This window comes from Halorubrum aethiopicum (assembly GCF_001542905.1).
Classification (GTDB): domain Archaea; phylum Halobacteriota; class Halobacteria; order Halobacteriales; family Haloferacaceae; genus Halorubrum; species Halorubrum aethiopicum.
This window is the reverse complement of the sequence record NZ_LOAJ01000001.1, coordinates 2,582,040-2,692,459: the sequence shown is the minus strand read 5'-3', so window position 1 is coordinate 2,692,459 and position 110,420 is coordinate 2,582,040. Positions and strand designations below refer to the sequence as shown.

At 69.0% G+C, this 110,420-nt stretch carries 110 protein-coding genes, 6 tRNA genes and 3 pseudogenes (2 of these 119 cut by a window edge); 56 read left to right on the top strand and 63 right to left on the bottom strand.

Features of this window, described 5'->3' with window-relative positions; translation table 11 throughout:
• The 3 genes from glmU to AXA68_RS12840 all read right to left on the bottom strand — a co-directional run.
• Positions 1-1,028, bottom strand: partial view of a bifunctional sugar-1-phosphate nucleotidylyltransferase/acetyltransferase gene (gene glmU, locus AXA68_RS12850; protein ID WP_066417488.1) — the 5' portion only. 157 nt of this gene lie to the left of the window's left edge; 1,028 of the gene's 1,185 nt are visible here — the first part of the coding sequence; the start codon lies at positions 1,026-1,028; the stop codon falls past the left edge of the window.
• A 60-nt stretch (positions 1,029-1,088) separates the two neighbouring features.
• A complete protein-coding gene (glmM, locus tag AXA68_RS12845; RefSeq protein ID WP_066417485.1) occupies positions 1,089-2,471 on the bottom strand; it encodes a phosphoglucosamine mutase in 1,383 nt (460 codons plus the stop codon).
• Positions 2,472-2,580: 109 nt separating this feature from the next.
• On the bottom strand, positions 2,581-2,910 hold the full coding sequence (locus tag AXA68_RS12840) for a 4Fe-4S dicluster domain-containing protein (protein WP_066417482.1): 330 nt from the start codon (positions 2,908-2,910) through the stop codon (positions 2,581-2,583).
• A gap of 154 nt (positions 2,911-3,064) precedes the next feature.
• Here AXA68_RS12840 and AXA68_RS12835 point away from each other — a divergent pair, with 154 nt between their 5' ends.
• Entirely contained in the window at positions 3,065-3,820 is a 756-nt protein-coding gene (locus AXA68_RS12835) for a CPBP family intramembrane glutamic endopeptidase (protein ID WP_066417479.1), read from the top strand.
• Between the two features lie 61 nt (positions 3,821-3,881).
• On the opposite strand, the gene AXA68_RS12830 is transcribed toward AXA68_RS12835, so the two are convergent.
• A complete protein-coding gene (locus AXA68_RS12830; RefSeq protein ID WP_066417475.1) occupies positions 3,882-5,654 on the bottom strand; it encodes a glutamate--tRNA ligase in 1,773 nt (590 codons plus the stop codon).
• A 406-nt stretch (positions 5,655-6,060) separates the two neighbouring features.
• On the opposite strand from AXA68_RS12830, the gene AXA68_RS12825 reads away from it, so the two are divergent.
• On the top strand, positions 6,061-6,291 hold the full coding sequence (locus tag AXA68_RS12825) for a hypothetical protein (RefSeq protein WP_066417473.1): 231 nt from the start codon (positions 6,061-6,063) through the stop codon (positions 6,289-6,291).
• A gap of 89 nt (positions 6,292-6,380) precedes the next feature.
• On the opposite strand, the gene surE is transcribed toward AXA68_RS12825, so the two are convergent.
• Positions 6,381-7,313: a 5'/3'-nucleotidase SurE gene (surE, locus tag AXA68_RS12820; RefSeq protein ID WP_066417471.1), complete on the bottom strand. Its 933-nt coding sequence runs from the start codon at positions 7,311-7,313 to the stop codon at positions 6,381-6,383.
• Positions 7,314-7,582: 269 nt separating this feature from the next.
• On the bottom strand, positions 7,583-8,644 hold the full coding sequence (gene carA / locus AXA68_RS12815) for a glutamine-hydrolyzing carbamoyl-phosphate synthase small subunit (RefSeq protein WP_066417469.1): 1,062 nt from the start codon (positions 8,642-8,644) through the stop codon (positions 7,583-7,585).
• A 653-nt stretch (positions 8,645-9,297) separates the two neighbouring features.
• Here carA and AXA68_RS12810 point away from each other — a divergent pair.
• Positions 9,298-9,711: an Lrp/AsnC family transcriptional regulator gene (locus tag AXA68_RS12810; protein WP_066417468.1), complete on the top strand. Its 414-nt coding sequence runs from the start codon at positions 9,298-9,300 to the stop codon at positions 9,709-9,711.
• Between the two features lie 63 nt (positions 9,712-9,774).
• Here the strand turns inward: AXA68_RS12810 and udk are convergent, their stop codons facing one another.
• On the bottom strand, positions 9,775-10,473 hold the full coding sequence (gene udk / locus AXA68_RS12805) for a uridine kinase (protein WP_066417466.1): 699 nt from the start codon (positions 10,471-10,473) through the stop codon (positions 9,775-9,777).
• Positions 10,474-10,714: 241 nt separating this feature from the next.
• On the opposite strand from udk, the pseudogene AXA68_RS17605 reads away from it, so the two are divergent.
• The 3 genes and pseudogenes from AXA68_RS17605 to AXA68_RS12790 all read left to right on the top strand — a co-directional run bounded on the left by AXA68_RS17605 (position 10,715) and on the right by AXA68_RS12790 (position 12,087).
• Positions 10,715-11,331: pseudogene (locus AXA68_RS17605) on the top strand (CBS domain-containing protein).
• A gap of 51 nt (positions 11,332-11,382) precedes the next feature.
• The gene (locus AXA68_RS12795; protein ID WP_066417465.1) at positions 11,383-11,937 is read left to right on the top strand and encodes a GNAT family N-acetyltransferase; all 555 of its coding nucleotides are present in this window, start codon (positions 11,383-11,385) and stop codon (positions 11,935-11,937) included.
• Between the two features lie 76 nt (positions 11,938-12,013).
• Positions 12,014-12,087: transfer RNA gene (locus AXA68_RS12790), tRNA-Thr, on the top strand.
• A 22-nt stretch (positions 12,088-12,109) separates the two neighbouring features.
• Here AXA68_RS12790 and AXA68_RS12785 read toward each other — a convergent pair.
• Together AXA68_RS12785 and AXA68_RS12780 are read right to left on the bottom strand one after the other, a co-directional pair.
• Positions 12,110-12,451, bottom strand: a complete 342-nt coding sequence (locus AXA68_RS12785; RefSeq protein ID WP_066417458.1) for a hypothetical protein — start codon at positions 12,449-12,451, stop codon at positions 12,110-12,112.
• Complete coding sequence (locus AXA68_RS12780; RefSeq protein ID WP_066417454.1) at positions 12,448-13,491, bottom strand: Mrp/NBP35 family ATP-binding protein; 1,044 nt, start codon at positions 13,489-13,491, stop codon at positions 12,448-12,450. The genes AXA68_RS12785 and AXA68_RS12780 overlap by 4 nt, the downstream gene beginning before the upstream one ends.
• Before the next feature lie 94 nt (positions 13,492-13,585).
• Here AXA68_RS12780 and AXA68_RS12775 point away from each other — a divergent pair, with 94 nt between their 5' ends.
• Entirely contained in the window at positions 13,586-14,353 is a 768-nt protein-coding gene (locus AXA68_RS12775; RefSeq protein ID WP_066417452.1) for a response regulator, read from the top strand.
• A 24-nt stretch (positions 14,354-14,377) separates the two neighbouring features.
• Here AXA68_RS12775 and AXA68_RS12770 read toward each other — a convergent pair whose 3' ends face one another.
• From AXA68_RS12770 to AXA68_RS12735, 8 genes are all read right to left on the bottom strand, one after another.
• Entirely contained in the window at positions 14,378-15,166 is a 789-nt protein-coding gene (locus AXA68_RS12770) for an isopentenyl phosphate kinase (RefSeq protein WP_066417450.1), read from the bottom strand.
• Complete coding sequence (gene mvk / locus AXA68_RS12765; RefSeq protein WP_066417448.1) at positions 15,163-16,179, bottom strand: mevalonate kinase; 1,017 nt, start codon at positions 16,177-16,179, stop codon at positions 15,163-15,165. Before mvk ends, AXA68_RS12770 begins: the two co-directional genes overlap by 4 nt.
• Positions 16,180-16,277: 98 nt before the next feature.
• Positions 16,278-17,330 carry an AbrB/MazE/SpoVT family DNA-binding domain-containing protein gene (locus tag AXA68_RS12760; RefSeq protein WP_066417446.1) on the bottom strand — a complete coding sequence of 351 codons (1,053 nt, stop codon included), beginning with the start codon at positions 17,328-17,330 and terminating at the stop codon, positions 16,278-16,280.
• A 3-nt stretch (positions 17,331-17,333) separates the two neighbouring features.
• Positions 17,334-18,005 carry a phosphate signaling complex protein PhoU gene (gene phoU / locus AXA68_RS12755; RefSeq protein ID WP_066417443.1) on the bottom strand — a complete coding sequence of 224 codons (672 nt, stop codon included), beginning with the start codon at positions 18,003-18,005 and terminating at the stop codon, positions 17,334-17,336.
• A gap of 2 nt (positions 18,006-18,007) precedes the next feature.
• Complete coding sequence (gene pstB / locus AXA68_RS12750; RefSeq protein ID WP_066417440.1) at positions 18,008-18,943, bottom strand: phosphate ABC transporter ATP-binding protein PstB; 936 nt, start codon at positions 18,941-18,943, stop codon at positions 18,008-18,010.
• A gap of 6 nt (positions 18,944-18,949) precedes the next feature.
• On the bottom strand, positions 18,950-20,578 hold the full coding sequence (gene pstA, locus AXA68_RS12745; protein ID WP_066417436.1) for a phosphate ABC transporter permease PstA: 1,629 nt from the start codon (positions 20,576-20,578) through the stop codon (positions 18,950-18,952).
• On the bottom strand, positions 20,578-21,708 hold the full coding sequence (gene pstC / locus AXA68_RS12740; RefSeq protein WP_066417432.1) for a phosphate ABC transporter permease subunit PstC: 1,131 nt from the start codon (positions 21,706-21,708) through the stop codon (positions 20,578-20,580). Before pstC ends, pstA begins: the two co-directional genes overlap by 1 nt.
• Positions 21,709-21,870: 162 nt before the next feature.
• The gene (locus AXA68_RS12735; RefSeq protein ID WP_066417424.1) at positions 21,871-23,145 is read right to left on the bottom strand and encodes a PstS family phosphate ABC transporter substrate-binding protein; all 1,275 of its coding nucleotides are present in this window, start codon (positions 23,143-23,145) and stop codon (positions 21,871-21,873) included.
• Between the two features lie 207 nt (positions 23,146-23,352).
• Between AXA68_RS12735 and AXA68_RS12730 the strand changes: the two genes are divergently transcribed.
• Together AXA68_RS12730 and AXA68_RS12725 are read left to right on the top strand one after the other, a co-directional pair.
• Positions 23,353-24,318, top strand: a complete 966-nt coding sequence (locus tag AXA68_RS12730) for a halo transducer protein (protein ID WP_066417421.1) — start codon at positions 23,353-23,355, stop codon at positions 24,316-24,318.
• 196 nt (positions 24,319-24,514) lie between these two features.
• A complete protein-coding gene (locus tag AXA68_RS12725) occupies positions 24,515-25,078 on the top strand; it encodes a mechanosensitive ion channel domain-containing protein (RefSeq protein WP_066417417.1) in 564 nt (187 codons plus the stop codon).
• A gap of 70 nt (positions 25,079-25,148) precedes the next feature.
• Here AXA68_RS12725 and rpsB read toward each other — a convergent pair whose 3' ends face one another.
• From rpsB to AXA68_RS12660, 13 genes are all read right to left on the bottom strand, one after another.
• A complete protein-coding gene (gene rpsB / locus AXA68_RS12720; protein WP_066417414.1) occupies positions 25,149-25,988 on the bottom strand; it encodes a 30S ribosomal protein S2 in 840 nt (279 codons plus the stop codon).
• Between the two features lie 15 nt (positions 25,989-26,003).
• Positions 26,004-27,206, bottom strand: a complete 1,203-nt coding sequence (gene eno, locus AXA68_RS12715) for a phosphopyruvate hydratase (protein ID WP_066417413.1) — start codon at positions 27,204-27,206, stop codon at positions 26,004-26,006.
• Positions 27,203-27,385, bottom strand: coding sequence for a DNA-directed RNA polymerase subunit K (locus AXA68_RS12710; RefSeq protein ID WP_066417411.1), 183 nt, complete (start codon positions 27,383-27,385; stop codon positions 27,203-27,205). Before AXA68_RS12710 ends, eno begins: the two co-directional genes overlap by 4 nt.
• A gap of 2 nt (positions 27,386-27,387) precedes the next feature.
• Positions 27,388-27,582, bottom strand: a complete 195-nt coding sequence (locus AXA68_RS12705) for a DNA-directed RNA polymerase subunit N (protein ID WP_066417409.1) — start codon at positions 27,580-27,582, stop codon at positions 27,388-27,390.
• Positions 27,583-27,594: 12 nt separating this feature from the next.
• Positions 27,595-27,993 carry a 30S ribosomal protein S9 gene (locus AXA68_RS12700; RefSeq protein WP_066417406.1) on the bottom strand — a complete coding sequence of 133 codons (399 nt, stop codon included), beginning with the start codon at positions 27,991-27,993 and terminating at the stop codon, positions 27,595-27,597.
• Positions 27,987-28,436: a 50S ribosomal protein L13 gene (locus AXA68_RS12695; protein WP_066417404.1), complete on the bottom strand. Its 450-nt coding sequence runs from the start codon at positions 28,434-28,436 to the stop codon at positions 27,987-27,989. The genes AXA68_RS12700 and AXA68_RS12695 overlap by 7 nt, the downstream gene beginning before the upstream one ends.
• A complete protein-coding gene (locus AXA68_RS12690) occupies positions 28,433-28,786 on the bottom strand; it encodes a 50S ribosomal protein L18e (RefSeq protein ID WP_066417401.1) in 354 nt (117 codons plus the stop codon). Before AXA68_RS12690 ends, AXA68_RS12695 begins: the two co-directional genes overlap by 4 nt.
• A gap of 37 nt (positions 28,787-28,823) precedes the next feature.
• Positions 28,824-28,908 (bottom strand) — tRNA-Leu (locus tag AXA68_RS12685).
• Between the two features lie 136 nt (positions 28,909-29,044).
• The gene (locus tag AXA68_RS12680; protein ID WP_066417399.1) at positions 29,045-29,797 is read right to left on the bottom strand and encodes a DNA-directed RNA polymerase subunit D; all 753 of its coding nucleotides are present in this window, start codon (positions 29,795-29,797) and stop codon (positions 29,045-29,047) included.
• A gap of 1 nt (position 29,798) precedes the next feature.
• Positions 29,799-30,188, bottom strand: coding sequence for a 30S ribosomal protein S11 (locus AXA68_RS12675; RefSeq protein ID WP_066417396.1), 390 nt, complete (start codon positions 30,186-30,188; stop codon positions 29,799-29,801).
• A 6-nt stretch (positions 30,189-30,194) separates the two neighbouring features.
• Complete coding sequence (locus tag AXA68_RS12670) at positions 30,195-30,722, bottom strand: 30S ribosomal protein S4 (protein ID WP_066417395.1); 528 nt, start codon at positions 30,720-30,722, stop codon at positions 30,195-30,197.
• Positions 30,719-31,240 carry a 30S ribosomal protein S13 gene (locus AXA68_RS12665; protein ID WP_066417392.1) on the bottom strand — a complete coding sequence of 174 codons (522 nt, stop codon included), beginning with the start codon at positions 31,238-31,240 and terminating at the stop codon, positions 30,719-30,721. The genes AXA68_RS12670 and AXA68_RS12665 overlap by 4 nt, the downstream gene beginning before the upstream one ends.
• 56 nt (positions 31,241-31,296) lie before the next feature.
• Positions 31,297-31,382: transfer RNA gene (locus AXA68_RS12660), tRNA-Ser, on the bottom strand.
• A gap of 236 nt (positions 31,383-31,618) precedes the next feature.
• Between AXA68_RS12660 and AXA68_RS12655 the strand changes: the two genes are divergently transcribed.
• From AXA68_RS12655 to AXA68_RS12625, 7 genes and pseudogenes are all read left to right on the top strand, one after another.
• Positions 31,619-32,659, top strand: coding sequence for a zinc-binding dehydrogenase (locus AXA68_RS12655; protein WP_066417389.1), 1,041 nt, complete (start codon positions 31,619-31,621; stop codon positions 32,657-32,659).
• Positions 32,649-33,031 (top strand): annotated as a pseudogene (locus AXA68_RS12650) (hypothetical protein). The gene AXA68_RS12655 and the pseudogene AXA68_RS12650 overlap by 11 nt, the downstream one beginning before the upstream one ends.
• Positions 33,032-33,123: 92 nt before the next feature.
• The gene (cmk, locus tag AXA68_RS12645; protein WP_066417387.1) at positions 33,124-33,702 is read left to right on the top strand and encodes a (d)CMP kinase; all 579 of its coding nucleotides are present in this window, start codon (positions 33,124-33,126) and stop codon (positions 33,700-33,702) included.
• Positions 33,703-33,743: 41 nt separating this feature from the next.
• Positions 33,744-34,745, top strand: a complete 1,002-nt coding sequence (locus AXA68_RS12640; RefSeq protein WP_066417384.1) for an RNA-guided pseudouridylation complex pseudouridine synthase subunit Cbf5 — start codon at positions 33,744-33,746, stop codon at positions 34,743-34,745.
• A 22-nt stretch (positions 34,746-34,767) separates the two neighbouring features.
• Positions 34,768-35,943 carry a succinylglutamate desuccinylase/aspartoacylase family protein gene (locus AXA68_RS12635; protein WP_066417381.1) on the top strand — a complete coding sequence of 392 codons (1,176 nt, stop codon included), beginning with the start codon at positions 34,768-34,770 and terminating at the stop codon, positions 35,941-35,943.
• Positions 35,944-35,989: 46 nt separating this feature from the next.
• Positions 35,990-36,060: transfer RNA gene (locus tag AXA68_RS12630), tRNA-Pro, on the top strand.
• A gap of 357 nt (positions 36,061-36,417) precedes the next feature.
• A complete protein-coding gene (locus AXA68_RS12625; RefSeq protein ID WP_080505256.1) occupies positions 36,418-37,464 on the top strand; it encodes an AI-2E family transporter in 1,047 nt (348 codons plus the stop codon).
• Between the two features lie 18 nt (positions 37,465-37,482).
• Here the strand turns inward: AXA68_RS12625 and AXA68_RS12620 are convergent, their stop codons facing one another.
• Entirely contained in the window at positions 37,483-38,871 is a 1,389-nt protein-coding gene (locus AXA68_RS12620; protein WP_066417378.1) for an NAD(P)/FAD-dependent oxidoreductase, read from the bottom strand.
• 218 nt (positions 38,872-39,089) lie between these two features.
• Here AXA68_RS12620 and AXA68_RS12615 point away from each other — a divergent pair, with 218 nt between their 5' ends.
• Complete coding sequence (locus tag AXA68_RS12615) at positions 39,090-40,445, top strand: sodium-dependent transporter (protein WP_066417375.1); 1,356 nt, start codon at positions 39,090-39,092, stop codon at positions 40,443-40,445.
• Positions 40,446-40,530: 85 nt separating this feature from the next.
• Positions 40,531-41,241 (top strand): DNA repair and recombination protein RadB, encoded by a 711-nt coding sequence (gene radB, locus AXA68_RS12610; RefSeq protein ID WP_066417372.1) that lies wholly within the window; start codon positions 40,531-40,533, stop codon positions 41,239-41,241.
• Positions 41,242-41,355: 114 nt separating this feature from the next.
• Here the strand turns inward: radB and AXA68_RS12605 are convergent, their stop codons facing one another.
• Positions 41,356-42,495: a CBS domain-containing protein gene (locus tag AXA68_RS12605; RefSeq protein WP_066417369.1), complete on the bottom strand. Its 1,140-nt coding sequence runs from the start codon at positions 42,493-42,495 to the stop codon at positions 41,356-41,358.
• Positions 42,496-42,656: 161 nt separating this feature from the next.
• On the opposite strand from AXA68_RS12605, the gene AXA68_RS12600 reads away from it, so the two are divergent.
• Positions 42,657-43,331, top strand: coding sequence for an HAD family hydrolase (locus AXA68_RS12600; RefSeq protein ID WP_066417366.1), 675 nt, complete (start codon positions 42,657-42,659; stop codon positions 43,329-43,331).
• Positions 43,332-43,440: 109 nt separating this feature from the next.
• A complete protein-coding gene (locus AXA68_RS12595; RefSeq protein WP_066417361.1) occupies positions 43,441-44,334 on the top strand; it encodes a bifunctional methylenetetrahydrofolate dehydrogenase/methenyltetrahydrofolate cyclohydrolase in 894 nt (297 codons plus the stop codon).
• 245 nt (positions 44,335-44,579) lie between these two features.
• Here AXA68_RS12595 and AXA68_RS12590 read toward each other — a convergent pair whose 3' ends face one another.
• Positions 44,580-45,986, bottom strand: coding sequence for a bifunctional metallophosphatase/5'-nucleotidase (locus AXA68_RS12590; RefSeq protein WP_066417360.1), 1,407 nt, complete (start codon positions 45,984-45,986; stop codon positions 44,580-44,582).
• Positions 45,987-46,294: 308 nt separating this feature from the next.
• Here AXA68_RS12590 and rpl7ae point away from each other — a divergent pair, with 308 nt between their 5' ends.
• The 4 genes from rpl7ae to ndk are packed head-to-tail and all read left to right on the top strand — an operon-like array spanning position 46,295 to position 47,560.
• On the top strand, positions 46,295-46,657 hold the full coding sequence (rpl7ae, locus tag AXA68_RS12585; RefSeq protein ID WP_066417359.1) for a 50S ribosomal protein L7Ae: 363 nt from the start codon (positions 46,295-46,297) through the stop codon (positions 46,655-46,657).
• Between the two features lie 6 nt (positions 46,658-46,663).
• Positions 46,664-46,888, top strand: a complete 225-nt coding sequence (locus AXA68_RS12580) for a 30S ribosomal protein S28e (protein ID WP_066417357.1) — start codon at positions 46,664-46,666, stop codon at positions 46,886-46,888.
• A gap of 3 nt (positions 46,889-46,891) precedes the next feature.
• Positions 46,892-47,080, top strand: coding sequence for a 50S ribosomal protein L24e (locus tag AXA68_RS12575; RefSeq protein ID WP_066417355.1), 189 nt, complete (start codon positions 46,892-46,894; stop codon positions 47,078-47,080).
• Positions 47,081-47,560: a nucleoside-diphosphate kinase gene (gene ndk / locus AXA68_RS12570; protein ID WP_066417350.1), complete on the top strand. Its 480-nt coding sequence runs from the start codon at positions 47,081-47,083 to the stop codon at positions 47,558-47,560.
• A 198-nt stretch (positions 47,561-47,758) separates the two neighbouring features.
• On the opposite strand, the gene AXA68_RS12565 is transcribed toward ndk, so the two are convergent.
• The 5 genes from AXA68_RS12565 to AXA68_RS17485 form a co-directional block, all read right to left on the bottom strand.
• Positions 47,759-49,045, bottom strand: coding sequence for an outer membrane protein assembly factor BamB family protein (locus AXA68_RS12565; RefSeq protein WP_066417347.1), 1,287 nt, complete (start codon positions 49,043-49,045; stop codon positions 47,759-47,761).
• 133 nt (positions 49,046-49,178) lie between these two features.
• Positions 49,179-51,644 carry a DUF2309 domain-containing protein gene (locus tag AXA68_RS12560; RefSeq protein ID WP_066417343.1) on the bottom strand — a complete coding sequence of 822 codons (2,466 nt, stop codon included), beginning with the start codon at positions 51,642-51,644 and terminating at the stop codon, positions 49,179-49,181.
• Positions 51,634-53,118 (bottom strand): proton-conducting transporter transmembrane domain-containing protein, encoded by a 1,485-nt coding sequence (locus tag AXA68_RS12555; protein ID WP_066417340.1) that lies wholly within the window; start codon positions 53,116-53,118, stop codon positions 51,634-51,636. The genes AXA68_RS12560 and AXA68_RS12555 overlap by 11 nt, the downstream gene beginning before the upstream one ends.
• 244 nt (positions 53,119-53,362) lie before the next feature.
• Positions 53,363-53,848, bottom strand: coding sequence for an Lrp/AsnC family transcriptional regulator (locus tag AXA68_RS12550; protein ID WP_066417338.1), 486 nt, complete (start codon positions 53,846-53,848; stop codon positions 53,363-53,365).
• 51 nt (positions 53,849-53,899) lie between these two features.
• The gene (locus tag AXA68_RS17485; protein WP_269799195.1) at positions 53,900-54,025 is read right to left on the bottom strand and encodes a hypothetical protein; all 126 of its coding nucleotides are present in this window, start codon (positions 54,023-54,025) and stop codon (positions 53,900-53,902) included.
• 35 nt (positions 54,026-54,060) lie between these two features.
• Here AXA68_RS17485 and AXA68_RS12545 point away from each other — a divergent pair.
• The 3 genes and pseudogenes from AXA68_RS12545 to AXA68_RS12535 all read left to right on the top strand — a co-directional run.
• Positions 54,061-54,675 (top strand): annotated as a pseudogene (locus AXA68_RS12545) (AAA family ATPase); the annotation flags it as partial.
• 131 nt (positions 54,676-54,806) lie between these two features.
• The gene (gene eif1A / locus AXA68_RS12540) at positions 54,807-55,091 is read left to right on the top strand and encodes a translation initiation factor eIF-1A (RefSeq protein WP_066417331.1); all 285 of its coding nucleotides are present in this window, start codon (positions 54,807-54,809) and stop codon (positions 55,089-55,091) included.
• A gap of 122 nt (positions 55,092-55,213) precedes the next feature.
• Complete coding sequence (locus AXA68_RS12535) at positions 55,214-57,058, top strand: SLC13 family permease (protein ID WP_066417330.1); 1,845 nt, start codon at positions 55,214-55,216, stop codon at positions 57,056-57,058.
• A 51-nt stretch (positions 57,059-57,109) separates the two neighbouring features.
• Here the strand turns inward: AXA68_RS12535 and AXA68_RS12530 are convergent, their stop codons facing one another.
• Positions 57,110-57,718 (bottom strand): hypothetical protein, encoded by a 609-nt coding sequence (locus AXA68_RS12530; RefSeq protein ID WP_066417329.1) that lies wholly within the window; start codon positions 57,716-57,718, stop codon positions 57,110-57,112.
• A 171-nt stretch (positions 57,719-57,889) separates the two neighbouring features.
• Complete coding sequence (locus AXA68_RS12525) at positions 57,890-58,372, bottom strand: GNAT family N-acetyltransferase (RefSeq protein WP_066417327.1); 483 nt, start codon at positions 58,370-58,372, stop codon at positions 57,890-57,892.
• Between the two features lie 130 nt (positions 58,373-58,502).
• Here AXA68_RS12525 and AXA68_RS12520 point away from each other — a divergent pair, with 130 nt between their 5' ends.
• Both AXA68_RS12520 and AXA68_RS12515 read left to right on the top strand, forming a co-directional pair.
• Positions 58,503-58,958, top strand: a complete 456-nt coding sequence (locus tag AXA68_RS12520; RefSeq protein WP_066417326.1) for a DUF5814 domain-containing protein — start codon at positions 58,503-58,505, stop codon at positions 58,956-58,958.
• A 145-nt stretch (positions 58,959-59,103) separates the two neighbouring features.
• Positions 59,104-60,000 carry a COX15/CtaA family protein gene (locus AXA68_RS12515; protein ID WP_343123794.1) on the top strand — a complete coding sequence of 299 codons (897 nt, stop codon included), beginning with the start codon at positions 59,104-59,106 and terminating at the stop codon, positions 59,998-60,000.
• Between the two features lie 453 nt (positions 60,001-60,453).
• On the opposite strand, the gene AXA68_RS12510 is transcribed toward AXA68_RS12515, so the two are convergent.
• A complete protein-coding gene (locus tag AXA68_RS12510; protein WP_066417320.1) occupies positions 60,454-61,542 on the bottom strand; it encodes an alcohol dehydrogenase catalytic domain-containing protein in 1,089 nt (362 codons plus the stop codon).
• Between the two features lie 380 nt (positions 61,543-61,922).
• Between AXA68_RS12510 and AXA68_RS12505 the strand changes: the two genes are divergently transcribed.
• Entirely contained in the window at positions 61,923-63,161 is a 1,239-nt protein-coding gene (locus AXA68_RS12505; protein WP_080505254.1) for a sensor histidine kinase, read from the top strand.
• A 31-nt stretch (positions 63,162-63,192) separates the two neighbouring features.
• Here the strand turns inward: AXA68_RS12505 and AXA68_RS12500 are convergent, their stop codons facing one another.
• The 3 genes from AXA68_RS12500 to prs form a co-directional block, all read right to left on the bottom strand.
• Positions 63,193-64,731, bottom strand: a complete 1,539-nt coding sequence (locus AXA68_RS12500; protein WP_066417318.1) for a replication factor C large subunit — start codon at positions 64,729-64,731, stop codon at positions 63,193-63,195.
• Between the two features lie 98 nt (positions 64,732-64,829).
• Positions 64,830-65,012, bottom strand: a complete 183-nt coding sequence (locus AXA68_RS12495) for a hypothetical protein (RefSeq protein ID WP_066417317.1) — start codon at positions 65,010-65,012, stop codon at positions 64,830-64,832.
• 3 nt (positions 65,013-65,015) lie between these two features.
• Positions 65,016-65,891, bottom strand: coding sequence for a ribose-phosphate diphosphokinase (gene prs, locus AXA68_RS12490; protein ID WP_066417314.1), 876 nt, complete (start codon positions 65,889-65,891; stop codon positions 65,016-65,018).
• 616 nt (positions 65,892-66,507) lie between these two features.
• Here prs and AXA68_RS12485 point away from each other — a divergent pair.
• Complete coding sequence (locus AXA68_RS12485; RefSeq protein ID WP_066417311.1) at positions 66,508-67,158, top strand: HVO_0476 family zinc finger protein; 651 nt, start codon at positions 66,508-66,510, stop codon at positions 67,156-67,158.
• Between the two features lie 75 nt (positions 67,159-67,233).
• Here the strand turns inward: AXA68_RS12485 and AXA68_RS12480 are convergent, their stop codons facing one another.
• Positions 67,234-68,550 carry an ArgE/DapE family deacylase gene (locus tag AXA68_RS12480; protein WP_066417308.1) on the bottom strand — a complete coding sequence of 439 codons (1,317 nt, stop codon included), beginning with the start codon at positions 68,548-68,550 and terminating at the stop codon, positions 67,234-67,236.
• 141 nt (positions 68,551-68,691) lie between these two features.
• Here AXA68_RS12480 and AXA68_RS12475 point away from each other — a divergent pair, with 141 nt between their 5' ends.
• Both AXA68_RS12475 and AXA68_RS12470 read left to right on the top strand, forming a co-directional pair.
• Complete coding sequence (locus AXA68_RS12475) at positions 68,692-69,516, top strand: polysaccharide deacetylase family protein (protein WP_066417307.1); 825 nt, start codon at positions 68,692-68,694, stop codon at positions 69,514-69,516.
• A 102-nt stretch (positions 69,517-69,618) separates the two neighbouring features.
• Positions 69,619-70,296 carry a TIGR00266 family protein gene (locus AXA68_RS12470; RefSeq protein ID WP_066417305.1) on the top strand — a complete coding sequence of 226 codons (678 nt, stop codon included), beginning with the start codon at positions 69,619-69,621 and terminating at the stop codon, positions 70,294-70,296.
• A gap of 565 nt (positions 70,297-70,861) precedes the next feature.
• Here AXA68_RS12470 and AXA68_RS12465 read toward each other — a convergent pair.
• Positions 70,862-71,905: a hypothetical protein gene (locus tag AXA68_RS12465; RefSeq protein ID WP_449272152.1), complete on the bottom strand. Its 1,044-nt coding sequence runs from the start codon at positions 71,903-71,905 to the stop codon at positions 70,862-70,864.
• A gap of 143 nt (positions 71,906-72,048) precedes the next feature.
• Here AXA68_RS12465 and AXA68_RS12460 point away from each other — a divergent pair, with 143 nt between their 5' ends.
• Complete coding sequence (locus AXA68_RS12460; RefSeq protein ID WP_066418612.1) at positions 72,049-72,882, top strand: geranylgeranylglycerol-phosphate geranylgeranyltransferase; 834 nt, start codon at positions 72,049-72,051, stop codon at positions 72,880-72,882.
• 95 nt (positions 72,883-72,977) lie between these two features.
• Here the strand turns inward: AXA68_RS12460 and yciH are convergent, their stop codons facing one another.
• From yciH to AXA68_RS12435, 5 genes are all read right to left on the bottom strand, one after another.
• Positions 72,978-73,271, bottom strand: coding sequence for a stress response translation initiation inhibitor YciH (yciH, locus tag AXA68_RS12455; protein WP_004046732.1), 294 nt, complete (start codon positions 73,269-73,271; stop codon positions 72,978-72,980).
• Between the two features lie 106 nt (positions 73,272-73,377).
• On the bottom strand, positions 73,378-75,651 hold the full coding sequence (locus tag AXA68_RS12450) for a transglutaminase TgpA family protein (RefSeq protein ID WP_080505253.1): 2,274 nt from the start codon (positions 75,649-75,651) through the stop codon (positions 73,378-73,380).
• On the bottom strand, positions 75,648-76,784 hold the full coding sequence (locus AXA68_RS12445) for a DUF58 domain-containing protein (RefSeq protein WP_066417300.1): 1,137 nt from the start codon (positions 76,782-76,784) through the stop codon (positions 75,648-75,650). Before AXA68_RS12445 ends, AXA68_RS12450 begins: the two co-directional genes overlap by 4 nt.
• A 4-nt stretch (positions 76,785-76,788) precedes the next feature.
• Complete coding sequence (locus AXA68_RS12440) at positions 76,789-77,853, bottom strand: AAA family ATPase (RefSeq protein WP_066417299.1); 1,065 nt, start codon at positions 77,851-77,853, stop codon at positions 76,789-76,791.
• A 147-nt stretch (positions 77,854-78,000) separates the two neighbouring features.
• Complete coding sequence (locus AXA68_RS12435; protein ID WP_066417298.1) at positions 78,001-79,329, bottom strand: dihydroorotase; 1,329 nt, start codon at positions 79,327-79,329, stop codon at positions 78,001-78,003.
• 90 nt (positions 79,330-79,419) lie between these two features.
• On the opposite strand from AXA68_RS12435, the gene AXA68_RS12430 reads away from it, so the two are divergent.
• From AXA68_RS12430 to serS, 3 genes are all read left to right on the top strand, one after another.
• The gene (locus AXA68_RS12430) at positions 79,420-79,905 is read left to right on the top strand and encodes a hypothetical protein (protein WP_066418608.1); all 486 of its coding nucleotides are present in this window, start codon (positions 79,420-79,422) and stop codon (positions 79,903-79,905) included.
• Between the two features lie 105 nt (positions 79,906-80,010).
• Positions 80,011-80,250 carry a hypothetical protein gene (locus AXA68_RS12425; RefSeq protein ID WP_066417296.1) on the top strand — a complete coding sequence of 80 codons (240 nt, stop codon included), beginning with the start codon at positions 80,011-80,013 and terminating at the stop codon, positions 80,248-80,250.
• A gap of 75 nt (positions 80,251-80,325) precedes the next feature.
• A complete protein-coding gene (gene serS, locus AXA68_RS12420; protein WP_066417295.1) occupies positions 80,326-81,696 on the top strand; it encodes a serine--tRNA ligase in 1,371 nt (456 codons plus the stop codon).
• Positions 81,697-81,702: 6 nt separating this feature from the next.
• Here the strand turns inward: serS and AXA68_RS12415 are convergent, their stop codons facing one another.
• A complete protein-coding gene (locus AXA68_RS12415; RefSeq protein ID WP_066417293.1) occupies positions 81,703-82,278 on the bottom strand; it encodes an HIT family protein in 576 nt (191 codons plus the stop codon).
• 80 nt (positions 82,279-82,358) lie between these two features.
• Entirely contained in the window at positions 82,359-83,228 is an 870-nt protein-coding gene (locus AXA68_RS12410; RefSeq protein WP_066417292.1) for a CheF family chemotaxis protein, read from the bottom strand.
• A 195-nt stretch (positions 83,229-83,423) separates the two neighbouring features.
• Between AXA68_RS12410 and fer the strand changes: the two genes are divergently transcribed.
• A complete protein-coding gene (gene fer, locus AXA68_RS12405) occupies positions 83,424-83,813 on the top strand; it encodes a ferredoxin Fer (RefSeq protein ID WP_066417291.1) in 390 nt (129 codons plus the stop codon).
• A gap of 150 nt (positions 83,814-83,963) precedes the next feature.
• Here the strand turns inward: fer and AXA68_RS12400 are convergent, their stop codons facing one another.
• Positions 83,964-85,148, bottom strand: coding sequence for a M20 family metallopeptidase (locus AXA68_RS12400; protein ID WP_066417290.1), 1,185 nt, complete (start codon positions 85,146-85,148; stop codon positions 83,964-83,966).
• A gap of 253 nt (positions 85,149-85,401) precedes the next feature.
• Entirely contained in the window at positions 85,402-87,672 is a 2,271-nt protein-coding gene (locus tag AXA68_RS16830) for a hypothetical protein (protein ID WP_066417289.1), read from the bottom strand.
• Between the two features lie 168 nt (positions 87,673-87,840).
• Between AXA68_RS16830 and AXA68_RS12390 the strand changes: the two genes are divergently transcribed.
• The 7 genes from AXA68_RS12390 (at position 87,841) to AXA68_RS12360 (ending at position 94,924) form a co-directional block, all read left to right on the top strand.
• Complete coding sequence (locus tag AXA68_RS12390; protein WP_066417288.1) at positions 87,841-89,169, top strand: hemolysin family protein; 1,329 nt, start codon at positions 87,841-87,843, stop codon at positions 89,167-89,169.
• Between the two features lie 101 nt (positions 89,170-89,270).
• A tRNA-His gene (locus AXA68_RS12385) sits at positions 89,271-89,343 on the top strand.
• Between the two features lie 421 nt (positions 89,344-89,764).
• The gene (locus tag AXA68_RS12380) at positions 89,765-90,397 is read left to right on the top strand and encodes a hypothetical protein (RefSeq protein WP_066417281.1); all 633 of its coding nucleotides are present in this window, start codon (positions 89,765-89,767) and stop codon (positions 90,395-90,397) included.
• A 98-nt stretch (positions 90,398-90,495) separates the two neighbouring features.
• The gene (locus AXA68_RS12375; protein ID WP_066417279.1) at positions 90,496-91,746 is read left to right on the top strand and encodes an MFS transporter; all 1,251 of its coding nucleotides are present in this window, start codon (positions 90,496-90,498) and stop codon (positions 91,744-91,746) included.
• A gap of 88 nt (positions 91,747-91,834) precedes the next feature.
• Positions 91,835-92,806 (top strand): D-2-hydroxyacid dehydrogenase, encoded by a 972-nt coding sequence (locus AXA68_RS12370; protein ID WP_066417265.1) that lies wholly within the window; start codon positions 91,835-91,837, stop codon positions 92,804-92,806.
• 309 nt (positions 92,807-93,115) lie between these two features.
• Positions 93,116-94,354, top strand: a complete 1,239-nt coding sequence (locus AXA68_RS12365) for a PAS domain S-box protein (protein WP_066417264.1) — start codon at positions 93,116-93,118, stop codon at positions 94,352-94,354.
• Between the two features lie 366 nt (positions 94,355-94,720).
• On the top strand, positions 94,721-94,924 hold the full coding sequence (locus tag AXA68_RS12360) for a hypothetical protein (RefSeq protein WP_066417262.1): 204 nt from the start codon (positions 94,721-94,723) through the stop codon (positions 94,922-94,924).
• A 49-nt stretch (positions 94,925-94,973) separates the two neighbouring features.
• Here AXA68_RS12360 and AXA68_RS12355 read toward each other — a convergent pair whose 3' ends face one another.
• Entirely contained in the window at positions 94,974-95,933 is a 960-nt protein-coding gene (locus tag AXA68_RS12355) for a quinone oxidoreductase family protein (protein ID WP_066417260.1), read from the bottom strand.
• 244 nt (positions 95,934-96,177) lie between these two features.
• Here AXA68_RS12355 and AXA68_RS12350 point away from each other — a divergent pair, with 244 nt between their 5' ends.
• Both AXA68_RS12350 and AXA68_RS12345 read left to right on the top strand, forming a co-directional pair.
• Complete coding sequence (locus AXA68_RS12350) at positions 96,178-96,852, top strand: helix-turn-helix domain-containing protein (RefSeq protein ID WP_066417258.1); 675 nt, start codon at positions 96,178-96,180, stop codon at positions 96,850-96,852.
• Positions 96,853-97,122: 270 nt separating this feature from the next.
• Positions 97,123-98,481, top strand: a complete 1,359-nt coding sequence (locus AXA68_RS12345) for a cytochrome P450 (protein WP_080505252.1) — start codon at positions 97,123-97,125, stop codon at positions 98,479-98,481.
• A 317-nt stretch (positions 98,482-98,798) separates the two neighbouring features.
• Here the strand turns inward: AXA68_RS12345 and AXA68_RS12340 are convergent, their stop codons facing one another.
• The 3 genes from AXA68_RS12340 to AXA68_RS12330 all read right to left on the bottom strand — a co-directional run bounded on the left by AXA68_RS12340 (position 98,799) and on the right by AXA68_RS12330 (position 102,392).
• On the bottom strand, positions 98,799-99,959 hold the full coding sequence (locus AXA68_RS12340) for an acyl-CoA dehydrogenase family protein (protein ID WP_066417251.1): 1,161 nt from the start codon (positions 99,957-99,959) through the stop codon (positions 98,799-98,801).
• Between the two features lie 112 nt (positions 99,960-100,071).
• Positions 100,072-101,289 carry a mandelate racemase/muconate lactonizing enzyme family protein gene (locus AXA68_RS12335; protein WP_066417245.1) on the bottom strand — a complete coding sequence of 406 codons (1,218 nt, stop codon included), beginning with the start codon at positions 101,287-101,289 and terminating at the stop codon, positions 100,072-100,074.
• Positions 101,286-102,392, bottom strand: a complete 1,107-nt coding sequence (locus AXA68_RS12330) for a mandelate racemase/muconate lactonizing enzyme family protein (RefSeq protein ID WP_066417236.1) — start codon at positions 102,390-102,392, stop codon at positions 101,286-101,288. Before AXA68_RS12330 ends, AXA68_RS12335 begins: the two co-directional genes overlap by 4 nt.
• A gap of 341 nt (positions 102,393-102,733) precedes the next feature.
• Here AXA68_RS12330 and pyrF point away from each other — a divergent pair, with 341 nt between their 5' ends.
• The gene (gene pyrF, locus AXA68_RS12325; RefSeq protein WP_066417232.1) at positions 102,734-103,564 is read left to right on the top strand and encodes an orotidine-5'-phosphate decarboxylase; all 831 of its coding nucleotides are present in this window, start codon (positions 102,734-102,736) and stop codon (positions 103,562-103,564) included.
• 40 nt (positions 103,565-103,604) lie between these two features.
• Here pyrF and AXA68_RS12320 read toward each other — a convergent pair whose 3' ends face one another.
• The gene (locus AXA68_RS12320) at positions 103,605-103,823 is read right to left on the bottom strand and encodes a hypothetical protein (protein ID WP_066417229.1); all 219 of its coding nucleotides are present in this window, start codon (positions 103,821-103,823) and stop codon (positions 103,605-103,607) included.
• 50 nt (positions 103,824-103,873) lie between these two features.
• On the opposite strand from AXA68_RS12320, the gene trmY reads away from it, so the two are divergent.
• The 5 genes from trmY (at position 103,874) to AXA68_RS17600 (ending at position 106,218) form a co-directional block, all read left to right on the top strand.
• On the top strand, positions 103,874-104,470 hold the full coding sequence (gene trmY / locus AXA68_RS12315; protein ID WP_066417226.1) for a tRNA (pseudouridine(54)-N(1))-methyltransferase TrmY: 597 nt from the start codon (positions 103,874-103,876) through the stop codon (positions 104,468-104,470).
• 14 nt (positions 104,471-104,484) lie between these two features.
• On the top strand, positions 104,485-104,868 hold the full coding sequence (locus AXA68_RS12310) for a CHY zinc finger protein (RefSeq protein ID WP_066417223.1): 384 nt from the start codon (positions 104,485-104,487) through the stop codon (positions 104,866-104,868).
• A 69-nt stretch (positions 104,869-104,937) separates the two neighbouring features.
• A tRNA-Pro gene (locus tag AXA68_RS12305) sits at positions 104,938-105,010 on the top strand.
• Positions 105,011-105,083: 73 nt separating this feature from the next.
• Positions 105,084-105,548 carry a tyrosine-type recombinase/integrase gene (locus AXA68_RS12300; protein WP_066417221.1) on the top strand — a complete coding sequence of 155 codons (465 nt, stop codon included), beginning with the start codon at positions 105,084-105,086 and terminating at the stop codon, positions 105,546-105,548.
• Between the two features lie 331 nt (positions 105,549-105,879).
• Entirely contained in the window at positions 105,880-106,218 is a 339-nt protein-coding gene (locus AXA68_RS17600; protein ID WP_080505251.1) for a DsrE family protein, read from the top strand.
• 179 nt (positions 106,219-106,397) lie between these two features.
• On the opposite strand, the gene AXA68_RS12295 is transcribed toward AXA68_RS17600, so the two are convergent.
• The gene (locus AXA68_RS12295) at positions 106,398-107,081 is read right to left on the bottom strand and encodes a DUF4386 family protein (RefSeq protein ID WP_066417214.1); all 684 of its coding nucleotides are present in this window, start codon (positions 107,079-107,081) and stop codon (positions 106,398-106,400) included.
• Between the two features lie 224 nt (positions 107,082-107,305).
• A complete protein-coding gene (locus AXA68_RS16120; protein ID WP_157884838.1) occupies positions 107,306-107,884 on the bottom strand; it encodes a cupin domain-containing protein in 579 nt (192 codons plus the stop codon).
• Positions 107,885-108,179: 295 nt separating this feature from the next.
• Here AXA68_RS16120 and AXA68_RS12290 point away from each other — a divergent pair, with 295 nt between their 5' ends.
• The 3 genes from AXA68_RS12290 (at position 108,180) to AXA68_RS12280 (ending at position 109,915) form a co-directional block, all read left to right on the top strand.
• Complete coding sequence (locus tag AXA68_RS12290; protein WP_232745116.1) at positions 108,180-108,626, top strand: flavodoxin domain-containing protein; 447 nt, start codon at positions 108,180-108,182, stop codon at positions 108,624-108,626.
• A gap of 453 nt (positions 108,627-109,079) precedes the next feature.
• Positions 109,080-109,346, top strand: a complete 267-nt coding sequence (locus AXA68_RS12285) for a hypothetical protein (protein ID WP_198530058.1) — start codon at positions 109,080-109,082, stop codon at positions 109,344-109,346.
• Between the two features lie 188 nt (positions 109,347-109,534).
• The gene (locus AXA68_RS12280; RefSeq protein ID WP_066417213.1) at positions 109,535-109,915 is read left to right on the top strand and encodes a hypothetical protein; all 381 of its coding nucleotides are present in this window, start codon (positions 109,535-109,537) and stop codon (positions 109,913-109,915) included.
• Between the two features lie 300 nt (positions 109,916-110,215).
• On the opposite strand, the gene AXA68_RS12275 is transcribed toward AXA68_RS12280, so the two are convergent.
• On the bottom strand, positions 110,216-110,420 hold the 3' portion of the coding sequence (locus AXA68_RS12275) for a hypothetical protein (protein WP_066417211.1). It continues 8 nt past the right edge of the window; 205 of the gene's 213 nt are visible here — the last part of the coding sequence; its start codon lies off the right edge, out of view; its stop codon occupies positions 110,216-110,218.

Genomic DNA, 110,420 nt, shown 5'->3' with positions numbered 1-110,420 from the left:
GTGAGTTCGACCGGCTCGCCGTCGTGTCTGAGGTTCGCGACGGTCGTCCCCGCGCCGAGGTTGACGTCCTCGCCGAGCACGCTGTCGCCGAGGTAGGTGAGGTGTGGAACCGCCGAGTCGGCCATCACGACGCTGTTTTTCACCTCGACGCCGTGGCCGACCCGCGTGTCGGGGCCGAGGTACGTCGCGCCCCGGACGTACGCGTTGGGGCCGACGTGGCTGCCGGCGGCGACGTACGCCGGCCCCTCGATCACGACGCCGGGCTCGATCGTCGCGCCGTTCTCGACGACGACCGTGCCCCTGATCTCGGCGTCGTCGCTCACGTCGCCGCCGACCTCGCGGTCGCGCTCCGCGAGCTTCCACTCGTTGGCCGCGAGCAGCTCCCACGGCCGACCCACGTCGAGCCAGCGGTCGAAGGGGACCGCGCGCACGTCCGTCGTCTCACACGCCCGCTGGAGCACGTCGGTGAGCTCCAGCTCGCCGCGCTCGCTCTCGTCGACGTCGAGCCACGCGAGCGCCGCGGCCGGGAAGACGTACGCGCCCGTGTTGACGAGGTCCGAGGGCGGGTCCGCGGGCTTCTCGACGACGCCCTCGACCCGGCCGTCCGCGACGCGCAACACCCCGTAGGAGGAGGGGTCCTCGACGCGGTAGGAGCCGACCGCGGCGTCCCCGTCGTACAGCTCCGCGAGCGACCCGCGGTCGTAGAGGGCGTCGCCGTTCAACACGACGAACGGCTCCTCTTCGAGTTCGCTCCGGGCGGTGCGGACGGCGTCCGCCGTCCCGCGCCGTTCGGCCTGCGTGACGGTCTCGACGGAGACCGGCCAGTCGCGGTCGGCGATCGCCGTCCGGACCGCGTCCGCCTCGTAGCCGACGACGACGACGACCCGGCTCGCGCCCGACTCGATCGCGTCCTCGAGACAGCGGACGACGAGCGGCTTTCCGGCGACCGGCAGCATCGGCTTCGGCGTGTTGGCCGTGAGCGGACGCATCCGCGTCCCCTCGCCGGCCGCGAGTACGACGGTCTGCATACCGAACACGTCAGCCGACGCCGGGAAAGGTATTGCGACGTCGGACGCCGGTCGTCGACCTCAACGGTCGGCCACGTCCGCGAGCGCGCGGTCGACGATCCCGATCGCGCGCTCCAGCAGGGCGTTCGCGGCGTCGGCCTCGCGCGCCTCCGCCGTGATCCGGATCAGCGGCTCGGTCCCCGAGGCCCGCAGGAGGAACCACCCCTCGTCGGCGTCGGCGCGGACGCCGTCGAGCGTCGAGACCTCGTCGAACTCGTCGGTCACGCGCGCCGCGATCAGTTCCATCGCGGCGGCCTTGTGCTCGGTCTCGACCGAGCGCCGCCGGATCGGGTACCGCTCCATCGCCGCGACCCGCTCCGAGAGGGGGGTCTCCGCGGCGAGCGCGGCGAGCCGGACCGCCGCGAGCGGGCCGTCCGGACACAGCGTCTCCTCCGGGAAGATCCACGCGCCGGAGGGCTCGCCGCCGAAGGCGACCCCCGCCTCCGCGGCGCGTTCCGCCACGTACACGTCGCCGACGCGCGTGTAGACGAGTTCCGCGCCGACCTCCGCGAGCGCGTCCGCGGCCGCGAGGCTCGTGTCGACCGGCGCGGCGACGTGGTCGCCCTCGTCAGCCGCCGCCCGGCCGAAGACGGCGAGGAGCAGGTCGCCGGGGACGAACTCGCCCGCGTCCGTGACCGCCATCATGCGGTCGGCGTCGCCGTCGTGGGCGATCCCGAGGTCGGCGTCGACGGCCTCGACCGTCGCGGCGAGCGTCGCGCAGTTCTCGGCGGTCGGCTCGCTCGGGCGGGCGGGGAACCGGCCGTCCGGCGTCGCGTTGAGCGTCTCGACGGCGGCGCCGAGGTCGTGGAGCGCGTCTGCGGTCACGCCGCCCATGCCGTTCCCGGCGTCGACGACGACGGAGAGGTCGGCGAGGGGACCGGATGCGGGGACTCCGGTCCCGCGCGTCTCCGCCGCGCGCTTACTGGCTGCGCGCTCGCCGGCCGCGACGAGCGCGTCGCGGTGGCGGTCAGTCGCCGCGTTCCAGCGGTCGTACCCGCCCTGTCCCTCCCAGTCGGCGAGGTCGAACGCCCCCTCGCGGATCCGCTCCTCGATGACGTCCTGTCGGGCCGGCGGGTACGCCTGTCCCGAGGGGGTCCACAGCTTGAGCCCGTTGTCGGGTGCCGGGTTGTGCGAGGCGGTCACGACGATCCCGGCGTCGGCGTCTCGAGTGCCGATCGCTCGCGCGACCGTGGGGGTCGCCGCGCGGCCGACGTCGACCACGTCCGCGCCGGTCTCGCGGAGCCCCGCGACCAACGCGTCGCGGAGCGTCTCGCCCGTCTCTCGCGCGTCGCGTCCGACCACGACCCGGTCCGCCTCGGTGCCGACCGCACGGCCCACGTCGAGCGCGACGGCGGCGGTGACTTCCTCGCCGACGGGCCCGCGGATCCCGCTGGTTCCGAACATACCCGTGGCTTCCCTCGAGGAGTCTTGTAACCTCGGGAAGGGAGGGGAAGAGCGGGGTAGGGGAAGAGCGGGGTAGGGGAAGAGCGGGGAGAGTAGGGGACGACCGACCTCAGATCCGGTTCTCGCGGCCGGGGTCGACGTCGATGGCGTCGACCGGACAGACGTCGACACACAGCATACAGTCGATACACTGGTCCTCGTCGGTCGGGTTCGCCTTCCGGTCGGACTCGGGGTGGCCGGGCGTGTCGACCCAGTCGAAGACGTCGACGGGACAGTCCTCCAGACACGCCCCGTCGGCCAGACAGATGTCGAAGTCGACGGCGACGTGGGTCCCGCGGATCCCGAGTTTCTCGGGCGGCTCGACCGGCCCCCACACGTCGACGTCGTGCTCCTCGCCGGTCCGCTCCAGGTTCCGCTCGAAGTTCGGGTCGATGCCCATCTTGCTCTGGATTTCGCGCCTCGGTAGTTAAACTCCGCGACGCCGGGTGAGCGGTCGCTCTCGAGGAACCATCCGTCACACACGCTCTCCGTGGTTCAAACGTCGTTTTGAGCGTGTCAAGGAACTATCACTGACGCGGCTCACTCCGGCCACGATGACGATACGAGAACGGATCCGCCTCCGCCCGCGGTCGCGGACGGTCCTCGTCGCGCTGGCGCTGACGCTCGCCGGGTCGGCGGCCGGCCTGCTGGGAGCGATGCTCCCCGGGTCGTTCGGGTTGGTGACGGCGACGACTCCCGACGCGATCTACGTCGTGAGCAGTCGCGGCGTCCAGTTCGGTTTCGGCGCGTTCGCGGTCGGGTACGTCGCCTACACCGGCGAGTGGTCCCGGTACGCGCGGTTCCGGCGACCGGGACCGCGTGACGCGGTGGCCGTCGTCGGCGCGTTCCTCGCCGTCGTCGCGGTGGGCACGGCGACGGACGCGCTGATCGCGACGCTGGGGCTCTCCTCGGAGCCGGTCACCGGGACCGTCGACCACGACTTCGTCTGGCACGCCCGGCCGGCCCTGTGGCCGCTCGTCCTCGTCGCCTGGGTCGCGTTCGCGGCACCGGCCGAGGAGCTGTTCTACCGCGGGCTCGTTCAGACGCGCCTCCGGGCGTCGTTCTCCGCCGGCACCGTCGTCGTGCTCTCCGGCGGCTGTTTCGCGCTGTCGCACGCGCTGTTCTCCGTGTTGAGCGGCGCGGGCGGCGCGGCGGTCGCGACGACGTTCGTCGAGCTCTTCGGTGCCGGGCTCGTGTTCGGCGGGTTATACGAGCTCTCCGATAACCTCGTTCCCGTTGCGGCGTTCCACGCGCTGACGTGGCTCGAACCGATACACGCGATCCAACGGGCCCTCGTCGCCGTCCCGTAGCCGGCGGTCCGTCAGCCCGGTACGCGGCGACCGCGCCGACCTCGGGATCGAGGCCGAAGTCTCACGGGTGGGCGAAGTACGCCACGAGCTCCTCCTCGCCGGTCGGGCCGTCCGGCTCGTCGGTGCCGGCCGGGTCGAACGAGTCGAGCCGGGCGAAGCCGATCCGCTCGAACTGGACCACGTCGTCGACGGCGGCGTCGGCGACCGCCGGCTCGGCGTAGCCGCGCACGTCGCCCTCGAGGGTGCGCATGAGCGTCCCGAGCGACTCCGCCGCGGGCACCCAGTGGACCACGTCGACGTCGCCGTCGCGGACCACGTCGATGTCGGCGTCGAGGTAGACGAGCTCGTCGGCCTCGCGGCGCACGGGACCGTACCCCTTCAGCCAGACGCGCTCGCCGGCGGGCGGGAGGTCCGACTCCTCGACGAGGACCCGCCCCGCCGGGATCGTCCGGTCGCCGCGGTCGGGGTGGTCGGGGTGTCGCGCGGGGCTTCCGGCCGCCGGCGCGGGGGCGTCGCCGTCGACGACCGGCAGCTCGACCGCCGGGTCGTCCTCGCGGTCGCGCACGAGGAAGAACCGGTCCGCCTCGTCGTCGACGAGGTCGCGGTTGTTCGCGTACACCGACGACATCGCCAGGTCCACGTCGGAGGTCGACATCCCGAGGTCGGTCATCGACTCGACGAGCGCCTCGCCGCGGATCCCGCGCCGGCGGACCGATCGAATGGTCGGCGCGCGCGGGTCGTCCCAGCCGGTCAGCTCGCCGTCGGCGATCAGCTCCTTGATCGTCGACGTGGAGAGCTTCACGTCGTACTCGTCGACTTGGACGTGCCCCCAGTGAAGCACCTCGGGGTACTCCCAGCCGAAGTAGTCGTAGACGAAGCGCTGGCGCTTCGCGGAGTCCTGGAGGTCGATGCCGCGGATGATGTGGGTGACGCCCGTGAGGTGGTCGTCGACGCCGGACTGGAAGTCGAGCATGGGCCAACAGCGGTACTCCGCCGCCTCCTCGCGCGGGTGCGGCGTGTCGATCATGCGGAACGCGACCCAGTCGCGCAGCGCCGGGTTCTTGTGGTCGATGTCGGTCCGCACCCGGAGGACCATCTCGCCGGAGCCGTACTCGCCGTCGACCATGGCCTCGAACTCCTCGCGGACGGTCGCCTCGTCCTTCCCGCGGTGTGGGCAGGGCTCGCCGTCGTTCTTCAGCTCCGAGAACGCCTCGCCGGCACACGAGCAGGTGTACGCGCCGTCGCGGTCGATCAGCTCGCGGGCGTGCTCGTAGTAGGTCTCGAGCCGGTCGGAGGCCTTCAGCACGCGGTCGGCCTCGAAGCCGAGGTACTCGACGTCCTCGAGGATCGCGTCGTACGCGTCGAGGTCGGGCCGTTTCGTCTCGGGGTCGGTGTCGTCGAACCGGCAGATGAACTCGCCGTCGTAGCGCTCCTTGTACGTCCCGATCACGGCGGGCATCCGGGCGTGGCCGATGTGCCAGGGGCCGTTGGGGTTCGGCGCGGCGCGCATCACGACCTCCCCCGTCTCCGCGTTCGGCAGGTCGGGGAGGACGTGCTCGTCCGTCTCGTCGTCGGCCTCGAGTTCCGCGAGTCGCTCGGGGGCCAGCTCGCCGAGCCGGTCGCGTCGCTCCGCCTCGTCCATCGCCGCGACGCGGTTCACGATCGGCGCGAGCAGGCCGGGTATCTCGTCGCCGTGCGGGCGGAACTCGGGGTTCTCGCCCATCAGCGGACCCATGATCGCGCCCACGTCCGGGTCGCCGTCGTGTTTGAGCGCGTTGAAGAGCGCGGCCGTCTCGCCGGCCGCCTCGACCCGCTCGCGGAGTTCGTCGTCCATACCGTCGGCTCGTCGGGGCGACTCAAAAACGCCGCGAAACCGTCGGCGTCACGGCGGGAGACGCGGATCGCGTCGGCGGGCGGCCGGCGACCCGTCCGCTCCCGTCCCGCCGTCGGGGCCGCGGGTAGGGGCGTCGACTCCTCGGCGACCCGCGAACATAAACCGTCGAGACCGTTCACGCCCGTCAGCCCGCCTCGGCGGCGTGAACGGTCGCGACGTTTATATGTGCTCGACGACCTACTCGGCGGATCGGTCCGGAGTCGGCGGTCAGTTCGGCGTCGATGATCGGTCCGAGGCCGAGAATCAAGTCGAGGCAGGTCCGCGGAATTATAGCCGCTCGGGTTCTGAGGGCGGGCATGGAGACGCGAGGGTTCCGATCGGGACGCACACGTCCCGGGGGTGCGGGATGGTAGAGCCGATGTCGCGGGAGGAACGCGATGCCGGCAATCGCAAAATAAAGCTCGGGTTCCTGCTTCTGGTGGCCGTCTCACCGCCGCTCATCACGCTGCTCGGCGACCCGACGGTCGGTCAGGTGGCGATCGCGGCCGGCGGCGGACTCCTGCTCGGACTGCTTCTCGTCTGGTACCTGGGTCGGCTCGCCTCCGAGTTCACCGAGGGCTCTCGTCGGCTCCGGTAGGGTCGCTCGTCGGCTCCAGTAGGGGGCTCGTCTGGGCCGAGAGAACTGCTCGCCGGATTCGGGAGGGCTACTCGCCGGATTCGGGAGGGCTACTCGCCGGCAGCCTCGAGGGTTTCGTCGTCGACTGCGAGCGTCTCGCCCGCGACGTCGACCGTCTCGCCGACGCGGTCGCCGACGACCGACCGCGAGGAGGACAGCGGCGAGACGCTCACCTCGCCCTCGACCGTCGCGCGCCGGTCCGAGCCGGGGTCGTCGGCCACGTCCCCGCGGAGGAACTCCCGCCAGAAGCGGTCGCGCAGCTCCATCCCCATCTCGCCGCGGCGCTCGCCGAAGCCGGAGGCGTCGCCGCCGGGATCACCGTCGCCCGCGGTTCCGGTCGCGTTTTCTTCCTCCTCACCCGCCGCCTCCGTGCCGGGGTGGAACTCGATCACGTCGAAGCCGCGGGCGGGCTCCGTCAGCCGGTAGGTCGGGTCGACGGCGGCCTCGTCGTCCGCGGCGGGGACGTTGACGTTGAGCACGTCCGCGCCGAACGGGAGGCGGCCCTCGTCGTCGACGCGGGCGACGAGGTCGGCCGCGACCCGCCCGGCGAGCGCGAAGTCGTCGTGGGAGACCGTCGGCGGGATCGGGAGGTTGCCGCGGTCGTACAGCGAGACCGCGATGGCGGGCGTCCCGAGGAACGCCGCCTCCATGGCCGCGCCGACGGTCCCCGACTGGCCGAGGACGTGCGCGCCGATGTTCGGGCCGTGGTTGCAGCCGGAGACGACGACGTCGGGCTCCAACTCGAGCGCGACCGCCGCGACGGCGACGCAGTCGGCGGGCGTCCCCTCCACCGCGTAGCCGAGGTCGCGCTCCGTGTACTCGATCGTGGTCTCCCACCACGACCGGTTCCCGCCCACGCCCGACTGGTTCGTCGCCGGCGCGACGACGGTCACGTCGTACTCGGCGGAGAGCGCCTCCGAGAGCGCCCGGATCCCGGCCGCGTCGATCCCGTCGTCGTTGGTGAGGAGGACCTCGCGTGTCATGGAGGTCTCTGGGAGGCCACGGGTGAAAACGCCGCCGGAAGCGGTCGAGCGACGCGTGGCGGACGCTGGGCGACGCGTGGCGGACGCCGTCCGGACGGGGGCGTCGGTGGAGGACTGGTACTCCGGCGGTCAGGCGGGTGCGGGGACGGGACGCGTCGTCGGGAGACCGGACCCCGTCGTCGGGAGACCGGACCCCGTCGTCGGGAGACCGGACCCCGTCGTCGGGAGACCGGATCCGTCGATCGGAGAACTCCGGGGTCGGATCCCTTTCAGTCGGCGGCCACGGGCTGGCGCGACTCCGCCAGCGCCAGCACCTCGTCGAAGAAGCCGAGCGAGTCGTGCGGGCCGGGGTTCGCCTCGGGGTGGTACTGGCGGGTGATGACGTCGAGCTCCTCGCTGTCGAGCCCCTCGACGGTGTCGTCGTTGACGTTCACCTGGGTCACCTCGAGCGGGCCGGTGTCGGAGACGGTGTAGCCGTGGTTCTGGGTGGTCATCACGACCCGGTCGGTACGGAGGTCCTTGACCGGCTGGTTGACGCCGCGGTGGCCGAACGACATCTTCTCCGTCGAGCCGCCGAGCGCGCTGGTGATCACCTGCTGGCCGAGACAGATCCCGGCCATCGGAACCTCGCCGGCGAAGGCGTCGACGACCTCGTGGGCGGCGACGAAGTTCTCCGGGTCGCCGGGGCCGTTCGAGACGAACAGCACGTCGGGCTCGACCGCCGCCACGTCCTCGGGGGTCGCGTCGTACGGGAGGACGTGGACGTCCGCGCCGCGCTCCGTGAGCGAGGAGATGATCGAGCCCTTCGCGCCGCAGTCGAGCATGGCGACGGTGGCCTCGTCGCCGCCCTCGTGGACGGTCGGCTCCGTCACCGACACCTGCGCGCCGATGTCGACGTGCGCGCTCATCGGCTTACACTCCTCCATCTCCGCGACCGCGTCCTCGGGAGTCGCGTCCTCGCCGGCGGCGATGCCGCAGGCCATCGCGCCCTCCTCGCGGACGGTAGTGACGATCTCGCGGGTGTCGAGGTGGTCGATCGCCGGGACGCCCTCGCTCTCGAGCCAGTCGGCGACGTCGTCGGTCATCTCGCGGGCGATCGCCGCGCGCGGCTGGACGGAGTCGGACTCGAACCGCTCCTCTCGGACGCCGTAGTTTCCGATCAGGGGGTACGAGAAGGTCAACACTTGCTCGGCGTAGGAGGGGTCGGTCAGCGATTCCTCGTAGCCGGTGTACGCGGTCGTGAACACGAGTTCACCACGTGTCCGCCCCGGCGCACGGGCGCGCGCTTCGAGCACGCGTCCGTCGGCCAGCGCGATATAGGCGTCCGACATTACGAGATACGTACGAACGAACCGTATTAAATGCGTCGTTCGAAGGTGAGCTACGAAATTCGTAACGGAATCCGGGGGCCGGCGTCGTCGGGATACCGGGCGCGACGCGATCCCGAGGAGATCCCTTTCGACGCGGTGGTCGGTGAACCCCCCGGGCGTTAGAGATTGCTTATAGAACGGGTATTTCAGTAGAGATCGGGGTGATAAGAAAGGGATCGTTGCTGGGGCGGTGAACTCTTTCAAAGCCCCAGCCGGCTCCGATCGAGGACCTTGCTGTGCTCCTCGTCGCTCGCGTTGCTCGCTCCTGCGGTGCTTGCGTCGGCCGTCTTCCCGGAGCCGGCTGCCCCTTTGAGTCCCACCCGACCGCAACCGCCCCGCACCTCACGCCTCCCCAACCTCGCGGCTCGCTCCGCTCGCCGCGTCCCTCGCGTGCTGCTCGCGCCCTGTCGGGCGCTCGCAGGCGCGCCACCGCCCCGGCGATCGCTCACTCCTTCGGCTGTATTGACCGCATCCGAGTAGGAGGAGCTCCCCCCTCTCCGGAGACCCCCGAGCTTGACTGCGAACATCGCACTCACGGGTCGATCTCGCTGTGGAGTTCGAAGAAGCGTTACGATCTTCGTAAGCGGTAAGTCGCCGCCGACCCTCCCTGCCGTATGGACGACCTCGACCGCCGGATCCTCTCGATCCTGCGACGGGACGCGCGAACCCCCTACACCGAGATCGCCGACCGGGTCGGCACCTCCGAGGGGACGGTCCGCAACCGCGTCGACCGGCTGACCGAGGAGGGCATCATCGAGCGGTTCACGGTGACCACCCGGACCGGCAACGTGAAGGCGATGATCGAGATATCCGTGGAGATGAACGTCGACACCGCGGCCGTCGGCGAGCGCATGGTGGAGTGGGAGGAGGTGGACTTCGTCTGGCAGGTCTCCGGCGAGGACGACATCGTCCTCGTCGTCGACGCGGTCGACACTCGCGCCGTCAACGAACTCATCACGCAGGCGCGCGAACTCGACGACGTCAAATCCACGAAGACCCGGCTCATCCTCGACGAGCGCCTCGGCTGATCCGGACGTACGCCTCGACTGACCCGCGACGATCGCGGGTGCGGTACGCCCCGACCGGCCCTCTCAGTTCTCCGCGTCGAGGTCCGGCGACCGCTTCTCGGCGAGTTCGCGCTCCAGGCTCCCGCGCTCCCAGTTGCGCACAGCGTTCCCCTCGATCTCGGCGTGGAGCTTCTCCTCGATCAGGTTGACCGCCACGCTGTTCGCCCCCTCCGGGATGATCAGGTCGGCGTGACCCTTCGTCGGCTCGATGAACCGCTCGTGCATCGGCTTCACCGTCGAGAGGTACTGGTCGATGACGCCCTCGAGGTCGCGGCCGCGCTCGAGCACGTCCCGACGGATCCGCCGGAGGATCCGCACGTCGGCGTCCGTCTCGACGTACAGCCGGAGGTCCATCATCCCGTTTATCTCCTCGTCGTGGAGCGCGAGGATCCCCTCGAGCACGATGACGTCGGTCGGCTCGACGGTGACGCGCTCCTCCTTGCGGTTGTGGACCTCGAAGTCGTACTGGGGCATCTCGACCGGCCGCCCCTCCAACAGCGTCTCGAGGTGATCGCGGAGCAGGTCCCATTCGAAGGCGGACGGATGGTCGTAGTTGACCTCCTGGCGCTCCTCGAAGGAGAGCTCCGAGCGGTCCTCGTAGTAGTTGTCGAGCGGGATCCGCGTGACGGCGTCGCCGAGGTTCTGCGTGACGAGCCGGGAGACCGTCGTCTTTCCCGCGCCGGTCCCCCCCGCGATCCCGATCACGAACGAGGGAATGGTCATACCCGCGTTCCGACGCCGGGGCGTTTCAAGCCTCGCTTTCGCCCCGCGTTCCGGACCACCCGCGGTTCGGGACCGTCCGTCGTCCGGACCACCCGCAGTCCGGAACCGCCCGTCGATCCGGAACCGTCCGCCGCCCTCGCCCCCCGTCGACCCGGATCGTCGGCCGAAGCGGGTCCTACGCCCGGAGGCGTGATAACGGTACCGGGGGCAGTTTTTAGCCGTTCGCCGCCGATCCGCCAGTATGCGCATAGATACCACGGTTCGCGACGTGATGCATCGGGAGTTCCTCGGGGTCAGCGAGTCGGACCCGCTCGCCGACGCGGCCGAGCTGTTGGTCGAGGAGGGAACCGACTGCCTGGTCGTCCTCCGCGGCGGGGAGGCCGTCGGCCGGCTCGCCGCGCGGGACGCGCTCGCGGCCGTCCTCGAGGGCGACGTCGACGACGCGACCGTGGGCTCGGTGATGCGCCCGCCGCTGCCGACGGTCGCGCCCGACGACGGGCTGCGGGCCGTCGAGGAGCGGCTGGTCGCGGAGGGCGTGGATCGCGTCGTCGTCGCCGCCGACGGGGAGGCGGTCGGGGTCGTCACCGCCCGCGACTCGCTCGCCGCGGGCGCGGCGCGGGAGGAGGATCCCCCGAGGAGCCGACGGTCGCCGCCGACGTGCGGAACGGCGCGCGCCTCGAGACGACGCGGTCGGGGACCGCCGACGCGGCGCGGGGATCCGAGCGGGCTCGGACCGCGTCCTCGACGGACGCCGGAGGCGTCCCGACGCAGGGGGTCTGTGAGGTGTGCGGCGCGCTCGTACCGGACCTCGCGGACGCGAACGGACAGGCCATCTGTCCGAACTGTCGGGAGGTCTGAGCGGACGGATCGAGCGGCAGGCTCAAGCGCGGGAGGGCACTACCACGAGTCGTGTCGAACCTCGAGGAGCCGCGGATCGTCGCTGCGACCGTCGACGACGTCGACGCGGTCACGGACCAGTGGGTGGCGCTCGCCCGCGGCCAGCGCCGCCACGGGTCGACGCTGCTCGCGTCGGAGAACCGGGCCGCGGTCAGGGAGTGGGTCGCCCGGAGCGTCGTCACCGGCGAGCTGCTCGTGGCGCGGGGCGAGGGTCCGGCCGAGGAGAACGCCGGGAGGGACGACGAGGGGAACGATCGAACGGACGACGGAACGGCCGCCGAGGAGTCGATCGTCGGCTTCGTCGCGTTCTCGATCGAGCGCGACGGCTACGATCGCGACCGGACGCGCGGCGTCGTGAGCAACCTCTTCGTGATCCCGGATCGGCGCGGCGAGGGGATCGGATCGGCGCTGCTCGCGGCGGCCGAGCGCGAGCTGGCGGAGGCGGGCGCGGACGCGGTCGCGCTGGAGGCGCTCGCGGACAACGAGCGGGCGCGGGCGTTCTACGCCGACCACGGGTACGACCTCCACCGGGTCGAACTCCGCAAGGAGCTCGACGACGAGGCGTGAGTCGTCCCGGAGATCGTCCCGGGAGGTTCGCCGAAAGCGACACGCACTCATACGAGCGCCGAGAACGTCCGGCCGCGCCAGGGGAGCATGGGTGGTTCATGCACTCGACTTGTAATCGAGATTTCCGGGGTTCAACTCCCTGCCCTGGCTTCCGACCGTCTCCGGTCCCGGACTACCGCTCGATCCCGCCCTGTTCTTTGATCCGCATGATGTGGCGGACGTTGAGATAGATCTCCTCGGGCGAGGTCGACTCCGCGGGGTCGTACAGGTCCGACACGCGGTACAACACCGCGGAGAGCTGCTTGCTCTCGGAGCTGTCGCCCCGCACGTCGTCGGCGACCTCCCGGAGGAACTCCCGGACCTCGGCGTCGTCCGCGAACGCCTCGCCCGCCGCGTCGGTCGCCGACTCCGGCACGACCGGGTCGACCCCGGCGGCCTCGAGCGGGTCCGCTGACTCGTCGCCCTCGTCGCCGGGATCGTTCCCGCGTTCCTCCCGTTCCTCGCCCCCGGTCATCGTCCCTCGCTGGCCTCGCGGCGTCGGACGACGCCGGCGTTGTTCGCGACGTTCTCGACGAGCACCCGGAACGCGTCGGCGGTGTCGCCCTCCCCGAGCACGACCGGCGCGCCGTCGTCGCCGCCGGTTCGCACGGCCGGATCGAGCGGGATGCCGCCGAGGAACGGGAGGTCGTGGTCGGCCGCGAGCGCCTTCCCGCCGCCGGAGCCGAATATCTCGTGGAAGCCGCCGCAGTCGGGACACCGGAACCCGGACATGTTCTCCGCGATCCCGAGCACGTTCGTGTCGTGTTTGCCGAACATCCGGAGCCCCTTCACCGCGTCGTCGAGCGCCACGTCCTGCGGCGTGGTGACGATCACCGCCCCCGTCAGCGGCAGGGTCTGGAGGATCGTGAGCTGGGTGTCGCCCGTTCCCGGCGGCAGGTCCATCACGAGGTAGTCGAGCTCGCCCCACTCGACGTCCTCGACGAGCTGGGTGATGATCTTGTGGACCATCGGGCCGCGCCAGATCACGGGGTCGTCCTCGCCGGTGAGGAAGTCCATGCTCATGAGCTTCACCCCGTACCGCTCCGGCGGCACGATCGTCTCGCCGTCGGTCTGCGGGCGCTCCTCGGCCGAGACCATCCGCGGGACGTTCGGACCGTACACGTCCGTGTCGAAGAGGCCGACCCGCGCGCCGAGTTCGGAGAGCCCCGCCGCGAGGTTCACCGCCACCGTCGATTTCCCCACGCCGCCCTTGCCGGAGGCGACCGCGATCACGTTCTCGACGCCGGGCAACACCTGCTCGGCCGCCGACAGGTCGTCGGGGATCGACGCCGACAGCTCCACGTCGAGGCCCGTGTCCGCGAGCGCCGCCCGCACGTCGTCGGCGATCGCCGATTCGTGTGGCGAGAACGGGGCACCGAGCGCCAACGAGACGTGAACCGTTTCGTCCCCCTCGTCGAGGTCGATCCCGTTCACCAGCCCGAGCGAGACCACGTCGTCCCCGAGGTCGGGGTCGTCGACCTCCCGCAGTCGCGCTCTGACGTCCGCTTCGTTCATGTCCGGGAGGAGGGCGGTGGCGCGAATAAGGGTTCGGTACGGCGGTCGAACCGAACGCCGAAGGGCTTATGCCACGCCGAGATACGGATTGCGTATGTACGACGGCTCGGAGTCGAGCCTCCCGATCCGGCTTCTTCACGTCGAGGACGACGCCGCCTTCGCCGACCTCACGGCGACGTACCTCGATCGCCTCGCACCGGCCGTCGATCACGAACCCGTCGCGGCGATCGACGAGGCTCGCGGGCGGTATCGCGAGGAGTCCTTCGACGCCGTCGTCTGTGATTACGACCTCCCCGACGGCACCGGGATCGACTTCCTCGAGTGGGTCCGCGAGGACGACCCCGAGCTCCCGTTCGTGCTGTTCACCGGCAAGGGATCGGAGGAGGTCGCGAGCGAGGCCATCTCCGCGGGCGTCACCGACTACCTCCAGAAGCGCGGCGGCGGCGACCAGTTCGAGGTGCTCGTCAACCGGCTCCGGAACGCGGTCGACAGGAGCCGGCTCATGCGGCAGGTCGAACGCAGCATCGCGGCGCTGGAGGCCGCCAACGAGCCGATCGGGATCCTCGGTGCCGACGGGCGGTACCTGTTCGCCAACGAGGCGTACGCTTCGGTGTACGGTCGGTCCTCCGAGAACGTCGTCGATCGCCACTGGAAGACGTTCTATCCCGACGACGAGATCGAGCGGTTCACCGAGGAGATCCTCCCCGTCGTGACGGAGAAGGGCCACTGGACCGGCGAGGCCACCGCCCGCGACGAGGACGGCCGACTGATCCGCGAACGGCTGGTCTTGACGCACACGACCGACGGGGGACACGTGTGTATCGTCCGCGGGGCGGAGCCGGTCTCGGAGTCGGACGACTGAGGGGGCCCGAGGGGTCGAGACGGGTCAGTCGATCCGCGTCCCCGGCGCGTCCCCGCGCAGGAACGTCTCCAGCCCCTCGGGGCCGAAGACGGACGCGGGCGCGTCGAGTTCGAGCAGTTCCCTGACCTTCGCCGCCATTCCCCCCGAAACGTCGGTCGCGTCGCTCGCGCCGAGCGCGTCGGCGACCGCCTCGAAGGAGTCGATGCGATCGATCACCTCTCCGTCGCCGTCGAGGACGCCGGGAACCGTCGAGCAGACGCCCACGCGCTCGGCGTCGAGCCCCGCGGCGAGCTCGACGACCAGCTCGTCGCCGGAGACGACGGTCACGCCCTCGGCGGCGGTCGCGACCCCGTCGCCGTGAAGCACCGGGACGAACCCCTCCGCGAGCAGCGTCGCCGTCGAGGAGCGCGGCAGGTCGAGGTCGCCGTCGACGCCCGCCGGCCGCGCCGAAAGCGAGAGCGGGTGGACGGGGACCGCGGGCACGTCGCGATCGTGAAGCGCCGCGAGGACGGCCCGGTTGAGCCGCGCCATCGCGCCGTGAACGTCCATCACCGCGTCGGCGTCGTGGGTGCCCTCGGTCGTCGAGATCCCGTGCTCGCTGGCGTGGTGGTGTCCGAAGCTCCCGCCGCCGTGGATCACGACGAGCCGGTCGACCGCGCCGGCCGCGAGCGCGCCGGCGACCGCGTCGCAGGCGGTCGCGAGCGCCGACTCGTCGACGGTCTCGGGCCGGTCCTTCTCCGTGATCACGCTCCCGCCGAGCTTGAGCACGACGGGCGGATCCGCCGGCCGGCCGGCCGGAGTCCCGGCGGTCACGACTCCACCACCCGGACGCCCTCGGTGGCCAGTTCGGCGCGGAACGCCTCCTCACACCCCTGCGTGAACGAGAGCGCGGTCGGCGTCTCCGCGCCGGGGTCGAGCGCGACGATACAGCCGCCGCCGCCGGCGCCGGTGAGCTTCGCGCCGTGGGCGCCCGCGTCCCGCGCGGCCCACACCATCGCGTCGAGCGAGCGCGCGGAGACGCCGAGCGCGGCCAATAACCCGTGGTTGAAGTCCATCAGGTCCCCCAGTTCCTCGAGCAGCTCCCGGGAGGGGTCCGCCTCGGGGACCGCCTCGGCCAACAGCTCCTCGCCGTCGCGCACGATGTCGCCGATCGCGTGGACCGTGTCGGCGGCGAACCGGTACTCCTCGCGCAGCTCGCGGACGCCGGCGACGAGCTCGCCGGTGTCGCCCGCGCCGCCGTCGAACCCGATCACGAACGGGAGGTTCGGGGCGTCGATCGCCTCGCAGTCGTCGCCCTCGACCCGAACCGCCCCGCCCATCGTCGAACAGAACGTGTCCGCGCGGGAGGCCTGGCCCTCCTGGACCTCGAACTCGGCGCGGTAGGCGCGGTCGGCCAGCTCCTCGCGGTCGAGCGGCTCGCCGAGCGCGCGCGTGGCCGCGTCGATCCCCGCGACGACGACCGCGGCCGACGACCCCAGTCCCGCACCCAACGGGATCTCGCTTTCGACGGTGATGTCGAAGCCGGCGTCGGGCGCGTCGGCCGCAGAGCGGGCCTGTCGGACCGCGGCGTCGACGTAGCCCATCGCGGCCTCGACGAGCGGCGCGGGCGCGTCGATGTCGGGGCGGTCGCCGGTCCCGCCGGTGTACTCGACGGTGAACCCGTCGAGCGAGAGGTCCTCGGCGGTGACCCGGACGTGGTCGTCCTCGCGGGGTTCGGCGGTCACCCGCGCCCGGCGCTCGATCGCCGCCGGCACCGCGGGCTCGCCGTAGACGACGGCGTGTTCGCCGAAGAGGTACACCTTCCCCGGCGCTTCACAGACGGTCATGTCCGTCCACTCTCCCCGAGGGCTTACAGGCGTTGCGTTTGAGGAGTACGCCCGACGGAACGGCCGAACGCGGAGCGATCGGTCGATCCGACCCGTCACTATCGGCCCGGTGGCTCCGCCGATCCGCGCTCCGACTCCCGGTCGGCTATCGTCTCCCCGCGTCGGATCGCCCGACGGAGCGCGATCCCGGCGATGTCGCCGCCGCGCTCCGCGGTCCGCCGCAGCTCGCGCGAGACGAGCCGCAGCTCCGACGCGTCGGCGTCTCCCTTCGGTAGCCGCCGGTCGAACGCCTCGATCCGCCGGCGCGTCCGGTCACGGCCGTCGAGCGCGCTCCGGGCGGCGTCGACGCCGCCGTCGCCGAGGAGGGCGGCGACCCCCTCGGAGACGACCTCACGGGCCGCATCCCCGATCTCGCGACACGCCTCCATCCGGGCCTCGGTCGGCGGGGCGTCCAACCGTCCCGCGGCGGCCCCGACCTCCGTCGCGGCCTCGTGAACGCGCCGCAACTCCCGCATCGCGGTCCACGACTCGAACAGCTCCGAGCGGGTCGACCCGAGGGCGTCGATCTCCGCCAGATCCGCCGCTCCGCGGACGGCGGACCGCTCGATCATCGCCGACAGTCGGTCGGCCTGCTCACCCCTCGAGTCGAACGCCGCCGGATCCCCCGACCCCGCCGGGTCCGCCAGGGCGTCGACCGCGTCTCGGTGTATCGAGCGCACGACGAAGGAGAGCTGCCGGAGCGACTGGCCGACCGACACCTCCTCGGCGTCCAGGAGGATGCGTACCGTCATCGAGGTCTCGGACTCCACGGCGACCGACATCCCGATCCGGCCGCGAGCGACCCGGTCGATCGCGCGCCGCTGTTCCGCCGTGAGAGGGCCGTCCGGGTCGAGGACGACTTCCCGCGAGCCGGCCGCGTACGCCGCCCGCAGCGTGCGTTCGATCGTCTCCGGGCTCGACGACTCGATCCGGGCGGTGATCGGTGCGGTGTCGTCACCCCCCTCTCCCTCCTGGATCGCCAGCACGCCGTCGACGTGTTCGTGGAGGGTCACGGCGTCGCCGGCGGTGACGCCACGCGATTCGGCCCACTCCTTCGGTAGCGACACCGTGTAGGTTCCGCTCCCGACCGTCTGGATCTTGCGCGTTTCCATCGTTCAGTAGATCAGCTCGGGGTCGCTTTCGATCATGTACAGCGTCCGCGCCGCGATGTTCACGGCGTGGTCCGCCACCCGTTCCAGGTCGCGGATCGTCAACAGGACCCGAGAGACGTCGTCCAACAGTCGCTCGATTCCCCACGCGTCGCCGGCGGATCCACCGATCAGGTCGCGGGTGACCGTCTGACTGGCCCGCTCACAGAGCGCGTCGATCTCGTCGTCGTCGTCGGCCACGGCCCGACACGCGTCGGCGTTCCCCGTCTCGTACGCGGAGAGGCTTCTATCGAGAAGCGAGCGTGCCAGCCGGCCGATCTCGTCTATCTCGGCGTCCGGAGCCACGGTTCGTCTCGCCGCGCGCGCGTACTGAGCGAGATTGACGGCGAGGTCGCCGACCCGCTCGAGGTCCGTGATGACCTTGAACGAGGCGGTGACGAACCGCAGATCGCCGGCGACCGGCTGCTGGAGCGCGAACAGGTCGACACAGCGGTCCTCCAGCCGCAGGTACGTCTCGTTCACCTCGTCGTCGCCGTCGATGACCGCCCGCGCCAGCGACTCGTCGTGGCTCTCGATGGCCTCGAGGCTCTCGTCGAGCCGACCGGTCACCAGATCGCCCATGGCGAGCACGTCGGACCGGAGCTCCTCCAGTGAGTCCTGATAGCGTTCCCTAGGCATGGTTACCCGAACTTGCCGGTGATGTAGTCCTCCACGCGCTCGCTGTGCGGGTTCTCGAACACCCGGTCGGTCTCGCCGTACTCGACGAGCTCGCCCCCGGTGAGGAAGACCGCGGTCTGATCCGAGATGCGCGCGGCCTGTTGCATGTTGTGCGTGACGATGACGACCGTGTACTCCTCGGCGAGGTCGTCGATCAGGTCCTCGATCTTCGCGGTGGCGATCGGGTCGAGCGCGGACGCGGGCTCGTCCATCAGGATGATCTCCGGGTCGACCGAGAGACAGCGAGCGATACAGAGCCGCTGCTGTTGCCCGCCCGAGAGCCCGAGCGCGTTGTCGTCGAGCCGGTCGTTCACCTCGTCCCAGAGGGCGGCGTCACGGAGACACCGCTCGACGAGCTCGTCGCGTTCCTCCTCGTCGCTCCGGTTCAACAGGCGGTCGAGGAGTCCGGTGTTGAGGTCCCCGTGTTTCTTCGGGCCGTACGCGATGTTCTCGCGGATCGACTTCGGGAACGGGTTCGGGGACTGAAACACCATTCCGACCCGCTTTCGGAGCTCGACGAGGTTGACGCCGTCCTGGTAGATCTCCTCGCCGTCGAGGCGGACCGACCCGTCTATCCGCGCGGACTTGATCCGGTCGTTCATTCGGTTCAGACACCGGAGGTACGTCGACTTCCCGCAGCCGGAGGGACCGATGAGCGCGGTGACGCTCTCTTCGGGGATCTCCATCGAGACGCCCTTCAGCGCGTGGTCGTCGCCGTAGTGGACGTCGAGGTCCTCGACGGCCATCTTGGCCGCCCCCTGGAACCGGTAGTCGGTCCACTCCGAGCGCGTCTGCTCGGCGGTCTCGCCGGTGGTCGTCGTGAGCGGCTGGTCGGTGTCTGTCGTCGCGGTCTCCGTCTGGGTTTCCGTCTGGGTCTGTGGGTTGGTGTTCTCGCTCATTGGAGATCAGGTGTGCTTGAGCCGCCGCCGGAAGTAGTACCGCGTCGCGATCCCGATCGCGTAGAAGGAGAGGACGACGATCAGGAGGACGAGCGCCGTCGCCCACCGGAAGGCGTCGGGGTCGCCGACGTTGCTGCTGGCACCGACGCCGGCCGAGATGAGGGCGTACAGCTGGTAAGGGAGCGCCGAGGTGGCCTGGAGGAGCTCCGGGTTCGCGACGAACGGCGGCGTCGACGTGAACTGGAACCCGCCGATGACGTTCGCCGTCTGCGAGCCCGGGACGAACGTCCCGCCGGCCATCGTCAGCAGGATCGGGGCCGTCTCGCCCGCGATGCGGCCGACGCCGAGGATGACGCCGGTGACGACGCCGGGGAGGGCCGCGGGGAGGACGACGCTCCGGATCGTCTGCCACTTCGACACCCCGAGGGCGGCGCTCGCGTCGCGGTACTCGTCCGGGACCGAGAGCATCGCCTCGCGGGAGGTGATCACCACGAGCGGCAGCAGCATGAACCCGAGCGTGATCATGCCCGAGAGCAGGGACTTCCCGTTGCCGAACCGCGGGATCAGGAAGGCGAACCCGAACAGCCCGAAGACGATGCTCGGGGTGCTCCACAGCCCGTTGGTGGCGACCTCGACGACCTGCGTGAACCGCCCGCGCTCCGCGTACTCCGTGAGGAAGACGGCCGCGCCGACCCCGAGCGGGACGGCCAGAAGCACCGCGCCGATCACGAGCCAGAGCGTGCCGACGATGGCGGGCAACACGCCCTGGAAGTCGTTGAACAGGGCGACGCCGTTCATCACGAAGGGGACCGAGAACGGGAGCGTGACCGACGCGCCGAGGATCGTCGTCTGCGGCCCGGTTCCGAAGCCGAACTCCGCGCCGTTGAGCAGGCCGGGGATCCCCTGGACCACCACGAAGGCGACGAGGACGAAGAGGAACGCGACGATTGAGAGCGCGTTCAGGTAGACGAGCACGTACGCGCCCATGTGTCGCCCGCGGGCGCCGAAGCCGCCGTACGCCTTCGCCGACGCCCACCCGCCGTAGAGGGCGGTGAAAAGCGTCGCCACGGGGATGAGGAACTCCGCGGTGATCGCGGCCTGCTGTTCCCAGCCGAGCTCCCACACCCACGTCGGGCCGATGACGCCCGTCAGGAAGACGAGCCCGGTCACGGCGAGAAGCGTTCCGAGGGGGAGCGTCGAGCCGAGGTCCTCGCGCGGGAGAACGGTCGTCGCGAAGGCGACGGTGCCGGTAGCGAGCCCGGCGACGACGCCGACCCCCGCGCCGAGCCCGAGCGTCCGGCTCGCGACGCCGCCGCCGATCAGGACCCACGGGACCGCGGCGCCGAATCCGGCGACGAGCCCGGCGCTCGGGTCGGGGCCGGTCTCGACGTAGCCGAGCCGTGAGCCGACGCCGAAGGCGGTCACCGCGACGCCCAGCGCGGTCAGAAGCGCCCCGAGTAACGTCACGGTCGGCAGCCCGAGCAGCGACCCGGTGAGGCTCACTCGCTCGAACATCGCCGCGACCGAGAGCGCGAACAGGACCGTCGAGATCCCGACGGCGACGGCGGCGACGGCGTCGGTCTCGGTCGTCTCCTGCTCGACCAGCCGGGTGTCCGTCCGACCCGCTCTGGCCATCAGACCTCACCTCCGAGCCGCTTGTGCATCCGCCACTCGATGTACTGCGCGCCCACGGAGATGACGAGGACGGTGACGAACAGGATCACGCCGGCCACGAACAGCGCGTCCATCTGGAGGCCGTCGGCCTCGCCGTAGTTCCGGGCGATGAGCGACGTCAGCGTCTCCTGTCCGTAGAAGACGTTGACGAGCGGCTCCGTGAGCCGGGGCACGCCGCGGAGCATCACCGTGGCGGCCATGGTCTCGCCGATGGCCCTCCCGACGCCGAGCAGGACCGCGGCGGAGACGCCGGAGAACGCCGCCGGCAGGGTGATCGAGGTCATCGTCTGCCAGTCGGTCGTCCCCATCGCCAGCGACCCGCTCTTCATCGATTCCGGCACGCTGCTCAGCGCGTCCTCGGCGACGGAGACGACGGTCGGGAGCGCCATCAGCCCGACGACGATGCCGACGAACAGGTACGACCCCTGGCCGGTCGTCCGGAACTGTGTGGACGCCCAGGGCCCGAGCACGGTGAAGCCGATGAACCCGTAGACGATCGAGGGGATGCCGGCGAGGATCTCGACGCCCGGCTTAACGACTTCACGGACCGCCGCTGGGGCGATCTCCGAGAGGAAAAGCGCCGCCGAGACGCCGAGCGGCGCGGCGACCGCGGACGCGATGAGCGTCACCATGACCGTCCCGTGGATCATCGGCACCATCGAGTACCGGATCGGGGGCGAGACGGCGTCCCACTCCGGCTGGATGAACATCCGGATCCCGGGGACCGTGACCCCGAACACCGTCGCGCTCTCGTACCGGATCACCGGGATCGACTCCCGGAAGATGAACACGATGATCAGCGCGAGGACGAGGATCGTCGACACCGTCATCATCAGCGCGATGACGTACGCCGTCTCCTCCTGATAGCGGAACCACCCGACCGCCGATGCGCCGAGGAAGACGACGAAGGGGACGATGGTCAGGTTCGAGACGGCGAGGAACCCGACGAGCGTGGCGAAAAGCGACAGCGCCATCACGGAGACGACCGCCAGCGCGGGCGGCTCCGTGTCGTCGACGAACTCCCGGCCTCGTCGGAGCCAGGCGGCGAACGCGTCGTTCAGTCCATCCAGAGCGTTTGTTACCGGTGCCATGAGTCTGTTATCGAAGGCATTTGCGTGTTTTCCGTGTCCGAAAAGCGGTATTCGTATCGAGCGTGGGTTCCGAGCGTCGGGGGAGACGGGCGTCGCGGGAGGGCCGATCCACGCGAAGGGGCTCAGCTCGCGGCGACCGACCGAAGCCGGAGCTCCGGCGGTCTACGGCATGATGAGGTCTTCCGTGGCGACGGACGAGACCTGCTCTTTCATGGATTCGAGGTCGCTCGTCGGAAGCGGGATGTAGTTGTTGCCCTCGACGAAGACGGTCTGGCCGAACTCGTTGAGGAACATGTTGACGAACGCCGCCTCGCGCCGGTCGTACCCGCCGCCGTCGGGGTTGCTCTCCTCGATGAGGGTGTACATGTGGAGGTCGCGGTTGAGCGGGTACTCGCTGTCGAAGATGGTGTTCTCCGCGTCCCGGCTGGTTTCGTACACCGTGCCCTCGAAGTTGATGGCGACGGGCGTGACCTCCGGACCCGTGAACGCCAGCGCCATGTACGCGATCGAGCCCTCGTTCTGGGCGACCGCCTGTGCGACCTGCTGGTTCTGCCCGAAGCGGGTGTCGACGCCGGGCATCGCGGCGTCGGCCCCGCCGAGCATGTTCAGCCGGAACGAGGTGTCGGTGCCCGACCCCTCGGCGCGGCCGATGGCGTAGATCTCCTGGTCGTAGTCGATCCCGTCGATCTGGTTCCAGTTCGTGATCTCGTCCTGGTAGATCCCGCGGATGTCCTCGCCGGTCAGCTCGCTGACGCCGGCGTCAGCGACGTCGGAGCTGACGACGACCGGCTGCCCGTCGCGACCGACGACGTTGTCGACGACCGTGTTCTGAGCCTCCTCCTCGCTCCAGTCGAGCTCGGCCGTGATCGGGCCGGAGGAGTTGCCGATGTCGACGAGCCCCTCGGTGACGGCCTCACAGCCGGTGCCCGAGTGGCTCAGACCCACCGTCGTCGGGAACGGCGGCGAGGAGCGCTGGTCGGTCGGTTCGAAGCCGAACTTCGAGGCGAAGTAGTCGGCGATGAGCATGTCCTCCGCGCCGTCGGACGCGAGCTGGTCCCAGCCCGGGACCGAGCCCTCGTCGTTCGCGCCCCAGTACTCGCCGTCGCTCGGCGGGGCGTTGGAGTTCCAGTACGAGCTCCCCGTGTTCGAGATCGGGTACACCGTCGAGGAGCCCTCGGCGTTGAGCAGCGCCGTGTTCGGACCGGAATCGCCGTCACCGCCGTCGCCGTCCCCACCGTCTCCCCCCGAGCCACCGTCCCCGCCTGAGCCACCATCCCCGCCGTCTCCGCCGTTCCCGCCGGACCCGCCTCCGGAGCCACCGTCGCCGCCACCGCTCTGGCCGCTACAGCCCGCCAGACCGGCGGTTCCGAGCGCGCCGGAGCTGATGAGGACTTTCCGCCGTGATACCCTGCCGTCGACCCAGTTGCGGTCGGACATCACGTGGACCGGATGCCCAGATTATTAAAGCGATTTATATTTTTAATACGGGTGTCTATAGGCCCGTGACTGACGCGTAATAGCACCCCGGTTCACGACGGACGAGTACGAACGCTATATACTCCACTGTACTACTCCGTTGGGTACCGTCCACGAACGATCGGCTCTGACGGAAGGTATACACCGTTCTGTGAGGAACGCCGACGCATGAGCGAGACCGCGCCCGCGGAGACTCCCCTCGACGAACTCGTCGACGCCGTCGCGGACCGAACGGACGAGGACCCGGAGTCGGTCCGCCGGTGGCTCGATCCCTTCACCGATGACGAGCGGGTCACGCCCGCGGCGATCGAGGCGACCGTCACCGACGTTTCACAGGTACTCGCCACCGCCGAGACGCGGGTCGACCTCGCGACGCGCGCTTACGAGAGCGCGAGCGACGCCGCCGCCGACGCTCCGGACCTCGACGTCGTAGCCGTCCGGCGTCGGGGGTTCGAGGACCGGATCGCCGACCTCCGGGCGGACGTCGAGACGCTCGGCGAGGAGCTCGGCGCGGCGACGGCGGATCTCGACTCGCCGGTGGAGGTGTACCGGGCCGCGGTCGACCTCCACGAGATCACGACCGACGCGAACCGCATCGTCCGGGTCGCCCACGACCTCGAAACCGACCTCGAGGCGTTCGAGGCGTGGCTCGGCTCCGCCAACCGACGCCACGACGCGCTCCTCGACGACGTCGACGCCGCGGAGGAGTCGGCCGCGTCCGTCGCCGAGACCGTCGAAGCGATTCGGGCCGCGGACGACCCGGACCCGGAGCGCCGGTTCGACGCGACCGTCCAGACGCGCGTTCTCGACCTCGCCGTCGCCGACCTCCGTGCGGAGGCGGCCGACCTCCGTACCTGGGCGGACCGCGAGGGACTCTCGTTCCCGGACGACGTCGAGGAGCGGATCGACGCCGTCGAGGACGAGGCGGCGAGCGCCGAGACCCTCGGGGACGATCCGAACTGGGACGACCGGTTCGACCGGCGGCTCGAGACGCTCGAACGGGAGCTGTCGGCCGTCGATCCGCCGGTCGCGTGGAGCCGCGTCGACGAGGCGATCGCGGAGGCGCGCTCGGCGTTCTCGACCGACGATCCGGACGGAGACGGGGACCCGGGTGAGGAGACCGTCGACCGATAACGGCCGATCCTCCGGACGACGCGGCGAATCGGACGAGAAACGGCCGCCGGCCCGTTCGACCCGCGGGATCGCAAGCCGCCTCCGGCGAGCGGGGGACACGGTCCGCTCCGAACGCTGAACGGGTGGTCGTCGATTCCCCCACGTCGGGCATCACCGTGCCCCTACCTTTTCACGCCGGGCTTCCGTCCGTGCCGCCATGACACAGGCCTCGTCGCTCGTCGCCCGATCGCTCTCGGAGTTCCTCGACGCCGCCGCCGTCGCGGTGCCGCGCGTGCTCTCGGGGATCGTCTTCCTCGCGCTGGCGTACGTGACGGTCAGCGTCGTCCTCGCGGTCGTCCGACGGTCGATCGACCGGCTCTACGTCGACGACCGCGAACTGATAGGCGACCTCCTCGTGACCGTGGTGGCCGTCTTCCTCTGGTTCGGCGTCGCGCTCACCTTCCTGAAGGTCGTCGGAATGGGGGAGATCGCCGCCAGCCTCGGCACCGCCGTCGGCTTCATCGCGCTCGGCGTCTCCTACGCGCTCTCGGAGATGATCGAGGACACCGTGGCCGGGATCTACCTGCTGAAGGACCCCGACTTCAACGTCGGCTACCGCGTGGAGGCGAAGGGCGTGACCGGCACCGTCGCCGCCATCGAACTCCGCAAGACCCGGATCGACACGGACGGCGGCGACCGGATCGTGATGGCCAACCGGGAGATCGAACCCCGATGGACCCACGACGTGCCGGAGGTCGAGACCGGGTCCGGGAACGACTGAACGCCGGAGCGGTCGCTCGACGGGTCGAGCGGCGGCGAAAAGGCGAGTCGAACTCGAATCGGCGGCCGGCTTACAGCTCGTCCTCGAAGTCCTCGAGGGCGAAGACGGTGTCCGCGCCGCGGCGGTCGAGCGTCTCGTTGGCGAGGAGCCAGTAGACGACCGACAGCGCGCGACGACCCTTGTTGTTCGTCGGGATGACGAGGTCGACGTTCGACAGCTGGTTGTTCGAGTCGCACATCGCGATCACGGGGATGCCGACGGTGATGGCCTCCTTGACGGCCTGGGCGTCGCCGATCGGGTCGGTCACCACGACGACGTCCGGCTCGATGTAGCCGGCGTAGTCGGGGTTCGTCAGCGTGCCGGGGATGAACCGGCCGGTCCGGGCGCGCGCGCCGACCGCGTCGGCGAACTTCTCGGCCGGGAACCGACCGTACTGCCGCGAGGAGGTGACGAGGATCTGCTCGGGGTCGTAGTTCGCGAGGAAGTCGGCCGCGGTGCGGATCCGGCCGTCCGTCTCGCTCACGTCGAGCACGTAGAGCCCGTCGTCGCGGACGCGGTGGATGAACCGCTCCATGTCCTTCGTCTTCTGTTGGGTCCCGATGTGAACCCCCGCGGAGAGGTAGTCCTCGACGGGGATGAGCAGGTCGACGTCGTCGTCGGGCATGACGTCGTCGTCGAACGGGGAGGCGTCCTCCTCCTCGAGATCCGTCTCGTCGCCCTCGGCGGCCGCCTCGACGTCCACGTCGTCCGCGGCGGTCGGATCCTGCGTTTCGGCGTCGGCGGAGGCCTCCTCGGCACCCGCGTCGGCGGTCGGTTCCTCGGTCGTGTCGGCCTCCTCCTCGACGTCCGCGTCGACCGCCTCGGTCTCGGCGTCCTCGTCGAGTTCGACCGCGTCGTTGTCTTCACTCATGCGTGTGGGTGTCCGTCATACCGCGTCGTCCGCGATGCGGACCAGTTCGTTCAGCTTGGCGGTTCGCTCGCCGCCGACCGTGCCCGTCTTGATGTAGGCGGCGTCGGTCGCCACGGCGAGGTGTGCGATGGTCGTGTCCTCCGTCTCGCCCGAGCGGTGGGAGATGACGCTCTCCATCCCGTTCCGGGTCGCGAGCTCGACCGCGTCGAACGCGTCCGAGAGCGTCCCGATCTGGTTCGGCTTGATCAGGATGCTGTTTCCCGCGCCGACGTCGATCCCCTCGCGGAGCCGCTCGACGTTGGTGACGAAGAGGTCGTCGCCGCAGATCAGCGTCCGGTCGCCCACGCGCTCGGTGAGCTCCGCGAACGCCTCGTAGTCGTTCTCGTCGAGCGGGTCCTCGACGTACGCGAGGTCGTACTCCTCGACGAGACCGGCGACGTACTCGATCTGCTCGTCGGTCGACTTCGTCTCCTCGCCGTAGACGTAGGCGTCGGCCTCGTCGTCGTACAGCTCGGCCGCGGCCATGTCGAGCCCGAAGCGGATCTCGAAGCCGACCTCGGCTTCGACCGTCTCGACGGCCTCCGCGACGACCTCGAACGCCTCGGCGTCCGAGATCGGCGGGGCCCACGCGCCCTCGTCGCCCTTCGCCGCGGGCACGCCGCGCTCGTCGAGCACGTCCGCGACCGCCGCGTGGACCGCGGCGTTCGCGAAGACGGCCTCGGAGACGCTCGGCGCGCCGACCGGCGCGGCGAGGAACTCCTGGATGTGGGTCGCCTCCTTGGCGTGTTCCCCGCCGCCGACGACGTTGCCGAGCGGCACGGGGAAGTTCTCGCCGCGGAACGCCCCTCCCAAATGCTGGTACAGCGGCGCGCCGAGCACGTCCGCGCCGGCCTTCGCCGCCGCCATCGAGATCGCGACCGCGCTGTTCGCGCCGATCGCGGAGAAGTCGTCGGTGCCGTCGGCCGCGCGCAACGCGGCGTCGACCGACCGCTGGTCGCCGGCGAAGCGCCCCTCGAGCCGCGGCACCGCGCGCTCGCGGGCCTTCGCGATCGACTCCTCGGCGGGGAGCTCGATCGCCTCGAACTCGCCGGTCGACGCGCCGCTCGGTGCGGCCGCGCGACCGAAGCCGCCGGACTCCGTGAGCACGTCGGCCTCGACCGTCGGGTTGCCCCGCGAGTCGAGGATCCGACGCAGCGACACGTTGGTGATACGGGTCACGCGTCGGCCTCCCGCCGGACCGTGAACGGGAGCGCGCCCGCGTCGTACTCCTCCGCGGCGACGAGGATCGGCTCCGTCTGGTCCGTCTCGATCAGCACGGGGGCCCCGTAGGACACCTGTAGGGCTCGCGCCCCGAGGATCCGCGCCTTCTCGTACCGATTGTATCTCTGTGTTGACATTCTTACTGGTACGGCGAGACGACGTCGACGAGATCCCGGTGGCTCACCAGCATCCGCCGACAGCAGTGTCGGTTCACGCCGAGGTCGTCGAGCACCTCGCCGGGGTCCTCGTCTCCCTCGCGGGCGCGCTCCTTGAACTCCTCCCAGTGTTCACCCACGACGTTGCCGCACGTGAAACACCGGACGGGGATCATCATGACTGGATCACCTCAGCGGTAGGACTTCTGGTAGCGGGCACGCGCCCCGGGTCCGCCCCACTTCTTGGGTTCGGACTGGCGCACGTCGTTGACCAGCAGCGTGCGGTCGAAGCTCATGTACGCGTCGCGCAGCTCGGCGTCGCCGAGGTGCTGGACGAGCCCGCGAGCGATGGCGGTCCGCGTTGCGTCCGCCTGCCCGCTGAACCCGCCGCCGGCCACGTCGATGTCGATGTCGACGCCGTCGCGGATGTCGTCGCCGGCGATGCGGAACGGCTCCAGCATCTTGAGGCGCGCCTGCTCTGGTTCGACCAGCTCGACCGGCTGGGAGTTGATTCGAACGCGGCCCTCGCCGTCGCGCACCGTGGCGCGGGCGACGGCCGTCTTCTTCTTACCGGAGGTGTTCGTTACCATGTGACGTTAGCTCCCAGGGACTCGGAGACGTCCCCGAGCGTGGTGAACTTGATGTTCGAGAGTCGGTCCAGCGACGTGCCGTCGAGGACGACCGCCTCGGCGTCCTCGTCGCGCTCGTAGGGGTTGCCCACGTAGACGCGGACGTTCGAGAAGGCCTCGCGGCCGTCCTCGCTCTTGTACGGCAGCATTCCGCGGATGGCCCGCTTGAAGATGCGGTCCGGCCGCTTGGGGTAGTACGGCCCGCTGTCCGAGCCGAGGTTGGCGCGGGTGTGGTAGGTCTCCATCGTCGCCTCCTCGTTGCCCGTGATCACCGCGTGTTCGGCGTTGACCACGGCGACCGTCTCCCCGTCGAGGACGCGCTGGGCGACCTTCGAGGAGACCCGGCCCAGAATGCAGTCCCGGGCGTCGACGACGACGTCGGCGTCGACCTTCGCGAGGCTCATCGGATCACCCGGACGTTGCCGCCCTCGGGGTTGTCCTCGACGAACCGGTCGAGCGACACCGCCTCGCCGGCCTGGTCGATCTTCGCGCGGGCGGTGCCCGAGAAGTCGACGGCGGCGACGGTGACGTTCTTTTCGAGTACGCCGCTGCCCAGCACCTTGCCGGGAACGACGACCGTCTCGTCTTCGTTTGCGTACCGTTCGATGCGACCCAGATTGACCTCGGCGTGGGTACGCCGGGGTTTCTCCAGTCGGTCGGCGACGTCCTGCCACACGTTGGCACCGGAGTCACGCGAGACCGACTTCAGATCGGCGATGAGGTTCTGTAAGTTCGGATTCGTCTTGCTACTCATAGCTGTCTCTCCCTGTGGGGGTTCCTGAAAAGCGGAGTGCAGGGAGCAGGATTTGAACCTGCGGACCTCTACAGGACAGCGCCCTGAACGCTGCGCCGTTGGCCTGACTTGGCTATCCCTGCGTGCACTCCTGGGTAATCCGGCTCCCTTCAAACCACTTTCGGTCCCGCCGTTCGGGGCCGCGCCGTCGTCCGCGACGGCGTCGCCGCTCGCGACCGGGGCGAGCGCCGTGTGGGTGGTTCGGGGAGTCGACATTCCTTAGACCGCGACCTTCGTTCGAAGTTCGTCCGCGCGCTCCTCGAGGGAGTCGATCGCGCGGAGCAGCAGTTCCTCGACCGTGAACGAGCCGTCCGTCTCGATGTGGAAGACGAACGCGCCGGGGACGTCCTCGACGCGCACCTCCTTTCCGGGGTACCGCTCCGAGAGGTCGTTGCCGAACTCGTCGGTGGCGACGACCTCCCCCTCGGGCGTCTCGATGACGCCGCGGAGGACGCGCGGCTCCTCGTCGTCGAACTCGCCGCGGTCGCCCTCGACCGCGACGCGCTGGAGGTGTCTGTAGCCGACGGAGACGCCGCCCTGGTGTTTGGCGTGCTCCCTGCCGGCCTCGAGGACCGCGTCGGCCTCGAACTCCAGCCGCTGTCCCTCCTTCAGTTCGACGATGGGCACGTTCTCGTCGGCGGGCTCGACCAGCGGCTCCGCGGACTCGATGTCCCCGGAGTAGGCGGTGGCCGGCCCCTCGACGTCGAGCGCGAGCGTGACGGTGTCGCCGATCTCGAACTCGTCGAGCGGCGTCGTCAGCGGAACGAGCCCCAGTCGGAGCCCGATCATCTCGTCGAACATCACGGAGGAGTTCTCGACGAACCGCACCGTGTCTATCGAGAACGTCGGGACGTCGGCGATCATCGCGCGGCGGATGCCGTTCGCGAACGCCGGCGTGAGCCCGCGGATCAGCACCCGCGCGCTGCGATCGTCCCGTTCGACGTACTCCACGTCGAAGTCGGCTTCCGTCATGTCAGACTCGCTTGTTCTTCGGCGCCTTCGTCCCGTCGTGCGGGATGGGCGTGACGTCCTCGATCCGGCCGATCTCGACGCCGGCACGCGAGAGCGCACGGATCGTCGCCTGCGCGCCGGGGCCGGTCGACTTGTTGAGGTTGCCGCCGGGGCCGCGCACGCGGACGTGGACGCCCTCCAAGCCGGCCTCTTTGACCCGCTCTGCGACGACCTCGGCCATCTGCATGGCGGCGTACGGCGACGCCTCGTCTCGGTTCTGCTTCACCACGGTGCCGCCGGACGACTTGGCGATCGTCTCCGCGCCGGTCTCGTCGGTGACCGTGATGAGCGTGTTGTTGAACGACGCGTACACGTGGGCGATGCCCCACTTTCCGTCCTCGGATCCACTCATGATTGGTTACTCCTGTGACTCCGCGCGCTCGGGGTGGAGATCGTCCGCGAGCGGGCTCGTCTCGTCGAAGGCGATCGCGCCCTCGTCGCTCACGTCCACCTTCACCGAGGGCCGCGTCACGCGGGCCCCGTCGACGGTGACGTGTCCGTGAACGATGAACTGTCGGGCCTGCTTCGTCGAGGAGGCGAACCCCTGTCGGTACGCCACCGTCTGGAGGCGGCGCTCGAGGAGGTCCGTCACGTCCAGCGACAGGACCGCCGAGATGTCGTCGTTGTCGCCGAGCACGCCGATGCGACGGAGCCGTGCGACGAACTCCGCGCCGGCGTCCTGGGCGGCCTCGACGTCACCCTGGGCCTCGCCGAGGAGGCGTCGGGCCTCCCGGCGCATGCGGCGCAGCTCCGACTGCGCCCGCCAGAGCTCCTCTTTGTTCTTCAGGCCGTACCGCGAGAGGAGGTCGGACTCCTCGGCGATCCGCTCGCCCTGGTACGGGTGGTTCGGCGTCTCGTAGCCTTTGGTGTTCTTGCCGGTGCTCATTCCTCGTCACCCGCTTCCTCGTCGGCCATCTCCTCGCGGATCTCCTCGACGTTGACGCCGATGGTCCCCTCGGTCCGGCCCGTGGACTTCGTCCGCTGGCCGCGGACCTTCTGGCCGCGCTTGTGGCGGACGCCCTTGTACGATTCGATCTGCTTCATCCGGTTGATGTCGTGACGCCGCTTCTCGTTGACGTCCGTGCCCACGAGGTGGGTCGTCTCCCCGGTGAAGAAGTCGCTCTGTCGGTTGGTCATCCATGACGGGACGTGGTCCTCGAGGTTCTCGGCGACGTCGACCACCGCCTCGATCTCCTCCTCGTCGAGGAGCCCGAACGTGGACGTTCGGTCCACGCCGGCCTCCTCGGCGACCAGCCGCGCCATGCGCGTGCCGATGCCGTTGAGTTCAGATAGGCTTCGCTCGACCGTCTTCGTCCCGTCGAGGTCCGCTCCCCCGATCCGAACGAAGTACTGGAGGTCTTCGGCCTCCTCCGGCGAGTCGTCCTGTGATTCTTCCGTGCTCATGTGTTGATCGCAGTGAGCCCTACCGGCGCGATCCGGCGGTGCTCGGTTGTTTCGAGCGTTGCGGCGGGGATTCGAACCCCGGAGGCAGTGACGCCACAGAGTTAGCAACCCTGCGCCTTGGGCCAGGCTTGGCTACCGCAACTCGCGTCGTATCGTCGCCCTCGCGGACTCGGGGTCCGGCACCCCTGCAGTTCGTGCGTCCTGATCAACCGCGCTTCACTACTTAAACATCACGAAAGCCCCGGGACGTGACTCCCGTTGACACGGGATCTCCCGCGTATCGAGGAGCGCCCACGGGGGCCGCCGGCGGCGAGGATCGCTGCCGCCGCCGACGCCGATTGCCATATCGTTTAGTGTGCCGCCGCGGTGGGTGCCTCCATGAAGGCCGTCCAGTTCGACGCCCACGGCGACCGCGACGTGATCGAGTACGGCGAGTTCCCGGACCCCGACCCCGACCGCGGGGAGGTGCTCGTCGACGTCAAGGCCGGCGCGCTGAACCACCTCGACGTCTGGACCCGTCGCGGGCTGCCCGGCGTCGACCTCGACATGCCGCACATCCCCGGCAGCGACGCCGCGGGCGTCGTCGAGGCCGTCGGCGAGGACGTGACCCGGTTCGAGCCCGGCGACCGCGTCGCGGTGAGCGCGGGGGTCGCCTGCGGGAACTGCGAGTTCTGCCGGGACGGCGAGGAGTCGCTCTGCGTCTCCTTCCACATCCTGGGCGAGCACGTCCGGGGCGTCCACGCCGAGCGCGCCGCGGTGCCCGCCGAGAACCTCGTTCCCGTGCCCGACGGCGTCGACTGGGAAGTGGCGGGCTCCGTCTCGCTCGTCTTCCAGACCGCGTGGCGGATGCTTCACACGCGCGCGAACGTGGAGGCGGGCGAGTCGGTCCTCGTCCTCGGCGCGTCCGGCGGCGTCGGCCACGCCGCGGTCCAGATCGCGGACCACGCGGGGTGTGAGGTGTTCGCGACCGCCTCGAGCGAGGCGAAGCTCCGACACGCCGAGGCGTGCGGGGCCGACCACGCCATCGACTACGAGGCGAACGACTTCGCCGAGGAGGTCGCCGACCTGACCGGAAAACGCGGCGTCGACGTCGTCGTCGACCACGTCGGCGCGGCGACGTACCCCGACTCGCTGAAGTCGCTCGCGAAGGGCGGCCGGCTCGTCACCTGCGGGGCGACGACCGGGCCGAACCCGGACGCGGGACTGAACCGCATCTTCTGGAACCAGCTCTCCGTGATCGGCTCGACGATGGCGACGCCGGGCGAGGTCGACGACGTCCTCGAGCTCGTCTGGGACGGCACCTTCGAGCCGCGGATTCGCGAGACGCTGCCGATGAGCGAGGTCGCGCGCGCCCACGAGCTGATCGAGAACCGTGAGGGCTTTGGCAAAGTGGTGGTTAAACCCGACAGTGAGTTCTGAGACCGACGCGGACGGCGGGTACGTCCACACGCCGGGAGACGACTCGGTCGAGAGCGACGCCGCCGAGGCCCCCGAGGCCGCCGTCGACGCGGAACGCCCCGCGACCGACGCCGAGGCCGCCGTCGACGCCCCCCGCGCCACCGACGACGAACCCGCGGAGCCGGCCGCCGACGGCTTCGGCCGGAGGGGTGGGCGCTGACCGTCGTGTTGTTCACCTGCGTCCTCGTCATCCCCGGCGTCATCTACGCGTACCCCTACGCCGCCGGGGCGTTCGGGTTCACCTTCTTCGCGACGTACCTCGCGCTCCCGCTCGTCCCCGCGGTCCTGCTCGGCCTCGTCGCGGTCTGGTCGATGACGGCCGCGACGGAGTAGCACGCGACGGAGTATCGCGCGACGGATCCCACGCGGGGGCCGCTCCGGCCGCGAACGACAATCGTTTTGAACGGGCCTGCCGGAGGGTGGATATGTTGATCACCGTCTCCGGCCCGCCGGGAAGCGGGAAGAGCACGAACGCCGCGGGGCTCGCCGAGGCGCTCGGGCTCGACCACGTCTCCGGCGGCGACATCTTCCGGGAGATGGCCGCGGACCGCGGCATGACGCCCGTCGAGTTCAACGAGCACGCCGAGGACGACGGCGACATCGACCGCGACCTCGACCGCCGGCTCCGCGAGATCGCGACGACCCGCGAGGCGGTCGTCCTCGAGTCGCGGCTGGCCGGCTGGCTCGCCGGCGATCACGCCGACCTGCGGTTCTGGTTCGACGCCCCCGTCGCGGTCCGCGCCGAGCGGATCGCCGACCGGGAGGACAAGCCCGTCTCGCAGGCGCGCGAGGAGACGCTCCGCCGCGAGGCCTCGGAGCGGAAGCGGTACCTGGAGTACTACGACGTCGACATCGACGACCTGTCCATCTACGACGCCGCCTACAACACCGCCCGCTGGGGACCCGACCGGTTCCTCGACGCGCTCGTCGCCACGGTCGAGGCGTACGACCCCGACGACGACGAGGGGAAGGTCCCGATCGAGGGCGTCTCCTACGACTTCTGAAACGCCGCCGAACCCGGAATCCAGCACACACGGACACGAACATGACCGACGATACCGACGCCGGATCCACCAACGCCGACGCCGCGAGCGACGACCCGCTCCGCGCCCCACCCGGCGAGCGCTCGGTCCCGGAGCTGCTCCGGTTCGGCGTCGTCAACGTCGACAAGCCCGCGGGACCCTCCTCCCACCAGCTCTCGGCGTGGGTCCGCGACGCGATCAACGACACGCTCGCGGTCCTCGACCCCGACGGCCCGCGGATCGACGGCGTCGCCCACGCGGGCACGCTCGACCCCAAGGTCACCGGCTGTCTCCCGACGCTCACCGGCATCGCGACCCGGATGGCGCAGGTGTTCCTCGAGGGCGGAAAGGAGTACGTCTCGGTGCTGGAGCTTCACGGTCCCGCGCCCGCGGACTTCCGGGAGGTCGCCGCGGAGTTCGAGGCGGAGATCTACCAGAAGCCGCCCCGGAAGAGCGCGGTCACCCGCCGGCTGCGGACCCGGACGGTCCACGACCTCGACGTGCTCGAACTCGAGGAGCGGCGCGCCCTGCTCCGGATCGGCTGCGAGTCGGGGACGTACGTCCGGAAGCTGTGTCACGACCTCGGGCTCGCCGCCGGCGTCGGCGCGCACATGGGTCACCTCCGCCGGACCGCCACGGATCCGTTCGACGACACGGACCTCCACACGCTCCAGGATCTCGTCGACGCGCTCGCGTGGGCCGAGGAAGGGAAAGAGGAGCTACTCCGCGAGGTGGTCCGCCCCGCCGAGGACGCGCTGGTTCACCTCCCCGCCGTGACGGTCGCGCCCTCCGCCGCACGCAACGTCGCCACCGGCGCGCCCGTCTACGCGCCCGGCGTGATCGACAGCGACCTGGACGCCGCCGATGCCGCGGACACAGCGAACGCGGCGGACCGAGGCGACCGGGAACCCCCGCTCGTCGCCTGTTTCACCCCGGACGGGACGGCGGTCTGTCTCGGCCGGTTCGTCGGCGATCCGGACGCCGAGTCGGGGACGGTCGTCGCGCTCGAACGCGTTCTTTTATAGCCGCGCCGGCGGGGATCCGCCCATGGAAGACGACCGAGACCGACTCGAACTCGGAAGCGCGAGCGCCGCCCCCGGAACCGTCGACCGCGGGTGGCTCGACGTGGCGGACCTCCCGACCGGAACGCCCGAACGCCTTCCCGTCGTCGTCGCCAACGGGACCGATCCGGGCCCGACGCTGTGGCTGACCGGCGGCGTCCACGGCGACGAGGCGACCGGGATCGCGGTCGTCCTCGAGACGATGGACGCGCTCGCCGGGGAGCCGGAAACGAGCGACGCGGGGGCGCTCGCGTCGCTCGCCGGGGCGGTCGTCGCCGTCCCCGTCGTCTCGCCCGCGGGCCTCCGCCGGAACGCCAGACACACCTACTACGACGACGAGGACCCGAACCGGCACTTCCCCGACGCCGACGCGGAGTCCGCGCGCCCGCCGAAGCTCCAGGAGCGGATCGACGCGCGGCTCTACGGGGCGATCGTCGGCGAGGAGGACGCGGGGTCGAACCCGGCCGACGCCGTTGCCGCGGACGCGCTGATCGACTGTCACACCGCGGGCGTCGACAGCGAGCCGTTCGCGATCCGCGACCGGGTCCTGTACGGCGACCGCCGGAGCGAGTCGGACGCGGAGGCGCTCGCGGCCGACCTCGAGTCGGTCGTCGACGCCTTCGGCTTCCCGACCCTCACGGAGTACCCGGCCGCGGAGTACGTCGAGGAGGACCTCCAGCGGTCGCTGGCGGGGGCGGTCCTCAACGAGGCCGGCATCCCGTCGTTCACCGCCGAGCTCGGCTCGCACTCCGTCGTCGACGACCGCCTCGTCGCGGGCGGCGTCGCCGGGGCGTTCGCGGTCGCGGTCGAACTCGGGATGCTCGCCCCCGACGACGTGCCCACGGGCGTCGGCGACCCCGGAGCGTACGTCGAGAGCGCGCCCGTCGACTACCCAGTCCGGCGGTACCGCGGCCCGACGACCGACGTCTCGGGACTGGTTCGCCATCGCGTCGACGCGGGCGAGACGATCGCCGAGGGCGACGTCCTCGCGGAGATCACCTCGGCGACGGGCGAGGAGCGGGGGACCGTCGAGGCCGACCACGACGGCTACGTGATCTCGCGATGTGAGGGGATGGCCGTCTACGAGGGCGACCCGATCGCGAGCCTGGCGGTGCGCGACGACGGCGACCTCGTCGTTCCCCGCGAGGGCGGCGACGACTGAAACGAAGTCCTTAATTACGGGACGGCCGTTCCTCCGAGTGCGACCCGGGACCGTGGGGTAGTGGTATCCTCTGCGGATGGGGTCCGTAGGACCTGAGTTCGACTCTCAGCGGTCCCATCAAAAATTTTACTGGCCTCCATTATCGAGGACTTCAGTGCCTTCTAACGCCCGAAAACGGCATTCGGGGGTGCGCTATGAACCGCCGGATCGGCGGTTCCGACGACACCGGCACTTGCCGCCACTGCGACCGCCACGTATCAGATCGCTTTCAGTCAGTGTTCGGTAATCGGGACGACGCTCGCATATCTCACCGGAGGCGACGTGAACGTCCACGAGAAACGCGATGCGTACGACCCTGCGCCGGTTCAGAACACGGGAACGCGTCATCCGACACACCGCACGGATTTATACGGTCTCACGCTAGTCACGGACACACCGCATGCCCGAACGAACCCGCCGGCACCCCGCGTCGCGATGAGCGACCGCGCGGCGCGCCCGTCGTCACCGCTGAACGGGCTGTCGGTTCTCGCGCTCGTCAGCGCCGTCTTCGCCGCCGTTCTGATCGCCACGTACCTCCAGTACGTGCTGCTCGCGGTCGTCATCGCGTACGTGTTGACGCCGCTCCAGAGACGGGCCGAGGAGCACGTGCGGTCGGACGTCGCCGCGGTGTCGGTGATCGGCGGGTCGATCCTCGTGGTGTTCATCCCGCTAGCGTACGTCCTCACCGTGGCGCTCCGGCAGGGGCTCGCGCTCCTCACCGCCCTCCGCCGCGGCGAGTTGCGCCAGTTCGTGGTCGAGGAGATCGAGCTCTTCGGATACGTCATCGACATCGACGTCCTCTACGCGACCTACCAGGAGCCGATCAGCGCCGCGATACAGCGGCTCGCGAGCTGGGGGCTGGGGCTGCTCCGCGGGCTCCCGGACCTGACTGTAGGGCTGTCGGTGACGCTTTTCGTCCTCTTCGCGCTGTTGCGCGACGGCGACCGGCTGGCCGAGTGGGCACTCACCGTCGCGCCGGTCTCCGACCGCGTCCAGCGGGACCTGATGGCGGAGCTCGACGACCTGATGTGGGCCTCGGTCGTCGGCAACGTCATCGTCGCCGGGATCCAGGCGCTGCTTCTCGGCGTCGGGCTGTTCCTCCTCGGCGTGCCCGGCGTCACGTTCCTCACCGTGGCCGCCTTCGTGCTCACGCTGCTCCCGCTCGTCGGGTCGTTCGGCGTCTGGGTCCCGCTGTCGGTGTACCTCCTCGCGCGGGGTCGGACCACCGCGGCCGTCCTGCTTTTCGTCTTCGGCGTCCTCGTCAGCCTCTCGGACACGTACCTCCGGCCCGCCGTGATCAACCGTGCCGGCGCGATCAACGTCGCGATCATCGTCGTGGGGATCTTCGGCGGGATCGTCCTCTTCGGCGGGGTCGGCCTCTTCGTCGGGCCGGTCGCGCTCGGCGGGGCGAAGGTCGTCCTCGACCTCTACGCGCGCGAACGCGAGGCGGACGCGACGGCGGTCGACAGACGGACCGAGTGAGAAGAACGGGGTGGCCGCTCAGTAGACGTACTCGTCTTCGTCGATCGTCACGTAGCCGCGTTTCGTCTTCCGCTTGTTCCACTTGTAGCCGAGGACGAGCTTCAGCGACTCCCAGCCCGATCGGTACGGCTGTGCGAGGAGGCCGTCGCCGGCCTCCACGGCGAGCATCGCGTCCGCCGCGCCGATGATCCGGTCCCAGTCGGCCGGCGTGTAGTCGGCGACCATGTCCGCCATCGTGACGTTCCGGACGACCTCGTCGCCGATGGCCTCCTTCCAGCGCCGGTTGTACGGGGCCAGATCGCCGGCGGCCGCCAGCTCGCCCGCGATCGCGCCGGTGCGGACGGCGACGTGGTCGCCGCCCTCGTGGAACGCCGAGGTGGTCCCCATCGCGCCGCCGGCCACCGCGATCCCCGCCCCGGTCGGGGAGTCGATCGGCCGCGTCGAGGAGATCGGGTACGTCTCGGTCCCGCCGCGCTTGCCCGCGTCCTCGACGAGCGGGAACGCCTCCTCGACGTCGTACTCGTCGCCGTACTGCCACTCCAGCAGCCGGCGGACGTACTCCGCGCCGCTCGGGATCGAGTCGTCGTCCGCCGAGAGCAGCTCGTAGGCGTCGACGTCGAAGTCGTCGATGTCCATCCCGATCGGCATCGTGAGCCCGATCCGGCAGACGCGGTCCTGGTTCGGGAAGATCCACGGGTACGCGGTCTCGCCGGGCATCACGCCCCACCAGAAGACGATGGCGTCGTTCACCTCCTCGTACACCGCCTCGGGCACGCGGCGGTACTCCTGGTAGGCGATGTGGTTGGCCTCCGGCGGCGCGAGCCGGTCGGACCCGCCCTTCCCGGTCGGGAGGTACTCGTCGAGCACGCGGTTCGTCACCGTCCGCTGCGGGCCGTCCGCGAGCACGACGAAGTCGGCCCCGATCTCGTCGCCGTCGGCGAGCGTGAGCGTGTGCCGGGGCGTCCCACCGTCCGATCCCGCGTCGAGGTCGGTGTCGACGCCGCGGACCGAGACGCCGACTCGATACTCCGCGCCGGCCTCCTCGGCGCGCTCGCGGAGCCAGTCGTCGAAGCGGGCGCGGTGGAAGGTGTAGCCGAACCGGTCGTAGGAGGAGTCGATGCCCGTGTCGTACAGGGTCGCGGCGGCCGAGGGCCCGCGGAACTCCGCCCGGTCCAGCTCCCGTTGGACGACGCCGTCGTCGAACTCGTCCGGGTGGATCCCCATGATGTCGACCCAGTAGTCCAGGATCCCGGCGGCGTCGGTGGAGTCGGGACCGAGCCCCTCGCGGTCGGCTCGCGGCACGCCCTTCTCCAACACGAGGGCGTCGGCACCGCCGCTCGCGGCCGCGTGCGCCGCGGACGAACCGGCAGGGCCCCCGCCAACGATCGCGACGTCTACGCGTTCCATACCCTGTGAGGTCGACCTCACGGCATTAAATTCACGGTCGCCGCCGGGATCCGCGAGCCGCCGCGGGGTTCGGACGTCTCCGCATTCGCCGAGGCGCTCCACGTCGGCTCCCGGTCGGCCGAGCTCGATCGAAAACGATCGTTCATCCAGTTTTGGCGGAAATACTCGGCGTCGGAAAGACACGCTTTTACTCGCCAACCGGATTCGTCCGATCAACGATGGCACGCGAGACGTGGGCGACACGGATGGGGTTCATCCTTGCGGCGGTCGGGAGCGCGGTGGGGCTCGGGAACGTCTGGCGGTTCCCCTTCATCACCGGCCAGGAGGGCGGCGGGGCGTTCCTGCTCGTCTACCTGCTCTTCGTCGCGCTGATCGGCTTCCCGGCGATCCTCGTCGAGTTCGTGATCGGCCGGTACACCGAACTGAACCCCGTGGGCGCGATACGCGAACTCGGGAGCGGGGCGTGGAACTACCTCGGCTGGCTGTTCGTCGTCACCGGCTTCGTCATCCTCTCGTACTACAGCGTCGTCGCCGGCTGGTTCCTCCGCTACACCCTCATCGGGATCACGGACGGCTACGCGCTCGCGGGACCGGAGGAGGCTGCCGCGCTCTTCGGTACCGTCACCACCGGACTCGATTCCCTCCTGTTCCACGCCGTGTTCATGGCACTCGTCATCGGGATCATCGCGGCCGGCGTGCGGAGGGGCATCGAGCTCGGCGTGAAGGTGATGGTGCCGGCGATCATCGTGCTGCTCGTCGCCCTCGGAGCGTACGCGTTCACGCTGGACGCCGCGGGCGCGGCGTACGCTTACTACCTCACGCCGGACTTCGGCTACCTCGTCGCGAACTGGACGAGCATCCTGCCAGCCGCCGCCGGGCAGGCCTTCTTCACGCTCTCGCTCGGCATGGGCGTGATGATCACCTACGCCTCCTACCTCGGCGAGGACCGGAACCTCGCGGCGGACGCGGGCATCATCGCCGGGCTCGACACGTTCGTCGCCGTGATCGTGGGCTTCGTCGTCTTCCCGTTCCTCTTCGCGGCCGGGATCGAGCCCGGCGGTCCCGGCCCCAGCGCGATCTTCGTGAGCCTCACGTCGGCGTTCGCCGGGATCCCCGCCGGCCGAGTCCTCGGGATCGTGTTCTTCTCGATGGTCGGGATCGCGGCGCTCTCCTCCGCCATCAGCATTCTCGAAGTGCTCGTCTCGTATCTCATCGACGAGTTCGCCGTCGCTCGCGTCCCGGCCGCGACGGCCATCGGCGTCGCCGTCTTCCTGCTCGGCGTCCCGGTGACGATCGATCTGATATTCCTCAGCCTCTACGACAGCCTGGCCGACGGGATCCTGCTCGTGTTGGGCTCGCTGCTGCTCGCGCTGTTCGTCGGTTGGGTCGTCCCCGACGCCGCCAGAGCGGAACTCGAGAGGGGGATCGGCGACCTCGGCTCGCTCGGCACTGCCTGGATCTGGATCGTCCGGATCCCGATCGCCGTCGTCGTCCTCGTCTCGCTGTATCTGGGCGTCGTCGACTACGTCGACTTCCTGACCGGCGACCTCGCCGAGTGGCTGGCCGCACGGTAGGACACCTCGACAGGATCGCCGTGTCACGACCGAACCTCCCGGCCGGACCGACCGCTTAAAGACGAACGGGCCTGAACGTCCGCCAGTGAGCGAACCGATCCCGACCGGCTGTGAGCCGGTCGACGACCTGCTCGGCGGCGGGTTCGAGCGCGGGGTCGTCACGCAGGTGTACGGCCCGCCCGCCGCGGGCAAGACCAACCTCGCGCTCGCCGCGGCCATCGAGGTCGCGGCGGCCGGCGACCGGTCGCTCTTCATCGACACCGAGGGGCTCTCGATCGACCGGTTCGAGCAGATGGCGGGCGCGCGCGTCGACCGGCCGAACGTCGACGAGAGCGTCGAGGAACTGGCCTCGCGGCTGGTGATCACCGAGGCGTACGACTTCGAGGACCAGCGCGAGGCCGTCCGCGACGCCGAGGAACTCGCGGGGGAGGTCGATCTGATCGTGTTGGACTCCGCGACCGGCTTCTACCGGCTCGAGCGCGCCGACGACACTGAGGGCGGCCAGTCGCTCCGGAAGGTCGCCAAACAGGTGACACACCTCCTCTCTCTGGCGCGGCGACACGACATCGCGGTGGTGATCACGAACCAGGTGTTCACGGACCCCGAAAGCGATCGCGACCGCGCGCTCGGCGGCAACACGCTCAACCACTGGACCGGCGCGATCCTGCGCGTCGACCGCTTCCGCGGCGGGAACCGCCGGGCGACCCTGGAGAAACACCGTTCGAAGCCCGCCGGCGACTCCGCCACGTTCCGGATCGTCGAGGCGGGGTTGGCGGCGGGCGCGAGCGACGACTAGGCGGGGGACGGAACGCCGGTCGAGGAGCGGATCGATCGAGCAGGAACGCGAAAAGAATCGGGAGACCGAGTGAGCAGCCGGAACGCCGGGTCGACGCCGCGTGAGACGGACCGCTCAGAGCTCGCCGAGCTTCCGGAGCAGCTGGCCGCGGTACTCCTCGTCGGCGTTGACGCCCTTGATCTCGAGGACGTTCCGCTCCAGCTTGTCGAGCGCCACGTGGAAGGCGTGTTCCGCGCCGTACCCCTCGCCGGAGCCGCCGACCTGTCCCTGGTCCGTCCGGAGGCGGATCTGACACTGGATGAGCGGGGTGCCGCGGAGCTTCTCTTTGTGCTGGTGGAGCCGGACGTGCGCGTGCATCACCTGCATCTGGGCGTACTTGTCCGCCACGCTCTCTATCGACTCGACGACGTGTTCGCGCGAGGTGCGGTCGAGCAGGTCGACGTTCGTGATCTGGACGTCGAGCGAGTCCTCCTCGGTGAAGGTGAGCGCGCGCAACACGTCGGTCTTGGTCACCATCCCCGCGACCGCCTCGACGCCCTCGGGGGTGACGACGAGCCCGGAGACCTCGTTGTCGAACATGCGGGAGACCGCCTCCTTCGCGGTCTCGTCGGCGGTCGCGGTCACGACCGGGCTCGACATGATGTCGTAGACGGGGAGATCGAGCATGCGGTCGATGTCGCCGGCGCGGTCGCCGCTGCCCTGTCGCTCCTGGTCGCGGACGACGAACTCGACGATGTCGTTCGTGGTGACGACGCCGGCGAGCATCCCGTCGTCGTCGAGCACCGGCAGTCTGGAGATCCCGTTCTCGCGGAGCCGGTTTATCGCCCGCCCCACGCTGTCCTTCTCGTTGATGCCGATCACGTCGGTCGTGGCGATCTGATCGACCGTGATGGCGTCGAGGCTCTCTAAGACGGCCTCGAGGATCTGATCGACGGTGATGATGCCGTAGAGTTTCTCGCCCTCGTAGACGGGGGCGATCTTCACGTCGCCCTCGACGAGGAGGCGGGCCGTTTCGCGGACGTCCTCCGTCCGCTTCACCGAGGGCGCGGGCTTGACGACGGCGGAGACCTTGGTGTCGTCCTCCATCCGCGAGCGCAGCAGCTGTTTCTCGCCGACGACTCCCGCGTACTCGCCGTCCTCGGTGACGACTATCCCCTTCGGGTTCTCGCGCTCGAAGATGGATCGGACCTTGGCGAGCCGCTCGTCGGCGTCGACCTCGACGTACTCCGGCACTGCGATATCAGCGATGTTCATGGTCCAACGGGAACGTTGGACGCGCCGGGTATTGAAAGTACAGGGGTCGTCGCGGAGCGCGGGAGCCCGCCCGCGATCGCGACCGCTCGAGGCGTCGGTGTGCGGGAACCGTCCCGGCCTCCACTGAAAGCTTTTTGACCGTTACTCCCCGAGGAGGCGGCGTGTACGACGCCGTCGTTCTCGACCACGACGGGGTTATCGTCGGCCGCACGCCGTTCGATACCCTCCGCGAGGCCGCCTGGGAGGCGTTCGAGCGGCTGGGCGTGACCGACCCGGACCTCGCGCACGTCGACGACGTCGCCGTCGGCGTCGACCCGGCGACGCTCTCGGACATCTGTGACCGCTACGGGATCGACCCGGGCGAGTTCTGGCGCGTCCGCGACGAGACCGCCTCCGACGCGCAGATCGCCGCCTCGCGCGCCGGCCGCAAGACCCCCTACGAGGACGTCGGCGCGCTGGGGCACCTCGACGCCGCGCTCGGGGTCGTCTCCTCGAACCAGCAGGCCACCGTAGACGACCTCCTCGCGCACTTCGGACTCGCGGACCGCTTCGACGTCGTCTACGGCCGCGAGCCCTCGATCGCCAGCCTCTCGCGGAAGAAGCCCTCGCCGTACTACCTCGAGCGGGCGCTCGCGGACCTGGACGTCTCGACCGCGCTGTTCGTCGGCGACAACGAGTCCGACGTCCGCGCGGCCGACAACGCCGGGATCGACTCCGCGTTCATCCGCCGGCCGCACCGCCGCTCGTTCGAGCTCTCGGCGCAGCCCACCTACGAGATCGACGACCTCCACGACCTCGTGAGCCTCTGTGGTCGCTCGCCGATCGGATCGCCGTGAGGCCACCCATCAAGGACTGATCCATATTAGTGTATATGATAGAAACTCTGACGAGAGATATCGACACGATCCCGGATGGCTTTTGTTCCTCCCGACACCGCGTTCGGGTATGACCGAGGTCATCGACGGCGAGGCGGTGGCGGCCGACGTTCGATCCGACGTGGCCGGCTGCGTGGAGACGCTCGCGGACGCGGGCGTGACCCCCGGACTGGCGACCGTGCTGATGAGCGACGACCCCGCGAGCGAGACGTACGTCTCCATGAAACAGCGCGACTGCGAGGAGGTCGGCATCGAGGGGATCCACGTCGACGTCGACGCCGACGCGCCCGCCGCGGCGCTGTTCGAGACCATCGACGACCTCAACGAACGGTCGGACGTCCACGGAATCCTGGTCCAGTTGCCCGTTCCCGACCACGTCGAGAAGCGCGAGGTGCTCCGGCGGATCGACCCCGAAAAGGACGTGGACGGCTTCCACCCCGAGAACGTCGGCCGCCTCGTCGCGGGCGACGCCCGCTACAAGCCCTGTACCCCCCACGGGGTCCAGAAGCTGCTCTCCGCCTACGACGTCGAGACCGAGGGGGCGGACGCGGTCGTCGTCGGGCGCTCCGACATCGTCGGCAAGCCGATGGCGAACCTCCTGATCCAGAAGGCCCCGCAGGGGAACGCCACCGTGACCGTCTGTCACTCCCGCACCGAGGACCTGGAGGGGAAACTCGCCGGGGCCGATATCGTGATCGCCGCCGCCGGAATCCCGGAGTTCGTCGACGGCTCGATGCTGAAGGAGGGCGCGACCGTGATCGACGTGGGGATCAACCGCGTCGACGCGGAGACGGAGAAGGGGTACGAGCTCGTCGGCGACGTGGAGTACGAGTCGGCGAGGGAGGTCGCGGGCGCGATCACGCCCGTCCCCGGCGGCGTCGGGCCGATGACCCGCGCGATGCTGCTGTACAACACCGTGAAGGCGGCGGGCCGCCAGCACGACGTGGCGATCGATCTGGACTGAACCTGTCGTCGCGGCCGCTTTCCTTTTGCGTCCCGTCTCACTCGAACGCCCCGCACGGCCCCGTACAGTCCCGAACGGCCCGCACAGCTCCGCACCTCGCCCCTCCCCAGCCTCGGCGGCGGGCCGTCGCGGGCGAGCCGCTCCGGCCCGCCGCCTCCCTCGCGCGGGCTCCTCGCACCCCTTGGGCGCTCGGAGGCACGCGCCACCGCATGAGATCAGAGTCCGCTATCGCTCGCCGTCGCCGGTCACCGACTCCCGTCGGGTGCGGCCCGGTTCCGGATCTCGATCCGGCCCTCGATCTCGGGATCTATCCCGCGCTCGCGGGCGAAGTCGGCGAGCACCTCGTACTGGATGTCGGCCTCGCCGATCCGGTGACGCTCCTCCAGCGTCGGGTACTCGTGGTCGGAGTGGAGCAGGTACTCGGAGGTGGCGACGGTGTACCGGGCGTCGGGGTCGATCGGCTCGCCGCCGACGGTCGCCTCCACGACCTCCTCGTTGGCCGCGTCCCAGACGACCCGCGCGTTCGAGACGTGGCCGTGCCACCAGTCGTCCTCGCCGAAGTCGACGTCGGGCGCGGCCATCTCTCGGAGGATCGCCAGGAGTTCCTCGCCGCTCACGTCGGCCAGCACCACGGGCTCCTCGAAGGGGATGAGGCTGATGAGGTCGGCCTTCGTCACGTCGCCGGCCCAGGGGTCGCCCTGCCGGAGGCCGCCGGCGTTCGAGAGCCCCACGTCGGCGTCGTGGGCCCACCGGAACGCGTCGGCGACGAAGTTGCCGACGCGGCACTCGCCGCCGTGGACGACGTCGCCGGTTCGCTCGATCGGTTCCGCGACGCGGTCGACGACCTCGCCGAGGTCGGCCGCACCCATCCGCTCGGCGAGCGCCCGCTCGAGTTCCGCGTGGGGGGCGACCCCGTCCGGCTCGTGGAGCGTCGCGGTGGCGGGCGCGTCGGGGTCGGCCGGGTCGCCGAGGTCGACCTCCGCGACCGCCTCGCCGTTCACGCCCGGCCGGACGAGGAGCGTCCCGTCGACGCGCTCGTTCCGGCGGCTGTGGACGTGGCCGCCCAGCACCGCGTCCACGTCGAGCTCGCGGGCGAGGTCGTCGTCGCCGCCGCCGAGGTGCGAGAGGACGACGCGGTGGTCGACCGCCGGGCCCTCGCGTTCCAGGTCGGCGAGCGCCTCCCGCGCGGCCGCGAGCGGATCGTCGAAGGAGAGCGGCGCGGCCATCGGGTTGAGCGAGTCGGTCGCGGGGTCGGTGACGCCCACGAACCCCACGGTCGCGCCGTCGACGGCGCGGGTCGTCCACGGGACGACGCCCTCCGAGCGGCCGAAGGGCTCGCCGTCCTCGTCGCGGACGTTCGCGGAGACGAACTCCACCGGCGCGTCGTCGACGAGCCCCCGGAGGGCGTCGGGGCCGTAGTCGAACTCGTGGTTTCCGAAGGTGTCGAGGAGGGTGTCGGTGGCGGCGTAGAAGTCGATCGTCTGGCGGCCCTTCGCGACCAGCGAGAGGACGCCCGGCGCGGTGGTGTCGCCGGTGGCGACGACCGCGGCGTCGGGGCCGTCGAGGGCGCGGATCCGGCCGGCGAGACGGGCCGCCCGCTCGGGGACGTCGAAGACGTTCTCGATGTCGGAGTAGTGGAGGAGACGAGCCATGCGTGGACGGTCCTCGGTCGGGCGTGAACAAAAACGATCGCAAGCGGGACGCGAGCGGTCGACACGGGAGCCGTTCCACCGCGATCGAACCGCCGGCCCCCCTACCGTAGCCTGAGCCACCGACCACGGGCCGCGGTCGAACCCCCGTCACGCCCTCGCACGCCGCCCGAGCGCTTTGAAAGCGCTTTTATGCTGTCCAAGAGTATCCCGGAGTACACCCTCTGTGGGGTCGATGATGTGCCGTTCCGATAGGGACCGACCACGGGACGGACACGCGAGCCCACACGGAGGACATAGGTGAACAACACATGCCAGTTTACGTAGACTACGACACCCCGGCCGACCTCGCCGAGCGATCGCTCGAGGCGTTCGAGGTCGCCCGAGACACCGGTACGGTAAAGAAGGGAACGAACGAGACCACAAAATCCGTCGAGCGCGGCAACGCGAAGCTCGTCCTCGTCGCCGAGGACGTCTCGCCCGAGGAGATCGTGATGCACCTCCCCGAGCTCGCCGAGGAGAAGGGGATCCCGGTCGTCTTCGTCGACACCCAAGAAGAGGTCGGCCACGCCGCGGGCCTCGAGGTCGGTTCCGCCGCCGCCGCGGTCGTCGAGGCCGGCGACGCCGCCGACGACATCGAGGACATCGGCGAGAAGGTCGCGGAGCTCCGATAACCACCCATGAGCGCAGAAGAGGGAACCGGCGACTCGACCACCGCCGAGGTGATCGAGGTCGTCGGCAAGACCGGGATGCACGGCGAGGCCATGCAGGTCAAATGCCGCATCCAGGAGGGATCGAACCAGGGACGGATCATCACGCGAAACGTCCTGGGTCCCGTCCGGCTGGGCGACGTGCTCCAGTTGCGCGAGACCCAGCGCGACGCCGACGCCATCGGAGGCCGATAACCTATGGTCGAGACACGAACCTGTGATTACACCGGCGAGGAGATTGAGCCCGGGACGGGCACGATGTTCGTGAAGACGAACGGCCAGATCCTCCACTTCGTCGACTCGAAGGCGGAGAAGAACTACTTCCTCGGCCGCGAGGCGCGCGACCTCGAGTGGACCGAGGAGGGTCGCAACGAGGGAGGCGAGTAGATGAGCCACCACGACGAGCGCACCTTCGTGATGGTCAAACCCGACGGGGTCCAGCGCGGGCTCATCGGCGAGATCGTCTCCCGGTTCGAGGAGCGCGGGCTGAAGCTCGTCGGCGGCAAGTTCATGCGCATCGACGAGGAGCTCGCACACGAGCACTACGGCGAACACGCCGACAAGCCGTTCTTCGACGGCCTCGTCGAGTTCATCACCTCCGGCCCCGTCTTCGCGATGGTCTGGGAGGGCGCGGACGCGACCCGGCAGGTCCGCGCGATGGTCGGCGAGACCGACCCCGCCGAGTCCGCGCCCGGCACGATCCGCGGCGACTTCGGGCTCGACCTCGGCCACAACGTGATCCACGCGTCGGACCACGAGGACGAGGGCGCGAACGAACGCGAGATCGACCTGTTCTTCGACGACGACGAGCTCGTCGACTACGGCCTCGACACCGCGGCGTGGGTGTACGAGGACGAATCACACTAACCTCCCGCGCCGTTTCGTCGACCGATGCCGGCCGATCTTCCGTCGAAGTAACCCGACGACGACCGCCGAGCGGCCGCCTCGTTGACACACCTCGTTTCCGGTGAAAACGGTCCGTCATCCCGCTTCCGTTTGTCGATTCACCGATCCTGAGAGTATAAGAACTCCCGACGGGACGGACTTCGCCCCGCCGAGGGTCGGCTACGTCGACAGCGCCCGCACGACGCCGTTCTGGTCGACGACCAGTACCTCGTCGGTCCCGTCGTCGTCCGCGTCGGCGAACAGCGGTCCCGCGTAGACGACCGTCTCCGGGACGCTCCCCCGGAGGACGACCTCGCCGGTGGGCGTCAGTCCGAGCACCTCGCCCTCCCGATTGACCGCGGCCGACTCGAACGTGTCGTCGCCCGTCACCCGGCCGATTCCGGGCGCGTTCACGCGCGTCTGCCCGCCGTACTGCTGTTTCCAGACGACCTCGCCGTCGAGCAGGCTGACGGCCCAGATGCTCCCGACGCCGCCGACGAGGATCCGGCCGTCGTCGGCCTCTCCGACCGCGACGGGACGGTCCTGGAGGCCGACCTCGTACCGCGAGGAGCCGTCGGCGACCTCCAGCGCCTCGAGGTTCCCGTTCGACCCGCCGAGCGTCAGGACGGGACCGCGGCGCGTCACCGCGGCGTTCCAGCCCACCGCCGTCACCGTCGGCGTCCGCGTCCAGCGCGTCTCGCCCGACTCGCCGATGAAGTGGACGGTTCCGGGGTCCGTTCCCGCCGTCGACACCGCGACGCCGCCGGGGATCCCCTCGTCGCGTCCGTCGGGGTCGGGGTCGGGTCCGACGACGAGGGGCCGACGCTCGACCCGCCCGTCGACCGACGCCTCGAAGACCGGGTCGCCGTCGGCGTCGACGGCGAGCACGGAACCGTCCGCGGCGGCCGCGACGACGAGGGTCGACCCGTCGCCGGTCGGGTCGCCGAGCGCCGGCGCGACTCCGCCGGGGCCCCCGAGGTCGACGGCGAACCGCTCGTCGCCGTCGGCGGCGTTCAACACGACCAGTCGCCCCGACGCGGTCGTCAGCGCGACCACCGGATCCCCGGCGAGCGTGCCGGTCGCGAGCCGGCTCACCCCGACCGGGTCGGTCCCATTCTCGCCGCTCTCGCCGACCGCCCCGGAGGTATCGCCCGGTTCGGCGGTATCGCCCGATGCGGCTGCCTCGTCCGATATCCGGGTCGTCCACGCCCGGCCCTCGCCGGGGGTCACCGCGCGCACGGCGCGCTCGCCGTCCTCGACGGTCGGCTGGACGACCCACGTCTCGCCGTCGACGTCGACGGTCGCAGCCCCGGTGCCGTCGTCGCCCGCGGCCGGCTCGGACTCCCAGACGACCGTGGCTTCGGCGTTCGCGTCGTCGACGCCGACGAACGCGAACGTGGCGACGCCAACGCCGGTCGCGCCGCCGGCGAACAGGAACAGTATCGCGAACAGGACTCGACGGTCCATTACCCGCGGTTCGGCCGGCGGCGGCATACGGCTGTCGGATGCGATCCGACCTGCGCGGACCGGAACGGAGCGGGCCGCGCTCGGACGAGTCGCCCGCGCTCGGACGAGTCGCCCGCGCTCGGGCGAGTCGCGGTCAGTCGTCCGCGACCGCGGGAGCGGGCGAGGACGCCTCTGGGGCTTCGGACCGCTCGACCGCCGGCGTCCACTCGAGGTCCTCCTCGTAGCGGAACGCGCGGTGGTCCCTCGTCGGGTCGACGACCGTCAGCGAGAGCCAGTCGTTGTCGAGCAGTTCGGACAGCTTCCCGTGGTCGGCCAGCACGTCGGTGACGCGGTCGACCGGGGCGTGGACGACCGTCGAGAGCCGGAGGGGTTGGTGGTAGGGCTCGTCGTCCGCGATCATCAGCGACTGGAGGGGGAGACCGGTCATCAGGTCGCCGCCGTTGCCCTGGTAGACGCCGACGTTGCCGACGGGGTTCTGCGTCACCTTCGAGCCGCTCCCGTACACGGCGTTGTCGACCGTCGAGAAGTAGTACTGGGCGTTTATCCACTGGGTGACGACCATCGGCCCGGTCAGGATCGCCTCGAGCGCCTCGCCCTCGGGGTCAGTCGACCAGTCATACGAGTGGAGGAAGGCCCGGCCGTCGAGATTCAGCCCGCCGGTCAGTTCGCGCGGTCCGATCACGAAGCCCGCGTTGCCGGCCAGCCCCCACTCGGGACGGGCCTCCGCCCAGTCGGCGGCGCGGCGTTCCGTCTCCTCGACCCCGGCGGATCCGGCGGCCGCCGCGGGCCCGTCGACGCCCATCGAGGAGACGCGCTCGGCGGTCGCGCGCTCGCGGGCCGTGGCGAGGTCCGCGCGCAGGCGGTCGAGGTCGGCGGCGTGGCTCTCCGGGACGTTGCCGTCGTACAGCTCCACCTCGTCGGTGGTGGTGTTGTGTTGGGCGGCGAGGAAGACGGTGTCCTCTGGGATGTCGAATCCGCGCTCGCGGAGTCCGGCCCTGACGCGCTCATCGTTACAGACGACCGCGAGCACCCGCGCGTTCGGACCGCCGGGGTTGCCGGCGCACGCGCCGCAGTCCAGGCTCGAGTCGTAGGGGTTGTTGGTCGTCTCGCTGGCGTGGCCGGTGAAGACGACGAGCCGGCCGAACGTCTCCCATCCCATCAGCTCGAAGGCGGTCGCGGCGTACTCGAGCTTCTCCTCGTGTGTCAGACCGGCCGGGAGGTCGCCGTCGGCGTGCTCGTGGTCGAGGGCCGGCTCGCAGAACTCGTGGTCGTCGGGCACCGCGTCCCCAACCCGACCCAGCAGGTCGCGGACGCGACCGGGGACGAGCGTGCGGGCCGCGAGCGCCGCCCCGTATCCTCCGCCGGCGTTCTCGACGAAGCCGAAGGCGGTGGCGGGGTTGCCCTTCAGCGCCTCGACTATCCCGCCGGCGGCCTCCCGGAGGGTCGACCAGCGGTCGCGACTCGCTCTGGCGTCCTCGTCGGTGGGCGTCTCGGTGATGCGGTGTTGCGGGTCGAGGATCGGCGGGCAGGCGTCGACGGACGCCTCGGAACCGTACCCCCGGTACTCGATCGGCACGCCGAAGAAGCCCGCGTAGCCGTGGGTCTCGTACGCGCCGGTGGCCTCGAGGTGCCGCCGGATGACCTCCGACCGCGTGTCGATACAGAAGACGAGCTGTGCATCCGGGCGATCGGCCGCGGGAGCGTCGGCTTCGGGAGCGTCGGCCGAGGGGCCGGCAGCGGCGAGCGCCTCGCTCTCGGCCGCGACGTGCTCGACGATCTCGCCACGGTAGCTCGCCTCCCACGCGCACAGGAACGCGTCGGCGACCTCGTCGCCCGTTTCGGTCCCCGTTTCGTCGGGGCCGGTCGACGGCTCGAGGTCGACGCCGAACCCGTCCGCGAGCGCGAGACGGACGGCGAGGTACCCCTCGAGCGTGATCGGGAACGCCGACTGCCACTCGCCCTCGTCGTCGGCACGCCGCTTGATGAGGCCGGTCCAGCCGGGAAGCGCGGCGAACTGCTCCTCGAAGAGGGGAACCCACTGGCTCTCGGGGTACGGCTCCAGCGCGGACTCGATGGCGGCGAGCGGCGACGCCGGCAGGTCGGCGACGACTCCGTCGTCGGGTATCCGTCCGTCGTGGGGCGCGACCGACCGGAAGGCGTCGTAGAACCCGTCCTCGCGGTCCGGCATCGGCCACTTCGCGCTGCCCTCGTCGAGGAACGCCGACAGCCACTTCGTCAGGACGCGGTCGACCCGCTCCGCGTCGGGATCGGCGGGCTCCGCGTCGGGACCCGGACCGTCCGCCGCGTCCATGCGCTCGAGCAGGGCCTCGGGGCGCTCCTCCAAGCCCCGCGCGGCCAGCTCGGCGTCGAGCACCTCGCGGTCGATCCGCCCGTCCGCCAGGGCGGCCCGGAGCGTCTCCGGACGCGGGTAGCCGCGGCCGCCGAAGAGGTCCGAGGCCTGCGCGACGGCCTCGTCGAACGACACGTCCTCGAAGCCCGCGAGCGGGTTGGCCGTGACGAACGAGTGGATCGGCCAGACCGATCCGACGGTGGCCGCCGCCCGCTCGATGCCGTCCTCGACGGCGCGGTCAGTGCTCATCGTACTCCCCCGTGCTGGTCAACAGGGTGCCTGAATGCGGCCGGCTCGCGTTCACCAGCGCGACGTAGAGACGCCGGCTGCGCTCGTGGAGTCCGGCCTCCATCGCGACGTAGGCGGCGCCGAACGCGAGCGCGACGAGCACGTGGAGGGCGCGCAGTTCGGTCGGGGCCGCGACGACCGGCAGGCCGGAGAGGACGGCCGAGACGGCCTCGTAGACGAGCGCGTAGACGGCGATGGCCGGGAGGAAGACGGCCGGGACCGCGCCGTAGCGGACCGTCGCCGGAAGCGAGACGCGGTCGACGGCACCGCGGGCCGCGTGGAGCGTGGTGAGCACGACGAACGCCACGAGGAGGAGCCCGCTGTCGACGCTCGTGCCCTTCCCGGTGAGCGCCGCGAACGTCGCGCCGCCGGCCAGCCCGGTCGCCAGGACGACGGCGACCCCCGCGGCGCTCGTCTCGCGAGGCTCGCCTCCCGTCGGCGCGGTGCGTTCGATCCGGCCGCCCGCGCCGAGGAAGTGGTACGCCTTGTAGAACCCGTGGAGGATCAGGTGGGTGACGGCGGCCCCGAAGAAGCCGAGCCCGGCCTGCATGATCATGAAGCCCATCTGTCCGACCGTCGAGCAGGCCAGTTCGCTCTTGACGTCCGACTGGACGGCCTTGAGCAGCTTCCCGAGCAGGGCGCTCGTCGCGCCGACGACCACGATGCCGAGCATGAGGGCGGCGTCGACGGTCACGACGGGGGCGAACCGGATCAACAGGACGCCGCCCGCGTTGACGAAGCCGGCGTGCATCAGCGCCGAGGCGGGCGTCGGGGCGGTCATCGAGGAGAGCAGCCAGCCGTGGAACGGGACGAGCGCGGACTGGATCATCGCCGCGAGGACGAGCGCGATCGCGGCGACGGCCCACGTCGGGCCGCCGAGACCGTCGGCGGCAGCGGCGATGCCGGAGACCGTCGTCGCGCCGGTCGCGTGCCACAGCGTTGCCAGCGAGACGGCGAGGAGCGCGCTGCTCGCGAGGAAGTAGGTGCGGGCGACGTTCGCGGCGACCCGTGCCTGCTTCCAGCCGTCCATCGTCCCGACGAGCCGCGCCATCACCAGCCCCATCGTCAGCCACGCGAGCGCGAACAGGACGACGTGGTCGGCGGCCACGAGCGCCATCACGGTCACGGTGAAGCCGAACACGGCGAGGAAGAAGTCCACCTCGTGGGCGCTGCCGGCCATGTACCGGCGCGAGTAGCTGTGAACGACGCCGCTGAAGAACGTGACGACGACCCACATCAGCGCAGTGAGACCGTCGATCCCGACCACGCCTGGGACCTCCCAGGCGGCGTCGAGTCGGACTCGAGCGAACAGGACGACGACGCTCGCGGCGAACAGCGACCACACGAGCCACGTCAGTGCGACCGGCACGACCGGCGAGTCCGCCGTCGCGTCCGGGAGCGCTCCGACCGTCGGGTTCGAGGTGCGTCCTGACATCGTTCGATCCGTGAGACGACCGGTTCCGACCGTCGGGCGACCCGAATCCGGATCCGGTCGTTTTCTATCCCATTAGAGAACGATATGCCTAATAAGGCTGTCTATATTCACAAACCGTTCGAAAATCCATGATTATAGAACGTTATAGTTATGCGCGATCGTGTATCGGAGTCGGCAGGAGGTCGGGTTCGCTCGCCCGAACGCCGGGGGATCGGTCCCTCACGGGGGTCGGCGGCGATCGTCTTCAGGCGTCGTCGGTCGGTCGGTTCCCGGCGTCGAACTCGCCGAACGGCGTCGTCTCGTGGGTTCGAACGAGCACCTCGTCGGCGACCGTGAGGCCCATGTCGAGGAGCTTCTGTGCGACCGACGTGATGTCGCCGTCCGTCTCGCCGACGGCGGTCACGAGGAGGTTCTGTTCGCCGGTGACCAGCTCCTGGACCGAGACGACGCCGTCGATCGCCAGCACGTCGGGAATGAGGTCGCCGCGTTCCGGGATCGAGGCCGTACAGTAGAGCAACATGCGGAGCGGGTACCCCGACCGCTGGTAGTCGACGTTGGCGCTGTACCCCTTGATCACGCCGTCGGATTCGAGCCGCCGGATGCGCTTTCGAACGGTGCTGTCGGAGGTGTCGGTCCGCTCCGCGATGTCCCCGGACGACGCGTTTCGAGCGTCCTCCTGAAGCGCGTACAGGATCGCCTTGTCCACGTCGTCTATCTCCCTGCTGGCCATACGGTCGTCTCCGGCGGTGAGACACTTTACTCTTTGACGTCGGCCGGCCGCTCAGACCACGAGGCCGATCGCCTGATACGCCAATCCGACGACGAAGACGGCGATCAACGCGATCGTCGCGACGACGACGATCGGCGAGAGCTGTTCCGTCTCCTGCTCGAACGTGAGTCCGTCCATGGAGGAGCGGTCGCCCGGACGCGGTTTGAAGGCTTCGTTCGACCCGACGGCGGGGACCACCGACGGCCGAGGGGAAGGTTCATGTGCGTCTCGACGGACCCTCCTCTCGAATGAGTCAGGACGGATCCGGGGCGGGGGATCTCGTCGTCGTCTGCGGGCTGCCGGGCGTCGGGAAGACGACCGTCGCCGAGCGGGTGGCAGACCACGTCGACGCGCGGATCCTCCGCACGGACGTGATCCGCAAGGAACTGTTTCCCGAGCCGACCTACGCCGAGGAGGAGACGGAGGCCGTGTACGAGGAGCTCCTCGACCGCGCTCGCGCTCGCGTGGCCGAGGGGGAGTCGGTCGTCCTCGACGCCACGTTCGCTGACGCGCGGTTCCGAGCGGCCGCGAGCGAGACCGCCGACCGCGTGGCCGACCGGTTCGCGCTGGTGAAAGTCGAGTGCGAGGAGTCGGTCGTCGAGGAGCGGATCCGCCGTCGCGACGGGATAAGCGACGCCGACTTCGACGTCCACCTCCACTTCAAGGAGACGTTCGACCGGATCGACACGGGCGACTCAGCCCGAGATACGGACGGCGACGTGGTCGTCGTCGACAACTCCGGCGACGAGGCGGAGACGCGCGCGCAGGTCGACGTCGTCTTCGGGTGACCCCGTCGTCCTCGGGTGACCTCCCTGAAGACCCCGTTCCCGCGTCACCGCCTCTCGTGGCACGGAAACCCATGGTGCTCGCGCGCTCGCGTCTCCCATCACTTATACGGGCGTGCCTCCTACCGAACGGCGTGAGCGAAGAATCCGGGCGTCGGAACCTCCGAATGCCCTCAGATGACGAAGTGTTCGCCGTCGTGACCGAGCACCTCGGCGGCAACCACGTCCGCCTCCGGTGTGTGGACGGCAAGGAGCGGCTGGGGCGGATCCCCGGCCGAATGAAGTATCGAACGTGGATCAACGAGGGCGACGTCGTCCTCGCGGAACCGTGGTCCTGGCAGGACGAGAAGGCCAACGTCGAGTGGCGCTACACCGACGACCAGGCCGACCAGCTCCGCCGTGAAGGCCACATCGAGTAGTACGACGCGTCGCTTCTCCGAGTCGAACGCCGACGGCCGAGCGACGGCCACGTCCGACATCCGAGCGACGGCCACGTGACTCCTGACCGAAATCATATACCGCCGCTCCGAGTGGATCGGCCATGGTTCCCCCCGGCGTTCCGACCGCCGCGCTCGTCGTCTTCGCGCTGATCGGCGTCGCGCTGGCGCTTTTCGTCTCCGAGGTCATCCCCAACGACGTCACCGCGATCGGGATCGTCGTCGCGCTCGCGGCGCTGGAGCCGTGGACGGGCGTCGGCGCGCGCGAGGCCATCTCCGGGTTCGCGAACACCGCGACGGTCACCATCGTCGCGATGTACATGCTGAGCGCGGGGGTCCAGCGGACGGGGCTGGTACAGCGGCTCGGGGTCCACCTCGCGCGGCTCACCCGCGGCAGCGAGACGCGCGCGCTGGCGGCGACGATCGGGACCACCGGACCGATCGCGGGGGTCATCAACAACACCCCGGTCGTCGCGGTGTTCATCCCGATGATCACCGACCTGGCGCGCGAGACCGGCGTCTCGCCCTCGAAGCTCCTCCTGCCGCTGTCGTACGCCGCGATCCTCGGCGGCACGCTGACGCTGATCGGCACCTCGACGAACCTGCTGGCCAGCGAGTTCGCCGCCACGCTGCTCGACCGGGGGCCGATCGGGATGTTCGAGTTCACCGCGCTCGGCGCGGTCGTGCTCGTCGTCGGGCTGGCGTACCTGATGACCGTCGGCCGGTGGCTCACACCGGCGCGGATCCCGGCGGACGTGGACCTCGTCGAGGAGTTCGAGCTCGAGGACTTCCTCGCGGAACTCGAGGTCGGTCCGGAGTCGCCGCTGGTCGATCGCCCCATCGAGGGGCTCGACGACCGGACCGACGCGGCCGTGACCCCGCTCCGGGTCCGGCGAAACGGGGAGACGTTCCTCGCCGCGGAGACCGACCAGCGGTTTCGACCCGGGGACGTGGTCGTCGTCAACGGCTCGAGAACGGCGGTGAATCGGTTGTGGCGGCGGTTCGGGTTGGAGCGCGCCGACCGCGGCGGGGTCACGGGGGAGACGCTCGCCGACGCGGACTCGCCCGACCGGCTCGGGAAGGCCGTGGTCCCCGAGACGTCGCGGTTCCTCGGCGAGACGCTCTCCGAGGCCCGCCTGGAGGCGTTCCACGGCATGACGGTGCTCGCGATCCGGCGGGGAAGCGACCTGATCCGGACCGATCTCGACGAAGTCACGCTGGAGGCGGGCGACCTGCTCCTGGTACAGACCACGCCGGAGTCGGTCGAGTACTTCGCCGAGAGCGACGACCTCCTCGTGATCCCCGAGGACGCGCTCGACCGGCTCGACGAGGCGGACCCGGAGCAGATCGCCCCGCTCTCGCCGGAGACGCCCGTCGCCGTCGCGATCATGGTCGCCGTGGTCGGGCTGGCCGCCCTCGACGTCCTCCCGATCGTGATCGCCGCGCTCGGCGGGGTGTTCGCGATGGTCGTCACGGGCTGTCTCTCCTCGGCGGACGCCTACGACGCGGTCTCGTGGAACGTCGTCTTCCTCCTGGCCGGCGTGATCCCGCTCGGGCTCGCGATGGAGGCGACCGGCGGGGCCGCGCTGCTCGCCGAGGCGCTCGTCGCGACCGGTGCCGTCCTCCCGCTCGTGGCCGTGTTGTTCCTGTTTTACGTCGTCACGGGGCTGCTCGCGAACGTGATCACGCCGGTGGCGACGGTCGTGTTGATGATCCCGATCGCGGTCGACGCGGCCGCGAGGCTCGACGCCAGCGGGTTCACGTTCCTCCTCGCCGTGACCTTCGCGTCCGCCACCTCGTTCATGACCCCCGTGGGGTATCAGACGAACCTGATGGTGTACGGTCCGGGCGGCTACGAGTTCACGGACTTCCTGCGCGTCGGCGGACCGCTCCAGCTCCTGCTCTCGGTCGTGACGACCCTCGGGATCGTGGCGATCTGGGGGATCTGAGCCGACCGATAGCCCGGCGGTCGCGACCCACGGGACCCGTTCGGCGCGCACTCACGCGAACAGGACGACGATCAGCGCGATGAAGAGCAGCTCGCCGCCGACCAGAAGCACCGCGATCACCCAGTCGCGGTACTCGCGGACCCACTCGACGGTCGCCGACCACCCCGACCGGACGGTTCGCCGGGCTGACGAGCCGGGGCCTGCGGCGTCGGCGTCGCCTCCGGCGGCGTCGCCCTCGGCGGTCCGATCCGCCGCCCGCCTCACGCGCCATCCCGTCTCGGGATCGAACGTCGCGGGTACGCGCGCGCCGACGAGGTCGTCGAGGTCGAGCGGGGAGACGCCCGCGACCTCGAGGAACCCGAGGAACTCCGTACACTCCTCGAGCGAGCCGTGTCGCGGCGCGTCGAACCGCTCGACGTGCGTCGTCTCGCCGTGTGGCGGCCGGGTCTCGACGACGACCTCGTCGCCCTCCATGCGGACCGCGGTCACGACGAGCGCGTCCTCCTCGTCGTTGAGGTACGCCTCCCGGAGCCGGCGCTTGAGGTTCTCGTCGACGGCGGGGTCGGTGACGGCGTCCTCGTCGACGGCGGAGTCTCCGGTCGGCTCCACCGAATCCGGCGTCTCGACCGTCCGGTCCTCCCTGGAGGGCTGCTCGGCCATTCGGCCGCAGGTTGGCGTCGCGGCCGCATAAACGCACGGCTCGGGCGCTCGGTCTCGGTCGAGGTCCCACTCACCGGCCACTCACTGGTCACTCACTGGTCACTCAATGGTTAACCACCGGACACGATTTGAGGTGACACGGCGGGTCGTCGAGGGACGCGAACCGAGCGTTCAGTCGAGCTCCTTCGTCAGTTCGATGCTCGGAATCTCCGGCGTATCGGGGGCTCCGGCGTCGATCCGTCGCCGTCTCTCGAACCCGAGCGTCTCGTAGAACCCGACCGCGTTCAACGACGCCGGAACGACGAGCTCCGCCGTGCCCTCCCTTCGAGCGATGTCTTCGAGTTCCTCGACGATCGCCCGTCCGACGCCTTCCCCGGCGTGATCGGGGTCGACGAACGTCGCTGCCAGCGTGTCCTCGTCGAGATGGACGCTCCCCCAGCCGACGACGGCACCGTCCTTTTCGGCGACGACGGGACGACGGGAGTCGTCGGAGAACTCGGCGTCGGGAATCGCGTCGGCGTCGGGATCCGGGGGTGCCAACCGATCGAGTTGCTCCTCGGTGTACTCCTCGCGTGCGTTCCGTCGAAGCGACTCGGACTGGATGCGAGCCATCCGGGTAGCGTCCTCCGTCGACGCCTCTCGAAGCGAGACCATCGCGAACGGGTTCGTTCGCCGTCCAAAACAAGACACCGATCGGTCCGTCATGCGGGCTCCCGAGAACGGCCGAACGCGTCGCGGCGACCACGCTCCTTTTGAGTCCCGGCGGTCTACGGGCGGGCAAGCCGTGGCGTTCACCGACAAGATCTACGTGAAGAACCACCGCCAGCTCGCCTCCCAGCTGGAGACGAACGTCCCCAAGAGCGCGTTCGCGGGCGCGACGCTCGACATGCTCTTCACCGGCGACGGGCTCTCGAAGCTCGATTCGACCACCCGCGACCGGATCTTGGACTTCGCCGAGGACTTCCTCGACTGCGACTGCCAGTCGAACCCCTACTGCGGCTGCCCCGAGCGGAAGTTCATCCGGTACGTGCTCGAGCTGCGCGCGCAGGGGCTCGGTCCCGGCGCGATCGTCGACGTGATGACCGACGACTACATGGTGTACGCGTACGCCGGCGACGTGCGGTCGTTCCTCGACGACGCGGTCCGGAAGCTGGAGGCCGTCGAGACGCTCGCGGACGTCGAGGGCGACGAGGAGATGTCGTCGAAGGCGCGGCGCGCTCGCGATCGACTGTCCGGGTGATCGCCGCTCCGGCCGATGGGTTCCGGTCGATCGGTCCGGCCGATCGGTTCCGCATCGGCCGATCCGACCCGGACGACCGGCGATCCCTTCTCATCGTCTCGGACCGGTCGAACGGTCTAAGTACGCGCGAGCCCGATCCCGGACAATGAGTCTTCGGCCCGCGTGGCTGACGTTCCGGCGGTACGCGGCGGCGACGACGGGGATGACGCTGACGCTGTTCGCGCTCGGCGTCTACACCGCGGCGACGGGCTCCGGACTGGCGTGTCAGGCCCAGTGGCCGCTCTGTTCGGACCAGTTCATCCCCACGCTGACGATCAACCCCGACTTCATCGAGTGGTTCCACCGCGTGTGGGCCATGGTCACCGGCTTCCTGATCGTCGGCGTGGCCGGCTGGAGCTGGATCGGCTCGCTCGACCGGCGGACCCGGATCGCGGCGACGCTCGCGGTCGCGATCCTCCCGGTCCAGATCGCGGTCGGCGCGATCACGGTCACGATCGGCGGGCTCGTCCCCGGCGGGTACACGGTGTCGACGCACGCCGCCCACCTGATCGTCGCGCTCGGCATATTCACGCTGCTCGGTCTGGCGACGATGTGGGGCGGCGGACGCGCGGGGTCCGCCCGGCTCCTCCGGGTCGCGCTCGGCGTCGCCGTCGGCGGGATCCTCGCGAGCGCCGTCTTCTCGCGGGCCGTGCCGCTCCTCACCTACTCGCCCGGCGGACAGGCCGCCTTCTACGTCGCCGGCCTGGGCGCGCACCTCGGGCTGGTCGCGGCGCTCGTCGTCGCAACCGACGCGATCGACGGCGGCGTCCCCGGCCTCGACGCCTCGACCGCGCGGACGGTCCGGCGGCTCGCGGCCGGATCGATGGCGGCGCTCGTCGTCACCCTGCTTCTCGGCCGTGACCTGGTGTTGTACACCGTCGCGTGGCAGCGGGCGAACCTCGTCGCGCTCGCGGTCGCGTTCGCGCTCGCCGCGGGCGCGGCGCGGGTGCTCCGGGGATCCGACGCCGTGACCGAGCGATCGACGCCCGTCGGCGGCGACTAGAACGCGGCGGACTCGTCGAAACCCTCAGCACGGGACATGTTCTAGATCGCTTGCTTGTAGGACGGTTGTTTCAGTAGAGATCGGGGTGATACGAAGAGGATCGTTTCTGGCGCAGTGAACTCTTTCAAAGCCCCAGCCGGCTCCGGTCGAGGGCCTCGCTGTGCTCCTCGTCGCTCGCGTTGCTCGCTCCTGCGGTGCTTGCGTCGGCCGTCTTCCCGGAGCCGGCTGCCCCTTTGAGTCCCGCCCGACCGCAACCGCCCCGCACCTCACGCCTCCCCAGCCTCGCGGCTCCTTTCAGTCGCCGCGTCCCTCGCGGTCGGGTTCGCGGGCCTTCGGCCCGCTCACCGGCGCGCCACCGCCCCGGCGATCGCTCGTTCTCTCATCATTATCGACCGGGTGTTTCACACTGAGGCGTTTGAGAGATGAGCCTCGACGGAGCCGGCTCGGCAACGATCAGAACTCGGTGACGACCTCGACGCCGCGCACGTCGTAGTCGTCCATCGCGGCGAGCCGGTCGGAGACCTCCGACAACGCCAGTTCCCGCGTCACGAGCGCGCCGGGGTCGATCCCGGTCGCCTCGACGAGCGCGAAGAGGTCGTCGTAGTTCGTCGGCGGCATCCCGCGCGCACCGAGGAATGACACCTCCCAGCGGGTCATCCAGTCGGTCGGCAGCGACACCTCGCCGCGCTCCGCCTCCGTGGTCAGTCCGACCTGGACGTGGGTCCCGCGCGGACGGACCGACCGGACGGAGTTGCGGCACGTCTCCGCGATACCCAGCGCGTCCATCGAGACGTCGACGCCGCCGTCGGTGAGCGAGCGGATCCGCTCGGGGACGGACGTGGTCGAGTCGGCCGCCCCTCCTCCGTCTCCACCGCCCGCCCGTACCGTCTCCGCCGCGCCGAGGTCCGCGGCCCGCGAGAGCGCGTCGCCGTCGACGTCGACGGCGACGACCCGCGCGCCGACGGCGGCCGCGATCTGGACCGCCGAGAGCCCGACGCCCCCGCAGCCGTGGACGGCCACCCGGTCGCCGCCGGCGATCCCGGCGCGCTCGCGGAGCGCGTGGTAGGCGGTCATGTACCGACAGCCGAGCGCCGCGGCGTCGCGGGCGGGCAGCCACGACGGGCGCTCGACGAGGTTGTAGTCGGCGCGGGGGACGGCGACCCGCTCGGCGAACGCGCCGGGCGCGTCGGCCTCGAAGCCGAGGGCGCTCCCGTCCGCACAGACGTTGCCGTGGCCGCGCCGGCAGTGCGGGCACGTCCCGTCGCCGAGCGAGAAGGGCACCACGACGCGGTCGCCGGGGGCGAACCGGTCGACCGCGTCGCCGACGGCGACGACCTCGCCCGCGGGCTCGTGGCCGAGCACCTGGCCGCGGGGGACCCGGTCGTCGGCCCACTCGCCGTGGCCCTTCCAGGCGTGCCAGTCGCTCCGACAGACCCCGCAGGCGTCGACGCGGACGACCGCGTCGTCCGGCCCCGGCTCCGGCTCGGGGAGGTCTCGGATCGCCAACTCCTCGCCGTACTCGCGAAGGACGGCCGCGCGCATGGTGAGCGGTCGTCGCCCGCTGTGATACGTGTTGTGCCCTCGCTCCGATCCGGTCCGGCCGGTCCGGCCCGAGTCGGTCCCCGTTCTACTTCGGTCTCCGCTCCGCTCCCTATTTCGCTTCGGTCCCGCCCGCTTCGGTCTCCGTTTCGCTTCGGTCTTCGTTCCGCTCCACCGCCCGGGCTCGAGATCGGTCCCGCCGACCGGTGGCGTCTCGCGACACGAGGGGGTTCGTTATCGGTCGCGATCCGGTTCGTACCGCGACTTCCTACGTTCTTTCATCGATTCACGCGTTAATTCCCCTCTCGTTATCGTTGATCTCACCGTCGGACAAATGTTATTCAGATAAGACTTATGACGGTTCACCAACGACTCGGCGACATATGTCCTCGGGGGCCGATCCGCGACCGGGCGTCGCCTACCGACGACCGGACGGTGATCCCGACCGACTCGATCTCGAGTCCGCCGGCGACCCGGAGCTTCCGGTCGAGGATCTCCCGCACGACGCCTGGCTCGACGCGGTCCACCCGGAGGACCGCGATCGCCTCCGGGAGGAGCTCGCGGCCGGCGACGTCGACGTCGCCTACCGGGTCGGCCGCGACGGCGACCACCGCACGTGGGTCCACGAGCACGGTCGGCGCGTCGAGAACGGAGACGTGATCGGCTACCTGCTCCCCGCGTACGATCGGGTCGAACGACAGCGCCGGCTCGAACAGCAGCGCGAGCGGCTCGAGGAGTTCGCGAGCGTCGTGAGCCACGACCTCCGGAACCCGCTTTCGGTCGCGGTCGGCAACCTCGAGTTGGCCCGCGAGTTCGCCGGCGACGACGCGATCGAACGGATCGACCGCGCGCACGACGCGTTGGACCGGATGGACGACCTCATCTCGGACCTCCTCTCTCTCGCCCGCGAGGGCCGGTCCGTCGAGGCGACCGCCGAGACCGACCTCAGCCGCGTCGTCGACCGGGCGTGGGCCACGGTCGGGCGGACGGCGAACGCCGAACTGGTCGTCGAGGAGCCGCTCCCGCGGATCGAGTGTGACCACGACCGGCTTCGACAGGCCCTCGAGAACCTCTTTCGGAACGCGATCGAACACGGGTCGGCCGACGGGATCGACGCGGACGTGGCGTCGGTCGGCGAGAACGCGACGCTCGTCCGCGGCGGTTCGAACCCGGTCGACGGGGACGCGACCGACGACCGTCGAGCCGACGCCGACGGCGTGCACGTCCTCGTCGGCCGAACCGACGACGGGTTCTACGTCGCCGACGACGGGCCGGGAATCCCCGAGGAGGAGCGCGAGGAAGTGTTCGAACCCGGCCACACGACCGCAGAGGAGGGGACGGGGTTCGGGCTCGCGATCGTCGAGCGGATCGCCGAGGCGCACGGGTGGACCGTCTCCGTGACCGAGGGCCGCGACGGCGGCGCTCGCTTCGAGTTCGCCGGCGTCGAAACGCATGGGGAGGGGGGAGGGACCGCGGGTGACGAGACCGCGAGTGACGGGACCGGAGACGAGACGACCGTGAACGACGACATTGCGGACGAAGAAGTCGCGGACAACGACATCGGGGGCGACGAGGCCGCGGGCGAAACGACCGCCGGCGGTAGCTCTCGCTCCGCCGAGTGAGGAGAGTGAGGAGGGCCTCAACGCGCCCGGCCTATACGAAGTCGCTCAGCCCCGACTGCCCGTCGTCGCCTCCGGCGTCGCCGTCCTCCTCGGCGTCATCGCCGTCGTTCGACCCTCCACCGTTCTGCCCGCCGTGGTCCGTCCCTCCGTGGTCCGTCGCTCCGTCGGCGTCCCGTTCGGCGTCGCGTCCCTCGCGGTCGCGGCCGGCACCGTCGCCCGCGTCGCTCGAGTCGCTCGCGCGTGCGCCCCCGCCGGCGAACGCGCCCTCTGCGTGATCGGCCATACGCGCCTCGCGACGTTCCTGCGCGTCCTCGACGATCGACTCGACCTTGTTCGTCGATTCGCCCGAGCCGGTGACGAACGCCACGCCGGCCTCGTCGAGATCGTAGGCGGCCGCCATCGCCACGGTGAGCTCGCGGGGCTTACAGTGGTGGGTGATCGCGGCGAGGAACGGCAACACCTCCCGGCGCGCGGTGGCGACGCTACAGCCGCTCGCCTCGGCGATCCGGCCGACCACCTCGTCGGCGGTCGAATCGGAGGAGGGCCAGAACTGCGGGCGGCCGTACCGGGTCCACCCGCCCTTGGTCCCGTCGCGGGCGGCGGCGACGCCCGCGGCCGCGTTGTCGGTGGCGTACCGCCAGTAGGTGTAGTTCTGGCTGGCGCGCACGCGACCCAGCCAGACGTCCGCGTTCGCGAGGAAGTCGTACGCGCGGGTCGCCTCGGCCGCGTCGTACACGGAGAGCATGTTGTCCTCGATCCACTTCGTGAGGTCGTCGGGCGTCTCGTCGACGGCGTACGCCGACCGGAGCGACTCCTCCGCGGACTCCTCTTTGAGCACCGCGTCGAGGAACGGGAAGATCCCCATCGCCTTGTCGCGGTCGGCGGTGACGACGTCCTCGACCGCGATCGACGACCGGCCCTCGCAGGCCGCCTGGAGGTCGTTTATCGCGCCCCGCAGGTCGCCGCGGTTGCGCTCGGCGATCCGCTGGAGGGCGTCGGACTCGAACTCGATCCCCTCCTTGCGGCAGACGTCCCGCAGGACGGGCATGATGGAGCGCGCGGAGACGTCGCGGAACTCGATCTCCTGACACGCGTTCCGCAGGCCGCGGGAGATGTCGTAGAACTCGTTGGCGATGAGGACGATCGGCTGGCCCGACTCCTTCACGAGTTCCGTGATCGCGGAGGCCCCGCCGCGGTCGTAGTTGCCGTGGATGTTGTCGGCCTCGTCGAGGATCACGAGCTGTCTGGAGGCGGTGTCGCCGCCGCTCGCGCCGCCGCCGGCCGCGCTCCCGCCGAGGGTCGCGTTTCGGGCCGCGCGCCCGGCGAACCGCTCTATCACGTCGGCGGTCCGCTGGTCGGAGGCGTTCAGCTCCACCGTCTCCCAGCCCATGTCGTTCGCCAGCGCGTGTGCCGCGCTCGTCTTCCCGACGCCCGGGCTGCCGTGGAGGATGACGGCCTCGCGGTGGTCGTCCCACGAGCGCGCCCACTCCGCGAAGGCGTCGCGGGCCTTGTCGTTGCCGCGGACCTCCGAGAGCGTGCTCGGGCGGTACCGCTCCGTCCAGTCGGCCATTATCGGAAGGAGGCGCGAGCGCCGTTTAGTGGTTGCGGAGCGTTACTCCTCGTCGACGTTCCCCGGATCGAACCGCAACGTGGAACGCTCCTCGGAGGTCACCCGTGCGTTCGGCGTCCGGCCTCGTTCAGGGCCGCGTCCCGTGCCCCGTCACGCAGTTCGTCCACCGTCGCGTCGACGTCGGCGAACTCCTCCCGCAGCGCGGCGAGGGGATCCGCTTCGATCGGGATCGGCTCGACCCCGGCGTGGAGTTCGGCGACGTGATACCGATCGCCGTCCATCCGTCACCGCTCCTCCGCGATCGCGTCCGCGACGAGCGCCTCCGCGAGCACCGGCGCGACGCTGACGACGCTACAGCCGCGCTCGATCGTGTCGGTGCCGACGATCCGGTCGACGCCCGCCGCCCGTAGCTTCGTCACCGCGTTCGCGGCCAGCATCGGGTGGACGCAGGCGGCGACGACGCGCTCGGCCCCGCGATCCACCAACACGTCGACCGCCTCGCTCATCGTCGACCCGGTGGCGACGATGTCGTCGACGACGACGACGTCGCGGTCGGCGACGGAGGCGTCGGAGGGGGAGACCGCGACCGCGCCCGTCTCGCGGTCGCGGTGCTTCTCGAAGTGGTCCGTCTCGCCGCGGCCGTACGCGTCCCGGACGGTCTCGGCGATCCCGATCGCCCCCTCGTCGGGCGCGAGAAAGAGCGGGTCACGCAGGTCCGAGAGGGGGGCCGCGAGGACGCCCGCGGCGTCGACCGTCTCGACGGGGACATCGTAGAAGTCGGCGACCCCCGGCTCGTGCGGGTTGACGAGCACCACGCGGTCGGTGCCGGCCGAGACCGCCCGCGCCATCGCCCGCGCGGAGACGGGCTGGCCGTCGCGGAACGACTCGTCCTGTCTGGCGTATCCCATGTACGGGAGCACGGTCGTCACGCGCTCCGCGCCGGCCTCGCGGACGGCGTCCTGGAGCTGGAGGAGTTCGACCCACGCCTCGTCGGAGTCGGTCGTCGCGACCACGGTCGCCTCCTCGCCGTCGAACTCCGGGACGGCGGCGAGGCGCTCGCCGTCCGGGAAGCGGTCGTACGTCGCAGTCGCCAGCGGGCGACCCGTCTCCTCGGCGAGCGCGGCCGCGAGCAGTTGCGAACTCGACCCGGGTACGATCATGGGCGTCCGTTCCGCCGACACCGGTAAACCAGTTTCTGTACTCGGCCGCGACGGTCGAGACGCCGACACGCGCTCGGTGGTCGTTGACACGTACAGTAGGACGTCAGCAAACTCCTCTCTCGGTGTTTATTTTACGCTCTGATTTCGAATCCGCCGTGAGAATCTGCTTGCTAATAGAACGGATGTTTCGTGAGAGAGTCAGATGGATAGAGGCGGATCGTTGCTGACGCGGTGAACACTCACAAAGCCCCAGTCGTGAGGACTCGCGCGGCTCGCTGTGCTCCTCGCTCAGTCGCTTCCGCTCCTTCGCTGCGGTGCTTGCGTCGCCGGGGCTTCGTCCTCACGACTGCCCCTTTGAGTCCCGCCCCACTCCGCACAGCACCGCACCCCACGCCTCCCCAGCCTCGCTGCTCGCGGTTTCACCGCTCGCAGCATCCCTCGCGGACGGTTCGCGGGCCTTCGGCCCGCTCACCGGCGCGCCACCGCACGCCGATCGTTGCCTCACCTACACTGAGCGATTCCTGTTTGGGGAGCCCTCCCGTACACGGCTGCCACTGGCACGCACACGGGACCCAGGGGAGCGGATATTTACGCGCGCGGCGGGAACGACGCCGTAATGACCGAAACCGGAGACCGAGTCGGTCTCGTCTGCCCGTCGTGTTCGCCGGGCGAGGAGACCGTCCACGAGGTGTTGAAACCCGGCGGCCAGGCCACCGTCCGGTGTACCGACTGCGGCCACACGCACAAAGCGGAGATCCCCGAGGAGGAGACGATCGACCTCACCATCGTCGTCTCGCAGGGCGGCGACTCCTTCACCACCGAGATGGAGGTCCCCGCCGAGGGCGGCGTCGAGACCGGCGAGGAGTTCGTCGTCGACACCGAGGACGCGCTGATGCAGGTCCGGATCACCGGGATCGAACTCGGCCCCGAACACCGCGTCGAGGACGCCGCGATAACGAGCGTCGAGACGCTGTGGACCCGCGCGGTCGACAACGTCGCCGTCGACGTCACGCTCCACCCGAAGGACGGCGACGCCGACCGGACCCGCTCGGTCCGCGTGAACGTCCCCGGCGACATGGAGTTCGTCGTCGGCGAGACCGTCGAGTTCGGCGACGAGGAGTTCACGATCGAGGGACTCCACATCCGCGATGACGCCCCCGAGTACCGCCACGAGAAGCTCGACCACGCCGGCGACATGGCGTACGCGAAGGACCTCAAGCGGATCTACGGCCGCGACGAGAGCCTGACCGCCTGGTCCGCCTGGTAGCGTCGATCGGGCACCGCCTGCCTCCGCCTGGGCGGGTCGATCGGCGCGGCGCGGAGTCCGGAAGTCGAGCCCGTCTCAGTTCACCCCGCACCAGTCGACCATCGTGAGCGCGTGGATCTGCGCCGCCTCCACGAGCGAGTCGATCTCGACGAACTCGTCGGCCCCGTGTCCGTTGCCGCCCTCCGGGCCGACGCTCGGCGTCGGGATCCCGTAGTACCGGTTGTAGAACCGCTCGTCGTTGCCGCCGAGGCCCCCCCGGTGTTCCACGCTCCCGCCGGTGACCTCCTCCGTCTCCTCGCAGACGAGCCGGTAGAAGTCGCTGTCGTAGTCGATCTCGTGCGGGTCCGTGCTCCAGCCGAACCACTCGAGTTCCGGCGGGTGCTCGCTCAGCCACTCGTCTTCGGCCGCGACCGTGGCGACGACCTCCTCGACCTCCTCGCGGACCTCGTGTCGGTCGAGATTCGCGGTCGGTGGCCAGCCGACCCGGAACTCCATGACCGCCTCGCCGGGAACGGTCGATGTCCACGAGCCGGGCACCTCGATGTTCGTCAGACTCAGGTTGGCGGTGCTGCCCGCCGCCTCCGGGTACTGGTTGAGCGCGGGGCCGTAGTCCTCGATGCGGTCGTTGAGATCGTCGTGGTACGCCTCCAGCGCTCGGTACACCTCGAACGCCTTCCCGACCGCGTCGACGCCGAGGAACTTGTAGGCGGTGTGTGCCGTCTTTCCGGGGACGGTGACGCGGAAGTACAGGACCCCGGCGCTGGCGACGCCGATCTTCGGCACGCCCGACGGCTCGGCGACGATCGCGGCGTCGGGGCGGTAGCCGCGCTCCAGCGCCGAGAGGACGCCGCCGACCCCGCCGGCCTCCTCCTCGATCGTCGTCTGGAGCGTCAGCTCGCCGGCGAGGTCGATCCCGAGGTCCCGGAGACACTCGTAGGCGTGGACGAACGCGGCGATGCCGCCCTTCATGTCCATCGTCCCCCGACCGTACATCCGCCCGTCCTCGACCGTGGGGTCCCAGGGGTCGTACGTCCAGTCGTCGACGGGGTCGGGGTTGACGACGTCGACGTGGCCGCTCACGACGAGCGACCGACCGTCCTCGTCAGTCGCCGCGTCGACCGCCGCGACGTTCTCGCGCCCCTCGTACCCGTACTCCAAGTACGGCGTCGTCTCGAAGAAGCCCGGATGCTCGCGGAGCGCGTCGGCGTCCGGCTCCCAGACGTCCACCTCGAGGTCCAGGTCGCGGAACTTCGCCTTCATCACCTCCTGTGCCGGCCCCTCCTCGCCGGGCAGCGATCGAGCCGAGACGAGCTCCTCCAGGAACTCGACCAGGCGATCCCGGTTCTCCTCGACGCGCTCGCCGATCGCCTCCCGTAAGACACTCGTTGTCATGCTCGATCACTGCGAACAAGTCGAGTATAAATCGACCGGTGGAGGAACCGCCCTGCCGGCTCGCCCCGCCGGCGGCACGATCCGTCGCGCCGGATCCGCCGAAAAGCATACTCTCGTCGCCGGAGAGACGCATCGTGTACCATGTCAGATTCCCCCTGGCCGGACGGCTATCGGAGCGCCGCGTGTTTCACCTTCGATCTGGACGCCGACGAGATCTGGAACCTCCGGATCGAGCGCGACGACGCCTGGGACACCCCGCCGATCCGAACGCGCGGGGAGTTCGGCCCGAACGTCGCCGTCCCGCGGATACTCGAACTGTTCGACAGGTACGATCTTCAGTGTACGTTCTTCGTCCCCGGGAAGGTGGCCGAGGACTGGCCGGAGACGGTCCGGGCCATCCACGAGGCCGGCCACGAGATCGGCCACCACGGATACCGGCACGTCAACCCCTCGAACTTCGACTCTCGGGCCGAGGAGGAGGCGGACGTCAAGGAAGCGCTCGACGTCTTCGACGACCTCATCGGCGAGACCCCCGTCGGCTACCGGAGCCCGGCCTCCGACCTGAGCGACCACACGCTCGAGCTGCTCGCCGACAACGGGATCCGGTGGGAGTCGACGCTCATGGACTCCGACCTCCCGTACGTCCACGACGAGGGCATAGTGGAGGTCCCGTTCGACTGGTCGCTCGACGACTGGCCGTACTTCGGGTATCAGATGTACCCGCAGCTCCCGTATCAGAGCGGCATCTCGCCCACGGGACCAGTGTTCGACTCGTGGCGACGGGAGTTCGACGGGCTCCACGAGCGGGAGCGCGCGTTCACCCTCACGATGCACCCGCAGATCATCGGCCGCGCCGGCCGCATCGACGCGCTCGAGGAGCTGATCCAGCACGCTCTCTCGACCGGCGACACGTGGATCACGACGGGGAAGGAGATCGCGGACCGGTGGGAGTCCGGAGAGGACTGATGGGCTGCGGGCGGGTCGGGAGCGGACGGTCCGCCGCTGAGGCCGATCCGCCACGAACCATCAATTTAAGTACTGATCCGCGGAATCCACCCACGTTCACCCATGGAGTACGAGTTCACCCACAAGCCGTCGTACACGCACCTGATCGTCACGCTGGAGCCGGGCGAGTCGATCGTCGCCGAGCCGGGCGCGCTGGTCGGCCACTCCGCGACCGTCTCGATGGACACCGGCACGAGCCGGGACGGCCTGCTCAGTTCGGCGAAGTCGCTCCTGGGCGGGGAGTCCGCCTTCGCCAACGAGTTCACCGCCGAGGGCGGGACGGGGACGGTGACGTTCGCCCCGCCGTCACCCGGCGACGTCGCGGCCCACGAGCTTCGCGACGAGACGCTTTACACCGTCGACGGCGCGTTCCTCGCGGCCACCGACGGGATCGACATCGACTCCGAGATCGGCGGCCTCAAGTCGATGCTCGGCGAGGCCAGCCTGACGCCGCTGGCGCTGAAGGGGACCGGAACCGCCTTCGTCGACTCCTACGGCGGCCTCGAGACGATCGAACTGGACGCCGGCGAGTCCTACGTCCTGGACAACCAACACCTGGTCGCCTGGGACGACACGATCGACTACTCGATCGAGCGGGTCGGCGGCCTCAAATCGAGCCTCCTCGGCGGCGAGGGGCTCGTCTTCGAGTTCACCGGGCCGGGGACGGCGTGGTACCAGACGCGCGATATGGACGCGCTGGTGTCGGTGCTCGCGCGCCGGATGCCGAGTCAGGGCGAATAAGCGGACGTGAGTGTCGCTCTCCACTGGCGTTTGGCACCAAAGGTGTGGCCTCGGCACTCATAGGGCTCGTCGTCGCCGGGTGCCGAGTCCGGCTCGGAGCGGTGGTTCGTCATCGGCCGCTCGCCGGTACTCGCTCGGCCGTCTAAAAGGGTCCGCCGCGGGGTCACTCCGCGTCGTGACACGACCCCGCGTACCCGTTCCACTCGTCGGTCCCGTTCGGGATCCGCCGCGTGTCCGTCGGGTCGAACGTCGCGGCCGCCCGCGCGACCGCCTCCGCCGCCGTCGGTAGTTCGTCGTCGGTGCCGTCCGTCTCGCCATCCTCGCGCCCGATGGGAACCGCACCCGCCGGTTCGGGCTCCGATCGCCGATCAGTCGTGTACTACGGATGCCACGCTCGCCCCTATTCGCCTATCCTTAATAATCGTTCGTGTTGAATTGAGCGTTGCCGCAGGGAGCGACGACGGCGGCGATGACGGCGACGGCGGGATGGCCGCCGCGTCGCTCGCGGCGATCGGACGATCGGTCGAACGGACGCGGTAGCGGGGACCGGTCCGGACCCGGTCGGTCAGTCCTCGGACTCGGGAGCCGCCTCGGCCGCCTCCGTCTCCGCGGAGCCGGCGTCGCCGTCCGCGCCCTCCTCGGAGCGGGCCGCCACCAGCGCGCCGCTGGCGACGCTGTACATCGGCTCGTCGGGCGAGCGGACGCCGCTGATCGAGAACGGGATGTTCGCGTCGGCGAGGTGGTCGGCGAAGAGGTCCTCGAAGCCGTTCGGGCTGGAGGTGCCGCCGGTGACGACGACGGGCACGTCGAGGCCCTCCTCGACGTCCTCCTCGTCGACCTCGCGGGTGATGTTCTCGATGACGTAGTCGAGCAGGTTCTCGTAGTAGATGGCGAGTGCGCCCTCGACGCCGCCGACGTCGGTGCGGAAGTCCAGTTCGAAGTCGTCCTCCTTGATGCTCGTGACCTTGTCGACGGGGGTCCCCGTCGCCTGGGCGGTCTGCTCGTCGACCCAGTCGCCCCCGCGGGCGATGGAGAACTTCATCACGGGCACGGCGTAGTAGGCGAGACAGACGTTCGTCATCCCCGCGCCGAAGCTGATCCCGAGCCCGGTGAAGTTGTTGTCGGCGAGCTCGGAGTAGATGACGGCCATCCCCTCGTTGATGGGTTCGGGGTCGTACCCCATGTCGCCGAGCATCGACTCGAGCGTCTTCTCGTGATACAGCGTCGTGAGCGGCGAGTCGATCGGGTCGGCGGGACTGGAGTAGAACAGCCGCTCGTTGGGGCGGGAGGGCTCGCCGACCACCTGCTCGGTGATGAGCTTGATCATCGGGATCGCGGAGGACTCGTCGCTCGAGAGGATCCCGTGTTGCATCGGCCGCCGCGTCTCCTTGTTGAAGATGTTCGCGAAGTTGAGGGCGTCGTCGCCGACGACGTACACCTTGTCGTCCTTCCGGATGTGGAGGACCTCGCTTCGAGAGAGCATCTGCTCGGCCATATCGCTGTACTCGATCTCCACGAACGAGTTGCGCTGCTGTACGAACACGGTCTCGGAGCCTTCCTGTCGCCCCGAGAGGATGTTCATCGTACCGACGTCCAGGCCTTTGGCCATATGCGCACGTTCCATGGCTCGTGGCATAAACGTTAGTGAGGCACAGAGGCGGATCGAAGCCTTCGGCGCGGGTCCGCGAGGCAGGTTCCGTTCCGCTCGATCCCGCGTCGTTTATGTCGCGCGCGCCGGTGGACGGAAACGAGTTGCAAGACACGTTACGTGGGGCACTGGAGCTGACGCGGCCGGGGAACTGCGTCGCCGCCGGCGTGTTGACCGCCACCGGCGCGTTCGTGGCCGGGATCGGCGACGCGACGCTCGCGGCGGCGGTCGCGGTCGTCACGACCGCCATCGCGGTCGCCGCCGGCAACGCGATCAACGACTACTTCGACCGCGAGATCGACGCGATAAATCAGCCGAACCGGCCGATCCCGCGCGGCGCGGTCTCCCCGCGCGGCGCGCTCGCGTTCTCCGCGGCGCTCTTCGCCGCCGCGATCGGGTTCGCCGCCTTCCTCCCGCTCGCGGCCCTCGCCATCGCCGCGGTCAACCTGGTCGCGCTCGTCACCTACACCACGGTGTTCAAGGGGACGCCGGGGCTCGGGAACGCGCTCGTCTCCTACCTCGTCGGCTCGACGTTCCTCTTCGGCGGGGCCGCGGTCGGGGGTCTCGACGCGCCGCTCGTGCTGGCCGCGCTGGCGGCGCTCTCGACGTTCACCCGCGAGGTGATAAAGGACGTCGAGGACCTCGCCGGCGACCGCGAGGAGGGCCTCCGGACGCTCCCCGTCGCGGTCGGCGAGCGCCGGGCGCTGTGGGTCGGGGCCGGTACCCTCCTCGTCGCCGTCGCGGTCAGCCCGCTACCATACCTCCTCGGCACCTTCGGGGCGGTCTACCTCGTCGTCGTCGCCGTCGCGGACGCGGTGATGCTGTACGCCTGCTACGAGGGCTTTTCGGACCCGACCGCGGCACAGAGCCGCTTCAAGTACGGGACGTTCCTCGCGACGGCGGCGTTCGTCGTCGGGCGCGCGGCGCTGCTGCTCTGAGATCGGGCCGGCCCGATCGGTCGTGAACGGAGAACCACGGCTCGCGAACGTGAAAAACGGCGAGGAGCGCTCGACGGCGGGTACTCAGGTGGCGGTCACGCGACGTTGAATCCCTTATCGCGGAGGAAGTCCTCCACGCGACCCGAGTGGTTCCCCTGTAGCTCGATGGCCCCGTCCTCGACGGTGCCGCCGCAGGCGAACTTCGATTTCAGGTCCGAGGACAGCGAACTCATGTCCACGTCCTTCGGGTCGAACCCTTCGATGACCGTTACCTCCTTACCGTACCTGCGCTCGTCGATGCGGATGCTGATCTGCTGGGACTCCTTCGCGACGTCCTCGCAGACGCAGAGTTCCTGGGGCAGCCCGCACGTCGAGCAGACTTCCGACATTACAGTTCGAGAGTACAGGATGCCCGTATTAAATAGTGTCGGCACCCCTCCCCGATTCGACCCGATCCCGCGCGGTTCCGACGCGGAGCCGCCCCGAACCGGCCGATCACTCGTCCGTGGTCGACTCCCGGTCGAACAGCCGACCGACGAGCGGCGTCGACTCCAGCGCGATCCGCCGCACCGCCCGCCTCGCGGCGTCGGCCTCCGCGCGGCTCACCTCCCCGGCGTAGGCCGCCCGCTCGTAGGTCTCCCCGACCGCGTGGACCCGGTCGTCGACGCCGCGCGCGCGGAGCGCCTCGAGGTACGCCCGCGGCGTCTCGCCCACCCGACGCTCGCGGTACCGCCGCGAGAGGATCCGCTCGAGGTCGGCGAAGGCGCGCTCCGCGTCCGCGCGCGGCGTCCGCGACCGACCCGGCAGCCGGACCCGCGCCGCGTGGTAGGCCCTGTCGGTCGCGCCGACGTGGCGCGCGCCCGCGGTCGCGACGATCGCGACGAGGAGCCAGTACCCGAGGACCTCCCGCGAGGGCAGCGAGGGGCCGCCGTCGCCGGTCGGCGCGGAGCTGAAGGTGCTCCGCTCGGGGCGCAGTTCCTCCGGTACGGAGTCGTTCGCGGTCGAGTTCGCCCCGTCGAACGCCGTCGATCCGTTCCCGTCGTCCGTCCCGTTCCCGGTCGCGTTCGCTTCCGGGAACCGGTTCGGCTCCTCCTGGATGCCGGGAGAGATCTCGAAGCCGGACTGGTTGGTGTCGATCCCCTCGACGCCGTCCGAGCGGGCCTCCGCGAGCCTGATCGAGCGGGCCAGGTCGCGGTCCGCGCCCGGCGTCGGGTCGAACGCGACCCACCCGTGTCCCGGGAAGTACACCGACACCCACGTGTGGGCGTTCTGTCCCCGGACGACGTACTCGTCCTCGGCCACCTGCTGGCCGCTGGAGTAGCCGGTCTCGAGCCGCGCGGGCACGCCCTGTGAGCGCAACATCGCGACCATCGTCGTCGCGAAGTAGGTGCAGTAGCCGGCCGTCATTTCGAAGAGGAACGCGTCCGCGATGTCTCCTTCGGGCCGGTCTATCGTCAGCGAGTAGTCGTACTCCTCGATCAGGTACGACTCGATCGCGGCCGCCTGGTCGTATGGATTGTCGGCGTCCGCGTCCGCGATGACCTCCGCGGTCCGCTCGCCGACCCTGTCGGGCGTGCTCTCGGGGAGCTGGGTGTACCGCTCCACGATCGCCGGGTCGTAGTCGGTGCCCGCGTTCCGGAGCTCGGCCGGCGAGGCGTCGAGGACCTGGCTCTCGACGGCGACCTGATCGCCCTCGAGTATCGGTCCGCCGGGGTGGATCGTCCCGCGCTCGTCGACCTGGGCCGCCTCTCCGACGACCCCGCCGACGGCGACGGCCTGCCACGGCGCGGGGATCGTCTCCAGGTCGGTCTCGGCCGTGAACGTCGACTCGACTCTCCGGGTCTCCCCCGGCGGCCCCGAGAGCGGCCCGTCGAGCGGGCGCTCCTCGCCCGACCGGACCCACCCGTCGCCGGTGTAGGTGTCGTACGACGCCACGTGCCAGTTCCGATCGACCGGGCTCTCCATCGTGAACCGCACCTGCGGCGAGAGCCGCGTCGTCCCCACGATCTCGAGTTCGTCGCCGCCGACGACGCTGGACTCGAGCTCCGGCGCGCCGCGGTCGACCGCCCACGGCTGGGCCGCGCCCGCCGGCAACACGGTCACCGTCGCGCTCGCGAGCACCATCACCGCGAGCACCGTCGCGAGGGTCCCGCCGTGGCTCCGGAGCCCCCCGGGGATCGACACGGTCGAGAGCCCGACCGCGAGCGCGACGCCGACGACGCCCGCGAGCGTCACCGCGTCGCCAGCGTCCCCGGTGAGCACGAAGAACCCGAGGGTCCCGCCGGCAACCGTGGCGGCGGCGACGTGACGGCCCCGTCCGGCGAGGTACGCCACGAGGAACGTCGGGACGGGCGCGATCACGAGCACCCACACGTCGACCGACACGAGCCGGAGCACGGAGAGCCCGGTCAGGAGCGAGACGACGTCGAGGGCGACGGCCCCGAGCGTCCCGATCGCGACCCGGCTTCCGGGGATCGTGAGGTAGTACCCGACCAGCCCGACGACGAAGAGGGCAGCCGTCAGCCGAACCGCGCTCCGCGGGGAGACGGAGCGGGCGAGCGCGGCTCCGCAGACGGCGGCGACCGCGACGACCGCGAGCAGCCTCGGAGTTCCGCCGACCACGTTCGTGACCGCGGCGAACGCGCTCACGTACGCGAGGGCGGCGACGATGACCCCGAGCGCGGCGGGCTCTGTGAGGCCGGCGGGAACCACGCCGAACGGGCCGCCGTCGCGGGGACTCGCCGAGGCTTCGGACGGGCGGTCCGTCATCCGCCGACCCCGCCGCGTCCGGCCACTTTCCCGCGGCTTCGATCGGCCCGGTCCCCCTGCTCCGTCCGGTCACCCCGGCGGGTTCGTTCCCCGGAGCCCGCGCCGCTCGAGGCGCTCGCTCCGGCCGCCTCCATCTCCGAGAACCGGACCGTTCGGTCCTCGGTCCGGATCCGGGCGTCCTCGCGCTCGGCGACGATCCGGACGTCCGTCTCCCGGCCGTCGTCGATCGATCCCGGCCCGGTGCGTGCGGCGAGTTCGAGGAGCTCGCGCCGTCCCCGGGGGCCGGGCTCGGCGGCGACCTCCCCGGCCGGCAGCCGCACGTCGACGGGCACGCCGTCGTCGAGGAGCGAGAGCGCGAGGCTCGCCGTCGCCGTCGCGAGCACGTCGGCCGCGGCGGCGTCGGCCGAGTAGCGCGTTTCGCCCGCGATCGACACCCGGCGGTGGTCCGTCTCGGCGGCGAACTCCTTGACGACGATCTCGTCGTGTTTGGCCGTCGCCGGCCAGTGGACGTCCCGGAGCGAGTCGCCGCGAGCGTACTCGCGGAGCCGGTCGAACTCCTCGCGCTGGCGGCTGGCCCCGAGCGTCTCGTCCGCGTACAGCCCCCGCCGGAACCACGCGGGGATCGCGCGGACCGCGGGGTAGACGACGATCCGGTCGTGCTCGTCGACGACCAGACGCCGCTCGAAGAGCCCGAACACGTCGGTCGCGGACGCCTCTATCGGCCCGAGCCGCCGTTCTCCCCGCTCGAGAAGCCGGAGGCGGTACGTCGCCGGCTCCGATCCCACGGCGGTTCGCACCGCCCCGGCGGACGCGTACTCGGCGACCAGCCCGTCCTCGAGGCGGTCGCGGACGGCCGCGACGAACGGGCGGTCGACGGGCGTGCCCGGCGCGCCGCCGTCGAAGTCGACGCGGACCTCGCGCTCCTCGCCGACGAACCCGTCGACGAGCCCCGACCGGCGGGCCCCCGGCGCCTCCAGCCGCGACACCTGGACGTAGCCGGCCGCGAGCGCGACGACGCCGGGGAGGACGACGGCGTTGAGCGACCGTCCGCCGACCGCGACGGCCATGGCCGCGCCGGCGAGACAGACCGCGAGGACGACCCGACCGCGACGGGTGAGCGAGGCGTCGAACATCCCCTCACTCCACCGGGACGCGGTCGAGCGCCTCCGCGACGACGTCGTCGCCGCCGGCGGCGCCCGCGTCGGTTCGGATCCGGTGGGCGAGCACCGTCGGGGCCTCCGTCTGGACGTCGTCGGGGATCACGTAGCCGCGGCCGTCGAGGACGGCCCTGACCTGTGCGGTCCGCAACAGCGCGAGGCTCCCGCGCGGGCTGACGCCGAGCGCCGCGTTCCGGCGCGTGTACTCCGCGAGCCGGGCGACGTAGTTCCGGACCGGCTCCCTGACCGCGACGTCCGCGACGGTCGCGCGCGCCCGTCGGACGTCCTCGAGGGTCGCGACCGGCTCGATCGAGCCGATCGGGTGGTCGCCGACGGTCCGGTCGAGGATCGCCGCCTCGGACTCGACGTCGGGGTAGCCGAGCCGGATCTTCTTCGTGAAGCGGTCGACCTCCGCGACCGGCAGCTCGTAGGTGCGCCCCGGCTCCACGTCGTTCTGGGTCGCGATCACACAGAACGGGTCCGGCAGCGTCCGCGTGACGCCGTCGGTCGTCACCTGGTTCTCCTCCATCGCCTCGAGCAGCGCCGACTGGGTCTTCGGCGGGGCGCGGTTGATCTCGTCGCCGAGCACGACGTTCGCGAACACCGGCCCCGGCCGGAAGTCGAACTCGTCGGTGCGCTGGTTGAAGACGTTGACCCCGGTGACGTCGGAGGGGAGGAGGTCCGGCGTGAACTGGACCCGCTTGAAGGAGGCGTCGACGGAGCGGGCGACCGCCTTCGCGAGCGTGGTCTTGCCGACGCCGGGGACGTCCTCGACGAGCAGGTGTCCCCGGGCGAGCAGCGTGACGAGGACGTGTTCGACCGCGTCGCGTTTCCCGACGATCACGGACTCGACGTTCTCGACGAGCCGGTCCACCAGGTCGGCCGCGGCGTCGACGTCCAGGGCGGGTCGATCGGCGAGGTCCGGGTTCGGATCCCCCGGGCCGACCGCGCCGTCGCCGGCCGGCGACGCGCCGTCGGCGTCGATCGCGTCCTCACCGGCAGCCGTGGAGTCGTCGACGCCGGTCGCGTCTGGCGAGTCGTTCATCGGTTTCCGGCGTCCCCCGCGGTCGCGACGACGCTCGATCCCCGGCCGTAATGAACCATGTGAACACGACGCATGATATGTCTCGTACACGATCCTAAGGGTAGGAACGGCATAGGCGTTCCGCCGCGGTCGGCTCGGCCGATCGGACTACCGTCTCCGGACGTTCCGACCGATCGGCTCGCCGAACTCCTCCGCGCCGGTGATCGGATCCCGCTCGTACACCGGCTCGCCGCGGACGACGGTCATCTCGGGGAACACGCCGCGGGAGCCCTCGAAGGGCGTCCAGCCGCACTTCGAGTGGAGCGCGCCCGCCTCGATCTCCCGCGGGTTCGAGAGGTCGACGAGGACGAGGTCGGCGTCCGCGCCCTCCGCGATCCGCCCCTTCCGATCGAGCCCGAAGATCGACGCCGGGTTGGCGGCGACCACGTCGCGGACGCGCTCGAGCGACAGCTCGCCGGTCCGGACCGACTCCAGGAGGAGGGGATACATCGTCTCGACGCCCGGGACCCCGCTCGGCGCGTCCGCGAGCCCGGTTCGCTTCTCGTCGACGGCGTGGGGCGCGTGGTCGGTGGCGACCACGTCGACGTCGCCGTCGCGGAGCCGCTCGAAGACTCCCGCCCGGCGCTTTTCCGAGCGGAGCGGCGGGTTCATCCGGCCGAACGTGCCGAGGCGACCGGCGTTCTCCCGCGAGAGGAAGAGGTGGTGCGGGGTGACCTCGCAGGTGGCGTTCGCGTCCCCGTCGGCGGCCGCCCGAACCGCGTCGATCCCCTCCGGCGTCGAGGTGTGTGCGACGTGGATCCGCCCGCCGGCGTCCGCGCCGACCTCCAGGGCGCGCTCGACGGCCGCCGCCTCCGCCGCCGCGGTGCGGTAGGCCGACCACGGGTCCGCGTTCGCGGCGGTTCCGACCCCGCCGAGGTCGCCGTCGAGCGCCGACTCGTCGAACAGGGTCGCGTCCTCGGCGTGGACCGTCACCGGGACGTCGCGGTCGGCGGCGGCCGCGACCGCCTCGGCGAACAGGTCGGCGTCGATCCCCATCTCGCCCGTCGAGTCCGCGAGGAACACCTCGCCGAGCGCGAACAGCGGCCGGTCGAGCAGCGCGTCCGGGTCCCACTCGGGGGTGACGCCGCCGTTGATCCCGTAGTCGACGTGCGAGGCGGCCGCGAGGTCCGCCTTCGCGTCGAAGGCGTCGCCGTCGACGGTCGGCGGCGAGGTGTTCGGCTGGTCGACGACGGTCGTGACGCCGCCAGCGGCCGCGCTCTTCGACCCCGTCTCCCACGTCTCCTTGTGGCTCCCGCCGGGCTCCCGGAAGTGGACGTGGACGTCGATCGCGCCGGGCAGGAGGTGTCGCCCGCGGCCGTCGACGACGCGCTCGCCGGCGACCGGGTCGAGGCCCTCCTCGACCGCGACGACCGTCCCGTCTCGGACCCGGACGTCCCGGACCCGCCCGTCGGCCAGTTCCGCACCCGTGATGAGCATGCCTACGCGCTCGCGTCGCGCCGGTTAAACGGTGGTGATCCGGATCCCGCCGACCACAAAGCGTTTCTCCCGCGAGGGAGCCGTTCGGACATGGCGATCCCCTCCCTCGTCGACGGCGCGGTCGGGTGGCTCTGGACGATCGTACTGTTCGCGCTTCCCGGGCTCGCCGCCGCGCTCGTTTGGTCCCCGTTCCTGATCGCGGCGCGGTTCCGGGCGCTGATGCGCGCGCTGCCGCCCCGCGGACGGCTCGTCCCCTCGTACGTCGGCGTCGCGCTCGCGCTCTCCGTCCCGTACCTCGCCGGCGTCCTGCTCACCGTGACGCTCGTCGACACCGCGGGAACGGGGTGGAGCGACGGCTTCCTCAAGACCGCGCTCGCCGGGGGCGGGGTCGTCGCCGTCGGCGGACCGGCCGTCGCCGCGGCCGGACTGCCCCGGCTGGGCGTCGACTGGGACCCGACCGGCTACGGCGTCTCCACGTGGGCGCTGCTCGTCGCGGCCGGCCTGTGGTACGCGGTCGTCGCCGCGATCCCACTCGTCGCGCTCGCCGTCGGGACGGCGCTGCCCGGCGGGTACTGAGCGAACGGCCGCCTCGGGATCCGCGCGATCCGATGTCGATCTCGCCGTCGTACGTCGATCTCGCCATCGTAACGCTTTCGTGATACGCGCGGCGAACGCCCCGACATGCTCCCCGCACCCTTCCGGCTGTTCTTCGTCGCCGTCCCCCTCCTCGTGGCCGCGGGCGCGCTGGCGATGGCGGCGTTCCCCCGACGGATGACCGCGTGGCGGACGCGCTCGCCCGACGGGTCGACGCGGCGGATCGAACCGAGCGACGCGCGGGTCCTGCTGACGCGCGTGATGGGCGTCGTCGTCGCCGGCCTCGCGCTGCTCACGGTGGTTGCGAACTTCGCGTTCCTCCCCTGACGGTCACGCCGCGCTACGCCGTCCGGTGTCGACGCTCCGATACGGTTTTGGGGCGGCCCGCGGAACGGCCGGTAAATGCTGTCCCGACAGTTCGTCCGGGAGAACCCCGAGACCGTCCGCGAGGCGCTCGAGAACAAGGGCGTCGACGTGGACCTCGACCGGATACTCGACGTCGACGAGGAGTGGCGCGAACTCAAGCGGCGCGGGGACGACCTGCGCCACGAGCGCAACGAGGTCTCCTCGCGGATCGGCGACCTCAAGGCCGACGGCGAGGAGGCGGCGGCCCAGGAGGCGATCGAGCGCTCACAGGAGCTCAAATCCGAGCTTCAGGGGATCGAGGAGCGCGCCGAGGAGCTGGAGGCGGAGCTGGAGGCGTCGCTTCTGGAGCTCCCGCAGATCCCCCACGAGTCGGTGCCGGTCGGCGCGGACGAGTCCGAGAACGAGGAGGTTCGCCGCGAGGGGTTCGACGACCGCCGCGGGCTCCCCGAGACGGTCGAGCCGCACTACGACCTGGGCGAGCGGCTGGAGATCCTCGACTTCGAGCGCGGCGCGAAGGTCGCCGGCGGCGGCTTCTACGTCGCGAAGGGCGACGGCGCGCGCTTGGAGCACGCGCTGATCCAGTTCATGCTCGACGTCCACCGCGAGCAGGGGTACGAGGACGTCTTCCCGCCGATCCCGGTCAACTCCGCGTCGATGCGGGGCACCGGCCAGCTCCCGAAGTTCACCGAGGACGCCTACCGCGTCGAGGGGACGAACGAGGACGCCTACGACGACGAGGACCTCTGGCTGCTCCCGACCGCGGAGGTCCCCGTCACGAACCTCCACCGCGAGGAGATCCTGCTCGGCGAGGACCTCCCGCTCAAGTACCAGGCGTACACGCCGAACTTCCGGCAGGAGGCGGGCGAACACGGCACGGAGACCCGCGGGATCGTCCGCGTCCACCAGTTCAACAAGGTGGAGATGGTGAACTTCGTGCGGCCGGAGGAGAGCTACGACCGCTTCGAGGGGCTCGTCGACGAGGCCGAGGAGGTGCTCCGCCGGCTCGAGTTGCCCTACCGCGTCCTCGAGATGTGTACCGGCGACCTCGGGTTCACGCAGGCGAAGAAGTACGACCTCGAGGTGTGGGCACCCGCCGACGACATGGACGAGGGGCCCGAGGAGGGCGGCCGCTGGCTCGAGGTCTCCTCCGTCTCCAACTTCGAGGACTTCCAGGCCCGCAGAGCCGGGATCCGCTACCGCGAGGAGCACCACGAGTCCGCGGAGTTCCTCCACACGCTCAACGGCTCCGGGCTCGCGGTCCCGCGGATCGTCGTCGCGATCCTGGAGTACTACCAGAACGACGACGGCACGGTGACCGTCCCCGAGGCGCTGCGGCCGTACATGGGCGGCACGGAGGTCATCGAGGGCCACGACCCGGTGGGCGAGAGCAAGCTCGGCGACGGGTAGCGCGGTTCAGGCGTCGTCGGGACCGCCGGCGTCGAGATCGAAGGAGAGCCGGACGGCCTCGCCCGCCTCGAGGTCGCCGGCGTCGGCGACGTCGTCGCCGGCGGCGAACCCCTCGTGGAGGTGCTCGTAGCTCCGGTCGACCGCCTCGACGATGACCTTGGTGTCGCCGACGACCGGCATGAAGTTGGTGTCGCCGTTCCACCGCGGGACGACGTGGGTGTGGAGGTGCTCGACCGAGCCGCCGGCCGCCCCGCCGCCGAGGTTGAGCCCGGTGTTGAACCCGTCCGGGTCGATCGCGGTTCGCGCGGCCGAAAGCGTCGCGGCCTTCAGCCGGGCGTGATCGAGCATCGTCTCGTCGTCGAGGTCGGTCCAGTCGCGGACGTGCGCGTCCGGGATCACCATCGCGTGCCCGGGGTTGTACGGGGCGTTGTTCAACAGGACGTAGTTGCGGTCGCTGCGCGCGACGACGCGGGCCTCGCGGGCGTTCTCGCGCTCCGGCAGGACGCAGAAGGGACAGCCGTCGATGGGGTCCGCGTCGCGTTCGACCCACTCGATCCGCCACGGCGCGTAGATCCGATCCATGCCGGACCGTCGCGCCGCGGGCGTTTCAAGGGCGGCGATCGGGGCGTGTCTCCTCCGGCACCGTCGACCTCACGAGACGGCTACGAGTTCACCGACTCGAGATACGTCGTGACGACCATCCGTCCCTTTCGAGTCAGCGTCGCTCCCGCCTCGCCGTCGACGACGAGCCCCGACTCCCGGAGCGAGTCGAGGATCATCGACGTACGAGTGGCGTCGCCGGTGACGACCTGCGAGACCGACGCCTCGCCGCCGGCGGTGTAGATGGCCACGAGGACCTCCAGTTCGTCCTCGGTCGGGTCGAGCTCCTCCACTTCGGTCCGCACCTCCTCGTACTCGAGCCTGATGTACCGCCCGAGCACGTTGAGCGTCCGCTCGTCGGGCACCGTGACGATCGAGGTGACGGTCCGGTCCTCCGGGACGTGTCGGAAGACGAGCGCGGGGCGGCGCTTCCCGGCGAGCGTCCGGCTCGTCCGGTCGTAGTCGATCACCGTCGAGAGGTCCACCGAGAACGGCTCGCCGCTCCCGACGAACCCGATCGATCCGGGCGACGGCGACACGCTCGCCTTCCGATCGGTCGCGTCCGTGACCCGGCCGCCGACCTTCGCCGGATGCCTGACGGTCACCGTCACGTTCCGCAACAGCGCCTTGAACAGCAGTCGGGTGAACCGCTCCATGTCGTCCGGCTCGCCCTCGACGAGCGCCGTCGACCGCGCTCCGACGCGCTCGTACGCGACGGTCACGCTGTCGCTGAAAAAGGACTTGAGCTCTCCCGGGACGGTCCCGACGACCACGTCGAACACCCGCGAGAGCGGGATCGTCGTCCGCGCGTCCGCCGTCGCGAGCACGAGCCGGCGCTGGCTCAACAGCACCCGCCCGCGAACCGGATCGTCGCTTTCCACGTCGGGCGCGTGTACCCGCCCGACGAAATCGGCCACCACCGACTCCTCCATCGACCGCGATTGGAGGACGGCCGCCTTTAGCCTTGCCCGTACGCTCTCAGAACTGATAGCCGTCGATCGGTCCGGTTCGGGCGGCTCTCGGGCTCCGCGTTCCGGCGTTCCGGCGGGCGGATCGACGGGTCGCGCGTTGCCGGATTACGGCAGGAACAGCAAAGCCTAATGAGGTGGGGGTTGAACTCACGGCTGATGCCCACTGTAGAATACCTCAACTACGAAGTGCTCGACGACCACGGTTGGTCGATGGACGACGACGACCTCTTCGCGGAGGCCGCCGACGCCGGCCTCGACGAGGAGGACTACGGAACCCTCGAGGTCAACCAGGGCGAGTACATCCTCGAAGCGGCCGAGGCGCAGGGCTACGACTGGCCCTTCTCCTGTCGCGCCGGCGCGTGTGCGAACTGCGCGTCCATCGTCAAGGAGGGCGAGATCGAGATGGACATGCAACAGATCCTCTCCGACGAGGAGGTCGAAGAGAAGAACGTCCGGCTGACCTGTATCGGCAGCCCGGCCGCCGACGAGGTCAAGATCGTCTACAACGCGAAACACCTCGACTACCTCCAGAACCGCGTCATCTAACGTCGGCGTCGCCCCCGTGTGACCCACGCGGGTCGACCCGATCGCGCAGAAACTCCCCGTCACGGCGGCGGCGTCCCCCCGCATCTCTTCGGGCCGCCCCGTCTCGACCCGCCGGTCCGATCGTCCGGGATCGGCGGGCGAGCACTTCCGCTACTCGATGAACGCTCGAACCGCGTCCTCGAGGATCTCCCTCGCGATCCCGGCGTCGTCGAGGTCGATCGACTCGTCGACCGTGTGCGCCTGATCGAGGTCGCCGGGCCCCCACGTCACCGCCGGAACCGCAGCGTCGTTGACGAAGTTCCGGGCGTCGGTGGCGGCCTCGATCCCCCACGGCTCGTCGACGCCGCCGTCCGCCCCGACCGCCGCCACCGAGCGGTCACGGAGCCCGGTCGCCAGCGGGTGGTCGACCGGGATCGACGAGGAGGCGTACGTCTGGATCCGCGTCCACGTCGTCTCGACGCCGCGTTCCTCCCGGACGCGCTCGAGTAACGCCTCGATCTCGGCGTCGACCGCGTCCGGGTCCTCGCCGGGGAGCACCCGCCTGTCCAAGACGAGTTCGGCGCGGTCCGGGATCACCGCGAGGTTCGACTCCGTGCCGGCCTCGATCTCGGTCACCGTCGCGAACGCGCCGCCACACAGCGAGCCCTCGCGCTCGCGGAGGTCGGCGTCGTACTCGTCTATCGCGTCGAGCAGCGGCCGCGCCTCGTCGATCGCGTTCGTCCCGGCGTCGGGCTGGCTCGCGTGCGTCGCCACGCCCTCGACGGCGATCCGGTAGACTGAGAGCCCCTTGGTGCTCGTCGCGACGCGGAAGTCGGTGGGCTCGAGCACGATCCCGTAGTCGCCGTCGAACCCGCGCTCGAGGAGGGTCCGAGTGCCGGGGTCGGCGGTCTCCTCGCCCATGGCCGCGTGGACGACGACGGAGCCCGACAGCTCGCCCGTCCGGATCTCGGGGGCCAGGTCGCGGGCGACGAGCATCGCGAGCGCGACCCCGGTCTTCATGTCGGCGCTTCCTCGGCCGTAGAGCCGGCCGTCCTCGATGGTGCCCCCGTAGGGATCGACCGTCCACGTCTCGGGATCGCCCGCGGGGACCACGTCGAGGTGGCCGTTCAACACGACCGTCGGCCCGCCCTCACCCACGCGGGCACCGACCTGCGGCCGGTCCGGATCCGGCTCCTCGAGCAGCGTCGCGTCGATGCCCTCCTCTCGGAACCAGTCGTACACGAACTCGGCGGCCGGCCCCTCGTTTCCGGGCGGGTTCTCCGTCGGGATACACACGAGGTCGCGGGCGAGTTCCTCGAGTTCCGCGGAGCGCCCCGAGGTCGAACCCTCACTCACGGGTCATCACCCGCGGGGACGCCGCGGATCGGTCCGACGACGGCGAGCGGTCGGTGCTCGAGCGCGTCGGGGAGGATCGATCGTCGTCGCCGCGGGTCGGTGGATCGCGTGCGGTCATCGTCCACCACTCGCGAGCGACGGTCGATAAAGCTCTCGGGCGGCGCGTCCCGGATCGGGTCGATCGAGCCGGAGTTCCGGACCCTCCGCGCGGGAGTTCGGGGTCCTCCGCGCCGGTGCGTTCCGACTCACGGGGCTACGGTTCGGTTCCGATCGCGACCTCGGCCCGATCGATCGCGCGCTCGATCCGCGTCTCGAGCGCCGCCGCGTCGGCGTCGTCGTACTCGCGCACCCTCCCGCTCGCGAGGAGTTCGATGGCCTCCTCGAGCGACGAGACGGCGGCCGCGAGGCGGTCGTTCGCCGCCTCCCCGTCGCCGCGCTCCGCGGTCCGTACCGCCGCCGCGGCCTCCTCGCGGGCGCGCGACAGCCGATCGAGCACCGCGTCGCTGCCGTCGTTCGTGTCGCTGCCGTCGTTCGCGTCGCCGTCGCCGTTCGTGTCGCTGCCGGCGGCCGTCTCCCCGTCGGAATCGCCGTCCGGACCCTCCCGAAGCGACCGCGCCAGGTCGATCAGATCCGCGAGTTCGTCGCGAAGCGTCCTCGAGAGCGACGCCTTACCGGTTTCGACCCGATCGCGGACCGTCTCCGTCCCGTCGCCGAACGTCTCCGGGGTCACCCGGTATGCGCCCGGACGGCCCTCGGCGTCGACGACCTCGACGGTGTAGCGCCCCTCCCGGTGGACCGCCACGGCGAACCGGTCCGTCTCGGTCGGCTCCCCGTCGTAGACGACGCCCGCGTAGTCCTCGGTCACGCGAACGCGGGCGATCCCGCCGGAGTCGCGGCCGTCGCCGCGGATCCATCCCGCGTCCTCGGCCGGGATCACGGTGAGATCGCCGTCCGCGCCGGCCCGGTACGTGCCGCCGTCGTGGACGAACCGCTGGGCGACGGGGGCGAACCCCGGTCCGTCGACGACGAGGAGGTGCTCGCCCGGTTCGACGCCGAGGTACCCGAAGACCCCCTCGCGGGTGACGGTCGCGGTCGGGTCCTCGCTCGCCAGCCGGACGGCGACCTCGACGGGCAGCGCGTGCCGCGAGACGGCGATCGCGTCGCCGAGCGCGTCGCGTACGTCGTCGTCGACCCCGACGAGCTCCCCGCCCGAACCGGCGGCGAGGGAGCGAACCCGGCCGACGACCCGGTTCGAGAGCCCCGACGGCGACTCGCCGTCGATCCGGCGTCGATGCGCGGGGTCGGTGACGTCGGCGAGGGGGTCGGCGTATCGGGGCTGTTCCCACGGGATCCCCACGGACGTGATGTGACTCGCGAACCGGTCCTCGGCGAACCCCGGGATCGCGAACTCGAAGCTCAGTTGCGGGCCGACGAAGTCCGCGATCGCTCCGGGGAGCGATCCCATCGGTTCGAGCGCGTACGTCGCGTCCGCCGGCGTGTCGCTGTCGGAACGCGTCATCACGAGCCCCGGCTCCCGCAGCGGCAGGTCATCGGGAGGGGTCGGCAGTCCGCGCCAGCCGGCGACGGTCACCCGCTCGTCGACGAAGTCGTCCCGCTCGACCGACAGCGACGGGTGGTCGTAAAGCGGGTAGCCGTCGAGCTCCGGCATGACGAACGGGAGCCTGGCCCCCTCGCCTCGGGGGAGTCCGTACGCGAACGGGGCCGTCAGGTCCCCGGCGACCCCCAACAGGTCGTTCGTCACGTCCGACCGCCAGTTCTCGCCCGGCAGCCGCTCGAAGCTCGGTCGAACCTCGTTGAGTTCGCTGGCGCTCGAGTGCGAGCCGACCTCCGAGAGGATCCCCGGCCGCCGGCCGTCCGCGAGGTCGGGCTCGAGGAACTCGTTGTTCGGGGTTCCGCGCGCGTGGGCGCTCGCCGACAGCAACAGCGGGTCGCCCGTCTCGCGGTCGAGGAACACCTGAAGCAGCTCCCAGTCGTGCCAGTGGAAGTTCACCGTGAACTGGTCGAAGACGGAGTAGAACCAGTACTGGACCGCGTCGACGCCGTCGGCCGCCTCGACGACCCGGTAGAACACCGTCGGCGTCGGCGGCGACCCGGTCTCGCGGAACTCCCGCGAGTACTCCTCGAGCGCGCGGAAGCCGTCGACGACCGGCCCGTCGGCGGAGTCGACGACGTACGCGCGCGGGTCGGTGGGGAACCACTTCTCGAGGGCTCCGAAGTAGAGGTCGGGGGCGTACCGCTCGACGACCGCGGGGATCGCCTCGGGCGGCTCCTCCGCCTCCGCGTTCTCTCCGTCTCCATCGTCTCCGTCGTCCCCCTCCCCGTCGTCACCGCCCGGCGGTTCCGAGGGCGCGGGGTCCGGGTCCGCCGGTTCGTCCCGCCCGAGAAGCGACCACGCGCCGGCGACGCCGCCCGTCCCGACCGCCGCGAGCCCCGCGTAGCCCAACAGGCGGCGTCGTCGCTCGTCGAGGAGGCCGTCGTCGTCTGTGTTCGTCTCGTCTGACACGTACGCGTCTCACGACCCTACGCGGCGTCGGTATAACTACCTTCCTGCGGATCGGCGGACGACCGCACACCCGGGGAGCGGACGGGTCGATCGTTTAAGTGGATGCGTGCGGAGACGGGTAGACATGCGTGTTTCTCGCTCGAACGGTGACGCGACGCGGAGGCGGCGATGGTAGACCTCGTCGTCTCCGGGTCCCGTCTCCTGCTCGCGCTGGTGTTGGTCGTCCTGAACGGCTTCTTCGTCGCCTCGGAGTTCGCGTTCGTCCGGATCCGTTCGACGTCGGTCGATCAGCTCGTCGAGGAGGGTCGCCCCGGCGCGGACACGCTCGAGGAGGTGATGGCGAACCTCGACAACTACCTCGCGGTGACGCAGCTCGGGATCACGCTCGCCTCGCTCGGCCTCGGGTGGGCCGGCGAGCCCGCCGTCGCCTCGCTCATCGAGCCCGTCCTGGCGTCGGTGCTCCCGGCGAACCTCATCCACCTCGTCGCGTTCGCGATCGGGTTCGGCCTCATCACGTTCCTCCACGTCGTCTTCGGCGAGCTCGCGCCGAAGACGATCGCCATCGCGCAGGCCGAACGGCTCTCCCTTTTCGTCGCGCCGCCGATGAAGCTCTGTTACCTGCTTTTTTACCCCGGGCTCGTCGTGTTCAACGGGACCGCGAACGCGTTCACCAGCCTGATCGGCATCCCGCCGGCCTCGGAGACCGACGAGACGCTCGACGAACGGGAGATCCGGCGGGTGTTGGCCCGAGCGGGGGAGGCTGGCCACGTCGCCGAGGCGGAGGTGGAGATGATAGAGCGCGTCTTCGAGACCGACGACACCGCGGTCACGACGGTCATGGTTCCCGGCCCCGACGTGGTGAGCGTCCCGACGGACGCGACCGTCCCGGAGCTGCGGGAGACGGTGCGTGAAGCCGGTCACACGCGGTACCCGGTCGTCACCGCCGACGACGAGAGACGGGTCGTCGGCTTCCTCGACGTGAAGGACCTCCTCGAGGCGATCGGCCCCGACGAGGATGCCACGACCGCCGGCGACCTCGCTCGCGAGGTGCTCGTCGTCCCGGAGACGACGACGGTCGCGGAGCTGCTCGTGCGGTTCCAGGACGAGCGCCGACAGCTGGCGGTCGTGATCGACGAGTGGGGCGCGTTCGAGGGGCTCGTCACGATCGAGGACGCGGTCGAGACGATCGTCGGCGACCTCCGCGACGGGTTCGACATCCCCGGTCGGGAGCCCTCGATCCGACGGTCCGGCGACGACGGGTACGAGATCGACGGCGGCGTCCCGCTGTCGGCGGTCAACGACGCGCTCGGCGTCGACTTCGAGGGCGCGGGCTTCGAGACCCTCGGCGGGCTGGTGTTGGACCGGCTCGGCCGCCCGCCCGAGGTCGGCGACGTCGTCTCCGAGGGCACCTACGCGATCGAGGTGTCGGCGGTCGACGGCTCGCGCGTCTCGACGGTCCGGATCCGCAAGGAGGAGTCGTCGGACGGGGAGACGTAACGCCCCGCGATCGGTCGACTCGACGGCCGCGCGGGACGGTCCCACGCCCGATCGCGAGTCGTAACGGTTATCAGTCGAAACGGGGTACGTGAGAGTGCGTGTCCGGGTTAGGGTAGTGGACTATCCTTCAGCCTTGTGGAGGCTGAGACGCGGGTTCAATTCTCGCACCCGGACCTTCTGAGGAACGTAGTGACGAAGAAGGGCGGAAGGCGAGATCGAATCACGCGAGACGGGCGGAGCGAGTCTCGCCTCGGGTTCAATTCTCGCACCCGGACCTTCTGAGGAACGTAGTGACGAAGAAGGGCGGAAGGCGAGATCGAATCACGCGAGACGGGCGGAGCGAGTCTCGCCTCGGGTTCAATTCTCGCACCCGGACCTTTTCGCGACGACTACGACGATGAGAGACGAGACTGAACACGGCGGAGTCACTGGCCCGGATCCTCTCGTCCGGATCGTCTCGTACCGCGACACGAAGCCTCGAAACCTGGATCACCGTTCTTGACGAACGTGACGGCTCCCACGGATCGAACGTCGACGCGTGGGGATCCGGATGAGCCACGGGAGGATTATCCCGTTGCGAGTGGTAGTCGAACTCATGTTACGTCGCGACGCGATCCGTTCGGGTGCCGCCGTCGCCCTCGCGGGCGTCGCCGGCTGCGTCGGCGGGGACGACGGACCGGCGTTCACCGAGGGGTTCGAGGACGGGATCGGCGACTGGGAGGCCGGCGCGGCGATCGGGCCGGAGGTCGACCTCGCGGAGTTCGAGTGGGAACTCGACGTCTCCGACGCCGAGGCGGCCGCGGGCGAGCGCTCCCTCCGGATCTGGAACGAGGGGGACTACGACGACGGCGTGACGTGGGGGGTTCACCCGGTGGCCATCGAACCCGGGCGGGCGTACCGGATCGAGGTGACGGGGCGGTTCTGGAGCGAGTCGGAGTCGTTCAACACGATCCGCCACGCCCTGATGCGACTCGCCCCGGAGCCACCGGCGACCGAGGAGGACTTCCCGCAGCCGGGGCTCAACACGAGCAACCTCGGCGAGACGCCGTACGGCGGGCTCCGCGACGCGCTGTGGCTCGCGGACGGGTGGCGGGAGTACGCGTTCGAGTGGACGACGCCGGAGCTGTCGACCGACACTCTCCACCTCGCCGTCGGCACGGCCGTCATCTGGGAGGCCGACGCGACCCACTACGTCGACGACCTCTCGGTGAGCGTCGAGCCGCGGTGAATCGATCCGGGAGTCCGCCGTTGCGTCCCCGTCGGTCGCAACGATCTCTGCCGGAAGACGTAGCCCCATGTACGCCACCCCCTTCCGGGAGAGTATTCGTGGTCTCGACGCCGTCGATAGCGGGGAGCGATTCGGGAATCGTCCGGGAGCGTCCCTTCCAGCTGTTGCTCCTCATCAACGTCCTCCCGCCGCTCGGGACCGCGCTCCTCTCGCCGGTGCTGGGTTCGCTCGTCGAGCCGCTCGGGGCGTCCGCGGCGAACGTCGGCCTGTTGATGTCGGCGTTCACCGGGCCGGCCGTGGTCGTCATCCCCATCGCCGGGGTGATAGCCGACCGGTACGGGAGACGCCCGGTCCTCATCTTCGGGCTGGTGTGGTTCGGGCTGACCGGGACGGCGATCGCGTTCGTCTCGACGTTCTACGCGGCGATCGTCCTCCGGCTCCTCCAGGGGATCGGCTTCGCCGCGCTCACGCCGATCATCATCACGAGCCTCGGCGACCTCTACACGGGGACGAAGGAGGCGACCGCACAGGGGCTCCGGTTCAGCGGATCGGGGCTCTCACAGACGATCTTTCCGCTCATCGCGGGCGTCCTCGTCGGGTTCGCGTGGCAGTACCCGTTCCTCCTGTACGCGATCGCGTTCCCGATCGCCGCGATCGTCTACCTCCGGTTCGAGGAGCCGATGGACGAGGATGCCGCCAACGGGTCGGACGAGAACCTCCGGGCGCAGCTCGGCGACCTCCGGACGCTCGTCGCACACCGGCGCGCGTGGACGATCGTCGTCGCCCGCGGGACCGCGAACCTGGCGTGGTTCGGCTTCCTCACCTACAACTCGATCGTCGTCGTCGACGTCCTCGGCGGCACGCCCGCACAGGCCGGGATCCTCGCCGCGCTCGCCAGCCTCTCGTACGCGCTGGCGGCGACCCAGACCGGGCGGATCTCCGCGGCCTTCGAGGACCGGCTCTACCCGCTGATCGCGGCGAACGTCTCGATAGGCGTCGGACTCGGGCTCGTCTTCCTCGCGACGGCGCTTCCGATCGCGGCCCTCGGAGTGGTGCTGATGGGGGTCGGCTTCGGCCTCGTGTTGTCGATCTACCGGAGCATCGTCACTGACCTCGCGCCGACCGCGCTTCGCGGCGGGCTCGTGAGCCTGAGCGAGGGGACCGGTCGCGCGAGCGCGACGCTGACGCCGATCCTCATGGGCGGGGCCATCGCGGTCGCGAGCGCGCGGATCGAGTTCGTCCCCGCGGTCAGGCTCGTGGGCGTCGCGACCGGCGTCGTCGGCGCGGTCGTCGGGATCGGCTGTCTGGTGTTGATGAGCCGAGCGCCGCCGATCCGGATGGACGCCTGACCGCCCCTCGTCGTGCCCCGACCGCTCTCCGTCCCACCTCCCCGCCGCGACCGCGGGTACTTTGTCTCCCCGCGTCGACGCCCGGACGATGAACACGGACCCGACCACCACGGACATCGCGGTGCTCGACCACGACGCACACGGGATCCCTGCCGCCGACTACGCGGAGATCCTTCAGGACCGCCTCCCCGACCACACGGTCCGGCTCGCCCGGACCGCCGAGGAGCGACGACGGTACCTCGCGGAGGCGACAGTCGTCGCCGGGAAGTGGCTGAGCGCCGACGAGCTCGACGCCGCCGAGAACCTGCGGCTGTTCGCGTGTAACTCCGCGGGCGTCGACCACCTCCCGCTCGAGGCGCTCGCCGACCGGGGGATCGCCGTCACGAACGCCTCGGGCGTCCACGGCCCCAACATCGCCGAACACGTGCTCGGGTGGGTGCTCACCTTCGCCCGCCGGCTGGACGAGGGGATGCGACGACAGGAGCGTCGGGAGTGGCGGCGGTTCAAGTCGTTCACGGAGCTGGCTGGCAGCACCGTCACGGTCGTCGGGCTCGGCTCCATCGGCGAGGCGGTCGTCGAGCGCTTCGGCGGGTTCGACGTGGAGACGATCGGCGTCCGGCACACGCCGGAGAAGGATTCCCCGACCGACGAGGTGGTCGGCTACGACGGCCTCCAGGAGGCGCTGGTCCGGACCGACGTGCTCGTCGTCTCGTGTCCGCTCACCGAGACCACGGAGGGGCTGATCGGCGAGGCCGAACTCGACGCGCTCCCGACGGACGCGATCGTGGTCAACGTCGCCCGCGGCGGCGTCATCGACACGCCCGCGCTCGTCTCCGCGCTCCGGTCGAACGTGATCCACGGGGCGGCCCTCGACGTGACCGACCCCGAACCGCTCCCGAGCGACCACGATCTGTGGGGGTTCGAGAACGTCCTCCTCACCCCGCACGTCTCCGGACACACCCCGAAGTACTGGGAGCGCCGGGCCGACATCCTCGTCGAGAACGTCGAGCGAGCCGTCGAGACGGGCGCGTACGACGACCTCCGCAATCGGGTCGCTTGAGCGGAGGCGAACTCGTCGAATTCCTCGCCCAGCACAGGGGGTTCATGGACCGGAGCCGGCCGACACCGCTCTCACTTCTGTTAGGAATGGCTTGTGAGATGAAGAGAATGTACACACCAGACCGGGATCGACGGATCACGGAACCATCACATTTGGCTCTCTTCTTTGCTAACGGAAACGATTCCATCGTCCTCTATAAACATCCATTTAGTAATAACGTCCAAATCACGGTGTATGACCAGCTGTGGCGAGTGTTGAGGCCGCCGAAGTGAAGTTTTTAAATAGACGCATATTTTAGGCTGACCTAAAATGAGTGAGCACGTTGAACAACTCGTCGGTATCTTATTTCGTACTCTCACGGAGGAAGGCTATACGGAGGCTCAAACGGCTCTTCTGGACACATACCAGAACAACTCAAATACTGACAAAGAGGAACTCACGGAGGATCTCTTCGCCGAAGTGGTGAACGGCCTCGATCGTCATCTCGAAACTGAAGAAGAAATCGAGGTGCTGACAACAGCGATCGAGCAGCTCCTAAACCGATTCTCAAGTGTCGTTGAGGCGGCCCCCGTCGCGATTCTCGCCGTCGATGCGAGCGGACAGATCGAACTGTGGAACGACGGCGCCGAGAGAATATTCGGATGGAGTGAACCGGAGGTCAAGCAGCGGTCGTATCCGGACGTGATAGCGGACTCCCCCGAGGACATGGCGGCACACTTTGCTCGACTACAGGAAGGACACCAACTCACCGGTATCGAGACGCTACATCGTCGCAAAGGTGGGTCAGTTCTCAACGTGCGTATCTGGGCGTCCCCGCTTCAGGAACGTGATGAGGGATTCGAGGGAGCTACGTTTGTAATAAGCGACATTACTGAACAAAAACAACGCGAACAACGCCTTGCTGTTCTCAACCGGGTATTGCGGCACAACATCCGGAACGACGTCGGAATCATTCAAGGCCACCTCGATCTACTGGCCGAGAGTGTCGACGGAGACTCCGAGCATATCCGAGCGATGGAAGATCGACTCTCTACTATCGTTGAACTGAGCGACGCCGCGCGGCATATCGAGAAACTGCGGGATAAAAGTGAGGTGGAACTGACGACGGTCGATCTAAAACGTGTGATTAGAGAGCGCGTGGACCGACTTCAGAGAGAGTTTACGAACGCAGAGATCAGGACGGCAGTTCCGGACTCGGCGTCCGTCATGGCTCACGAACTATTCCCGTACGCGCTGGATAACGTTCTAGACAACGCGCTGGAACACAACGACGCAGAAACCCCGTTAGTAGAGGTCGACGTTTCTACCGGTGGAAAGTCCGTACGTCGACGGACGACTGTGAGCGTCGCCGACAATGGCCCCGGCATCCCCGAATTCGAACGGGAGGTACTAACGTCGGAGAAAGAGACGCAACTCAACCACAGTAACGGGTTGGGTCTGTGGTTAACGAGGTGGATCGTTCGAAATTCGGACGGAACTCTCACCGTGGAAAAAAGCGCGTGGGATGGTACTCGGATAGTGATCCAACTGCCAACGCGAACTCGCTAGAGCCCGTACTTCTCGTTCCGACTCCTGACGATTGTGTGAATGATACGATCGGGTCGCCGTCTACACGGTCGCATCACCGTCGGTTTCACGCGAGTTTGGCTCTGTTGAGATCCTTACGAACCGATAGGATCGATGTACGAGATACAGAGAGTTGTATTCAGCGCAGGTTCTCTCGATAGAATTGGCCGCTGTACTGGCTTAGCGAGTGAACTACCCTACCCTACTCGCTCACCGCTGACGCGGTTCGCTCCTTGAGGAAGGGGATTTAGCGCCTAATTTCGTTAACCGTGAGAGAGGTCCGTCGTTTCGACGGCCAGCACCACCACTATGTAAGAAATTTATGCCTCGTCTTGAAGGTACCCGTGTATGGCAAACGATCTAAACCTGAGCCGAGCATTTGGTAAGTACATCGTGTATCTTTTCGCCTCACTTCTCGTCGCCATCGTTATTGGCATCTTCCTCGGAGAGGACCCTGAACCGAGGACCCCAGAAAGGCTGGCCTTAATTATTGTATTCTTCGGTACATTTACCGTCCTGTTCTTGTGGGACACAGGTTATCTGAAGCGCTGAACAGGATGTGGACCTAAATCATATGGTCAGCGTTCTTAGTGTTCGGCGGTCAGGGTGTTACGACGAGTTTCCCCACGTACCCGCCGGCAAGTATCTCTTGGTGGGCCCGGGCGGCGTCATCGAAGGAGTAGGTGTCGGCGACGACAGGGGTAATTGTATCCTGCTTCATCAAGCGAGCGAGTCGTTCCAGCACCGGCTGTCGAGTCGGATGGTTATCCATCTTGAGCGGCTGGATGGTCACTTCCTTGTTGTAGAGGGGACGGCCGTTCGTCTCAGGGACGTGGCCCATCGTGCTGATGATCGTCCCGCCCTCGGTGACGACCGACAGATCGAGGGCGAGATACTCTTCAAGCCGATGGTCGAGGACCGTTTCGACACCAGCACCGTCGGTCGCAGCCAAAATGTCCTCGGCGAGCGAATCATTCTCGTAATCGAACGCGACAGACGCTCCGAGTTCCTGTAGCCGGGCCCGAGCCTCCTCCGACCCAGCCGTCGTGATAACCTCGGCCCCGCTGTGGGCGGCAATCTGGACTGCGGCGTGGCCGACACCGCCGGAGCCGCCGTGGATGAGGACGCGGTCACCGGCTTGGATGCCGACGAGTTCCTCTAGTGCCGTCCAGGCAGTGGCACCGACGTTACCGATGGCACCCCCAGCCGTCCACGACACGTTTTCTGGCAGACGCGCCAGTTTCTCCGCCGGGATCGTGGCGTACTCAGCGAAGGTGCCGCCCTCGGCACGATCCATGCCGGATGCGAAGACTCGGTCACCGGATTCGAACGTCTCGACGTCCTCACCGACCGCCGCAACGCGGCCCGCGCCGTCACCGCCAGGAATCGACGGAAGAGGAAGGTTTCCGTACTGACCGGAACGGAACATCACATCGACACGATTGACGCTGGCAGCCCGCATTTCGACCAAGACTTCGTCGCGGTCGGGTGTCGGCTGGTCGACCTCGTCGACCTGGAGCACGTCTGTACTGCCGTAGTCGTGGTAGCGAACGGCTTTCATGATTGGGTCACCTCAGACAGGTGGGTTGCCGGGATGGTACTCGCCAGAGCGGTGCGCCATCGCATATCGTTCGTGGTTGGGTTCGTCGCCATCACATCTACCACATGCGGGGCATCCCGAGTAGCGGTTCTGTGGATGATACTCCAGGGGTTTATGTTAGAAACGTACAGCAGCAGGCAGAACTGTCAGTAGAGGGGTGAATTTTAGCCGTAACGGAGTGTCATACCGAACACTGCCAGTAGCTATGAAACACATCCGAATCACAGTCCGTCCAGATCTCGACCGCGCACCCCCGTTCCTGCGGTATTTGCTGGATGAAGAGGCTCACGACGAAGCACGGGCCGTCGACTGGAACCGCGGCGATTCGGAGCTGTCGACCCATATATACGCGATCGCTGGCGATGGAGCCCGGTTTGCTGAACTAGCACGGGAGACGCCAGGCGTCAAGTCGGTCGAACTCTCAGCGGCCGCCGCTCGTGTCTCGTACGCACTCATCGAACTACGTGACGAGGAGCTCCCAATCTTCGGAGGGTCCGCGACCGCGATCGACCGCAGTGGACTGGTGGTTCGGCGACCACTCGTCTACCGTGATGGCCGTATCCACGGCCATATTGTCGGGGACCCGACGACATTACAGTCGACGGTTGATAACCTCCCTGAGAGTGTTTCCGTCCATATTGACGCGATTCAGCCGTTCCCAAGTGCCGACGTGAACCCCACCACAACGTTGAGCGATCGACAACAGGAGGCGCTTCAGGTAGCCGTCGAATTGGGATACTACGATACACCGCGCGAGGCGACACACGCCGACATCGCCGACGAGATGGGCTGTGCGCCGAACACAGCGAGTGACCATCTACAAAGAGGCGAGGCCAAACTCGTCAGGGCCGGACTGATGGCGTTTAACTCGTCGTTATGACGAACGCGCCGAGAGATATGGCGAGGCGGAGACAGATAGAGCCAACAGAATGACCCTCGCTGCCTCTCCTGATTCTGTGTACCGGACGCCCCAACACTCGTTTGACAATGTCGAGTGCGTACTTGATGCCGGTGTCGTTCGATAACTGGTTGTACCGGATGGATCAACTGTGTTTGCTGCGACGGGGCTCTACGGGCCCGTAGAGGATATTCCTCAGAGTGAAAATCTCTAATATTACTCATTTTCTAACACGTTGATGGTGGTGGTACCATGGGAACACCTTCGGAGAGCGGCGATGACGAACTCCCACCCGGTCCCGATGGTCTCCCGGTGCTGGGAAATACGCATCAGTATGTCAAACAGCCTATGGGGTTTTTCGACGAGCTTACAACATACGGCGACGTCGTCCACTGTGAGTTCCCGCGTATCGACGCTGTCGCTGTCTTCCATCCCGATTACATCGGTGACGTGTTACTGGGACAGGGAACCTACGAGCGATGGAACTTCGATGAACTCAAAGAACTTCTCGATTACGAGATCGCACCGCGGGGACTCACGTTCACCCGGGGTGAGGAGTGGAAACGACAGCGGCACTTCCTCCAGCCGATGTTTGGGCTGGACCGGCTGGAAGGGTTCAGTTCGGCGATGGTTGCCGCCACGGAACGGCTGATCAACGAGTGGGACGACGGCGAAGAGATCGCCATCAACGAGGAGTTCTCACAGCTGACGCTCTCGATCCTGACGAACTCACTCTTTGATTTTGACCTCGGGGAGCACCGGGAGGTGATTACGGACGCCGCCGACGAACTCCAGGCGATGGCCGACATGAGCGGTTCCGGGGCCGTCGAAATACTGCTGCCGTCGTGGGTTCCGACACACAGGAACCGCCGGTACGAACAGGCGATGGATGCCTTCGATGCGACCGTCGACACGCTCATTGAGGAGCGACGGGCGAATCCGGGTCAGTACGACGACCTCCTGACGACGATGCTTGAAAAGGAGGACGACCACGACTACTCCATGAGTGACGAGGAGATCCACGATCATCTCATTACGTTCCTCATCGCTGGGCACGAGACGACCGCGATGGCACTGACCTTCACGTGGCTCCTACTGGCAACCAACCCGGAGGATCGCAACCGACTGGAGGCCGAGGTTACGACCGTGCTGGACGGTCCACCGACGGCCGACGATCTCTCTGATCTCTCCGTTACTGAGCACATCGCCAAAGAGGCGATGCGGCTGTATCCGCCCGCAGGAATGCTGTTCCGCGAGGCCACCGAGGACACAGAGCTCGGTGGCTACCACATTCCTGAAGGGACGAAAATTCTCCTCCCACAGTTCACCGTCCATAGTGATGACCGATGGTTTGACGCACCCGACCAATTCCGCCCTGAGCGTTTTACTGCGGAGCGAAGCGACGAGCGGCCGGACTTTGCGTACTTCCCATTTGGCGGTGGTCCCCACCAATGTATCGGGATGCACTTTGCGATGATGGAACTGAAGCATATCATCCCGATTATTGCCCGACGTGTAGACTTCGAGCTGTTGAGTTCGCCCCAGCCCGAAATAAACATGGAACTGACGTTGCAGCCGTCCGAGGATGTCCGAATGCGCGTTCACAAATAGTGACTGGGGGAGCCCAGCACGAACTCCTGTTACAAGCATACCTGTGAGGTGGCGGACTTGGGGAGGAATCAGATCCCGTCGGGACAGCTGGTAACTGATCAAACGTTCCGACTGACCAGTAACTCCTCTGTACTAAACGAATTCAACGCTCGCACTCTCGCGGAGTTCCCACGCGAGACTCGCGCTCTGTATTTCGCACGGTTATCGGAACATCCCTCTGATCTGGTAGAGTTCCGGACGAATCACGCGAGAACTACCGAGAGCGCGATCCGTCTCGGAGCCGTCAGCCTTCGTCCACGAAGGTCGACTGCTGCTCCCTACTGGTACGCCTGCATCCCGGTCAGGTCCTCGCCGAGGATGAGCGTGTGGATGTCGTGGGTGCCCTCGTAGGTGTAGACGGTCTCCATGTTCGTCATGTGTCGCATCGGGGAGTAGTCGGCCGTGATCCCGTTGCCGCCGAGCATCTCGCGGGCGATCCGCGACTGGTCGCGGGCCATCCGGACGTTGTTCCGCTTGGCCATCGAGACGTGCTGCGGGCGCATCTCGCCGGACTCCTTGAGCTCGGCGAGGCGGTGGGCGAGCAGCTGGGCGAGCGTGATCTGGGTCGCCATTTCCGCGAGCTTGCGCTGCTGGAGCTGGAAGCCGCCGATGGGCTTGCCGAACTGCTCGCGGTCGGTGGCGTACTGGCGGGCGGTCTCGAAGCAGTCCTGGGCCGCGCCGACCGCGCCCCACGCGATGCCGTAGCGCGCCTGGGTCAGACACGACAGCGGCCCCTTCATGCCCGAGACGCCGGGGAGCCGATTCTCCTCGGGGATCTCGACGTTCTGGAGCGCGATCTCGCCGGTGATCGACGCGCGGAGGCTGAGCTTCTCGTCGATCTTGTTGGTCGTCACGCCATCGCGGTCGGTCTCGACGAGGAACCCGCGAACCGGGTCGTCCTCCTCGCTCCGGTCGCGCGCCCAGACGACGGCGACGTCGGAGATGGGGGAGTTCGTGATCCACGTCTTCGAGCCGTTCAGGACGTACTCGTCGCCCTCCTTCTCGGCGTGCGTCTCCATCGCCGAGGGGTTCGACCCGTGCTCGGGCTCGGTCAGGCCGAAGCAGCCGACGGCCTCGCCCTCGCCGAGGGCGGGGAGCCACTCCTCCTTCTGTTCGTCGCTGCCGAACGCGTGGATCGGGTACATCACGAGCGCGCCCTGGACGCTCGCCATCGACCGGAGCCCCGAGTCACACGCCTCCAGCTCGCGCATCAGGAGGCCGTAGGAGGTCTCGCTGACCCCCGGCAGACCGTACCCCTCGAGGTTCGGCGCGTAAAAGCCCATCTCGCCCATCTTCGGGATGATCTCCGTCGGGAACGTGCCCTCGATCCAGTGTTCCCCCATGTCGTCGATCTCGCCCTCGACGAACGACCGCGCGGAGTCGACGAGCAGCCGTTCCTCCTGGGAGAGCGACGCCTCCAAATCGAAATAATCGATCATGTACGGGGTTACGTATCCACGGATAAATAACCCTCCGGGACGCCGCTGCCACGGTCGGCGACCCACGCGGGAACCCGACGGTTGTGGCCACCTCCCGGCGGTAGCGCCCGGCTCAGAACCCGTCGGTTCCCGGGAGGAGGTGCTCGTCGACGACGTCCATGTCGAGTTCGATCCCGAGTCCCGGCTCCTCCGGAACCGCGATCCGGCCGTCCTCGATGATCGGCTCCTCGCGGACCAGGAGATCGTCCCACCAGTCGACCTCCAGCGCGTGGTACTCGAGGAGATCGAAGTTCGGGGTCGCCGCGCCGAGGTGGACGCAGGCCATCGTCCCGACCGGGCTACAGACGTTGTGCGGGGACATCGGCATGTAGTTCTCCTCGGCGCGGTCGGCGATCCGCATCGTCTCCGTGAGCCCGCCGACGGTGGTCGGGTCGGGCGTGACGACGTCGACGCCGTGGTCGTAGATGAGATCCGAGAGCTCGAAGACGCGGAAGCGGTTCTCCCCGGTCGCGACCGGGGTCCGCGTCGCCTTCGTCACCTCCTTCTGTGCGTCCATGTTCTCCGGCGGCACGAGGTCCTCGAGCCACATCAGGTCGAACTCCTCCAGCTCGTACGCGAGCCGCTTCGCGCTCTCGACGGAGTAGTCCCAGTGGCAGTCGAACGCGAGGTCGACGTCGTAGCCGATCTCCTCGCGCACCGCCTCGACGATCTCGCGTTTCTCGCGGATCGCCGCGTTCGTCAGCCGCCCGTTGTACGGGTCGTTCTCGTTGTCGGCGGGCAGGTCGAGGTCGAACTTCAGTGCCGAAAAGCCCATGTCGACGACCCGGGCCGCCTCGGCGGCGTACGCCTCCGGGGAGTACGCCTCGGCCTCCGCGTACGCGGTCGCGCCGTCCTCGACCGCGTACGCCTCGCCGGCGTGACAGTCGCAGTAGATCCGGACCTCGTCGCGGTACTTCGACCCGAGGAGCTGGTAGACGGGGAGATCGAGGATCTTCCCGGCGGCGTCCAGAAGCGCGATCTCGATGCCGGAGGCGGCGGTGACGACCTTCCCGGTCGTGCCGCCGTGGCCCGACATCTCCTGGAAGACGTAGCGGACGAGCCGCTCGACGTCGAGCGGGTTCTCGCCGACCAGAAAGCGGTTCGTGTACTCGACGATCTCCGGGATCCCGCCGCCGCGATACGACTCGCCGATGCCGGTAACGCCGGCGTCGGTCTCCACCTTGATCAGGTTCCACTCGAAGTTGCCCTCGACGACGCAGGCGTCGATGCTCGTGATCTGTACGTCCCTGTCCGCGTCGCGGATGTCGATCTGGTCCGAGTAATCTCTCATGCGCTGAACTCCTCTAAGGCGTCCTTGTCGAGCGTTACGCCGTGACCCGGCTCCTCGGGCATCGCGATCCGGCCGTCGTCACCCGGCGCGAGCGGCTCCGCGACCACGTCGTCGAAGGCTTTCACGTCCATGTCGCGGTAGAAATACTCTATCCACAACCCGTTGTCGATCGCCCCGAGCAGCGAGGTGTGGATGTTCCAGTTGTAGTGGGGCGCGATGGGCACGTCGTAGGCCGCGGCGTAGTTCGCGATCCGGAGCCACTCCGTGATCCCGCCGCAGACGGTCACGTCCGGCTGGAGGATCGTCGCCGCGCCCGTGTCGTGGAGCCGCGCGAAGTTGTGGCGGGTGCCCTCCAGTTCGCCGGTGGCGACCGGGTAGTCGATGGCGTCGTTCACCTCCGCCATCGTCTCCACGCGGTCGATCATCACCGGCTCCTCGATGAAGTACGGGTCGTACGGCTCGAACGCCCGGCAGGCGCGGACCGCCTCGGTCGTCGACTCCCAGACGCCGTTGGCGTCGAGGAGCAGCGTCGTCTCCGACCCGACCTCGTCGCGGACGGCGTCGACGCGCTCGACCTCCTCGTCCACGGAGAGGCGGCCGACCTTCATCTTCACCACCTCGTGGCCCTCCTCGACGTAGCGGCGCACCTCGCCGCGGAGGGCCTCGTGGCCCTTCTCGTCGCGGTAGTACCCCCCGCTGCCGTAGGAGGGGACCGACTCGCTGTTGCCGCCGAGGAGCTTGTATAACGGCTGGTCGGCAGCCTTCGCCTTCAGGTCCCACAGCGCCATGTCGACGGTGGAGATGGCACGGAGCATCACGCCCATGCGACCGATCTGGACGTTGCCGTCGTACATCTCGCGCCAGAGGCGGGTGGTGTCGCGCGGGTCCTTCCCGAGGACGATCGGTTCGAGCATCGACTCGACCGCGTCGGCGACGAGGTGGGCGCCCTCGTAGCCCAGCGAGTAGCCGACCCCCTCGCGGCCGTCGGCGGTTCGAACGTACGTTATCGCGTGGTCCCGGTACGTGAGCGTCCGGTTGGAGAAGGAGACGGGCGACTCCAACGGGAGCTCGATCGGGAACGACTCGACCTGTGTGATCTCCATACGTGAGCGGCTAATCGTGTTCGTAAATAACTCGTTGTACGGGCAATATACACGTCACAGACGACGGACACGTCCTCGCGTTACAGACGGCGGACACGTCTTCGAACGTCGCGGGCGATCCCCTCGCGACCGCCCCGTTGAGTCCCGCCCACACCGCCCCGCGACCGCACCTCACGCCTCCCCAGTCTCGTCACCACCGCCCGGGCGATCGCTCACTCCTTCGCTGTACTGGTATTCGTGAGTCTCGCGTCCGGGCTCGATCGGTGGTTCTGACGGGAGCCTCCGGTGGCGTCTCCGGCGTGGAACACAACGCTTAGTCCGAAAGCCGTCACACACCCGGTATGCGCTTCTTCGAGCGGCTCGCGGACCGGATCGAACGGACCGACAGCGTCGTCTCGGTCGGCCTCGATCCGGACCCGGACCGGATCCCGTCGTTCCTCTCGGACGCCGACCTCCCGCGGTGGGCGTTCAATCGGCGTATCATCGACGCGACCCACGAGCACGCGGCCTGCTACAAGCCGAACGCGGCCTTCTACGAGGACGCCGACGGCTGGCGCGCGCTCAGAGAGACCGTCGCGTACGCGGCCGGGAAAGACGTGCCCGTGCTTCTCGACGCCAAACGCGCCGACATCGGCAACACCACGCGCCGGTACGCCGAAGTGTTGGAGTGGGTCGACGCGATCACCGTGAACCCGTACATGGGCCGCGACTCGCTCCAACCCTTCCTCGACCGCGAGGAGAGGGGCGTGTTCGTGCTCTGTCGGACGTCCAACCCCGGCGGAAGCGACCTCCAGGACCTCGAACTCGACTCGGGCGAGCCCCTGTACGAGCGCGTCGCCGCGCTCGCGGACGGCTGGAACGCGAACGGAAACGTCGGCCTCGTCGTCGGCGCGACGACGCCCGACGAGCTCGCGGAGGTCAGAGGGATCGTCCCGGAGATCCCGTTCCTCGTTCCCGGCGTCGGCGCGCAGGGCGGCGACGCCGAGGCCGCGGTCGAACACGGGCTCGCGGACTATCCGGGGGTCGACGTCGACGTCGGGCTCGTCAACTCCTCGCGGGGGATCGTCTTCGCCGGCGAGGAGGCGGCTCGATCGGGCGAGGAGGCGACGTACTTCGGGGCCGCCGGCGACGCGGCGAAACGACTGAAGAAGCGCCTGAATCGTCACCGGTAGCCGGCCGATCGGCTCGGCGCGTCGTGTCGACGCGCCCGGGTCAGTCGATCCGGAACCCGTCGTCACCGCCGTCCGTGTCGTCGTCGGATCGACCGCCGCGGCCCCCGCCTCCGTCGCCGACCCCCGACGCCTCCGCACAGGGGGTACACGCGCCGACCGTCTCGTTCCAGTGGTCCCGACACACCTGCCGTCCGCAGTACCGACAGGCGTGTCGGGCCGGAGCGTTCTCGCAGATCTGACAGAGTCCGGTGACGCTCATGGTCGACCGTCGGCCGGGTCGCTTATCACGGTTCGGGCGGACCGGCCCGTATGCGCCAGTTCGTCGTCGTCGGCCACGACGTCCCCACCGACCCGGACGCGATCTCCCTCTCGGACATCCCCGGTGCGGGCCGGCTCGACCTGCTGTGTCGGTGCGTGTCGACCGGCGTCTTCCTCTCACACGGCATTCGCGAGGACGCCAGAGTCCACCTCGTCTGTGCCGACGAGCTCACGGTCACGTTCGACGCCGCGACCCTCCGACACCTCCACCCCGACGAGCGGAACGTCGCAGCGCGGGTCCGCGACGCGCTCGCCGCCCGCGAGGACGCGATCGGTCACATGCCGGCGGACGTCTCCCCCGGCGTGGAGCTGCGTCGGATGGGACTGGAGGCGACGCTCGAGCGGCTGGCCGGGGACGGGACGCTCCTCCAGCTCCACGAGGCGGGCGACCCGCTCGTCGACGCGGAGCCGCCTGCGGACCCGGTGTTCGTCCTCTCGGACCACCACGACTTCTCGGAGGCGGAGTCGTCGCTGCTCGCGGAGGCGTGCGACCGCCGGCTCCGCGTCGGCCCCGAGCGACTCCACGCCGATCACACCGTCTCGGTCGTCCACAACTGGCTCGACACCGACGGCTACACCGCGTACTGAACGGGAGCGGAGAGATGAGCGACCCCGACGGCCCCGACGCGACGCGGACGACTCACGCCCCCGCGCTCGACGACCGCTTTTCCGTCCCCCTCCGCGGGGTCACGGTCGATCCCCGGACCCGGTGTGCCCACTGGGACTCCGCGGTCGACGTGATCGCCCTGCGGTTCGGCTGCTGTGAGACCTACTACCCGTGTGCGAGCTGTCACGAGGAGGCGACCGACCACGACGCGGAGCCGTGGCCCCGCGACCGGTTCGACGACCCCGCGGTGTTCTGCGGGCGCTGTCGCGGGCGACTGACCGCCAGCGAGTACCTCGACTGCGACGACGCCTGCCCGCGCTGCGGGGCCGCGTTTAATCCCGGCTGTCGCTCACACCGGGATCGGTACTTCGAACCCTGAGCCGTCGGCTCCCTCGATGTCCCCCGTTTTCGGAAGGATTAAAAGAACGAACGGCCTCCGTTGGGATGCGGGCCGGTGGGGTAGCTTGGTATCCTTCGGCCTTCGGGTGGCCGTAACCACGATTCAAATTCGTGCCGGCCCATAGGATACATAAACCTTTTCCACCTTTTTCTCACACTTAGCGGCGCTCTCGCGCCGTCTCAGGAGGTGGCGTCATGAGCAGCGTCGAGCGGCAGATCGACGTTGACGACCACCTCGACCTCGACGACAGCGTGATCGCATTGCCGGCGGACCTCCAGAAGGACTACCCGACCGATCGGTCGCCGAGCTACACCGAGATCGAGCTCGACGACGAGACCGTGCGGACACTTCGAATGTACCTCGCGAGCCGGTGGAAGGACACTGTGGCGCTCTGGCCGTCGCGGCAGACCGACCGGATGTCGACCGAGTCGGTACGGAACGTGGTGAGAGCCGCCGATGTCGCGGCCGACGTACGGCCGCTGACACTCACCGGGCGAGGAGCCCCGGAGGACGTGACACCGCACACGCTGCGGCACAGCGTCGCGTATCGGATCCTCAACGTCGAGGAAGGGAACACGTTCTACGACGTGCGGAACCGGCTGCGACACGCGAGCATCCAATCGACTGAACGCGTCTACGACCACATCGACCGCGTCTGAAGGGGAACTGTATCGGGTCTGGCTCCAGTTCCCCCGAGAAATCTTTCCGGAAGATAATCACGGATTACTCGTCGTCATCATCGCCGTCGTCTGCGAGCGCCTCGTACAGTTCCTCGTTCTCCTTGACATCCTTTGCCATCTCTCGCTCACTATCCCAATTCATCGTATACCGTTGACTAGGTGTGCGTACAGTGAAAAGCGGCTCTGTTGAAATGGTTAAAGACGGATAGGATCGGCGTAAGAGATACAGAGAGTATCTACATTAAGAGAATCGACACTGTTCTGAGACCGTACGCAAACAGATATTTCACAGGACAGCGTACTCTGATGGATGAAAACTGTACTTCACATCACCAGTGGCGATGAAGGCCATTTTCAGCATGCGATACGGTGTGCATCCCTCTTATCGCAGCACGAAGACCTGTTACACGAGGCTGTGACACTCCTTCCACACAGAGGGGGAATCAGACTCGTCGCCGCCAACTCACCCCTCTCCGAGGATATTCAGGAACTAATCGAGCACGGTGTGACAATCAAAGCCGGTTCCTCGTGCTTTGACGCGCACGAATTACCGCGTGAGGCGCTTCCCGGGGTCGAAATTGTCCCGAGTGGAGTGAGCGAACTGGTTCGTCTCCAGTCGGAGGGCTACAATTACGTGAAAATACCGTAACCGGGCCGTTTTCTCGGTGAGCCAGAGTCAACGTAGATCACGAACACTTTGCTGACTAAGCACACTCTATACAGTACGAACTCAACCAACTACCTGGTCTCTGTCAGTAGCACCGTGACCGATACAGAGGGTGTGTTCAGCAACTCGTCCGTACCTATCTCACGCGGCCGTCAGTCGAGTCACTCCTTGCGAAGGTGTGCGGAGGCTTCGCGACGACCTGCGCGTAACAGGAGGACGCCGAGCGCGATGAACCAGACGATCTGGGTCAGCCCGAAGACGCCACCGCCGATCTCACCGAGCGCTGGAATCGCCGAGAGGATGCCTGCACCTCCGACCACGAGCCCGAGATAGTTCACCAGTCGGTGGAGCGCCCGCGTCCGGAGCGCGACCACGCTCACGAGTAGCGTCCAGAGGCCGCCGACGATCTCGTTGCCGCCGCCCAGCCCGTCGATGACCGGACTGACCGCCAACCAGACGGTCGTCGCCTGCGTCGGGTCGGTGCTGTAGAGGTCGACGACGACGCCCATCGCGAGGGTGGCGACCATCCCGCTGGCGATGACGAGCCCGGCCCAGATGACCCCGAACGCGGTCGTCGCTCGCATCAGCATCGGTGCCCCGGTCGCGAGGCGCTCGTGGAGCGTCAGCACGAGCGCCACCAGTACGATGCCGAAGACCACATAGATGAGCAGGTACATCGCGGACAGCGTCGTCTCGTTCGCGGCGAACAACTCGATCTGCTGGAGCGCCCCGGTGACGCTCGCGAAGTCGAGGACGACGAGGAAGTACGCGATCCCGGCCACGTAGATGGCCGCCTCGATCAGCGCGGCCAGACCTCCTACACGAAGGTAGTTCCACCGATTCACACGGGTCGGCTGCTCAATACGTTCGACGGCTTGGTTAGTAGACGATCCCACTTTTATCACCGATGCTACAATAGTTGCCTGAGAGTATAGCCGTGTCGTAGGTTTCTCGTCCCGCCGGTCAGACTGTGTTTGTCCGTGTGGACAATACAGGATACACTCGTCACCGTACTCAACGGTCAGTCAGGGACTGTGTCACTACCAATTGGCCGCAATAGGGTAGCGGACTATGGGAGTGGATTTCGGCCGAGCATCGTTCCGATGCCGGCGAGCGCACCTAAGAGCGGTCGCTGAACCACCCATGGGACGCCTGCGAGACGCACGTCCGCACAGTAATGAGAGAGGACTGCCGCCACCGCGAATAGATCCGGTCGACCCCCTGCTCCGGCCTCGTATAGCGCCCGAATTGCGGCTTCGAACTCGCCGGGCGGGCGGAGTGTCGTCCGAACGACGAGGGTGTCGTCGCCGCGGTTTCGGATGCTGTGGGCTTCTCCGGGGGCGATGGTCAGCGATTCGCCGAGAAGCAGGACGTTGGATTCACCGCAAACCGTCACGTCGGCCCGACCCGCCATCACCTCCGAGCGTGCCTCCGACCGTGGGTGCAGACGGGCGGGCCCACTGTCTACTCCCGGCGGGAGAACGCCGTCCATGATCAAGTACGTCCCTTGTTCATCGACACCGCGTTCGAGGAACGTGATACGTGCTCCCGTCGATAGATCCTCGACTGTGCTTGGATATCCGACTGAATCGTTCTCTGAGGGATCACCTGGTACCCTCGACTGATGTTCGTTCGAAAATCGGCTCATCCGGTTCAATAGTGCTCCAGCGGTCGTAACCATTCCGTACGTGCTGTTCGCTGGCTGGATGTGGTCTTCCTCCTACGGACCCCCGTCCCGTCGAGTCTATTCCCGGTAGCGACTCTTCGAGCGTTCCCCCAGTAGCGGCCTGGGGGATACAGATGTCGAAGTGAGAATGGGATTCACGGTGGAGCTCCGATCCGTGAAGATCAGAATAGTAGCCCAACGGAGAGCGTCAGTGACAGGGCGTTCGCTCACGAGGGGCTACAGCTAGTATTTGACTGTTGTCGACGTTACTACATGCATGGCCCACATCCTTACTGTGTTCGGAACCGGCGAGGGACAGACCGAAAAGATAGCCGACAGCATCACGGAGGAATTCAGAGCCCGTGGCCACGAGGCAACGACGGTAAACGTCGCGGAGATCGATTCCGAACTCGATCTCGACGAGTTCGACGCCGTCTTGATCGGCGCGTCGATCCACTATGGAAGACAACAGAAGTCGGTCAGGAGGTGGGTCAAAGCGAACCGCGAGGTACTGGTGCGGACGCCGAACGGGTTCTTTCAAGTCTCCGGTGCGTCCGGGGCGAAAAACGACGAGGGGCTCGCGGAGGCGACGGGATATCTCGACAAGTTTATCGACGCCACGAACTGGCAGCCCGACAGAATCGCCCTCTTCGGCGGCGCACTCCGCTTCTCAGAGTACGGGTTCCTCAAGCGAGCGCTGCTGAAGTTCATCGTGAGGAACTAGGAATTCGAGACGGATGAGTCGGGAGACGCCGAACTCACCGACTGGGAATCGGTCGTGTCGTTCGCCGGCGAGTTCGCCGTGTTCGTCGAGGAACGACTGGGCGAAGCGGTCGAAGCAGACTGAGGATTGACCGACAGTAAGCGACCAGTTGGCGTTCATGGACTGACACTAGGCGGCCACTGCTTCGACTGAGACCAACTGAATAGTGAAAGGGCAGAAGTGCGACACAGCTTGGGCTGACGAACCCAGTATCGGCTCAGTGGATGAGCCATAGAGAGTGAGCGACTTGCAGATCTACTGACCGGCTGTTTCACACGAGAACCTATCTGAAGAATAGGATTTCAACAGGGCCGCCGTATTGAATATAGAGACTCTATACAGCAGTCCGACTGTCGTTCTCATGGTCCGAGAAGCACCATCTCGATTTATGTTAATCAACGAGCATATATCTGTATGAGTACCACCTCAGAATCTCAAATCGGAACGAACGACTCGGTCAACTCGCTCTGGATGCTCGGCTTTCTTGGACTGCTTTCATTCATGGGCTTCCAAGCATTCCAGTTTGGCGACCCGCTCTGGCTGTTCTGGTTCGCCTTCGCCGGCTTCTTTTCTTTCTTTGGCTACCGGTGGGAGTCGCTGAAATATCTTGGTCTATCAGGAATCATCGGGCTTCTCGTCGCAATTCTCGGCATGTTCGGGGTTTTTTCCGGTCTGAATTGAAGACGGCGTGCGCGACTCGCGCCCTGTATGCAGCACCGCCTTCTCAAACTACTCAGTGTCGGTTAGTAACAGTGTGGCCGATACAGGGGATACTGCGTACCTTATGATTTCAACATCGTCAGCTCATCAGTCTCCGTAATAACACCTCTCACAGCGTCATTTATTCTGTCAGGCGTTGATATACTCCTATGATTACAGAGACAGAACTCATAGCTCTCCAAACCAATGCCGGTGATCGAGTGCTCTTGACCGTTCTACAGGGAATCGCTATAGTCGGGTTCTTGGGGATTAGCGCTCTCGCTGCTCACCTACTGGTCCAGGCTTTCCGGACTGAGAACGGGGACTTCCGCATTCGTGACGCTAAAATCATGCTGGCTGGTGCGGGTGTGCTGTTCGTTATCGGATTCACAAGGTTGGTGATCACCGATGGCACTCCCACAGAGAGTCTGGCAGCCGTCGCGCTGGGGTTCACCGGCGTCACGTATCTGCTCTACACCACGCGTCCGGAACTGTTTGAACGAGTTGACCGAGACGAAGCGTCCAGACCGGTCGATGACATAACGAACTAGCCCTCTATTCCGTCACATACCCCCTGTGTTGATCGAATCACGACCTCTTTTCAGTCTGCTTCCACTGACCGATACGCCCTCCCTATACAACAGTGCTTGACTGAAATATCGAGGTGATATTATATTGGCCGTGTTGGCTCTGTTGAAATCCTCAGCAAGTGATATATTCTGACCCAGCTGCGATTAATACAGAGGGTGAACTCACCAATCTGATACCGGTCGTGTCATCGCTGAGCGAGCGAACAGAACCGGATGGCCCACAGTAGGCTGCGGCGCTCGGCTCGTGGAGTCGTCGGCCATTCAATCGGTACGACCGCCGCGTCTCAGCCGTGGCGATACGAGCGAGATGCTGGTGGCGGCCGCTCCTGAAGCGAGGATGACGATGATTCCGGCGTCCGGGGTTCCCCGGAGGACGTACGCAATCCCGATGATGAGTACAGCCCAGACGAGTACGTTGGCGAGAACGAGACGCTCGCCGGGACTCTGGAGCGCCTTCCGAACGTTG

Excerpts from the sequence above, each read along its gene's own strand:
- AXA68_RS12550 (WP_066417338.1), bottom strand. The coding sequence starts at position 53,848 with ATGGCCAGCAGGGAGATAGACGACGTGGACAAGGCGATCCTGTACGCG.
- AXA68_RS12510 (WP_066417320.1), bottom strand. The coding sequence starts at position 61,542 with ATGCGCGCGGCCGTCCTTCGCGAGTACGGCGAGGAGTTGGCGATCCGA.
- AXA68_RS16120 (WP_157884838.1), bottom strand. The coding sequence starts at position 107,884 with ATGAGCCGATTTTCGAACGAACATCAGTCGAGGGTACCAGGTGATCCC.
- AXA68_RS17600 (WP_080505251.1), top strand. The coding sequence starts at position 105,880 with ATGAAAACTGTACTTCACATCACCAGTGGCGATGAAGGCCATTTTCAG.
- AXA68_RS12730 (WP_066417421.1), top strand. The coding sequence starts at position 23,353 with ATGAGCGAGACCGCGCCCGCGGAGACTCCCCTCGACGAACTCGTCGAC.
- AXA68_RS12310 (WP_066417223.1), top strand. The coding sequence starts at position 104,485 with ATGAGCGACCCCGACGGCCCCGACGCGACGCGGACGACTCACGCCCCC.
- AXA68_RS12350 (WP_066417258.1), top strand. The coding sequence starts at position 96,178 with ATGAAACACATCCGAATCACAGTCCGTCCAGATCTCGACCGCGCACCC.
- AXA68_RS12355 (WP_066417260.1), bottom strand. The coding sequence starts at position 95,933 with ATGAAAGCCGTTCGCTACCACGACTACGGCAGTACAGACGTGCTCCAG.
- AXA68_RS12360 (WP_066417262.1), top strand. The coding sequence starts at position 94,721 with ATGGCAAACGATCTAAACCTGAGCCGAGCATTTGGTAAGTACATCGTG.
- AXA68_RS12370 (WP_066417265.1), top strand. The coding sequence starts at position 91,835 with ATGAACACGGACCCGACCACCACGGACATCGCGGTGCTCGACCACGAC.
- AXA68_RS12760 (WP_066417446.1), bottom strand. The coding sequence starts at position 17,330 with ATGGAAACGCGCAAGATCCAGACGGTCGGGAGCGGAACCTACACGGTG.
- AXA68_RS12690 (WP_066417401.1), bottom strand. The coding sequence starts at position 28,786 with ATGAGTAGCAAGACGAATCCGAACTTACAGAACCTCATCGCCGATCTG.
- AXA68_RS12590 (WP_066417360.1), bottom strand. The coding sequence starts at position 45,986 with ATGGCTCGTCTCCTCCACTACTCCGACATCGAGAACGTCTTCGACGTC.
- AXA68_RS12335 (WP_066417245.1), bottom strand. The coding sequence starts at position 101,289 with ATGAGAGATTACTCGGACCAGATCGACATCCGCGACGCGGACAGGGAC.
- AXA68_RS12825 (WP_066417473.1), top strand. The coding sequence starts at position 6,061 with ATGGTAGAGCCGATGTCGCGGGAGGAACGCGATGCCGGCAATCGCAAA.
- AXA68_RS12695 (WP_066417404.1), bottom strand. The coding sequence starts at position 28,436 with ATGAGCCTCGCGAAGGTCGACGCCGACGTCGTCGTCGACGCCCGGGAC.
- AXA68_RS12780 (WP_066417454.1), bottom strand. The coding sequence starts at position 13,491 with ATGAACGAAGCGGACGTCAGAGCGCGACTGCGGGAGGTCGACGACCCC.
- surE (WP_066417471.1), bottom strand. The coding sequence starts at position 7,313 with ATGACACGCGAGGTCCTCCTCACCAACGACGACGGGATCGACGCGGCC.
- AXA68_RS12280 (WP_066417213.1), top strand. The coding sequence starts at position 109,535 with ATGATTACAGAGACAGAACTCATAGCTCTCCAAACCAATGCCGGTGAT.
- AXA68_RS12445 (WP_066417300.1), bottom strand. The coding sequence starts at position 76,784 with ATGTTCGACGCCTCGCTCACCCGTCGCGGTCGGGTCGTCCTCGCGGTC.
- AXA68_RS12430 (WP_066418608.1), top strand. The coding sequence starts at position 79,420 with ATGGCGATCCCCTCCCTCGTCGACGGCGCGGTCGGGTGGCTCTGGACG.
- AXA68_RS12425 (WP_066417296.1), top strand. The coding sequence starts at position 80,011 with ATGCTCCCCGCACCCTTCCGGCTGTTCTTCGTCGCCGTCCCCCTCCTC.
- phoU (WP_066417443.1), bottom strand. The coding sequence starts at position 18,005 with ATGCCTAGGGAACGCTATCAGGACTCACTGGAGGAGCTCCGGTCCGAC.
- AXA68_RS12700 (WP_066417406.1), bottom strand. The coding sequence starts at position 27,993 with ATGGTAACGAACACCTCCGGTAAGAAGAAGACGGCCGTCGCCCGCGCC.
- AXA68_RS12605 (WP_066417369.1), bottom strand. The coding sequence starts at position 42,495 with ATGAACATCGCTGATATCGCAGTGCCGGAGTACGTCGAGGTCGACGCC.
- AXA68_RS12705 (WP_066417409.1), bottom strand. The coding sequence starts at position 27,582 with ATGATGATCCCCGTCCGGTGTTTCACGTGCGGCAACGTCGTGGGTGAA.
- AXA68_RS12575 (WP_066417355.1), top strand. The coding sequence starts at position 46,892 with ATGGTCGAGACACGAACCTGTGATTACACCGGCGAGGAGATTGAGCCC.
- AXA68_RS12475 (WP_066417307.1), top strand. The coding sequence starts at position 68,692 with ATGTCAGATTCCCCCTGGCCGGACGGCTATCGGAGCGCCGCGTGTTTC.
- AXA68_RS17485 (WP_269799195.1), bottom strand. The coding sequence starts at position 54,025 with ATGGACGGACTCACGTTCGAGCAGGAGACGGAACAGCTCTCGCCGATC.
- AXA68_RS12580 (WP_066417357.1), top strand. The coding sequence starts at position 46,664 with ATGAGCGCAGAAGAGGGAACCGGCGACTCGACCACCGCCGAGGTGATC.
- AXA68_RS12300 (WP_066417221.1), top strand. The coding sequence starts at position 105,084 with ATGAGCAGCGTCGAGCGGCAGATCGACGTTGACGACCACCTCGACCTC.
- AXA68_RS12450 (WP_080505253.1), bottom strand. The coding sequence starts at position 75,651 with ATGACGGACCGCCCGTCCGAAGCCTCGGCGAGTCCCCGCGACGGCGGC.
- AXA68_RS12410 (WP_066417292.1), bottom strand. The coding sequence starts at position 83,228 with ATGGAGGAGTCGGTGGTGGCCGATTTCGTCGGGCGGGTACACGCGCCC.
- ndk (WP_066417350.1), top strand. The coding sequence starts at position 47,081 with ATGAGCCACCACGACGAGCGCACCTTCGTGATGGTCAAACCCGACGGG.
- AXA68_RS12505 (WP_080505254.1), top strand. The coding sequence starts at position 61,923 with ATGTCCTCGGGGGCCGATCCGCGACCGGGCGTCGCCTACCGACGACCG.
- AXA68_RS12380 (WP_066417281.1), top strand. The coding sequence starts at position 89,765 with ATGTTACGTCGCGACGCGATCCGTTCGGGTGCCGCCGTCGCCCTCGCG.
- AXA68_RS12525 (WP_066417327.1), bottom strand. The coding sequence starts at position 58,372 with ATGGTCTCGCTTCGAGAGGCGTCGACGGAGGACGCTACCCGGATGGCT.
- AXA68_RS12415 (WP_066417293.1), bottom strand. The coding sequence starts at position 82,278 with ATGGATCGGATCTACGCGCCGTGGCGGATCGAGTGGGTCGAACGCGAC.
- AXA68_RS12625 (WP_080505256.1), top strand. The coding sequence starts at position 36,418 with ATGAGCGACCGCGCGGCGCGCCCGTCGTCACCGCTGAACGGGCTGTCG.
- AXA68_RS12320 (WP_066417229.1), bottom strand. The coding sequence starts at position 103,823 with ATGAGCGTCACCGGACTCTGTCAGATCTGCGAGAACGCTCCGGCCCGA.
- AXA68_RS12810 (WP_066417468.1), top strand. The coding sequence starts at position 9,298 with ATGGACGACCTCGACCGCCGGATCCTCTCGATCCTGCGACGGGACGCG.
- pstC (WP_066417432.1), bottom strand. The coding sequence starts at position 21,708 with ATGGCACCGGTAACAAACGCTCTGGATGGACTGAACGACGCGTTCGCC.
- AXA68_RS12345 (WP_080505252.1), top strand. The coding sequence starts at position 97,123 with ATGGGAACACCTTCGGAGAGCGGCGATGACGAACTCCCACCCGGTCCC.
- pyrF (WP_066417232.1), top strand. The coding sequence starts at position 102,734 with ATGCGCTTCTTCGAGCGGCTCGCGGACCGGATCGAACGGACCGACAGC.
- AXA68_RS12365 (WP_066417264.1), top strand. The coding sequence starts at position 93,116 with ATGAGTGAGCACGTTGAACAACTCGTCGGTATCTTATTTCGTACTCTC.
- AXA68_RS12465 (WP_449272152.1), bottom strand. The coding sequence starts at position 71,905 with ATGGCCAAAGGCCTGGACGTCGGTACGATGAACATCCTCTCGGGGCGA.
- AXA68_RS12470 (WP_066417305.1), top strand. The coding sequence starts at position 69,619 with ATGGAGTACGAGTTCACCCACAAGCCGTCGTACACGCACCTGATCGTC.
- AXA68_RS12680 (WP_066417399.1), bottom strand. The coding sequence starts at position 29,797 with ATGACGGAAGCCGACTTCGACGTGGAGTACGTCGAACGGGACGATCGC.
- AXA68_RS12440 (WP_066417299.1), bottom strand. The coding sequence starts at position 77,853 with ATGAACGACTCGCCAGACGCGACCGGCGTCGACGACTCCACGGCTGCC.
- AXA68_RS12710 (WP_066417411.1), bottom strand. The coding sequence starts at position 27,385 with ATGTCAACACAGAGATACAATCGGTACGAGAAGGCGCGGATCCTCGGG.
- fer (WP_066417291.1), top strand. The coding sequence starts at position 83,424 with ATGCCCACTGTAGAATACCTCAACTACGAAGTGCTCGACGACCACGGT.
- AXA68_RS12560 (WP_066417343.1), bottom strand. The coding sequence starts at position 51,644 with ATGAGCACTGACCGCGCCGTCGAGGACGGCATCGAGCGGGCGGCGGCC.
- pstB (WP_066417440.1), bottom strand. The coding sequence starts at position 18,943 with ATGAGCGAGAACACCAACCCACAGACCCAGACGGAAACCCAGACGGAG.
- mvk (WP_066417448.1), bottom strand. The coding sequence starts at position 16,179 with ATGACCGTCTGTGAAGCGCCGGGGAAGGTGTACCTCTTCGGCGAACAC.
- rpsB (WP_066417414.1), bottom strand. The coding sequence starts at position 25,988 with ATGAGTGAAGACAACGACGCGGTCGAACTCGACGAGGACGCCGAGACC.
- AXA68_RS12390 (WP_066417288.1), top strand. The coding sequence starts at position 87,841 with ATGGTAGACCTCGTCGTCTCCGGGTCCCGTCTCCTGCTCGCGCTGGTG.
- AXA68_RS12620 (WP_066417378.1), bottom strand. The coding sequence starts at position 38,871 with ATGGAACGCGTAGACGTCGCGATCGTTGGCGGGGGCCCTGCCGGTTCG.
- AXA68_RS12485 (WP_066417311.1), top strand. The coding sequence starts at position 66,508 with ATGACCGAAACCGGAGACCGAGTCGGTCTCGTCTGCCCGTCGTGTTCG.
- AXA68_RS12785 (WP_066417458.1), bottom strand. The coding sequence starts at position 12,451 with ATGACCGGGGGCGAGGAACGGGAGGAACGCGGGAACGATCCCGGCGAC.
- AXA68_RS12675 (WP_066417396.1), bottom strand. The coding sequence starts at position 30,188 with ATGAGTGGATCCGAGGACGGAAAGTGGGGCATCGCCCACGTGTACGCG.
- AXA68_RS12330 (WP_066417236.1), bottom strand. The coding sequence starts at position 102,392 with ATGGAGATCACACAGGTCGAGTCGTTCCCGATCGAGCTCCCGTTGGAG.
- pstA (WP_066417436.1), bottom strand. The coding sequence starts at position 20,578 with ATGGCCAGAGCGGGTCGGACGGACACCCGGCTGGTCGAGCAGGAGACG.
- AXA68_RS12530 (WP_066417329.1), bottom strand. The coding sequence starts at position 57,718 with ATGGCCGAGCAGCCCTCCAGGGAGGACCGGACGGTCGAGACGCCGGAT.
- serS (WP_066417295.1), top strand. The coding sequence starts at position 80,326 with ATGCTGTCCCGACAGTTCGTCCGGGAGAACCCCGAGACCGTCCGCGAG.
- carA (WP_066417469.1), bottom strand. The coding sequence starts at position 8,644 with ATGTCGGACGCCTATATCGCGCTGGCCGACGGACGCGTGCTCGAAGCG.
- AXA68_RS12725 (WP_066417417.1), top strand. The coding sequence starts at position 24,515 with ATGACACAGGCCTCGTCGCTCGTCGCCCGATCGCTCTCGGAGTTCCTC.
- cmk (WP_066417387.1), top strand. The coding sequence starts at position 33,124 with ATGTTGATCACCGTCTCCGGCCCGCCGGGAAGCGGGAAGAGCACGAAC.
- AXA68_RS12535 (WP_066417330.1), top strand. The coding sequence starts at position 55,214 with ATGGTTCCCCCCGGCGTTCCGACCGCCGCGCTCGTCGTCTTCGCGCTG.
- udk (WP_066417466.1), bottom strand. The coding sequence starts at position 10,473 with ATGACCATTCCCTCGTTCGTGATCGGGATCGCGGGGGGGACCGGCGCG.
- rpl7ae (WP_066417359.1), top strand. The coding sequence starts at position 46,295 with ATGCCAGTTTACGTAGACTACGACACCCCGGCCGACCTCGCCGAGCGA.
- glmM (WP_066417485.1), bottom strand. The coding sequence starts at position 2,471 with ATGTTCGGAACCAGCGGGATCCGCGGGCCCGTCGGCGAGGAAGTCACC.
- AXA68_RS12775 (WP_066417452.1), top strand. The coding sequence starts at position 13,586 with ATGTACGACGGCTCGGAGTCGAGCCTCCCGATCCGGCTTCTTCACGTC.
- AXA68_RS12670 (WP_066417395.1), bottom strand. The coding sequence starts at position 30,722 with ATGAGCACCGGCAAGAACACCAAAGGCTACGAGACGCCGAACCACCCG.
- AXA68_RS12665 (WP_066417392.1), bottom strand. The coding sequence starts at position 31,240 with ATGAGCACGGAAGAATCACAGGACGACTCGCCGGAGGAGGCCGAAGAC.
- AXA68_RS12830 (WP_066417475.1), bottom strand. The coding sequence starts at position 5,654 with ATGGACGACGAACTCCGCGAGCGGGTCGAGGCGGCCGGCGAGACGGCC.
- AXA68_RS12285 (WP_198530058.1), top strand. The coding sequence starts at position 109,080 with ATGAGTACCACCTCAGAATCTCAAATCGGAACGAACGACTCGGTCAAC.
- AXA68_RS12480 (WP_066417308.1), bottom strand. The coding sequence starts at position 68,550 with ATGACAACGAGTGTCTTACGGGAGGCGATCGGCGAGCGCGTCGAGGAG.
- trmY (WP_066417226.1), top strand. The coding sequence starts at position 103,874 with ATGCGCCAGTTCGTCGTCGTCGGCCACGACGTCCCCACCGACCCGGAC.
- AXA68_RS12635 (WP_066417381.1), top strand. The coding sequence starts at position 34,768 with ATGGAAGACGACCGAGACCGACTCGAACTCGGAAGCGCGAGCGCCGCC.
- AXA68_RS12655 (WP_066417389.1), top strand. The coding sequence starts at position 31,619 with ATGAAGGCCGTCCAGTTCGACGCCCACGGCGACCGCGACGTGATCGAG.
- AXA68_RS12500 (WP_066417318.1), bottom strand. The coding sequence starts at position 64,731 with ATGGCCGACTGGACGGAGCGGTACCGCCCGAGCACGCTCTCGGAGGTC.
- AXA68_RS12615 (WP_066417375.1), top strand. The coding sequence starts at position 39,090 with ATGGCACGCGAGACGTGGGCGACACGGATGGGGTTCATCCTTGCGGCG.
- AXA68_RS12565 (WP_066417347.1), bottom strand. The coding sequence starts at position 49,045 with ATGGACCGTCGAGTCCTGTTCGCGATACTGTTCCTGTTCGCCGGCGGC.
- AXA68_RS12555 (WP_066417340.1), bottom strand. The coding sequence starts at position 53,118 with ATGTCAGGACGCACCTCGAACCCGACGGTCGGAGCGCTCCCGGACGCG.
- AXA68_RS12515 (WP_343123794.1), top strand. The coding sequence starts at position 59,104 with ATGAGTCTTCGGCCCGCGTGGCTGACGTTCCGGCGGTACGCGGCGGCG.
- AXA68_RS12290 (WP_232745116.1), top strand. The coding sequence starts at position 108,180 with ATGGCCCACATCCTTACTGTGTTCGGAACCGGCGAGGGACAGACCGAA.
- AXA68_RS12840 (WP_066417482.1), bottom strand. The coding sequence starts at position 2,910 with ATGGGCATCGACCCGAACTTCGAGCGGAACCTGGAGCGGACCGGCGAG.
- AXA68_RS12595 (WP_066417361.1), top strand. The coding sequence starts at position 43,441 with ATGACCGAGGTCATCGACGGCGAGGCGGTGGCGGCCGACGTTCGATCC.
- AXA68_RS12735 (WP_066417424.1), bottom strand. The coding sequence starts at position 23,145 with ATGTCCGACCGCAACTGGGTCGACGGCAGGGTATCACGGCGGAAAGTC.
- prs (WP_066417314.1), bottom strand. The coding sequence starts at position 65,891 with ATGATCGTACCCGGGTCGAGTTCGCAACTGCTCGCGGCCGCGCTCGCC.
- AXA68_RS12340 (WP_066417251.1), bottom strand. The coding sequence starts at position 99,959 with ATGATCGATTATTTCGATTTGGAGGCGTCGCTCTCCCAGGAGGAACGG.
- AXA68_RS12835 (WP_066417479.1), top strand. The coding sequence starts at position 3,065 with ATGACGATACGAGAACGGATCCGCCTCCGCCCGCGGTCGCGGACGGTC.
- yciH (WP_004046732.1), bottom strand. The coding sequence starts at position 73,271 with ATGTCGGAAGTCTGCTCGACGTGCGGGCTGCCCCAGGAACTCTGCGTC.
- AXA68_RS12435 (WP_066417298.1), bottom strand. The coding sequence starts at position 79,329 with ATGCTCATCACGGGTGCGGAACTGGCCGACGGGCGGGTCCGGGACGTC.
- AXA68_RS12640 (WP_066417384.1), top strand. The coding sequence starts at position 33,744 with ATGACCGACGATACCGACGCCGGATCCACCAACGCCGACGCCGCGAGC.
- AXA68_RS12495 (WP_066417317.1), bottom strand. The coding sequence starts at position 65,012 with ATGGACGGCGATCGGTATCACGTCGCCGAACTCCACGCCGGGGTCGAG.